We start from the raw sequence: 112,696 nt of genomic DNA, 5'->3' as shown, positions 1-112,696 counted from the left end.
GTAAGCACGCTGGCAACCCTGAGCGATAATGATTATTTTGTCGGTTAACTAGCCTGGTCGTGTGCTTGTACGCGCGGCCAGCATTACGACGTTTATCGAGCGGGGAGTCATACAGTGAGCGCAAAAGCCGCAATACAGGCACGGGAGCTGCTGCTCAAGGAATACCGCGGGGTGCTGTCGACCCATTCCAAGTCGATGCCGGGGTTTCCCTTCGGTTCGGTGGTGCCCTACTGCCTGGATGCCGACGGCAACCCGTTGATCCTGATCAGCCGTATCGCCCAGCACACCCACAATCTGCAAAAAGACCCCAAGTGTTCGTTGCTGGTGGGCGAGCGCGACGCCGAGGATGTCCAGGCAGTGGGGCGCCTGACCGTGCTGGCCGAGGCCCAGCAGTTGGTCGAGGTCGAAGCGGTTGAAGCCGCAGCAGAGCGTTACTATCGCTATTTCCCCGAATCGGCCAACTACCATAAAGCCCACGATTTCGACTTCTGGGTGCTCAAGCCGGTGCGCCATCGCTATATCGGCGGCTTCGGCGCTATTCACTGGGTCGATCACCTGACCCTGGCAAACCCCTTTGCCGGCAAAGCCGAACAGAGCATGATCGAGCACATGAACAGCGATCATGCCAACGCTATCGAACACTACGTCCAGCTCAGCGGCCTGCCTCAGGGTATGGCGGCGCAAATGGTCGGCATCGACAGCGAGGGCATGCACCTGCGCATTGGTCAGGCGCTGCACTGGCTACCGTTCGCGGCGCCTTGCAACACGCCGATACAAGTACGCGAAGCCCTGGTTTTTCTGGCCCGCGCCGATCAATGGCCACAGCGTGAGACCGCCGAGGCTTGAAATGGCGATGGATCGCATCCATTAAAGGTCTACTGCAAGGACATCTTGCGCAGAGGAACCGTTGATGCGTGCTTTTCTATTGCTGTTTCTGATTTTTCCGGTGCTGGAGCTGTATGTGTTTTTCAAGGTCAGCACCGCGATCGGCTTCTTTGCGGCGCTGCTGCTGATCATCGCCGGCTCCGCCCTGGGCGTGCTGGTGGTGCGGGTGGCGGGCCTGGCTACCGCCCTGCGTGCCCGCGAGAGCCTGCAACGTGGCGAACTGCCCGCAGAAGACATGTTCCATGGCCTGATGCTGGCGCTTGGTGGCGGCCTGCTGCTGTTGCCAGGCTTTATCAGTGACGTGATTGGCCTGGTCTGCCTGCTGCCGTTCACCCGCCGCCTGCTCGGGCGCAAGATGCGTGAGCGCGCCGAGGCTCAGGCCATGCGCCAGCGCGCCTTTGGCGATGATCCGTTCATGGCGCGTCCGGGCCAGCCCGGTGGCCATCAGCCAACGGTGATCGAAGGTGAAGTGGTTGGTCGTGACGATCCTGCCCAGCCTAACCTGCGCAATCCTCGGGACCTGTAAAGGTTACCTGTGCTTTGCCAACGGCCCCCTTTGGGGCCGTTTTGCTTTGCACGGAGCAAATCGCTAAAAATTTTCACAGCCAAGCCTTGTAATTGATCTTGGCGACCTCATGTATGGGTCACCGCAAGGTTTCTGGTGATTTGCACCAGACATTACATGTGTGGTCCGCCCCGCGGGCTACGAGCGGCTACGCCGCAAGCATCAACCCGCCGGTGTCGATACCGGCCGATGAAAACCACAATTAGGAGAGATCGACAATGAAGCTTCGTCCTCTGCATGACCGCGTCGTTATCCGTCGCAGCGAAGAAGAATCGAAAACCGCTGGCGGTATCGTTCTGCCAGGTTCGGCCGCTGAAAAACCTAACCGTGGCGAAGTCGTCGCTGTAGGTACCGGTCGCATCCTGGACAACGGTGAAGTGCGTGCGCTGGCCGTGAAAGTGGGTGACAAGGTGGTTTTCGGCCCTTACTCGGGCAGCAACACTGTGAAAGTTGACGGCGAAGACCTGCTGGTGATGGCTGAGAACGAAATTCTCGCTGTCATCGAAGGCTGATTCCGCTGGTTTCCCGTTACTCCAAAGTATTCAAGGATTAAACGATCATGGCTGCTAAAGACGTAAAATTCGGCGACTCCGCCCGTAAGAAAATGCTCGTTGGTGTCAACGTTCTGGCTGACGCTGTAAAAGCCACCCTGGGCCCGAAAGGCCGTAACGTTGTTCTGGCCAAGAGCTTCGGCGCTCCAACCATCACCAAAGACGGTGTTTCGGTTGCCAAAGAAATCGAGCTCAAAGACGCCTTCGAAAACATGGGCGCCCAGCTGCTCAAAGACGTAGCCTCCAAGGCCAACGATGAAGCCGGTGACGGCACCACCACCGCTACCGTTCTGGCTCAGGCCATTGTCAGCGAAGGCCTGAAAGCCGTTGCTGCCGGCATGAACCCGATGGACCTCAAGCGTGGTATCGACAAAGCCACCATCGCCATCGTCAAAGAGCTGAAGTCCCTGTCCAAGCCATGCGCCGACTCCAAGGCCATCGCTCAGGTCGGTACCATCTCGGCCAACTCCGACAACTCCATCGGTGACATCATCGCCGAAGCCATGGAAAAAGTCGGTAAAGAGGGCGTGATCACCGTCGAAGAAGGCTCGGGCCTGGAAAACGAACTGTCGGTCGTAGAAGGCATGCAGTTCGACCGCGGCTACCTGTCCCCTTACTTCGTCAACAAACCAGACACCATGGTCGCCGAGCTGGATGGCCCGCTGCTGCTGCTGGTTGACAAGAAAATCTCCAACATCCGCGAACTGCTGCCAGTTCTGGAAGCCGTTGCCAAGGCCGGCCGTCCACTGCTGATCGTGGCTGAAGACGTCGAAGGCGAAGCGCTGGCTACCCTGGTAGTCAACAACATGCGCGGCATCGTCAAGGTTGCTGCGGTCAAGGCCCCTGGCTTCGGCGATCGCCGCAAGGCCATGCTGCAGGACATCGCTGTCCTGACCGGCGGTACCGTGATCTCCGAAGAAATCGGCCTGAGCCTGGAGTCCGCTACCCTGGAGCACCTGGGTAACGCCAAGCGTGTGACCCTGTCCAAGGAAAACACCATCATCGTCGACGGCGCTGGTGTACAAGGCGACATCGAAGCGCGTATCGCCCAGATCCGCACTCAGGTTGCCGAAACTTCCTCGGACTACGACCGTGAAAAACTGCAAGAGCGTCTGGCCAAGCTGGCTGGCGGTGTTGCCGTGATCAAGGTCGGTGCTGGCACCGAAGTCGAAATGAAAGAGAAGAAAGCCCGCGTTGAAGACGCCCTGCACGCGACCCGTGCAGCCGTCGAAGAAGGCGTGGTGCCTGGCGGTGGTGTTGCCCTGGTTCGCTCGCTGCAAGCTATCTCCGAGCTCAAAGGCGACAACGAAGACCAGAACGTCGGTATCCAGCTGCTGCGTCGCGCTGTTGAAGCGCCACTGCGCCAGATCGTTGCCAACGCCGGCGATGAGCCAAGCGTAGTCGTCGACAAGGTCAAGCAAGGTTCCGGCAACTTCGGTTACAACGCTGCTACCGGCGAGTACGGCGACATGATCGAGATGGGTATCCTGGACCCTGCCAAGGTAACCCGTTCGGCCCTGCAAGCTGCTGCTTCGATCGGTGGTCTGATGATCACTACCGAAGCCATGGTTGCTGACGCTCCAGTAGAAGCTGGTGCTGGCGGCGGCATGCCAGACATGGGCGGCATGGGTGGTATGGGCGGCATGGGCGGCATGATGTAAGCCAGCTTTACCCGTTCGATAAAGAGCCCCGCCTTGTGCGGGGCTTTTTTATGCCTGCGTTTTTACTCTGCAGGAACCAGCGCGTCCTGCTTCACCTCAACCGGCCGGCGATACAGCACCCAGTAATAACAGCCAAGGCCGATCAGCCAGCAAAACACCGCCGTCCACACGTTGTGCGAAAAAAAGTGCGCGCCCTGCAACATGCGCCCTACCGAAAACAGCGTGCCCAGGCCAAAGGCGAACAGCAGCGCGGCCCTGGCCAGGCGCGGGCGCCGATCGCGCAAAACAAAAAACAGCGCAAACAGGGTAAAGCCGGTCGCGGCATGGCCGCCTGGCCAGCAGCGTCCGGGCTTGTCGGTAGCCGGGCGCGGGCTGAGCAGTTCGCTGTAGGTCTCCTTGCCGCCGAATTCGCTCAGGCTCCACTGGCACTGCACGGCGGTTACCGCCTTGAGCGGCGTGACAAAGCCGGTCGACAAGCCCATGGCCAGCACCAGGCAGCCCAGTTCCCGCCGCCAGTTGACCAGCCGCGACCAGAAGAAGCTCGCGGCAAAGGCGGCAACCGCCAGTAGGCCCAGGACAATCACCGCCTGTTTCGCCCGGTCATGCAGGATGTCTTCGAGAAAGTAGCTGTGCCGGCCAATGAACTCCCCGGCCACCGGGTCGAAGGCCAGCTTGGCCAGGTCCATGTCCAGTGAGGTCAGTTCCAGCAGGATCAGTATCAGCGCGGTGATGGCGGGAATGCCCAGGGCAATCCAGAAATTCAGCGGACGGGAATAGGCAGGTCGTGACATGGCAAGTCCAGGCAGGTCAAAGGGGGCAGTCCGACCGGTAATACTCGGCCAGCCGCCATCACCTGTCCGTGAAGGCTCGGTGAAAAAAACGTTAACCTGCAATAAAGTCGCCCCGGCCTAGCCGGGCGCCGCTGATGGCCTTAAGCTGCGCCTGCCAAGCAGGCAAAAGCGTCGGACGGGAGACACCCCAATGCGAATTCTACTGGTTGAAGACAACCGCGATATCCTTGCCAACCTGGCCGACTACCTGGGCTTGAAAGGCTACACGGTGGACTGTGCCCAGGACGGCCTGTCCGGCCTGCACCTGGCTGCCACCGAGCACTATGACTTGATCGTGCTCGACATCATGCTGCCCGGCATCGACGGCTATACCCTGTGCAAGCGCCTGCGCGAAGATGCCCGGCGTGATACTCCGGTGATCATGCTCACTGCCCGTGACCAGCTGGACGACCGCCTGCAGGGCTTTCGTTCCGGCGCCGACGATTACCTGCTCAAGCCCTTCGCCCTGTCGGAGCTGGCCGCGCGCATCGAGGCGGTATTGCGCCGCGCCCAGGGTGGCGGCCGCCGTACCCTGCAGATCAGCGACTTGATCTACGATCTGGACACCCTGGAAGTTACCCGCGAAGGCAAGCTGCTCAAGCTCAACCCGGTGGGCCTCAAGTTGCTGGCGGTGCTGATGCAGAAAAGCCCCCACGTGCTGCGCCGCGAGGTTCTCGAAGAGGCGCTGTGGGGCGATGACTGCCCGGACAGCGACAGCCTGCGCAGCCATGTTCATCAATTGCGCCAGGTGATCGACAAACCCTTCGAAAAACCCTTGCTGCATACCGTTCACGGCGTCGGCTATCGTCTGGCCGAGGGCCGTGATGGAGTTTAGACAGAGCCTTGCCCAGCGGATCATCATTGCCTTTGCCCTGATGAGTGCGCTGGTGGCCGGGGCTTTTGCCTTCGGCATTGTCGCCACCGTCCACCTGGTTGAAGAACGGCTGATTTCCGCAGTGCTGGGTGGCGATCTCCAGCGTTTGCTGCGCATGGACAGCGTCAGCGACTGGAGCCACCGACCACGGCCGGATCAACTGTTCTATTTCAGCGGTGGGCGCGACGACTTCGAGCTGCCCAAGGACCTGCGCCACCTCGATCGCGGCTTTCACGAAGTGTTCCGTGAAGACTTGTCTTATCACGCGATGGTCGAGGTCGTTGATGGCCGCCGTTATGTGCTGCTGCAAGACCAGAGCGACTTCGAGGAGCGCGAGCGGGTGCTGTTCGCGGTAGTGGTGGTCGGTTTCGTCCTGAGCCTGGCGCTGGCGGTGTTCCTCGGCTGGATCCTGGCCCGACGGGTGATGGCGCCGGTGATCCGCCTGGCGCGTCAGGTCCGGCACCGTGACCAGTTGCTTGGGCTGGCGCCACCCTTGGCACCTGACTATGCCGCGGACGAAGTCGGCCAGCTGGCGGTGGCGTTCGACGACACGCTCGGACGGTTGCGTGACGCCCTGACCCGTGAGCGGCTGTTTACCAGTGATGTCAGCCATGAATTGCGCACGCCGTTGATGGTGCTGGCCAGTTCCTGCGAGCTGCTGCTGGTCAACCCCAATATCGACACCCGTGCACGGTCTCAGGTCGAGCGCATCGCCCGCGCCACCGAAGAGATGCAGGAACTGGTGAAGACCTTCCTGATGCTCGCCCGTGCCCAGCGCGATGAAGGCGCAGTGGCCTCACAGGCGACCATGAAGGAGGTTGCCGATGATCTGATCGGCGTCTGGCGCGACACTATCGAGCAGAAAGGCCTGACCTTGCTGTACGACGCCAGGACAGCATCTTCGACCCTGTACAACGCCACCTTCCTCCAGGCCGTGATGGGCAACTTGCTGCGCAACGCCGCTCACTACACCGACCAGGGCTTTATCCGCCTGACCCTGGAGCCGGCCGGGTTCCTGGTCGAGGACAGTGGCGTGGGTATTCCCGAAGAACAGCGCGAAGCCATGTTCCGGCCGTTCGTACGCGGCGACGAGCGCCGCGGTGAAGGCCTGGGCCTGGGTTTGTCGTTGGTGCAGCGAATCTGCGACGACCAGGGCTGGACGGTGAGCCTGACGGCCATGGTGCCTCATGGCTGCCGTTTTCATGTCGACCTGAGCCTGGCGCCTGAACGCCCGAGCGAGGCCCGCTAGGGGCCGGGTGCCGCTGTGAATCTTTGTAATTAATTGAAACCTTTGTCGCGATAACTAACAAATTTTTCACACCAGCATGACCTGACGCCAACGCTCACCTGCCTAAGGTGGGCGTTATTGGAGTCAGGAGATGCACCATGCGTAGCCCCATCAAACTCGAATTCTCGGAAAAGTACGACCAGCAGCACGCCCAGGAATACTTCCTCAAGCATCAGGACGGCCTGGCGCGCAGGTTGTCCCACCAGCGTGACGAGCAACTGGCCCGTCGCGCCCTGGCCCTGGCCGGCGAGCCTGGCCTGGTCCTTGACCTGCCCTGTGGAGCCGGGCGTTTCTGGCCGTTGCTGGCCGAAAAGCCCAACCGGGTGATCATCGGTGCCGACAATTCCGAAGCCATGCTGGAAACAGCGCGGGCCTCGCAGCCGGCCGAAGTGGTGGAACGGGTACGCACCTTGCAGACATCTGCGTTCGCCATCGATTTGCCCGACAACTCGGTCGACAGCATTTTCTGCATGCGCTTGCTCCACCACATCGGTGAAGCGGCTCACCGCAAAGCAATACTCTCGGAATTTCAACGAGTTACACGCGACAGCGTGATCGTGTCGCTGTGGGTTGATGGCAATTTCAAAGCCTGGCGGCGCAAAAAGCTCGAGCAACGGCGTTACGGCGAGAGCGGGCAGGGCAGTTACCAGAATCGTTTTGTGTTACCAGCTGCTACGGTTGAAGAAGAATTTGAGGCCGCAGGTTTCCGCATTCAGGAACGATTGGACTTCTTGCCGTTCTATGCCATGTGGCGAGTCTATCTATTGCGTAAGGGGTAAGCAGGGCATGGGGTTTGAACGCACAGCAGCAACGACGGGCAGAGGCCAGTTCGATCATTTCTGGCAGCAGCAGGGCGAATGGGTGGAAGAGCCCAATCAGCGCCGTGGCGGCGAGAGTGGCGTGCAACGCCTGAGTGACGACACTGGCCACACCTTCTATGCCAAGCGTCAGATCGGCCATATCTACCGCAGCCTGATGCACCCCTTTGGCCGCCCCACGGTGCTGCGTGAATACGATGCCCTGAACAGCTTCGAGCAGCTTGGCGTGCGTGTGCCCCATATCGTTTATTGCGGCGTCGAGCGTGATGCCGAGCATCAATGGCGTGCTTTGCTGGTCAGCGAAGCGCTGGAGGGTTTCGAGGATATCGACAGCTGGTTCGCCGCTGGCGCCCGCGAACGTTACCACCCGGCATTGCAGGAGCGGGTCCTGCAGGACCTGGCGCAGAACCTTGCGCGCATGCACCGTGGCCACTGGCAGCATGGCTGCCTGTACGGCAAGCATGTGTTCGTCAAGGTCGTCGGTGAAGGCGCCGATGCCCAGGCTGAAGTGGCGCTGCTGGATCTGGAGAAATGCCGCCGGCGCATCAGTTGCCAGCGCGCCGCCGCCAACGACCTTAAACAATTGCGCCGCCATTCGTCTTTCACTGACGCAGAGTGGCAAAAACTGCTCTATTTTTACCAGATGGCGTTTGGCAGCGCTGTCAAAGGTTTAGAGTAATGAAACTAGAAATAGCTCGAGGTGTGTTTCTGCTGATCGCGCTGGGGGTGGCAACGGCCGCCGTGGCCGCTTGGGAAGAGCCGCGCCCGCAAATTTTCAGCAAGGTCGACGCGGGTGCGCAATGCCCGCTGCCACGTATAGTAAAACCCCAGGTCGATGCCAAACCCGACCACGATCTGCTGTTATTGCTGTTCGGCTTGAGCCAGGGCGTACGCGCCAGCGGTTGAACCTGCAACGCTGCACCGGCAAAGGCCTCGTCATCGACGAGGCCTTTTGCATTTCACACCGGTTGTGTGGCTGCTTGCGGCGCATCAGCCTTGGCTAGCAGGGTGTAAATGCACGGCAACACGAACAGGGTGAACAAGGTGCCCACCGACATGCCGGTGGCGATCACCGTGCCGATGTCGAAACGGCTGACCGCACCGGCGCCGGTGGCGAGAATCAGCGGCACCATGCCGAACACCATCGCCGCTGTGGTCATCAGCACTGGCCGCAAGCGAATGGCCGCTGCTTCTTCCACGGCTTCGCGGGCGCTCAAACCCTTTTGCTGGCGCAACTGGTTGGCGAACTCGACGATCAGAATACCGTGCTTGCTGATCAGCCCGATCAGGGTCACCAGGCCCACCTGGGTGTAGATATTCATGCTGGAGATGCCCAGGAACAGCGGAATCAGCGCGCCGCAGATCGACAGCGGTACCGTCACCAGGATCACCAGCGGGTCGCGGAAGCTTTCGAACTGCGCCGCCAGTACCAGGAAGATGATTGCCAGGGCCAGGCCGAAGGTGACCCACAGCGCGCTGCCTTCCTGGACGAACTGACGCGCCGCGCCGCCATAGTCAAAGCCATAGCCCTCTGGTGCTTCCTCGCGGGCAATGGTGCGCACGGTGTCCAGCGCCTCGCCCATGCTGACCATCGGAAAGCCCTGGATGATCGCCGAGTTCAGTTGCTGGAACTGGTTGAGCTGACGCGGACGGGCGCGGTCGCTGATGCTGATCAAGGTCGATAGCGCCAGCATCTGCCCCTGCTGGTTCTTCACGTAGTAGTTGTTCAGCCAGTCGGGATTGTCGCGGTAGGGCCGCTCGACCTGGGCAATGACCTTGTAGCTGCGCCCGTCGATGGTAAAGCGGTTAATCTCGGCCTCGCCCAGCAGGGTTGCCAGGGTGCCGCCCAGGGCATCCATGGACACGCCCATTTGCGCCGCCTTGGCGCGGTCGATATCGACCACCACCTCCGGCTTGTCGAACGCCAGGTCGATGTCGAGGAAGGCGAACTTGCCCGACGCCTGGGCGCGGGCTTTGACCCGTTCGGCGACTTCCAGCAATGAGGCGTAGTCGTTGGCGGTGTTGATCACGAAGGCAAACGGCAAGCCTTCGCCGGTGCCGGGTAGCGAGGGCAGGTTGAAGCCGAAGATCTGCAGGCCGCTGATGCCTTCAAGCTTGGCCTGTACCAATGGCAGCAGCTCCATCTGGGTGCGCTCGCGCTCATTCCACGGCTTGAGCAGAAAGCCGCCGATGCCCGACTGCACGCCGTTGAAGCCGTTGATCTGGAACGATGAATAGTACTCGGGGAATTCCTTGAAGATCTTGATGAACTCGTCGGTGTAGCTGTTCAGGTAGTCGAGGTTGGTCGGCTGCGGGGCGGTGGCCATCATGAAGATGATGCCCTGGTCTTCATCGGGCGCCAGCTCGTTCTTGGTGAACATCAGAAACACCGGAATCAGGCACAGCACGATCAGCGCGAATACCAGCACCACTGGCCGGGTGTTGAGGGTGCCATGGAGGATTTTCTGGTAGCGCAGCTTGAGCCGTTCGAAGAGTACATCCAGACGGTGGGCCAGGCCGCTGGGGTTCTGCTCGTGCCGCAACAGCATGGCGCACATCATCGGTGACAGGGTCAGGGCGACGATGCCGGAAATCACCACGGCGCCGGCCAGGGTCAGGGCGAACTCCTTGAACAGCGCGCCGGTGAGCCCCTGCAGAAAGCCGATAGGGGCGTACACCGCCGCCAGGGTGATGGTCATCGATACCACCGGCATGGCGATCTCGCGGGCGCCTTCCAGCGCCGCGTCGTAGGGCGATTTACCTTCTTCGATATGACGGTGGATATTTTCTACCACGACAATGGCGTCATCGACCACCAGGCCGATGGCCAGCACCATGGCCAGCAAGGTCAGCAGGTTCAGCGAATAACCCATCAATTGCATGAAAAACAGCACGCCGATCATCGACAGCGGGATGGTGATGACCGGGATCAGTACCGAGCGCAGGGCGCCGAGGAACAGGAAGACCACGACGATGACGATCAGCACCGCTTCGACCAGGGTCTTCACCACTTCGTCGATCGAGGCCTGGATGAACAGGGTGGCGTCGTAGGCGATCGACGACTTCAGGTTCGGCGGCAACTGGCTTTCAAGCTCGGGCATGAGCTTGCGCACCTCCTTGATCACTTCCAGCGGGTTGGCCCCGGGGGTGGCCTTGATGCCTATGTATACCGACGGCGTGCCGTCGAAGGAGCTTACCGTGTCGTAGTTCTCGGCGCCCATTTCGACCCGCGCTACGTCGCCGAGCAGCACCCGGCTGTCGCCACTGGTCTTGAGCGGGATGTTGGCGAAGGCTTCGGCGCTCTTCAGTTCGGTGGTGGCGTTGATACTGGTGACGATGTACTCGCCCTTGAGCTCGCCGGCCGCCGAAAGGAAGTTGTAGCCGCGCACCGCCTGGGTCACGTCGTTGGCGCTCAGGCCGTAGCCGGCAAGCTTGACCGGGTCGATCCACAGGCGCATGGCGAACAGCTGGTTGCCGAGGATCTCGGCTTCGGCCATGCCTGGCAGGGTGGCGAGCTTGGGCTGGATGACCCGCGACAGGTAGTCGGTGATTTGCGGGTTGCTCAACTCGCTGCTGTAGAAGCTCACGTACATCAGCGCCGAGGCGTCTGCGGCTTCCTTGCTCAGCACCGGGTCTTCGGCGTCCTGGGGCAGCTTGTTCTTGACCTCGTTGGCCTTGGCCAGCAGCTCGGTGAACAACCGGTCGCTGTCCGATCCGATGCGCGCATAGATCGAGATCACCGAGAAGTTCTGCCGGCTTACCGAGGTCATGTAGTCGATGCCTTCGGCGCTGGCCAGGCTCTGCTGCAGCGGTTGGGTAATGTAGCCCTGGATGGTTTCGGCGTTGGCCCCGGGGTACGCGGTTGTCACCGTGATCAGGGCGTTTTCCATCTGCGGGTACTGGCGGATCGGCAACTTGCTCCAGGCCTGGAAACCCAGCAGCACGATCAGCAGGCTGACCACGCTGGCCAGCACCGGGCGGCGGATGAACGGATCGGTAAAGGCCATGACGGTTCCTTGATCAGTTGCTGCGCGGCTGGCTGTCGGGGGCTTGCAGGGCTTTGTCCGGGCTGATGCTGATCGGCGCGCCCTGGGTGAGTTTCAACTGGCCGGCGGTAACCACGGTTTCGCCGGCCTTGAGCCCCTTGCTGATGACCACCAGGCCATCGCGGCGCTCACCGGTTTCGACGAAGCGGCGTTCGGCGATCAGCGTCGGCTGGGCTTGGGTGTTGTTCTGGGTTTTGCCGTCCTCGGCCTTTTCCGGCTTTTTCGTCGCGGCGACATACACCGAGTTGCCATACAGGGTGTAGGTCACCGCGCTTTCCGGTACCACCACCTGTGGCTGCGGGTCGGGCAGCAGCACCTGCAGGCTGGTGAACATGCCGGGCAACAGCTTGCCGTCAGGGTTGGCCAGGGTGGCGCGGACCTGCACGTTACGGGTGCTGTCCTCAACCTTGGGGTTGATCGCGCTGATGCTGGCGGGGAAGTGCTCCTGCGGGTAGGCGGCGACGCTAACCAGCACTTGCTGGCCAATGCTCAGCTTGGGAATCGACTGCTCGGGGACGAAGAAATCGACATAGAGGCTGCTCAGGTCCTGCAGGGTCGCGATCACCGTGCCGCTGGCCAGGTAATCGCCAACGTCCACCTGGCGGATACCGATGGTGCCGCTGAAGGGCGCATTGATGCTCTTTTTCGCCAGCGCCGCCTTGAGCTGATCGACCACTGCCTTGTTGCGTTTGAACTGGGCGCTCAAGCGGTCGAACTCGCCCTTGGAAATCGCCTGGCTGCCGACCAGCTGGCTGCCGCGGTTGTAGTCGACCTGGGCCAGGCCCAGGTCGGCCAGGGCGGTACCCAGCAGCGCGGTTTCGACATCGCTGTCCAGTTGCAGCAACAACTGGCCCTTGCTGACCTTCTGCCCGGACTCGAACTGCAAGGCCTTGACCGTGCCGGCGATCTCCAGGCTCAGGTCGACGCCTTGCAGCGCCTTGAGGCTGCCCACGGCTGGCAGGCGGTTCTGCCAGGCACGTTCGCTGGCTTCGGTCGCCGCCACGCTGATCGGCGGCTTGGGAGCCGAGAACATCTGGATCTGCTGATAGATCGCAAAGGCCTTGTAGCCCCCCAGGATCAGCACGAGCAGCAAGACAACACCCAACATGATCAGCATGCGGCGGCGCAGCATAGTCCAGTTCCTTGGAGACGAATTATTGTTCGCTTGGCACGACGACGGGCGATCCTGCCCACGTGCGATGTAGCCGAATATTACTCTGTTGACCGGGCCTGGGAAGCCTGTGTTCCAGGCTATTTTCAGACCAGGTGCAGGTGGTTGTCCCAGAGCCCCGACGGCAATTGCAGGGGCTGGCCGATCAGCTCGGGCTTGCGGCAATCGTACAGGCGGCAGCGGCCCTGGCCTGAGGTCACGACAAAGCCGTCGGCCACCGCGCCGACACCGGCGCAATCGGGCATCGGTGCATCCAGGCGCACCTGGGCGCTGTCCAGGTCCCAGATGAACAGGCGGTTTGCTCGTGGCGCGGTCAGGGCCACCAGGCGCAGCTCGTTGTGAATGGCGACGCTGGCGGTGTAATGGGCCATGGACTGCAACTGCTGCTCGGGCACCGGGAAGGCTTCAAAGGCCTGGCCCGGGCGCTTGATCGCCAGCAGCTCGGCAGTCTCGTGGCTGGCGCCCATGAACTGCTGGCCGGCGACGATGGTGCCGTCGGCGGCGATCGCCAAATGGCGTACGCTGTTCATCTGCTGGCCGAGTACTTCTTTGCTCAACAGGGTGCCGTCGCGCTGCATCAGCACCAGGCTTGGCTGCATGGCATCGAGGTTCATCTCAACCCGGCTTTCGGCTTCGGTGCGAATGCCGCCGTTGGCCACTACCAGGGTCTCGCCATCGGGCATCCACGACACCTGGTGCGGGCCGATGCCGTGGGTCGAGATTTCGCCAGTATGGCTCAGGCGCTCGCCGTCGAAACGGTAGACACCGAGCACGCCACGGCCAGGGTCAGTGGTGTCGTTCTCGGTGGCGTATAGCCATTCGCCGCTCTTGTGGATCACCGCATGGCCGTAGAAATGCCGGTTCGGCTGCGAGGTGATGGTCTGCAGCAAGCGGCCATCGCGCAGGTCGATCAGGTAGCTCTCGGTGCCTGGGCGGCGGGCGACGAACAGGGCAATCGGCTGCTCGGGATGGTTGATGATGTCGTGGCAACGCTGGCCGACCTCGGTGGCGAACACCTGGGTGCCGTCCAGGCGGTAGCCGACGGCGTAGTGCTTGCCGTCGCCGTCGTCACGCGCCGAGAGCAGCAGCGGCGTGCCGACCTTGTTGCGAAACAGGGTCCAGCCGCCGAGGGTGAGGGCGCTGAGCACAACGCTGCCGAGTTTAAGAGCCTGGCGTCGCAACATGATCAGTCACCGTCGTTGGCGTTGAAGCCCAGCTGGATGCCCAGCGCCTTGGCCAGCTCGCCTTCGTGCAAGCGGTGGACGACGTTGAGGCTGTCGTAAAGGGTATTCAGCTGCTGGCGACCGGCTTCGTCGTCGAGCAACTCGCCCAGGGTTTTCTGGTTGCCGGCCAGCAGTTTGGAGGCGTTGGCGTAGGCGGCGTCGATCTTGTCCGCCAGGGCTTGCTGGTCTTTGCCCAGCAGGCCGCGCAGGCCTTTGTTGTCGACCCCGACCCAGACGGTCTGGGCAGCATTGAGGCTGGCTTCCAGGCTTTTCAGCGAGGAGTGGCTGCGCCAGGCTTCGGCCTGCAGCGGCTGCGGGATACCCTTGCTCAGGCGGCCCATGGGCGCGCCGAGTTTTTTCTTCAGGGTATCCAGGGCGGTAACCTGGGCCCGCAGCAGGTCGGCGATGGCCTCGTGGGAATCGGCGTAGCGCTGGTTGGGGAATTTGGTCATCTGCGCGAGCATGCCGTCGGTGCTGTTCCAGCCTTTGAGGATTTCCTCGGCCAGGGCCTTCTGGTGCTCGCCGATGGCCACCAGCAGCGGGCAGTAGCGGGCTTTCTGTTCGGCGTTGGCGGCATCCGGCTTGCTGTCGAAGAGGATGTACTCGTAGGCCGACAGGCCGCGCACGACGACACTGGATTTGCCCAGGGTTTGGGCGTCGACCGGCTTGTCACCGTTGACCAGTTGCTCGACCTGACGGCCGACCAGGTTCTTCTTGTCGGGCCAGAACTGCACCTGCCAGGCGCGGTTGCCTTCGGCCAGCGGGCCGATCAACAGTGGCTGAAGCTCGGCCCAGGCTTTTTGCGCATGGAGGAAGTCGGCGCGGGCAGTGGCCAGGTCCGCCTTGCCTTCACAGAAGGCCAGGGCACTGACGGCCAGCTGGCGGTCGGCTTCGACCCAGCGGCTGTAGGTCGGCAGGATCACCTGTTTGGCGATTGCCGCCGAGGTCACCGCTTGCGGGTCTTGCGGCGAGCAGGCGCCGAGGGCGAGGGCGGCAAGGCTGGTGAACAACAGTTTGGGACGGAACATGCCCGGCTCCTTTGCTTAAAGTGAATTCAGGAAAGCCAGCAACGCGGTGAGTTGCTCGGCGTTGAAGCTCAAGACGTACTGTTTGGCCGCTTCGGCCTCGCCACCGTGCCAGAGCACGGCTTCGAGCAGGTTGCGGGCGCGGCCATCGTGAAGAAACTGGGTGTGACCGCTGACGGTCTCGTTCAGGCCGATGCCCCACAGCGGCGGGGTGCGCCAGTCCTGGCCGCTGGCGGCGAACTCGCTGCGGTTGTCGGCCAGGCCCGGGCCCATGTCATGCAGCAGCAGGTCGCTGTAGGGGCGGATCAGCTGGTTGGCCAGCTCCGGCTCGGCAGCGTCGCTGGCGGTGGTGAATTGCGGTGTGTGGCAACTCTGGCAACCGGCCCGGTGGAACAGGTTCTTGCCGGCCAGCACCCGGGTCGAGTCGACGTCCTTGCGCACCGGCACCGCCAGGTTGCGGGTGTAGAACAGCACCAGGCGCAGGATGTTGTCGCTGACCTCCTGTTCGCCATTGGCACCGTTGCCGTTGGCGGCGTTGAGGCAGTCGGTCTGCGCCGGGGTGCAATCGTCCATAGGCCGCAGGCTGGTGGTCAGGCCCATGTCGCCGGAAAACGCGTGGACGTTCTGCTGATTGAGGTTTGGCTGCCCGGCCTTCCAGCCGAAGCGGCCGACCACGGTCTTGCCCTGGGCATCGTCCCAGACCCGGTTGGCGCGGCCACGGATGCCATCGCCGTTACGGTCGTCGGGGTCGGCGTTGGCCAGGATCGCCGCCTCGGGGATGGCCTCGAGCAAGCCCAGGCCGATCATCGGCGGGGCGACCCGGGCCGAGAAGCGCGTATCGGGGTGCATCGGTCCGTAGCCCAGCTGGGTGATCTGCAGCCGCGGCTTGCGCAGTTCGACCGCAGTGCCGTCCTTGAAGGTGACCTGTTGCGTGTCGTATTCGACCCGCACCTTGCCTTCGGGAGCGACCCCGGGTACCGCCATGTCCTGTAACTGACCGCCATACACCGGCTCCGGGACGATGCCCAGTTGCTCGATGACCTTGGCGTACTGCGGCTGATCGGGGATCGACAGGCGCACCAGCATCGACACCGCGTTGGCGGCGTTGGGCCCGGGCGGGTGGCCGCGGCCGTCCTTGATGTGGCAGTTCTGGCAGGCATTGGTATTGAACAGCGGGCCCAGGCCATCGCGGGCGGTGGTGGTCGACGGGGCGATCACCCAGGGGCTGCGGAAAAAACTGTTGCCGACACTGAAGTCCAGGCGCCGGCTCGGCGGCAGGTTGGCCGAAGGCATGGAGTAGGCGTTCTGGTCACGCTTGTTCACCGTCGCCTTGCCACCGGCCAGCGCTTCACCGGGCTCGGCCTGGGTGAAACGCGGTGCGTCGTCGCAACCGGCCAGAAGAGCGACCAGAAGCAGGGGACTGAGACGGGGAAGCAACGAGGACATCAATAATCCTGGGGCTTGGGCAAAAAACCGGCGTGCAAGCTTAGCAGGCTCAGGGTAATTGAATAAGAGGGATTTGCGTTTGCTGGATGAAATCCATCGTGGGGCATAAAAAAGGCGACCCGAAGGCCGCCTTTGTTGACCGCTGCTGAATCAGAACTCGTGATCAGCGCTGTCGGGTGCCAGGTTGGCGATGCCCAGTTTGCTTGCGGCCTGTTCGATCGCACCGGTCTGCTTGACCAGGGCGGCGATGGCGTCACGTACGATCTGGTTGCCGGCAGCGTTGTCGGCCGCGATCAACTGGTCGTAGTGCTCGCCTTTGGCGGCATGGTCGACCATCACCTGGATCTTGGCTTCGGTTGCTTCCAGGTCAGCCTTGAGGGTGGTGTCGGTAGCCGCGTCGATCTTGGCCACCAGCGACGACAGGCTCGGGCCACTCAGCTTGGTGCCGTCGGTGCGGGTGTACTCGCCCAGGTAGACGTTGCGGATGCCCTTGGCGTCGTAGAAGTGCGAGTTATGGGTGTTGTCGCTGAAACAATCCTGCTCGTCTTCAGGCGAGTTGGCTTCCAGGGAAACCTTCATGCGCTCGCCAGCCAGTTCGCCCAGCGACAGGCTGCCCATGCCGAACAGCATCTTGCGCAGGCCGTCGGTAACCGGCTCGGCTTCGAGGGTGGCGCGGTAGTTGGTGGCGACGTTCGGTGCCCAGTTGCCGACCATTTCCTCGAGGTCGTTGACCAGCAGTTGGGTCACGGCTTTGAGGTAGGCACGGCGGCGCTCGTTGTGGCCGCCGGTAGCGCCCTGGCCTTCCAGGTAGTCGGAGGCTGGACGGGCGCCGGCGCCCGGGCCGGTGCCGTTGAGGTCCTGGCCCCAGAGGAGGAATTCGATAGCGTGGTAGCCGGTGGCAACGTTGGCTTCGGAGCCGCCCAGTTCGTTCAGGCTGGCGAGTTTCTCCGGGGTGATGTCCTTGACGTCAACCTTGTCTTCGCCGACCTGGACTTCAGTATTGGCAATGATGTTGGCAGTAGCGCCAGGGTTGCCCAGGGCATGCTCGTAGCTCTTGTCGACGTAGTCGATCAGGCCTTCGTCCAGCGGCCAGGCGTTCACCTGGCCTTCCCAGTCGTCGATGATGGTATTGCCGAAGCGGAACACTTCGCTCTGCAGGTACGGTACACGGGCAGCGACCCAGGCGGCTTTGGCAGCGTTCAGGGTTTCGTCGCTGGGCTTGGCGAGGAAGGCGTCGATCGCGGTTTGCAGGGTCTTGGCGGTGCTCAGCGAGTCGCTGTAGACGGCATGGACCATGTCGGCGTAATGCTTGACCACGGCCTTGGCCGCTGCCTCGTCGACGGCGCCAGCGGCAGCAGGGGCGGTAGCCGAGGTGGTGGCCGGGGCTTGCGGTGCGGCGGCTTTGTCCTTGTCCTTGCTGTCGCCGCAACCGGCGAGAGAGATGGCAATGGCCAACAGACTGGCGGTGGCTAGAGGCATACGAATCATGGCGAATTCCTGCGTCGAGAGGTTGGACAGGCGTACCGTGGGCACGCAAAACTGCAACATAATGCGAAAGATTTGCATTTTGTGTAAAGGGGCAGTCACGTAAATATTCAAATGCGTGGTTCGGCCACTTCGGGCAATGCGTACAGGGGTTAGAGAATCGAAACCTGGTTGCGCTGGGCCTGTTTGAGGAACGCGGTCAGCTCCCGGGCCGGCAGGGGTTTGCTGTAGTGGTAGCCCTGACCTTCATGGCAACCCTGGGCGATGATGTAGGCTTCCTGTTCCGCCGTCTCGACCCCTTCGGCAATGACCTGCATGCCCAGGCTTTTGCCCAGCTGGATGATGGCCCGGACGATGGTGGCATCGTCGTCGTCATCGAGCAGGTCCTGGACGAAGCTCTTGTCGATCTTGATCTTGTCCAGCGGCAGCGACTTCAGGTAGCTGAGCGATGAGTAGCCGGTACCGAAGTCGTCAATGGCGATCAGCGCCCCGGAACGGCGCAGGCTCAGCAGGTGCTGGGCAGCAGTGCTGATGTCTTCCATCAGGCCGGTTTCGGTGACTTCCAGCTCCAGGCTGCGCGGTGGCAGGCGGTAGATCTGCAGCAGGTTGTTGACCACCCGCGGCAACTCGTTGTGGTGCAGTTGCACGGTCGACAGGTTGACCGCCATGCGCAGTTCGCTGAAGCCCTGGTCATGCCAGTCGCGCAGCTGCCGGCAGGCCTGGTCGAGTACCCACTCGCCGATGGTGATGATGTTGCCGTTCTGCTCGGCCAGGGGGATGAACTGGTCCGGCGGGACCATGCCCAGCTCCGGATGCTGCCAGCGCAGCAGCGCCTCGACGCCGACTACGCGATGGTCGCGGTAGCTGATCTGTGGCTGATAGACCAGGAACAGCTGGTTGCGCGGCAGGGCTTCGCGCAGGTCTTTTTCCAGCTCGCGGCGCCGGCGCATCTCGCTGTCGACACTGGCGATGTAGAACTGGTAACGGTTGCGCGAGCGGGCCTTGGCCAGGGTCATGGTCTGCTCGGCCTTTTGCAGCAGCTTCTCGGTGCTGTCGCCGTCTTCTGGGAAGAGGGTGATGCCGATGGTGGCGCGCAGGCGGATTTCCTGATGGTCGAGGGCGAACGGTGCCTCGAGGTCATCGAGAATGCTCTGGGCAAGTTCCGCCGCTTCGTAGGGCTGCTCGATATCGGCCTGGACCAGGGCGAACTGGTCGCCGCCCAGGCGTGCCAGGGCACCGAGGCGGCCACTGTGAGCGCGCAGGCGGTCGGCCAGGGCCAGCAGCAACTGGTCGCCGGCCTGGTAGCTGAACTGCTCGTTGATGCCCTTGAAGTCGTCAAGGCCGACGCACAGTACCGCCACCCGGCGTTGCAGGCGGCCGGCGTCGACCAGGATCTTGTCCAGTTGCTGCTGCAATTGCTGGCGGTTCGGCAGGCCGGTGAGGAAGTCGTACTGGGCCATGCGCAACAGGCTGTTCTCGGCTTCGTGACGCAGGTGGGTGTTGCGCTCGATCGAGGCCAGCAACTGGTTGGCGGTATTGACCCACAGGCCCAGCTCGTTCTTTTCGTGGCCCTTGATCAGCGGCAGCTGGTGCTGGCTGGGGCGATCGGGGTTGATCTGGGTGAGGTGTTCGATGATCTTCGACAGCGGCTTGGTCAGCATCCAGTGATAGACCAGGTACAGCACCAGGCCCATGGCCAGGGCGCGCAGCACGCCGGAAATGAAGATGATCACCGAACTGACCAGGAAACCCTCGCCATAGGAGGCAGTGTCGAGGGTGATGCTCAGGTCGCCGTAATATTCGCTGTAGGGGCCGCGGCCGACCAGCTGGGTGGTGAAACTGCGCTCCTGGCCGAGGATCAGGTCGGTCAGCCAGCGGCTGGAAACCTCCTGCAGCGGGCGGGATTTTTCCGCCAGCATGGTCTCGTTGGGATGGCCGATGGAGGCCATGCGCACAGACTCGTCCTGGAACAAGCCCTCCATGACCTGCATGCCCATTTCCTTGTCCAGGCTGTACACCGCCTGGGTCGAAGGATCACGGAACATGTCGAGGATCCGTTGGGCGTCATTGGCGACGGCCTGGCGGGTCTTGTAGGCATCAAAGACGATCTGCGCACAACTGAGAACTACACCGACGACCAACGCCGAGAGCAGTACTACCCTGAGCAACTTGACCGATAAGCTGTTCTTGAGTTCCAGCTTCAATGGGGTTTCCTTAATCCATGCGCATGGCATCATTTTGCCATCAATCTTGGCAATCCACTATCGGCCGTCAACAGGACTTCACCAGCTCCTTCAGGGTGCATTTTTGCACCAGGAGCAGGTTGGCTGCCTGCCGTCACTGTATCGGTTGCCCGGCCTCGCGACTTTAATCCCTGGGAACGAGTTTCCCAACGTTTGATGTTAGCGTGCTCTGCGTGCGCGGCAAGATGCACAGCGAGTGAATAGGATGAAAAATGTTGCAGCGCAGATGCGCATAAAAAAGCCCACCGCTAGGGTGGGCTTTTCGGTCGCTCGATACCTTGTGCAAGGTATCGCTCAGCAGCCGGCTCAGGCAGTGAAGGTTTTGCCTTCGAACTGCTCGGCAACGAACTTCCAGTTGACCAGGTTCCAGAACGCCTCGACGTACTTCGGACGTACGTTGCGGTAGTCGATGTAGTAGGCGTGTTCCCAGACGTCGCAGGTCAGCAGCGGAGTGTCGCCGTTGGTCAGCGGGTTGCCGGCGCCGATGGTGCTGGCCAGGGCCAGGGAACCGTCGGATTTTTTCACCAGCCAGCCCCAACCGGAACCGAAGGTGCCGACCGAAGTCTTGGTGAACTCTTCCTTGAACTTGTCGAACGAACCGAACGCGGCGTTGATGGCTTCAGCCAGGGCGCCGGTTGGTTGGCCGCCGGCGTTTGGCGCCAGGCAGTTCCAGTAGAAGGTGTGGTTCCAGACCTGAGCGGCGTTGTTGAAGATACCGCCCGAGGAGGTCTTGACGATCTCTTCCAGGGTCTTGCCTTCGAACTCGGTGCCTGGCACCAGGTTGTTCAGGTTCACGACATAGGTGTTGTGGTGCTTGTCGTGGTGGTATTCCAGGGTTTCCTTGGAAATGTGCGGCTGCAGGGCGTCGTGGGCGTAAGGCAGCGGCGGCAATTCAAAAGCCATGGTGATTCTCCTAATCAGGTCTGTTGCGGTGAGCGCAAGGCCGATCACGGGCGGCCGGTGTGCGTCGGCGAGTTTGTACTCTTTGCGACGCAAGGGCTGGATCATAGCACCGGGCCCGGTGCTTAACCACGCAACAAGTGTATGGGAAAGAGGTTCCAGAGCCTTTGCCGGTGCCGGACGAGCGGCGCTTCAGGTAAAGATCAACTGCGCCGCCACGGCAAACATCATTACCGCCACCATCAGGTCGAGCAGCCGCCAGGTGCCTGGGCGCGCCAGCCACGGTGCCAGCCAGGCGGCGCCCAGGGCGAGGGTGAAGAACCACAGCAGCGAGGCGCTGGCGGCGCCGGCCACGTAGGCGCCGGGAACGGTTTGCTGGGCGCCCAGCGAGCCGATCAGCAGCACCGTATCAAGGTATACATGAGGGTTGAGCAGGGTCACCGCCAAGGCACTGAGCAGCACCGCCCGGCGCGAGCGAAGGCCCTGGCCCTCACCTTGTTGCAGGCTTTGTTGCGAGCAGGCGCGCAGCAGCGCCTTGCCGCCGTACCAGATCAGGAACACCGCGCCGCCCCAGCGAGCCACCGCCAGCAGGGTCGGGTTCTGCGCCAGCACCGTGGCCAGGCCGAACACGCCTGCCGCCACCAGGATGGCATCGCAGACCACGCACAGCGCCGCCACCGGCAGGTGGTGTTCGCGGCGCAGGCTTTGCGCCAGGACAAAGGCGTTTTGCGTGCCGATCGCCATGATCAGGCCGAAGGCGACCAAAAGGCCGTTCAGGTAGCTCTGCCACATAGGGGAAACTCCACAGGACGCCCGCAGGGCGCGGGCGCAAATACAAAAGAAGATGCTGGCCATTGTGGGGATTTCATCTGTATAAGAAAAACAAATAAAGCTGATCAGGCATTAGGAAAATTAATGTTCGATTACAAACTGCTTTCTGCCCTCGCTGCCGTTATCGAGCAGGCCGGTTTCGAGCGTGCCGCCCAGGTGCTGGGCTTGTCGCAGTCGGCGATTTCCCAGCGCATCAAGCTGCTTGAGGCACGGGTCGGCCAGCCGGTGCTGGTGCGCGCCAATCCGCCGAGCCCCACCGATGTCGGCCGGCGCCTGCTCAACCATGTCCAGCAAGTACGTTTGCTTGAGCGCGACCTGCAGAGCCAGGTGCCGGCGCTGGACGAAGAGGGCATGCCCGAGCGTCTGCGCATCGCCCTCAATGCCGACAGCCTGGCGACCTGGTGGGCAGGCGCTGTGGGCGAGTTCTGTGCCGATCAGCAAGTGTTGCTCGACCTGGTGGTCGAAGACCAGGAAGTCGGCCTCAAACGCATGCGCGCCGGCGAAGTGGCGGCCTGCCTGTGCGGCAGCGAACGGCCGGTGGCCGGCGCGCGCAGCCTGATGCTCGGCGCCATGCGTTACCGGGCGCTGGCCAGCCCGGCGTTCATGGCCCGCTACTTTCCAGCGGGCTTCGATGCCGCGCGCCTGTCGCGCACACCAGCGCTGGTGTTCGGGCCGGATGACTTTCTTCAGCACCGTTACCTGGCTTCGTTAGGTATTCAGGACGGCTTCCTCCATCACCTGTGTCCATCGTCCGAGGGCTTTTTGCGCATGACCGAAGCGGGCCTGGGCTGGGGCCTGGTGCCGGAACTGCAGGTGCGCGATCAGCTGGCCAGCGGACGTCTGGTAGAAATATCCGCGGATAAACCCATCGATGTGCCCTTGTACTGGCATCATTGGCGCAATGGCGGGCAGTTGCTCGGCCAACTGACGGATCACCTGCGCCTGACAGCCGGGCAGTGGCTGGTGCCCTTGTAGGCACTGGCGGCGTCAGCAGTATCTGAAAAACCTGTTTTAGGCGGAGTGCTACATGCGAATTCTGGTCACCGGCGCAAGCGGCTTCATTGGCGGGCGCTTTGCGCGCTTTGCCCTGGAGCAGGGCTTTGACGTTCGGGTCAACGGCCGCCGCGCCGAAGGCGTCGAGCACCTGGTGCGGCGTGGCGCGCAGTTCATCCCGGGAGACCTGAACGACCCGGAGCTGGCCCGGCGCCTGTGCCAGGGCGTTGAGGCGGTGGTGCATTGCGCCGGTGCGGTGGGCAACTGGGGGCGCTACCAGGACTTCTACCAAGGCAATGTAGTGGTCACTGAAAACGTCGTCGAGGCCTGCCTGAAGGAGCATGTGCGGCGCCTGGTACACCTGTCATCGCCGTCGATCTATTTCAATGGCCGTTCGCAATTGGGTATCACTGAAGAGCAGGTGCCGCGGCGCTTCCATGACCATTACGGGGCCACCAAGCACCTGGCCGAACAGAAGGTTTTCGGTGCCCAGGAGTTCGGCCTTGAAGTGCTGGCCCTGCGTCCGCGCTTCGTTACCGGGGCCGGCGACGTCAGCATCTTTCCGCGCTTGCTGCAGATGCAGCGCAAGCGGCGCCTGGCGATTATCGGCAACGGCCTGAACAAGGTCGACTTCACCAGTGTGCAGAACCTCAACGAGGCGTTGGTCAGCGCCTTGCTCGCCGATAACGCGGCGCTTGGCCAGGCTTATAACATCAGCAACGGTCAGCCCTTGCCGTTGTGGGATGTGGTCAATTATGTAATGCGGCAAATGCACCTGCCACAAGTCACCCGTTACCGCTCCTACGGCCTGGCCTACAGCCTTGCCGCCTTGAACGAAGGTGCCTGCCTGCTCTGGCCGGGGCGCCCGCAACCGACCCTGTCGCGCCTGGGGATGCAGGTGATGAGCAAGGACTTCACCCTCGACATCAGCCGCGCCCGGCAGTTTCTTGATTACCGCCCCGGCGTCAGCCTGTGGTCGGCGCTGGATGAGTTCTGTGGCTGGTGGAAAGCCCAGGACCTTCCGTCCGGCAAGCATTGAACCGGTACTAGGCTCTGCGGTCGATCAGTGCGCTGATCAGGCTTTATACTACTGACCATTTGCTATCACCGTGGTTGAAGGGATCCCATGCGTAACAATGCCCCAGATGATTTTGATAACGTGCCGACCTTGATTGCCGGTAGCCGCGATGACGATGATGTCGTCCCGGTTGCGGGTGTGCGTCGTGGCGGTGCGGCGGCCGCGCATGCTCAGCCCAAGGCAGCCAGCACCGGCCCGCTGTGGGCATTGATCGGCGCCTCGTTCATTGCCTTGGCGGGCCTTGGCTGGTGGAGCTTTCAGCAGATTTCGCTGATGGAGCAGCAGCTGGTTGCCACCCAGGAGAGCTTTGCCCGCATCAGTGAAGAAGCGGCGGGGCGCCTGCAGGCGATCAGCGGCAAGGTTGCGGCCAGCGAGAGCAGTGTCAGCACCGACAGCGAAGCCCTGAAGTTGCAGATCAAACAGTTGCAGGCGAGCCTCTCCGAGCAGGGCCGGCAGCAGCAAGGTGTGGCCGGGCAGACCGGCGATCTGGGTAAACGCCTGGAGCAGGTACTGGCGCAGGCCAGCGAACAGCAGGCGGCCAATGCCAAGTTGCAGGAACAGTTGCAGGCACAACTCAAGCGTGTGAATGACGAGTTGGCGGCGGTGAAGGCAGCCCAGGTGGATGGCGGCAAGCTTGAAGGTGAGCTCAAGAGCTTGAACGCTGACGTGGCAGCTTTGAAGAAGCAGGGCAACCCATCAGCGGCGATCCAGCGCCTGGAGCAAGACCTGATCGTGCTCAAGAGCGAGCAGGAGAACCGCCCGGCAGCGGCGGCCAGCAGTGGCGCCTCGACGGCAGAGTTCGATGCGTTTCGTGGTCAGGTGACGCGCAATATCAATACCTTGCAAAGCCAGGTGCAGAACCTGCAACAGCAGATCAACGCCCGACCTTGATCAGCGTTAAACAGGGCCGCTGTTGCGGCCCATCGCCGGCAAGGCCAGCTCCCACACTGGATCTGCTTGCAGCGGACTTTGTGGGAGCTGGCCTTGCCAGCGATGGGTTGCACGGCAGCCCCAAGGTTTACAGTCGCGGATAATCGATATAACCCACCGGTCCCTTGGCATAGAAGGTCTCCGGCCGCGGTTCGTTCAGTGGCGCATCCGCCGCCAGTCGCGCCGGCAGGTCCGGATTGGCAATGAACGGAATGCCGAAGGCCACTGCATCAGCCTTGCCACTGGCCAGCGAAGCATTGGCGCTGGCTTTGGTGAAGCGCTCGTTGACGATGTACGGGCCGCCAAAGGCTTCTTTGATCAGTGCGCCGATGCTGTCGTCGGCTTCCTTCTCCCGCGAGCAGATGAAGGCAATGCCTCGCTTGCCCAGTTCGCGCGCTACATAAGTGAAGGTCTCGGCGCGGTTGGCGTCGCCCATGTCATGGGCGTCGGCGCGCGGTGCCAGGTGTACGCCCACCCGTTGCGCACCCCAGACTTCGATCACCGCGTCAGTCACTTCCAGCAGCAGCCGAGCACGGTTCTCCAGCGAACCGCCGTACTGGTCATTGCGCTGGTTGGTGCTGCTCTGCAGGAACTGGTCGATCAGGTAACCGTTGGCCGCATGCACTTCAACGCCGTCGAAACCGGCCGCCTTGGCATTTTCGGCACCGGTACGGTAGGCCTCGACGATGTCGGCGATTTCTGCGGTTTCCAGTGCACGCGGGGTCGGGTAATCGGCCAGTGGACGCACCAGGCTGACATGGCCTTTAGGCTGGATGGCGCTCGGTGCAACCGGGGTTTCACCATTTAAGTAGCTGGGGTGGGAGATCCGCCCTACGTGCCACAGCTGCAGGAATATCCGCCCGCCGGCGCCATGCACGGCCTTGGTCACGTTGGTCCAGCCACGCACCTGGTCGTTGGACCAGATGCCCGGGGTGTCCGGGTAGCCGACGCCCATCGGCGTGACCGAGGTCGCTTCGCTGAGGATCAGCCCGGCACTGGCGCGTTGCACGTAGTACTCGGCCATCAGCGCGTTGGGCACCCGACCTTCATCGGCGCGGCAGCGGGTCAGCGGGGCCATGATGATGCGGTTCGGCAGCACGAGGTCGCCGAGGGTGATCGGATCAAAAAGCGTCGTCATAAATACCTCAAGGCTTATCAGTGAGTGGCAGGTGCCAGTTCGGCTTTGTTGCCGCCCTGGCTGAAGGTGATCAGGGTGACGATCAGCGCCAGTACCGCCAGCGCTGCGGCGGCCAGGGGCACGCGGGTCAGGCCCAGGCCCTGGGCGATGACGGTGCCGCCAACCCAGGCGCCGAGGGCGTTGCCCAGGTTGAAGGCGCCGATGTTCAGGGTCGAGACCAGGTTCGGCGCGGCCTTGCCGAAGGTCACCACGTTGACTTGCAGGGCAGGCACGGCGGCAAACGCGGCGGTAGCCCAGAGGAACAGGGTGATCTCGGCCGGAATCAGCGCGGCGCTGGTCCAGCTCAGCACCGTGGAGACCACAGCCATGCTGGCGAACACGCCGACCAGGGTGGCGCCCAGGCGTTTGTCGGCCAGCTTGCCGCCGACGATATTGCCCAGGGTCAGGCCGACGCCGATCAGCAGCAACGTCCAGGTCACGCCCCGTGGCGAAACGCCGGTGACATCGCCAAGCAGCGGCGCGACATAGGTGAACAAGGCGAACATCGAGGCCGAGAACAGCACGGTCATCGACAGCGACAGCCAGATGCCGGCGCCTTTGAGCGCAGCCAGTTCGGCGCGCATGTCGAGTTTCTCTTCGTCGTGGCGAAACGGCAGGAAGCGGATCAGGCCGATCAAGGCAATCACACCGATCACGGTCACCGCCCAGAAGGTCGAGCGCCAGCCGTATTCCTGGCCCAGCGCGGTGCCCAGCGGTACGCCGAGGACGTTGGCCAGGGTCAGGCCGGTGAACATCAGGGCGACGGCCGAAGCGCGGCGGTTGGCCGGCACCAGGCTGGCTGCAACCACCGAACCGATACCGAAGAAGGCACCGTGGCACAGGGCGGTCACCACCCGGGCGAACATCAGCAGGTTGTAGTCGCTGGCCACCGCACACAGCAGGTTGCCGACGATGAACACGCCCATCAGCGCAATCAACGCCGCTTTACGCGGCAGGCGCGAGGTGGCCAGGGCCATGAACGGCGCACCAATGGCCACGCCCAGGGCGTAACCGGTGACCAGCCAGCCGGCGCCGGGAATCGATACACCCAGGTCTGCCGCCACATCGGGCAGCAGACCCATGATGACGAACTCGGTGGTACCGATGGCGAAGGCGCTTAGCGCCAGGATTATCAGCGAAAGGGGCATTGCAAGGTCCTTGTCAGAGCTCTTGGCTCATCTGCTGGAGGAAGGCCTGGATGGTTTCCTCGTTGCGTTTGAAAAAATGCCACTGGCCAATCTTCTGGCTGCTGATCAAGCCCGCGCGCTGCAAGGTCGCCAGGTGGGCAGAGACGGTCGACTGCGACAGGCCGCAGCGTTGATCGATCTGCCCGGCACACACACCGTGTTCGGTGCTGTGGTGCTGGTCGGGGAACTGCGCGTCGGGGTCCTTCAGCCAGTTGAGGATTTCTCGCCGTACTGGGTGGGCCAGGGCTTTTATTATTTCGTCGAGATCGAGAGGCATGGTTGGGCTCGTGGTTGTGTAGCGGTATATCGCGATGGGGCGAAATATAAATCGGTATTTCGCGATATACAAATATGATGTGGTTCTGAGTTCAGCGTAAATCGTTATATCGGGTTATAACGATACAGGTGGCGGGGTGCTAGAATCCCTGCCCATGAACTACCTCGCACACCTTCACCTGGGCGGTCAGCAGCCGGAGCAATTGCTCGGCAGCCTCTATGGTGATTTCGTCAAAGGGCCGCTGCAGGGGCGCTTCCCTGCGTCGCTGGAGGCGGCGATCCGTTTGCACCGGCAAATCGATGTCTACACCGACAGCCATCCGTTGGTGCTGGCGGCGCTGGCGCGTTTTCCGCGGGAGCGGCGGCGTTATGCCGGCATCATCCTCGATGTGTTTTTCGACCATTGCCTGGCTTTGCACTGGCAGGACTATGCCGAGCAGCCGCTGGGCCAGTTCACCGACCGCGTGTACCGGGTGCTCGCCGCCGAGCCGGCCTTGCCCGGGCGCCTGGCGCAGATAGCGCCGTATATGGCCGCCGATGACTGGTTGGGGTCTTACCGCGAGTTCGCAGTGCTCGAGCAGGTGTTTCGCGGCATCGCCCGGCGCCTGTCGCGGCCTGAAGGCATGGACGGTGCGATAGAGGAGGTGGCGGCGTTGTACCAGCCGTTGCTGGATGACTTTCGCACTTTCTATCCAGAGCTGCAGCGCTTCGCCAGGGCCAATACCTAGGCGGCCCTGGCCCGGCGTTGCGCTTGGGCAACCGGCTCGCTGCCGAACAATGCCTGCTGGATTGCCTGCTGCGCCTTGAACGCCAGGGCGGCGCGTTCTTCGCCGGCGCTGGCAATTGGCGCGAGCAGATGGATCTCGACCTCGGCGCAGTCATTGGCAAACAGCCGGAACAAGTGCGAGAGCAAATCGTCATTACCGATAAACGGTGCGATGGCATCGCTTTGGCCGTTGCGCAGGTAACGCAGGGCGACCGGCTGCAAGGGGGTTTGCGTATCGATGGCGCTGGCCAGCAGGCGGCCGTGGAAGGTGCGCAGGCTGCGCCCGTCGGTGGTGGTGCCTTCAGGGAAAATCAACAGCGCGCTGCGCTGTTGCAGGTGCTGGCTGATCTGCTGGCGCAGCAGTTGGCTGTCGTTGCCGCCACGGCGGATGAACAGGGTGCCGGCCTTGAGTGCCAGCCAGCCGGCAATCGGCCAGGTGCGCACTTCGGCCTTGGACAGGAACGACAGCGGTGCGAGCCTGCCCAGCAGGGGGATGTCGGTCCACGATACATGGTTGCTGACCCACAGCATCGGTTGCTGCGGCACCTGACCCACCACCCGCACCTTGAACGGCAGGGCGTTGCTCAGCCTGCCCATGAACAGCTGCGACCAGCGCTGGCGGCGTTCGGTCGAGGCTGGTACGCGCAGGCGCTCGTAGAGGGTGAAGAGTGCAGCCATGGCCAGGCCGAACAGCACCACCAGCAGCACCCGGACCACGCGCCCATAGACGCGCAGGCGCTGCATCAGACCGCCGCCTTGAAGTGCCGGGCATAGCGCGGGCACAATTCGTCGCGCTTGAGCAGGATGAACACGTCGGCGACCTGAAAGTCTTCGTCCCAGCACGGTTCGCCGCAGATCTTCGCGCCCAGGCGCATGTAGGCCTTGAGCAAGGGTGGCATCTCGGCGATGACGTTGCCTGGCAGGGCAAGGCTTGGCAGCGGGTTTTTCGGTTCGGCCCGCAGGTGCTCGGTACACAGGTAGCGTTCACGCAGGCGCTGCATGATTGCATGAGCCTGCACGCCGCCATCCTGCATGGGGATGCTGGCGCAACCCATCAGGTAGCTGTAGCGGCCCTCGTTGAGTACTTCGGCCAGTTCCGCCCAGAGCACGGCGATGGTTCCGCCGTTACGGTAGGCCGGGTCAACACAGGTGCGGCCCAGTTCGAGGATCGGCCCTTGCAGATGGCCGAGACCATGCAGGCTGAATTCCTCTTCGCTGTAGAAGCGCCCCAGACTGCTGGCGGCCTGATGGTCGAGCAGGCGGGTGGTGGCGACCAGGCGCCCGCTGTTCAAGTCGCGCACGCCGATGTGGCGGCAATGAATGTCGTAGTCATCCATGTCCAGGCCCAGTTCGGCGCCTTTGAGCTTGGCCTTGAATTCACCGCTGAATACGCTGAACCTCAGGGCCTGTGCTTCCTGCAGGGCTGCCGGGCCAACCAGGCGTTCGGCTTGCAGACGGCGTTCAGTGCTGTTGTCGCCAGAGCGAGCGATCCGAGTCATTGCGTGTCTCCATAAGCCAGCCATGGGGTTGCGGCCGGTCGACTTTGTTGTGCAAGCTCAGCCTAGGTAGATGCGGTGTCACCCCCGTGAACAATTGGTGATGCTTGTATGACAGCCCCCAAGGAGCGCTTCGATGGCCTGGCTGCAACGACTCAACGACCGACAGCGACACCCCCAGGCGGCCACGCTGGCCGACACTTATTCCAGCCTGCTGTCACGCCTGGGCCCGGTCAGCCCGTTCGAGCTGGCAGTGCTTGGCGGGCGGGCCATGGCCACCCCGGGCCTGGCCTTTCTGGTGGGTTACCAGGCGGCGCTGCGGGTGCTGTGGCCGAGTGCGCCGCAGAGCCTCGGTGCCTTGTGCGCCAGCGAGCGGCGCAGCGTGCGTCCGGCCGACATGCAGGTGCGCCTGGATGACCTGCGCCTGAGCGGCAGCAAGGACTTCGTCACTGCCGGGCTCGATGCCGAATGGCTGCTGGTGGCGGCGCGCTGCGAGCCACAAGGCCAGGGGCCCGAGCTGAGCCTGGCGGTGGTCTACGCCGGTGAGCCGGGTGTGCGCTTCGAACCGTTGCCGGCCTTGCCGCTGATGCCGGAGGTCGGCCACGCCCGCCTGCATTTGGACGGTGCGTTGTGCGAGCGCCTGGCAGGTGACGGCTGGGATGCCTACGTCAAACCCTTCCGCTCGCTGGAGGACCTTTATGTGCTCAGCGCTCTGTGTGCCTGGCTGTATGGTGTCGGCCAGGAATCGGGCTGGGCGCAAAGCCTGCAATTGCGCCTGATCGGCCTGCTCGGCGCATGCGCAGAAAGCACCCGCCAGTGCGCTGATGCCGCCGCCAGCCATTTGCTGCTGGGCGGCCTGTTTGCCCAGTTCAACGCCTTGAAGCAAGAAATCAACCAGGCGCTGCTGGCCAGCCCCGGCGAGTGGGCGAGCCTGTGGCAACGCGACCAGGGCCTGCTGGAGATCGCCAGCGCCGCCCGGGCCAAACGCCTGTCCAAAGCCTGGGCTGCCGCCGGACTGTCATGAAGCCCTGGCAGGCTGGGCAAACCCTGGCCTTGAGTACGCGGCATGAACAACGTGGCGTGGTGGATGGTGGCTGTGTTGGCCTTCAGCAAGGCCGTGCCAGCGCAGGAGCTTTGGCCCGTACCTGACTGGACGGTTGCGCCCGCTGCCAACCGCAGCGCCTGGCAGGCGCTGGAGAGTTATGCCTTCGCCCCTCGCGATGATCAGCAGCGCCAAGGGGTGCGCAGCGACGCACTGCTGGTTATCGCTGACGGGCGCATTGTTTATGAGCACTACGCTGCGCCCAGCACCGTTGCAACCGCGCACCTGACCTGGTCGATCAGCAAGAGCGTGCTGGCGACCCTGTTGGGCGTCGCTCATGGCGAGGGCCGCTTTGCGCTGCAGGACCCACTCGCGCGCTTCTATCCGCCGATGCGTGCCCATGCCCAGGTGCGTATCGAAGACCTGCTGCACTGGGCCAGCGGTCTGGACTGGCAGGAAGACTACGAATATGCGCCGCTGAAGTCTTCGGTGGTGGCCATGCTGTACACCCGCGGGCGCGGCGACATGGCCGGCTACGCCGCAGCCAGGCCGCAAGCGGCGAGCCCCGGGCAGCGCTTTCTCTATTCCAGCGGCGACAGCAACCTGCTGGCGGCGGCCCTGCGCGGCATGCTCGGCGATGCTGACTATGAGGATTATCCCTGGCACGCCTTGTTCGAGCCCTTGGGCATCAGCAGTGCAATCTGGGAGCGTGACGGTAAAAATACCCTGGTGGGTTCCTCGTACCTGTACATGAGCGCCCGCGACCTGGCCCGTATCGGTCTGTTGATGCAGCGCGAAGGCCGCTGGCAGTCACGGCAATTGCTGTCCAGTGACTGGGTGGCTTTCAATCGCCAGCCGTTCCTGCAGGCCAAGCCCCACCCGGGGGAGGCCAACCCGGGTGGGCACTGGTGGCTCAACCAGCCGCTGCCCGGCAGCCCGCCACCTTGGCCAGATGCGCCGCCTGATACCTTCGCGGCCCTGGGGCACTGGGGCCAGGCGTTGTATGTGCTGCCGGCGCAGAAGCTGGTGATCGTGCGCTACGCCGATGATCGTGACGCCAGTTACACCCACAACGAACTGCTCAAGCGGGTACTGGCCGCGGTCAACGAGGTTCGGCCATGAAGCGCGTGTTGCTGGTGCTGGTGCTGCTGGCAGGCAGCTGGGCCTGGTACGAGCGCCAGGCGCTGATGGATTTCCCTGGCATTCTCAGTGCCTACTCGGCCAAGGAGTATTGCTCGTGCCGCTATGTCATGGGCTTTGACCCGCAGTACTGCCGAGGTTACGTGCAGCAATACCTGCCGCTGAGTCGCCTGGACGAGGACGGGCAGCAGCGTCTGGTCAGTGCTGCCGGGCTGGGCGTCGAAAATCGTGCGCAGTGGCTGGGGCCGCGTGAGGGCTGTCGCTTGCTGCGGTGAAGGCAGCCGGGTAAGGTTGACGACCATTGTGTTACAGGATTTCACATGTTCAGTCTGCCGCGTCTTCTGCTTGCCCTGCTGGTCGTTCTCAGTCTCCCTGCCCAGGCCAACTGGCACCTGGACGGCGAATCGTCGCGCCTGTCGTTCGTCTCCAGCAAGAATGGCGACACCGCCGAGGTGCATCGCTTCCTCGTCCTGCATGGCAAGGTCGATCGCAAGGGCGCCGCTGAGCTGCTGATCGAGATGGACTCCAACAGCAGCAGCGTGCCGCTGCGTGACGAGCGCATGCGCAAGGAACTGTTCGAGTTCAGTAAATTCCCCGAGGCCAAGGTCAACGCACAGATCGACCTGCGTCCGATCAACGACCTGGCCAATGGCGCCCAGGTCGAGCTGCGCCTGCCGGTGACGGTCAGTCTGCATGGCAAGCAGCACAGCTACAGTGCCCTGTTGCTGGCCACGCGCCTGGATGAGCGGCGTTTTCAGGTGGTCACCCTGGAGCCGTTGATGCTGCGCGCCGATGATTTTGATCTGCTCCCCGGCCTTGCCACCCTGCGCAAGCTGGCCGGGCTCAAGTCCATCAGCCCGTCGGTGCCGGTGGCTGCGGTACTGATCTTTACGGCGCGCTGATATGGCCGGACCGGTCTTTCCCTGGCGCGATGGCAATCAGTTCGAGCTATTGATCGACGGTCCCGAGTTTTTCCCGCGCATGCTTACCGCGATCGTGCGCGCCGAGCACCAGGTGGACCTGGAGCTGTACCTGGTGGAGGCGGGCGCCTGCGCCGAAACCATGGTCCAGGCCCTGGTGCAGGCCGCTGAGCGCGGTGTACAGGTGCGTTGCCTGTTCGATGACTACGGCTCGCTGGCTTTTACCCTGAGCCTGCGTCAGCGCTTGCTGGCCGCCGGCGTCGAGCTGCGCTGGTACAACCGCCTGCGCTGGCGCCGGGGCTTTCGCAACCTGTATCGCGATCACCGCAAGCTGCTGCTGGTCGACCAGCATTGGGCGGTGGTGGGTGGCACCGGCGTTACCGACCAGTTCTGGACGCCCAACGAAGACGTTAGCGAATGGCACGAAGTGATGGTGCAGATGCAAGGTCCGCTGGTGGCCGACTGGCAGATGCTTTTCGACCGCCAGTGGCGGGCCAATCTGCGCCGCACGGCCTGGCGGCCGCCGACCCATTTCGGCCTCGCGCGCTTGCCGCGCATCCCGCTCAGTGGCGCCGGCATGGGCCGGGTGGCCTATGCCGACGCCCGCCAGCACCGGGATATCCTGCAGTCGCTGGTGCGCGCCCTGAACAGTGGCCAGCGGCGTATCTGGCTGGCCACGCCATATTTCCTGCCGACCTGGAAAGTCCGCCGCTCCCTGCGCCGCGCTGCGTCCCGCGGTGTCGATGTGCGCTTGCTGCTGACCGGGCCGCGTACCGATCACCCGTCGGTGCGTTATGCCGGCCATCGCTATTACCCGCGGCTGTTGCGCGCCGGGGTGAAAATCTTCGAGTACCAGCCGTGTTTCCTGCACCTGAAGATGGTGCTGGTGGATGACTGGGTGAGCATCGGCTCGTGCAACTTCGACCACTGGAACCTGCGCTTCAACCTTGAAGCCAACGTCGAAGCGATTGACCCGCCGCTGACCGCCGATGTGGCGGCAAGCTTTGAGCGCGACTTTGCCCAGAGCCTGGCTGTCGACCTTGTCCACTGGCATGCGCGACCATTGTGGAAGCGGGTGAAGCAACGCCTGTGGGGCTGGCTTGATCGGCTGGTGGTCAACCTGCTCGACCGGCGCAACTGAGCCTGTCGCACATGCATGAAGATCCACTGTGGGAGCTGGCCTTGCCAGCGATGAGGCCGGTACAGGTAATAAAAAAGCGGCAGGGGAGTAATCCACCTGCCGCTTTTTTGTATCAGCAAACCCTGAGGCTTACTTCACTTCCACCGCCAGGCTTTCAGCGATCTTGTGCTGCCAGATCGCGGGGCCGGTGATGTGTACCGATTCGCCGTTGCTGTCGACCGCGACGGTGACCGGCATGTCCTTGACCTCGAACTCGTAGATCGCTTCCATGCCCAGTTCGGCAAAGGCCAGGACCTTGGACTTCTTGATCGCCTGGGCCACCAGGTAGGCAGCGCCGCCGACGGCCATCAGGTACACGGCCTTGTTGTCCTTGATCGCTTCGATGGCGGTCGGGCCGCGCTCGGATTTGCCGATCATGCCCAACAGGCCGGTCTGCTCGAGGATCTGCCGGGTGAACTTGTCCATCCGCGTTGCGGTGGTCGGGCCGGCTGGGCCAACCACTTCGTCACCGACCGGATCAACCGGGCCGACGTAGTAGATGAAACGACCCTTGAGGTCGACCGGCAGTTCTTCGCCCTTGTTGAGCATTTCGACCATGTGCTTGTGCGCAGCGTCGCGACCGGTGAGCATCTTGCCGTTGAGCAGGATGGTCTCGCCCGGCTTCCAGCTCTGCACGTCTTCCGGGGTCAGGGTGTCGAGGTTGACGCGGCGGGCCGACGGGCCGGCTTCCCAGACGATTTCCGGGTAGGCGTCCAGCGATGGCGCTTCCAGGTCAGCCGGGCCGGAACCGTCGAGCACGAAGTGGGCGTGACGGGTGGCGGCGCAGTTGGGGATCATGCACACCGGCAATGAGGCGGCGTGGGTCGGGTAATCCATGATCTTGACGTCGAGCACGGTGGTCAGGCCGCCCAGGCCCTGGGCGCCGATGCCCAGCTGGTTGACCTTGTCGAACAGCTCCAGGCGGATCTCTTCGATGCGGTTCTGCGGGCCACGGGCCTTGAGCTCGTGGATGTCGATGGATTCCATCAACACTTCCTTGGCCATCACCGCGGCTTTCTCGGCGGTACCGCCGATGCCGATGCCGAGCATGCCCGGTGGGCACCAGCCCGCACCCATGGTCGGAACGGTCTTCAGAACCCAGTCGACGATCGAGTCGGACGGGTTGAGCATGGCCATCTTCGACTTGTTCTCGGAGCCGCCGCCCTTGGCCGCTACGTCCACTTCCACGGTGTTGCCCGGGACGATGGAGTAGTGGATGACCGCCGGGGTGTTGTCCTTGGTGTTCTTACGTGCGCCGGCCGGGTCGGCCAGGATGGATGCACGCAGGACGTTTTCCGGCAGGTTGTAGGCGCGGCGCACGCCTTCGTTGATCATGTCGTCCAGGCTCATGGTCGCGCCATCCCAGCGAACGTCCATACCGACGCGCACGAACACGGTAACGATACCGGTGTCCTGGCAGATCGGCCGGTGGCCGGTGGCGCACATGCGCGAGTTGATCAGGATCTGGGCGATGGAATCGCGCGCAGCCGGCGACTCTTCACGCAGATAGGCCTCATGCATGGCCTGGATGAAATCAACGGGGTGGTAGTACGAAATGAACTGCAGGGCGTCGGCAACGCTCTGAATCAGGTCGTCTTGCTTGATCACGGTCATGCAGCGCGCTCCTCTTAAAGACGGGAACATTCATTAAGGTATTCCGACGCGGACTGGCCGAGGTGTCGAAACGACCTTCAACAGGCGCCAACGCAAGGCTGTCGGCGCAAAAAAGGCGCGGCAGTATAGCGCGCATCCGCCGCCGGTACACGTACCAAAGGTCCCCACCAAGGTCGGCAGTGGCCGGGCACTGTTCTTGCCTGAGCGCCAGTCAGGGCCGATTTGTGCAAATATGGCAATTATTCCTCTCACACCCTAAAGTGGCGGTTGGCCATGCCTTATTCCTCTGCCCTGGCCAGAGCACGGTGAGCCACCTGTGACCGAAACAGCGCTGCAGAAGCTTCTCCTTAAACGCTTTCTTATGGCGGCCGGCACTTATCTGCTGGTGCTGGCGCTGGTCTGGATCGCGCTGTTGAGCGGACATCTGCAAGCCTCCAGCAACGTTTTGTTGGTGGGCAGCGGCTTGTTGCTGATGAGCCAATTGCTGCTCGGCTGGGTGTTTGCCAGCGGCCGCAACCTGCGCTTTGGTGACCCGAGCCTGACTGAATTCCAGGTGTTGCTGGCGATCGCCTGGCAGACCTGGCTACTGGCCCAGCTCGATCAGGGCCGCGGCACCTTCCTGATGTTCTACCCGCTGATTTTGATGTTCGGCCTGTTCCACCTGAGCGGGCGGGTGTTTGTGCGCTGTGCGCTGCTGGTGCTGTGCAGCTTCTTTGGAGTGATTGCCTGGGAGGCCTGGCAGGCGCCGCATTTCAACGGCTCGTTGCTGGCGTTGCAGGCCAGCGCCTTGTTGGTGGTGCTGGGCTGGTTATGCCTGTATGCCCGTTATGTGCAGGCTGCCCGCCAGCGCATGCGCCAGCGCCGTCACGCCCTGCAGGCGCACCAGGACACCTTGCGCGGCATGATGCGCCAGCTGGAAGATCTGGTTGCCACCGATGAACTGACCGGCCTGTTCAACCGTCGGCATTTCTTGAGCCTGGCCACCCGCGAGCTTGAGCGCATGGGTGCAGACAGCTGCCATGGCCTGGCGCTCATCGACCTTGATCATTTCAAACGCATTAACGATGTCTACGGTCACGCTGCCGGAGACCAGGTGCTGCAGGCCTTTGCCGCGATCGCCAGTGACTGCCTGGGCGATACCGCGGTACTGGCCCGTTACGGTGGTGAGGAGTTCGTGCTGTTGCTGCCTGATTGCAGCGAGGCGCAACTGTTCAGTTGTTGCGAGCGCCTGCGCAAGGCCTTCGCCCTGGCCCAGCCGCCGGCGGTGGGGTTGCGGGTCGAGCCGTTGAGTCTGTCCGCCGGGTTGACCCTGTTGGGTGTTGGCGACGACCTCGATGATGCCCTGCAGCGTGCCGACCAGGCCTTGTACCGGGCTAAACGCAGCGGCCGCAATCGCTGCCTGGCCGCGTGGGAGGTCGTCGATGCCTGAGTTACGGGTCGGTGAGCGGTACTGGACGGTGGCAGCGGGCTGTAATCTGCTCGACGCCTTGAATGATGCCGGGCTGGCGGTGCCCTACAGTTGCCGTGCCGGCAGTTGCCACGCCTGCCTGGTGCGCTGCCTGCAAGGCCGGCCGGCAGATGCCCGGCCCGATGCCTTGGCAGCAGACAAGCGTCAGCAAGGTTGGCGCCTGGCGTGCCAGTGCAGTGTCGAGGAAGACTTGCAGGTAGCCTTGTTCGACCCGCTCGCGGATGGCTTGCCGGCTAAAGTCAGCGGCCTTGACTGGCTGAGCCCGACGGTGCTGCGCCTGCGCCTTGAGCTACAAAGACCATTACGCTACCAAGCCGGCCAGCACCTGGTGTTGTGGAGCCCGAACGGGGTCGCGCGACCCTATTCTTTGGCCAGCTTGCCGGGGGAGGAGGGGTTTCTCGAGTTTCACATCGATTGCCGGCAACCCGGAGCGTTCTGCACCGCTGCGCGGCAACTGGGTATTGGGGCAACGCTGCGCCTGGGTGAGTTGCGCGGCGGCGCTTTGCATTACGATCCGGACTGGCAGGAACGCCCGCTGTGGCTGCTGGCCGCCGGCACCGGCCTGGCACCGTTGTGGGGGATTCTGCGCGAGGCGCTGCGCCAGGAGCACCACGGCCCGATTCGCCTGCTGCACCTGGCCCATGACGAGCAGGAGCACTATCTGTCGCAGGCACTGATGGCGCTTGCCAGCCGGCATCCGCAGCTGCAGGTCGAACTGCTGACCTCGCCGCAGTTGCCCCAGGCCCTGGCGGCGCTGCGCCTGCAGTCACGCCAGACCGTGGCCCTGGCCTGTGGCTCGGCGGCCAGTGTCGAGCAGTTTTCCCGACGCATGTTCCTTGCCGGGCTGCCGCGCAATCAGTTGCTTGCCGATGTTTTTATTGGCCACGCCTGATTCCCCGCAGGTAAAAAAAGGTTCTTCACGCAATCCCGGGGTCTATGATCTTTGGGTTGGGTTGTTGCGGTTACGGCTGCGGGCTTATCCATTTGATGTGGGGCTGCTGCTGGCCCCTTCCGCCCTTACGGCGGGTCCATACACCAAGAGAAAAGTAGGCCGCCGTAAAGGCGGAAGGGGCCAGCAGCAGCCCCACACTGAATGGATAAACTCACAGCCTCAACAACCCAACCCTGAATTCCGTGAAGAGCCAAAAAAAAGCCCCGCAGCACAGGCTGCAGGGCTTTGTTCAGCAAGGCCCAAGCATCAGACCAGCGAATCACCGACGTGCAGGATCTTCATGCCGTTGGTGCCGCCGATGGTGTGGTAGCTGTCGCCTTTGGTCAGGATCGCCCAGTCACCTGGCTCGACTGCGCCGCGCTGCAGCAACTCGTCGACGGCTGCCTGGCTGACTTTCTCGGCCGGCAGGGCTGCCGGGTCGAACGCCACCGGGTACACGCCACGGAACATCGCGGCGCGGGCCAGGGTGGCGCGGTGCGGCGAGAACGCGTAGATCGGTACCGAAGAGCGCAGGCGCGACATGATCAGCGGGGTGTAGCCACTTTCGGTGAGGGCGATGATCGCCTTGACGCCGGGGAAGTGGTTGGCGGTGTACATGGCCGCCAGGGCGATGCTTTCGTCGCAGCGCTCGAAGCGGGTGTGCAGGCGGTGGCTGGACTTCTGGCTGGTCGGGTGCTTTTCCGCGCCCAGGCAGATGCGCGCCATGGCCTGTACCGCTTCGATCGGGTAGGCACCAGCAGCACTTTCGGCCGAGAGCATCACCGCGTCGGTGTTGTCCAGCACGGCGTTGGCCACGTCGGACACTTCTGCACGGGTCGGCATCGGGTTCTGGATCATCGACTCCATCATCTGGGTCGCAACGATCACCGCCTTGTTGTTGCGGCGGGCGTGCTGGATGATCTTCTTCTGGATCGCGATCAGCTCGGCATCGCCGATTTCCACGCCCAGGTCGCCACGGGCAACCATCACCGCGTCACTGGCGGCGATCAGGCCGTCGAGGGTTTCGTCATCGGCGACCGCTTCGGCGCGCTCGATCTTGGCCACCAGCCAGGCGCTGCCGCCGGCTTCGTCGCGCAGGCGACGGGCGTATTCCATGTCGGAGGCATCGCGCGGGAAGGAAACGGCCAGGTAGTCCAGGTCCATTTCGGCTGCCAGCTTGATGTCGGCCTTGTCTTTTTCGGTCAGCGCCGGAGCCGTCAGGCCGCCGCCGCGACGGTTGATGCCTTTGTGGTCGGACAGCGGGCCGCCGATCAGCACTTCGCAGTGCAGGGCGTCGGCAGTGGCGCTGGTTACGCGCATGACCACGCGGCCGTCGTCGAGCAGCAGTTCGTCACCGACGCCGCAATCCTTGACCAGGTCCGGATAGTCGATGCCGACGATATCCTGGGTGCCTTCGGTCAGCGGATGGGCGGTGGAGAAGGTGAAGCGGTCACCGACCTTGAGTTCGATACGCTTGTTGCTGAACTTGGCGATACGGATCTTCGGCCCTTGCAGGTCACCGAGCAGCGCCACGTGGCGGCCCAGGCGGGCAGCGATTTCGCGGATCAGGCGCGCGCGAGCCTTGTGCTCGTCAGGCGTGCCGTGGGAGAAGTTCAGGCGAGCGACATCCAGGCCGGCAAGGATCAGTTGCTCGATCACTTCCGGCGAGTTGCTGGCGGGGCCAAGGGTGGCGACGATTTTGGTACGGCGGATGGTCATGCACAGACTCCTATAGTGAAGCGCAGCGAAAGGCTACTCCGGAAAATCGCTGTAGTCATTGTTCCTTTGCACTACCTGCCGGTTAGCGCGGGTGGCGTTTGAACGGCTATAGGGCCCGAGCGCCGCTGGTGTGGGAGCGGGCTTGACCCGCGATGAGGCCAGTGCAGCCAGCCATGTCTACAGATTTTCCGCACAAAGCCGATACACTGCTCAATACAGGAGATCCCCCCATGCGAGCCTTGATCGTTTTAGCCCTGGCCACCAGCGTCGTCGGTTGCACCCGCTGGTCGATGGACCATCATTTGAACAACGCCTACCGCGCCTATGACCGGGGCAATTGCGAGAAGGTCATGCTCGAGCTGTCCCAGGTCGACCGCACAAGCCGCGCCCGACCGTTCATCCAGCCGGAGGTGTCGCTGCTGCGTGGCCAGTGCCTGGAACGGCAGAAGCTGTTCGTCGATGCGGCGCAGACCTACCAGTTCATTCTCCAGCGCTACCCGCAGAGCGAATACGCCTTCCGCGCCCGTGCACGGCTGCAGACCCTCGAGCAACTCGGCCATTACCGTACCGGTGAAGCGGCGATTGCCCGTCCGGCAACCAGCACGCCTTGGCGTTAATACTAAAGTCAGCAGGTCTGATTGTGACGCGCGGGTCAGGGTGCGCTAATCTTGTTGCTGAGATGAATGAAAACAGCAGCCCTAGCGCGGCCCTGCTAAAAGGGTCTTCGACAGCGATCCCGACCATGTTTGACGAGCGCCGCATCGAGCGTCACCAGCTCCCTTATTTTCTCAAAGTCTTCAACCGCTTCACCGACCAGCCCATCGGCTATCTGGGAAATGTGTCCGAAGACGGCCTGATGCTGATCAGCCAGCTGCCGATGCTGGTCGGCCCGGATTTCGAGTTGCAACTCAAAGTCCCTGGCCGCGACGGCACCGTGCACCCGATCAACCTCACCGCCAGCTGCCTGTGGAGCCATGAAGACCAGACGCCCGGGCATTACGACTCGGGCTTCATGCTGCTGCAGGCGCCACGCGAGTACGAGCAACTGGTGCGCGCCCTGCGCAACTATTTCAGCTTCCATCCGTTGAACGCTTCAGCCTGACGCTGGCCGTGACGGGCTCCTGGCCCTAGACTCTGGGCGATCTTCTGTTCAGGACGACCCCGTGAGCTCCAGCATTTTCTGGCACGACTACGAAACCACCGGCATCAACCCGCGCAACGACCGGCCCTTGCAGGTCGCCGGGGTGCGCACTGATCTTGACCTCAACGAGATCGAGGCGCCGATCAACTTCTATTGCCAGCCCAGCGCCGACATCCTGCCGCACCCCAAGGCTTGTCTGGTCACTGGCATCACCCCGCAGCAACTGGCTAGCAAGGGTTTGAGCGAAGCCGAGTTCATGACCCGGGTACATGCCGAACTGGCCCGCCCGGGCACCTGTGGTGCGGGCTACAACAGCTTGCGTTTCGACGATGAAGTCACCCGTTACAGCCTGTACCGCAACTTCTTTGATCCGTACGCCCGCGAGTGGCAGGGTGGCAACAGCCGCTGGGACCTGATCGACGTCGTGCGCACCGCCTATGCCCTGCGCCCCGACGGGATCGAATGGCCGCAACAGGACGGGCGCACCAGTTTGCGCCTGGAGTTGCTCACCGCCGCCAACGGCATCGACCATGGCCAGGCGCATGAAGCGTTGTCTGATGTGCGCGCCACCATTGCACTTGCGCGATTGATCCGACAGAAACAGCCCAAGCTTTATGACTGGTTGTTTCAACTGCGCAGCAAGCAGAAAGTCCTCGATCAGATTCGATTATTACAACCGCTGGTGCATATTTCCGGGCGCTTCTCTGCGGCACGCAATTATCTGGGCGTGGTATTACCCCTGGCCTGGCACCCGCGTAATCGCAATGCCTTGATTGTCTGTGATTTGCACCTGGATGCTCAGCCCTTGATTGATGAGGATGCTGATTCGCTGCGTCAGCGTTTATACACACGGCGTGAGGAAATGCCTGACGGACAATTGCCGGTGCCGCTAAAACTAATCCATATCAATCGCTGCCCGGTGGTCGCACCCTTGAGTGTATTGCGCAGCGAAGATCAGCAGCGTTTGCAACTGGATATGGCTGTTTATCAGGCGCGCGCCGCGAGCCTGATTGCTGCCGCCGGACAATGGCAGGATAAATTACCGCTGATCTACAGCGCCGAGGAGTTTGCCCCCAGTGAAGACCCGGAGCAGCAGTTGTATGACGGTTTTCTGGGTGACCGTGATCGTCGTTTGTGCGAACAAGTGCGCAGTGTCGATCCGCAGCAATTGGGCCAGGGACAGTGGATGTTCGATGATGAACGTTTGCCGGAACTGTTGTTTCGCTATCGCGCACGCAATTTCAGCGAAACCTTGAATGCCGAAGAACGCCAGCGCTGGCAAGCCTTCTGCCAGCAACGCCTGAGCGATCCGCTGATGGGCGCACCCAATACCCTCGGTGATTTCGAACGAGCCCTGCAGGACTGTTGGCTTCAAGCCGATGCAGAGCAACAGCTGTTGCTCGGCCAGTGGCGTAGCCATGTGCAGGCGCTTAAGTTGCAACTGGGAATGTAAGCAAACGTTGAAAATAAAAAACGCCAGCAAGGCTGGCGTTTTTAGCGAGTAACACAAGGTTACCGGCGGGCTTATTAACCCAGCAGGGTTGCCCAGCCTTCAACCACGTCGCCACCCCATTTGGCTTTCCATTCTTTCAGGGTCTTGTGGTTGCCGCCTTTGGTTTCGATGACTTCACCGTTGTGCGGGTTTTTGTATTGCTTGACCTTGCGCGCACGTTTGGTGCCAGTGGTTTTAACCGCGCCACGAGGGGCTTTGTTCAGTTTGGCTTCTGGATCCAGCAGCGCAATGATGTCACGCAGGGACTTCGAATATTCGCCCATCAGTGCACGCAGTTTGCCTTCGAATTCCAGCTCGGTTTGCAGCTTGTCGTCTTTCGACAGGTTCTGCAAACGCGCTTGCAGTTCTTTGATGGCTTCTTCGGTAGCGCGATATTCGTTGATCAGGGACATGAGGCGTTCCTTGGAAATGAAGGGTTCAGAGATACAGTGCGGCAATAATAATCAGACAGTCCTCCCAAGTAAACATTAAAGCGGGCTATTAGCTCAATGAATTGTTAAACACCTCGATAGAATAGGTTAAGAAAAATTTACAAACTAAGACGTTTTTCCAATAGTTAACTTAGTCGCCAGCCCGGCGCGGGCGCCGGCTGTGCCCTGGACGCGTCCACCCAGGCAGGCGACAGGGCGCGCGCAATGAGTACTGCAGTTTTGCCGGGCACTCGCTAGAATGTGCGCCTTTGCGAAAGTTTCTGGAGTCCACTTCATGCGCACCTACCGGCTGGTGATTGCCTGCCCCGACCGCGTTGGCATCGTCGCCAAAGTCAGTAATTTCCTGGCGTCCTATAACGGCTGGATCAACGAAGCCAACCACCACTCCGATGAGCAGAGCGGTTGGTTCTTCATGCGCCACGAAATCCGCGCCGACACCCTGCCGTTCGGCATCGAGGAATTCCGTGAGGCCTTCGCACCGATTGCCGAAGAGTTTTCGATGGTCTGGCGCATCACCGATACCGACCAGAAAAAGCGTGTGGTACTGATGGCCAGCCGCGAGTCCCACTGCCTGGCCGACCTGCTGCACCGCTGGCACGCCAAAGAACTCGATTGCGACATTCCCTGCGTGATTTCCAATCACAACGACCTGCGCAGCATGGTCGAGTGGCACGGCATCCCGTTCTTCCACGTACCGGTCGATCCGCAGAACAAGCAGCCGGCCTTTGCCGAAGTGTCGCGCCTGGTCAAGGAACACGGTGCCGACGTGGTGGTGCTGGCGCGCTACATGCAGATTCTGCCGCCGCAGCTTTGCCAGGAATACGCCCAGCAGGTGATCAACATCCACCACAGCTTCCTGCCTTCGTTCGTCGGTGCCAAGCCTTACCATCAGGCCTCGCTGCGTGGGGTCAAGCTGATTGGCGCAACCTGCCACTACGTCACCGAAGAACTCGATGCCGGCCCGATCATCGAGCAGGACGTGGTTCGCGTCAGCCATAGCGACAGTATCGAAGACATGGTGCGTTTCGGCCGTGACGTCGAGAAGATGGTCCTGGCCCGCGGCCTGCGTTATCACCTGGAAGACCGCGTGCTGGTGCACGGCAACAAGACTGTGGTGTTCAACTAAGCCTCAGTGCCGGAGGTTGCCCGATGGCCGATCCACTCGACAAGGCTACCTCCAAGGCCCCGCCGACCCTCGGCGAGGGCTGCCTGAGCCGCTACGACCCGGATGCGCTGAACAGCGACGACGGCACCGATTTCCCCGGTGCCGCCGAGCTCTGGGAACAGCTCAAACCGGTTAGCGACGAATCCGCGCCTGACTGAGCCGTAAGCGCGCCAGTAGTGGCCGGCCCAACAGGCAGAGAAACACCGGGCCACCGGCGACCAGGTAGAAGTAGTAGGTCACCACCCGCCAGATCAGGATTGCCGCCGCCGCTGTGGAAGTTCCCACCAGGGGCGAAAGCAATGCGGCCGAAGTCATTTCGGCGGCGCCCGCACCGCCCGGCAGCAGGCTGAACTGACCGGCGCTGAGCGACAGCATCTGCACCAGAAAGCTCGGTATCCACTGCAGATTGACCCCGAGCCCGCGCAACGCCAGGTACAGCACGCTGTAGCGCAAACCCCAATGTACGCACGTCAGGGCGAACACCAGGGCCAGGGTGCGTTTGGGCAGGCGCCAGGTGTCGCCGAAGGCGTGAAAGAAGTGCAGCAGCTTGCGCGTCCAGCGCCGACGCCGGCGGGCCGACACCTTGAGGCTGCGCAGCAGCCGGCCATTGAGGCGCAGCAGCGCGCGGCGATAGCGCATCAGCCCGAGCACGGCGCCGAACGCTGCAAACATCAGCAGTGCGCTGCCGAGCAGCATGCCTTCCAGGCTGCGGTTGAGACTGTGGAACAGTGCGTAGCCGGCGATCCCCAGCATGGCGCAGAAAAAGAACAGCAAATCGTTGAGCTGGTCGGCAGCAAACACCGCGCTGCTGCGCGCAGGCCCGATGCGATCGCGTGCGAGCAGGGCCATCAACGCCAGCGGGCCGCCACTACCGCCCGGGGTGGTGCAGATGGCGAACTCGGTGGCCATGATCACCCCCAGGCTGCGCAAGCGGCCCAGCGCCGCGCCCTGGCTGCCGAGCAACAGGCGCAGGCGCATGGCGTTGATGATCCAGCAGACCACAATCATGGCGAACAGGCCGAGCAGCAGGTGCGGGGCAAAGCCTCTCAAGCGTGGCAGCAGCTCGCTACCGCCGAGCAGGGCCGGCACCAGCACCGCCACGATCAGCGCCAGCATTAGCCACAGCAGGCGGTTCACCGGGGGGACCTGCTGGCCAGCCAGGCGGACTTGGTCATGGGCTCGCGGCCCTGGCGCAGCAGGCGCTTGACCGTCTGCAGCCAGTAGCGGCGAGAAAAACCATGGCGCATGTCCACCGGGTGCAAGCCCAGGCGGATCACCGGCGCTTGGCGCAGGCGCGCTTCCCGTACGTCGCACAACACTTTCGACAAGCCGCGGCGCCAACTGCTGCGGGCGCTCCAGACCAGGCCGGGGGCTGCGATCGGGCTGAAGTCGGGCAACCGGAAGATGTGCTGTGGATCGCTGGTGTAACGCAGCGGGAGCTGGCGCAGGGCCTGGCGGGTGCCGTCGCTCATTAGCCAGGCCGGGGCGACGAAGCCCGCCAGTGGCCAGTCATAGCGGCGGAACAGTTCGATGCCGGCTTCAAGGCGTTGTCGCGCCTGTGCCTGGTCGAGGCTGTAGAACTCGCCTTCCCAGGTGTAGATGCGGCGCATGAAGTAGTCCCGCGGCGAGCGCGGCGACGGGCTGTCATCAGCATGAAAGTAGCCATGCAGGGCCATTTCGTCGCCACGTTGCAGGCGCCGGTCAAGCATCAGGCGAAATCCGGGGGCCTGCTCCAGGGCATTGCGCTTGTGAAAGTCCGGCACCACCAGCCAGGTCATGGGAATGTTGCCCAGGGCGTCGATGGCTTCGACGAAGGGCTGGTAATCCGGCCAGGTTTCCGGCGCGACATCATGCAGCACCAGCAACATGCTCGGGCGATTGGCAGGCTCAGGCATGGGCGCGTACCGGCATCGGGTGGCCGAGCACTGCCCGGTAATGTTCCAGCAGGCCATTGACCACAGTGTCCCAGGCGTAGTGCTGCTCTACATGGGCACGGGCCTGCTGGCCCATTTGCCGGGCACCGGCCTCGAACACTTCCTTGACCGTGCGGGCCATGGCCTGGCCATCGTTGGGTGTGCACAGGCGCCCGCACTGGTCGTTGACGATTTCGGTGAAGGCCCCGGCGGCCACGGCAATGACCGGGATGGCGCTGGCCATGGCTTCGAGAATGACCAGGCCGAAGGTTTCCTGGTCACCGGCGTGCAGCAGGGCATCGGCGCTGGCCAGCAGTCGGGCGACTTCGGTGGCCGGGCAGAAGTGATCGATGACGCTGACATTGGCCGGTACATTGGCCGGCATGTGCGAGCCGACCAGCAGCAGATGGTAATGCTTGCCCAGGCGTTTCATGCAGTCGAGCAGCACCGGCAGGTTCTTCTCCCGCGAGCCGCGCCCGGCGAACACCAGCAGGCGCGTGGTATCGGCGATGCCCAGTTCACGGCGCAAGGACAGGTCGCGGTGTTGCGGGTTGAAGGTCGTCAGGTCGACCCCCAGGCGCTGCACGTGGACATTGTCGATACCCAGCCCGCGCAGCTTGTCAGCCATCACCTGGCTCGGCGCCAGCACCCGGTCGAAGTTTCCATAGAGCTTGCTGACGTAGGCTTCGACGTTGGGCGTGAACCAGTTGCCCATGCGGTTACTCACCAGCAACGGCAAGTCGGAGTGGTAGAAGCCGATTACCGGCACGTCCAGCTGGCGCCTGGCATCCAGCGCCGCCCAGGCGGTCAGGTAGGGGTCGCCGACCTCAATCAGGTCCGGCTGCAGATCGTGCAGGACATTGCGCCAAGGCGCCAGGCGCAGGGGGAAGCGATAGCCGTTGCCGAACGGCAGGGCCGGGGCCGGCACCTTGTAGATGCCGTTGTCGTGGCTGGCGCTGGCGCCGGGGATCAACAGGCTGTGACGGACGCCGGGAGTAAGGCCCAGGCGGCGATGTTTGGCATCAAGATAGGTACGCACGCCGCCACTGGCAGGCGCGTAGAACATGGTGATGTCAGCGATGTGCACGATCAGCATCCCTCCGAGATCGTCTCCAGAGTGTGTCACCAGGCGGCTTTTCGCCGCTGGAGACGCGCCCTAAGGTTGACCTCTATGAAGGATAGTTTGTTCGATTGGGTTCGGTAGCGGCTAGCGGCAAGCTACAAGCTGCAAGAAAAAGCAGAGCGCACATGGCACTGCCTCTTCTTGCCGCTTCAAGCTTGCCGCTTGCAGCTCAAGTTCAAATACGGAAGCTGCCCACCAGTTGTTTCAGGCGGCTGGCCTGCTGTTCCAGGTCGGCGCAGGCGCGCAGGGTGGACTGCAGGTTCTCGACCCCTTCCTGGTTGAGCATGTTGATTTCGTTGATGTCCATGTTGATCGAATCGACCACGGCGGTCTGTTCCTCGGTGGCGGTGGCCACCGACTGGTTCATGCCGTCGATCTCGCCGATGCGCAGGGTCACGCTGCCCAGGCGCTCGCCAGCCTGGTTGGCGATCTCGACGCTGTCCTGGCTGTGGCGCTGGCTCTGGCCCATGGTGTCGACCGACTCGCGGGCACCTACCTGCAGCTCTTCGATCATGTTCTGCACCTGTTGCGCCGACTCCTGGGTGCGGTGCGCCAGGTTGCGTACTTCATCGGCGACCACGGCAAAACCGCGCCCGGCTTCACCGGCCCGTGCCGCCTCGATAGCGGCGTTGAGCGCCAGCAGGTTGGTTTGCTGCGAGATGCTGGTGATCACTTCGAGGATCTGGCCGATGTTCACCGTTTTGCTGTTGAGCGTTTCGATGTGGGCGCTGGAGGTGCAGATCAGATCCGACAGACGGTTCATCGCCTGAATACTGCGATCGACCACCTGCTGGCCTTCTTCGGCCAGGTGGCGTGCCGAGCTTGCCTGTTGCGAGGCTTGCGCGGCGTTGTGGGCGATTTCCTGGGCGGCGGCGCCCAACTGGTTGATTGCCGCGGCGACGCTATTGGTGCGGTTGGACTGCTCGTCGGAGTTGAGCATCGACGAGTTGGAAGCGCTGACCACCCGCAGGGCCACTTCGTTGACCTGCTCGGTGGCCGAGGACACTTCGCGGATCGAACCATGGATACGCTCGACGAAGCGGTTGAAGGCGGTGCCGAGGATGCCGAATTCGTCGTGGTTGTGGATCGCCAGGCGCTTGGTCAGGTCGCCTTCGCCTTCGGCGATGTCTTCCATGGCCCGGGTCATGGTGTGCAGCGGTTGCATCAGCACGCGGATCAGCAGGCCGAGCAGGGCAATGATGATGACCACGGCGACCAGAGTGGCAATCACCGCCGAGGTGCGGAACTTGCTCAACATCGAGTAGGCCTCGTCCTTGTCTACCGACAGGCCGATGTACCAGTTGGCTGAAGGCAGGCCCTTGACCGGTGCGAAGCTGAGGATCCGGGTCTTGCCGTCGAGCTCGACCTCGCTCGGTTCCTTGCTGATGCGCGGGGTGTTCTGCGGGAACAGGTCCGACAGCGACTTCATCACCAGGTTCTTGTCCGGGTGCACGAGGATCTTGCCCTGATCGTTGATCAGGAAGGCGTAGCCCATGCCACCGAAGTTCAGCGAGTTGATGATCTCGGTGAGACCGTCGAGCGCCAGGTCGCCACCGACCACGCCGACGTTGCGCGCAGCGGTTGCCACCACTGAAATGACCATCTTGCCGGTGCTGACATCAATATAAGGTTCGGTCAGGATCGGCCCGTTGGCCGCCATGCCGTCCTTGTACCAGGGGCGTACGCGCGGGTCGTAGCCGTCGGGCATCTTGGTCTGCGGGCGAATGGTGAAACCGCCGTTGACGTCACCCAGGTAGATAGTCAGAAAACTTGAGACCAGGGCCTGTTGGCCGAGCAGCGTGCCGATCTTGTCAGCCTCGGGAAACGCGGCAATGTTTTGTGCAACGTTTTGTACCAGCAGAATACGACCGTCAAACAGGTTCTTGATATTGGTCGAAGTGGTTTCGCCCATTTCCTCAAGATAGTTTTCCAGATCCTCGCGAATGGCATTACGCTGCAAGAAATCGTTGTACAAGGTAAACAAGGTAAAGGCGATCATGACGATCAGCGAGGCGGCCAATAGGATCTTGTGGCTGAATCGGAGGCTTTTGTTCATAACGTGTCGGTCCGCTAAGGTCTTGTTATCCGGGTCGTTCGCACAAAGAACAGCGTGAAAGCAGTGCAGGTCCCAATTCCTTGTCGGGCAATTCCTGTCTTCCTGGTGGTCTGTCGCTATTTAATATCGGCCGTTTCAAGCCAAAGCTTTAAACAGAGGGTGAAAAAACATGCCTGACTCTTCGCAATTCGTGCTCGGTGCCGACCTTGCCGGGCAGCCGGTCGCCCAGGCCATGCGCCTGGCCAACCGTCACGGCCTGGTGGCCGGGGCGACCGGTACCGGCAAGACCGTGACCCTGCAACACATGGCCGAAGCCTTCAGTGACGCCGGCGTGGCGGTATTTGCTGCCGATGTCAAAGGCGACCTGTGTGGCCTGGGCGCGGTGGGCAATCCCCAGGGCAAGGTGGCCGAGCGCATTGCCGGCATGCCCTGGCTGAACCATCGGCCTCAGGCTTATCCGGTAAGCTTGTGGGATATCCACGGCCAGTCCGGTCATCCACTGCGTACAACACTCAGCGAAATGGGCCCGTTGCTGCTGGGCAATTTACTGGAGCTGACCGACAGCCAGCAGGCGGCGCTGTATGCCGCGTTCAAGGTCGCCGACCGCGAAGGTTTGTTGCTGCTCGATATCAAGGACCTCAAGGCGCTGCTGGCGCATTTGAAGGACAACCCGCAACTGCTCGGTGAAGACAGTGCGCTGATGACCACCGGCTCCAGCCAGGCACTGTTGCGGCGTCTGGCCACCCTTGAGCAGCAGGGCGCCGAGGCGTTGTTCGGCGAGCCCGCTTTGCAACTGGAAGATATCCTGCAACCGGATGCCGATGGCCGCGGGCGCATTCACCTGCTCGATGCCAGCCGCCTGGTGCATGAGGCACCGAAGGTCTATGCGACTTTCCTGCTGTGGCTGCTGGCCGAGCTGTTCGAGCAATTGCCCGAGCGTGGCGATGCCGACAAGCCGTTGCTGGCGCTGTTCTTTGACGAGGCCCACCTGCTGTTCAACGGTACTCCCAAGGCTTTGCAGGACCGTCTGGAGCAGGTGGTACGGCTGATCCGTTCCAAGGGCGTCGGCGTGTACTTCGTCACCCAGTCGCCGGGCGACCTGCCGGATGATGTCCTGGCGCAGTTGGGCCTGCGCGTCCAGCACGGCCTGCGGGCATTCACCGCCAAGGAGCAGAAATCCCTCAAGGCCGTGGCCGATGGGTTCCGCCCCAACCCGGAATTTGACACCTTGAGCGTGCTCACCGAGCTGGGCATCGGTGAGGCGCTGGTCGGTACCCTGCAGGAAAAGGGCACGCCGGGCATGGTCCAGCGTGTGCTGATTGCCCCACCGCAGTCGCGCATCGGGCCGCTGAGCGCCGCCGAACGGGCTGCGCTGATTGCCGCTTCACCCTTGGTCGGGCGTTATGACAAACCGATCGACCGTGAGTCGGCCTATGAAATGCTCAGCGCCCGTAAAGGCGGCGGCGCCGAGCCCGAGCAGGCGCCGGCCGCGGCTGAAGAGAGCTTGGCCGACAAGGCCGGCGAGTTCTTGCAGAGCGCAGCAGGGCAAGCGATCAAGTCGGCGGTGCGCCAGGCGGCCAACCAGTTCGGGCGCCAGTTGGTGCGCGGCCTGATGGGCTCGTTGCTCGGCGGCAGCAAGCGCCGCTGATTGTATCAGGCATAAAAAAGGCGCCCTTCGGGGCGCCTTTTTACTGCGAGGTGCTTTAGCCGATGGCTTTGGTCGCCAGCCAGAACAAGGCTGCCGACAAGCCCACGGTAGCCGGAAGGGTCAGTACCCAGGCCAGCAGGATGGTGCGCACGGTGCCGCCTTGCAGGCCGCTCTTGTTCGCTACCATGGTACCGGCCACACCCGAGGACAGTACGTGGGTGGTCGATACCGGCAGGCTGAAGATGTTGGCCATGCCGATGGCGCAGGCTGCGGTGATCTGCGCCGACATGCCCTGAGCGTAGGTCATGCCCTGCTTGCCGATCTTCTCGCCGATGGTCAGTACCACGCGCTTCCAGCCGACCATGGTGCCCAGGCCCAGGGCCAGGGCGACCGCGAGAATCACCCAGAACGGGGCGTACTCGGTAGTGGCAGTGAGGTCTTTACGCAGTTTTTCCAGGTCCGCCTTCTCGCGTGCCTGCAGGCCTGGCAGCTTGCCGACCTTCTTGGCGGTGTCGTCCAGGCAGAGCAGGTAACGACGTACTTCAATGCGTTTTTCCGGCGTCAGCGACCGGTAGTCGGCCACGCCTTTAAGCGAATCAAGCAAGGCATTGATGGTCGGTTCGGTCTGCTGCGGGTTGCAGCTGAACTGTTCTGGCAGGTCGCCTTCTTTGGCTTTGCCCAGGGCCAGGAATTCGCCCAGGGTCGCTTCGTTGCGCTGATAGAACTGGTTCAGGTGCAGGGTGGCGTCGCGGGTCCGCTCGATCTGGTAGGTGGTGCTGTTCAGGTCGAGAACGAACGCGGACGGAACGATACCGATCAGCACCAGCATGATCAGGCCGATACCTTTCTGACCGTCGTTGGAGCCGTGCACGAAGCTTACGCCCATGGCTGAAATTACCAGGACCAGGCGGTTCCAGAATGGCGGGTGCTTCTTGTCGTCGAGTTTGCGGCGCTGTTCCGGCGTCTTGTGCATCTTCGACAGCGGCCGCCACCATTTCAGGCCCAGCAGTACCAGCGCGGCGACAGCGAAGCCGGCCATTGGCGACAGCACCAGCGACATGCCGATGTCGATTGCCTTCTGCCAGTTGACCCCGTCACCCAGCGGAATGTCGCTGATCAGGGCGTTGGCCAGGCCCACGCCGAGGATCGAGCCGATCAGCGTGTGCGAGCTGGACGCCGGAATCCCGAAGTACCAGGTACCCAGGTTCCAGGTGATGGCGGCAGCCAATAGAGAGAAGACCATCGCCAGGCCGTGGCCGGTGTTCACATTGATCAGCAGTTCGACCGGCAGCAGGTGAACGATGGCATACGCCACGCCGACACCACCGAGCAGAACCCCGAGGAAGTTGAACACGCCGGAGAAGAACACGGCCAGGTGCGGCGGCATGGCTTTGGTATAGATGACTGTAGCTACCGCGTTAGCGGTGTCATGAAAGCCATTGATGAACTCGAAGGCGAGTACGAAGGTCAGAGCGAGCAGCAAGCTCACCAGTACCCAGGCATCAAGTCCGCTGAATAAATCGATCATGAAGGAATTCTGACCCGGTCATAAGGGGGCGCGATTATGCCAGAAATCCCCGGTAATCGATGCCCCTGCTGCTGACCACTCGACGCCTTTTCTACCCCGGTTTCCGAACCCTTGAGTTGGCGATGCGTCGCTTATCGTCGGCTAAAATGCAAAAAAATCGAGAAAAATTAAGCGTTTGCGCAATTTGTTGCCTGCCAGAAAGAAATCAAACGACCGTATGAAATTTGTGAAAATCCATTACCGCATGCGGGTAACCGCGCAAAAATCGGCTGCATTGGCTGCCGCTAAAAGCACCCTGGCACGCCGTTGAACGGCGTGTTCCCGCCGCCACTAACAGCGGGTCAGGGCGCCTGGTCCTTGAGTTCTTTCTCGATTTTTTCCAGTTCCTGGGCGAAGGCCTGGTCAAGGACGCTTGCGCGTTTGCGCCAGGGCTTGCGCTCCGGGTCGGGTTGCGCGGCATAAGTGGTCACTTCACCGCCATAGACTTCCTTGTAACGTTGTTCCTGGCGCTCTAGTTCTGCGCGCAGTTCATCTTTGGTCACAGTATTACCTGTATGGATATAAACCCTGGCGTTTACGCGGGCAATTGAGTGCGCGGGGCGCAACATGCACACGGCTACGCTGCCAGAGCGGCATAACTGTCGCAGCAACAGTAGGTTGTGGTGGTGCAAGCGAATGTGAACATCAAGGTATTCACGTGAAGGGCACTTGCAGCGATCCGGTTGTCTCTGCCTGGGCAGACGCGGATTGGATCCGCACTATCCCTGCCCGAAGGCATGGATACGAAGTTTTATTATAGCAAGCAGATTGTCTGACACTAGTACTCTCTATTGTTGAGAAGAACAATAGAGCGGCGGTTTTGTTACCAAGTTATGAATGTGGTCAGACCGCCGAGTATGAAATTCGAACCGGGCGCAAAGAAAAAGTTCTCCGGTCACACACCCCGCGTTGTACGGAGGAAGGAAAAACGGCCTCGCTTCGTGGGCAAGGCCGTGCCTGGGACTTCTACGGTGGGTACCTGACCAGTCTCTCCAAGAAGCCACATGGTGGCGGGAGAAAGGTATAAGCAATTGAGGGTAGCGGTCAATTGCGATTATCGGTCGATGGTTCGATAATCGCCCCCAGTGACCGTGTTGCCGAGGCTAGCCATGACAGAAGAAACCACGCCCAAGGGGCCAGGATTGAACGACAACGTGCGTAGCTCGTTTGCGTCCCTGGCACCGCCCATCGTTGCCTCGCCGGCCAAGCGTATCCAGGCCTTTACCGGTGACCCCGATTTCATGACCTCGCTGGCGCGGGGCCTGGCGGTGGTGCAGGCGTTCCAGGAACGCAAGCGCCACCTGACCATCGCCCAGATCAGCCACCGCACGGAAATCCCCCGTGCGGCGGTACGCCGGTGCCTGCATACCCTGATCAAGCTGGGCTATGCCACCACCGACGGGCGCACCTACTCGCTGTTGCCAAAGGTGCTGACCCTGGGCCACGCCTACCTGTCGTCGACGCCGCTGGCGGTATCGGCGCAGCCCTACCTGGACCGCATGAGCGATCAGTTGCACGAGGCCTGCAACATGGCCACCCTGGAAGGCGACGACATTCTCTACATCGCCCGTTCGGCCACCGTGCAGCGCCTGATTTCGGTCGACCTGTCGGTCGGCGGGCGCCTGCCGGCCTATTGCACTTCCATGGGCCGCATCCTGCTGGCGGCATTGGACGACGCGACCCTGCACGAATACCTCGAGCACGCTGACCTGCAGGCCAAGACCAGCCGCACCATTCACGACCCGGTGGCCTTGCTCGAATGCTTGCAACTGGTTCGTCAGCAGGGCTGGTGCGTGGTCGATCAGGAGCTCGAGCAAGGCTTGCGCTCGATCGCCGTACCGGTCTACGACGCCTCCGGCCAGGTGCTGGCGGCGCTCAATGTCAGTACCCATGCCGGGCGGGTCAGCCGCACCGAGCTTGAGCAGCGCTTCCTGCCGATCATGCTCGCCGCCAGCCGCGACCTCAGCGCCCAACTGTTCGCCTGAACGTTCCTGTTCGATAAACGCACAGAGATGCGTTTATCGAATTGCGCCGCGCCCGCCTGCTTATTAATGTCCCTCGCAGCGGTCAGCCTGCCCTGACCGCCCATAATAATGAGCGAGAGGCAAACGCCCCATGACCGACTTCCTGTCCCCGCACGGCTTGCACCTGTCCTACGCTGGACTGCGCGGCAGCTGATCCAGCTTTCCGAACCTGTACCTGTTCGCCTGTGCCGTTCATGCGCGCACCCGCACACTCGTGCGCTTCTTCTGGATAAAAATAATGAATAGTCCTCAAGCTGCTGTCGGAAACTGCCTTGATGTGCAGTCCTTTATCAATAGCCAACCACTGTCGCGCTACCAATGGCGGGTGGTGATCCTGTGCTTTCTGATCGTCTTCCTCGACGGCCTCGACACCGCCGCCATGGGTTTTATCGCCCCGGCCCTGTCCCAGGACTGGGGTATTGACCGGGCCAGCCTGGGCCCGGTGATGAGTGCCGCGTTGATCGGCATGGTCTTCGGTGCGCTGGGGTCCGGGCCACTGGCCGACCGTTTCGGGCGCAAGGTGGTGCTGGTAGGGGCGGTGCTGCTGTTCGGCGCGTTCAGCCTGGCGTCGGCCTACAGCACCAACGTCGACCAGTTGCTGGTGCTGCGCTTTCTCACCGGGCTGGGCCTGGGTGCCGGCATGCCCAATGCCACCACGCTGCTGTCCGAATACACCCCGGAGCGACACAAGTCGCTGCTGGTGACCAGCATGTTCTGCGGTTTCAACCTGGGCATGGCCGGTGGTGGCTTCATTTCCGCCAAGCTGATCCCGGCGTTCGGCTGGCACAGCCTGCTGCTGATCGGCGGCGTGCTGCCACTGGTGCTGGCGGTGGTGCTGGTGTTCTGGCTGCCGGAGTCGGCGCGTTACCTGGTGGTGCGCAACCGCGGCACCGACAAGGTGCGCAAGACCCTGGCGCCGATCGAGCCGGCCATCGTTGGCCAGGCATCGAGCTTCAGCGTACCGGAGCAAAAGACGGTCAAAGCCCGCAACGTGTTTGCGGTGATCTTCTCCGGGACCTACAGCGTCGGCACCCTGTTGCTGTGGCTGACCTATTTCATGGGCCTGGTGATCGTCTACCTGCTGACCAGCTGGCTGCCAACCCTGATGCGCGACAGTGGCGCGAGCATGGAGCAGGCCGCCTTCATCGGCGCGCTGTTCCAGTTTGGCGGGGTGCTCAGCGCCGTGGCAGTGGGCTGGGCCATGGACCGTTACAACCCGCACAAGGTCATCGGCACCTTCTACCTGCTGGCCGGGGTGTTTGCTTACGCGGTAGGGCAGAGCCTGGGCAACATCACCATTCTCGCGACCCTGGTGCTGATTGCCGGCATGTGCGTCAACGGTGCGCAGTCGGCAATGCCGTCGCTGGCGGCACGCTTCTACCCGACCCAGGGGCGCGCCACCGGGGTGTCGTGGATGCTCGGTATCGGCCGTTTCGGGGCGATTCTCGGAGCCTGGATGGGCGCAACCCTGTTGGGCCTGGGCTGGAATTTCGAGCAGGTGCTGACGGCGCTGGTGATCCCGGCGGCACTGGCTACCACGGCGGTGATTATCAAGGGCATGGTCAGCCACGCAGATGCGACCTGAAAGCCCTCGAAAGTGTTGTTAGCAAGACAACAATCAGTTCGATAATCGAACGGTTAGTCGATTATCGGATTGAACCACCCCCAAGCTCATCTTAATCTGAACCCATGAACGGCGCCGCCAAAGGCGCCATGAAACCGACCCCGACTCAGCATATCCAGGAGTCTGCAATGGCTGAAATCCTCTCGCTCCACGACGCCGTGAAGCAGTTCGTCAACGACGGCGACAGCGTCGCCCTCGAAGGCTTCACGCACTTGATTCCGACTGCCGCCGGGCATGAAATCATTCGTCAGGGCAAGAAAGATCTGACCCTGGTACGCATGACCCCAGACCTGATCTACGATCAGCTGATCGGCGCCGGCTGCGCCCGCAAGCTGATCTTCTCCTGGGGCGGCAATCCCGGGGTCGGCTCACTTCATCGCCTGCGCGACGCTGTCGAAAAACAGTGGCCGCAGGCAATCGAGATCGAAGAACACAGCCACGCCGACCTGGCCAATGCCTATGTTGCCGGCGCTTCGGGTCTGCCGTTCGCGGTGTTGCGTGCCTACGCAGGTTCCGATCTGCCGAAGGTCAACCCGCTGATCAAGAGCGTGACCTGCCCATTCACCGGTGAAGTTCTCGCCGCCGTGCCTTCGGTACGCCCGGACGTCACCGTGATCCACGCACAAAAGGCCGACCGCAAGGGCAACGTGTTGCTCTGGGGCATTCTCGGCGTGCAGAAGGAAGCGGCCCTGGCCGCCAAGCGCTGCATCGTCACCGTCGAAGAGATCGTCGACGACCTTCAAGCGCCGATGAACGCCTGCGTGCTGCCGACCTGGGCGCTGTCTGCAGTGTGTCTGGTACCGGGCGGTGCGCATCCGTCCTACGCCCATGGTTACTACGAGCGGGACAACCGTTTCTACCAGGCCTGGGACCCGATTGCCCGCAGCCGCGAAAGCTTCACAGCGTGGATCGACCAGTACATTCGCGGCACCGCCGATTTCACTGAATTCAAGGCAAAACTGGCCAGCGCGGAGGCTGCACAATGAGCTACTCCACCAATGAAATGATGACCGTTGCCGCGGCCCGTCGCCTGCGCAATGGCGCCGTCTGCTTCGTCGGCATCGGCCTGCCGTCCAAGGCCGCCAACCTGGCGCGGCTGACTTCGTCGCCCGATGTCGTACTGATTTACGAGTCCGGGCCGATCGGCGCCAAGCCAAGCGTGCTACCGCTGTCGATCGGTGACGGCGAGCTGGCGGAAACCGCCGACACCGTGGTGCCGACCGGCGAGATCTTCCGCTACTGGCTGCAGGGCGGGCGCATCGATGTGGGCTTTCTCGGCGCGGCCCAGGTCGACCGCTTCGGCAACATCAATACCACTGTGGTCGGTGACTATCACCAGCCCAAAGTGCGCCTGCCGGGTGCCGGTGGTGCGCCGGAGATCGCAGGTTCTGCCAAGCAGGTGCTGATCATCCTCAAGCAGTCGAACCGTGCCTTTGTCGACAAGCTCGATTTCATCACCTCGGTCGGCCACGGCGAAGGCGGCGATTCGCGCAAGCGCCTGGGCCTGCCGGGCGAAGGGCCGGTAGGGATCATCACTGACCTGTGCATCATGGAGCCGGAAGCCGGGACGCATGAGTTCGTGGTGACTTCAATCCACCCGGGCGTGACCCGCGAGCAGATCATTGCCGCCACCGGCTGGGCCCTCCGTTTTGCCGACGACGTGCAAACCACCGTTGCACCGAGTGATGTCGAGCTCAACGCCCTGCGTGACCTCGAAGCGCGCACCGCGGCCGCCCACGGCCAAGCGCCAGGAGAAGCCTGATGCGTGAGGTATTTATCTGCGATGCCATTCGCACCCCCATTGGCCGCTTCGGCGGCGCCCTGGCCGGTGTGCGCGCCGACGACCTGGCGGCAGTGCCGCTCAAGGCGTTGATCGAGCGAAACCCGCAGGTGCAGTGGGATCAGCTCGACGAAGTGTTCCTCGGCTGCGCTAACCAGGCCGGAGAAGACAACCGCAACGTCGCGCGCATGGCCCTGTTGTTGGCCGGCCTGCCGGACAGCGTGCCGGGGGTGACCCTCAACCGCCTCTGCGCTTCGGGCATGGACGCGGTGGGCACGGCCTTTCGCGCCATCGCCAGCGGCGAGATGGAGCTGGCGATTGCTGGCGGCGTCGAGTCGATGTCCCGTGCTCCGTTCGTCATGGGCAAGGCCGACAACGCCTACTCGCGCAACATGAAGCTGGAAGACACCACCATCGGCTGGCGCTTCATCAACCCGCTGATGAAGACCCAGTATGGCGTCGATGCCATGCCGCAGACCGCCGACAACGTTGCCGACGCTTACCAGGTCTCGCGTGCTGACCAGGACGCCTTTGCCCTGCGTAGCCAGCAGCGCACGGCCGCCGCCCAGGCTGCGGGCTTCTTTGCCGAAGAAATCGTGCCGGTGCGCATCGCCCATAAAAAGGGCGAGACCATTGTCGAGCACGACGAGCACCCGCGCGCCGATACCACCCTCGAGGCCCTGGCCCGGCTCAAGCCGGTCAACGGCGCGGACAAGACCGTCACCGCCGGCAATGCCTCAGGCGTCAACGATGGTGCTGCGGCGTTGATCCTGGCCTCGGCAGAGGCGGTGAAAAAACACGGCCTGACCCCGCGGGCGCGGGTGCTGGGCATGGCCAGTGCCGGCGTTGCGCCACAGGTAATGGGCATCGGCCCGGTGCCGGCGGTACGCAAACTGACCGAGCGCCTGGGCTTGGCGGTTGCTGATTTTGATGTCATCGAACTCAACGAAGCCTTTGCCAGCCAGGGCCTGGCCGTGCTGCGCGAACTCGGCCTGGCCGACGATGCGCCGCAGGTCAATCCTAACGGCGGCGCTATCGCCCTTGGCCATCCGCTGGGCATGAGCGGCGCGCGTTTGATCCTCACCGCCATGCACCACCTGGAGAAATCCGGCGGGCGCAAAGGCCTGGCGACCATGTGTGTCGGCGTCGGCCAGGGCCTGGCCCTGGCCATCGAGCGGGTGTAAACCAATGACCCCGGTTGCGCAGCCTCCACGCAAGGCTGCACGGCCGGGGTGATTGTTCTGTGGAACGTGAGTGTTACTGAGTGTGTCTAGACTCTCAGAACCCACCAAGAGTAAGCAGCCATGACTTCAGCCTATTACACCGGTGAGGAGCGTAGTAAACGCATCTTTGCCATTGTCGGTGCGTCCTCGGGTAACCTGGTCGAATGGTTCGACTTTTACGTCTATGCCTTCTGCGCCATCTATTTTGCGCCGGCCTTTTTCCCCTCCGACGATCCGACGGTGCAGTTGCTCAACACCGCCGGGGTGTTCGCCGCCGGCTTTCTGATGCGGCCGATTGGCGGCTGGCTGTTCGGCCGCGTCGCCGACCGTCACGGGCGCAAGAATTCGATGATGATCTCGGTGCTGATGATGTGCGCCGGATCGCTGGTCATCGCCTGCCTGCCCACCTATGCCTCGATCGGCGCCTGGGCACCGGCGCTGCTGTTGCTGGCGCGGTTGTTCCAGGGCCTGTCGGTGGGCGGCGAGTACGGCACCACTGCCACCTACATGAGTGAAGTGGCCCTGCGCGGCCAGCGCGGCTTCTTTGCCTCGTTCCAGTACGTGACCCTGATCGGCGGGCAGTTGCTGGCGGTGCTGGTGGTAGTGATTCTTCAGCAGTTGCTCAGTGAAGACGAACTGCGCGCCTGGGGCTGGCGCATTCCGTTTGTGGTCGGCGCCATTGCCGCGGTGATCTCGTTGTTTCTGCGCCGCTCGCTTGAAGAAACCAGCAGCGCCGAAACCCGCAACGACAAGGACGCCGGCAGCATCGCCGGGCTGTTCCGCAACCACAAGGCGGCGTTCATCACCGTGCTCGGCTACACCGCCGGCGGCTCGCTGATCTTCTACACCTTCACCACCTACATGCAGAAGTACCTGGTCAACACCGCCGGTATGAGCGCTAAGACCGCAAGCTTCATCATGACCGGCGCATTGTTTTTGTACATGTGCATGCAGCCGTTGTTCGGCATGCTCTCGGACCGCATTGGCCGGCGTAATTCGATGTTGCTGTTCGGCGCCCTGGGTACGCTGTTCACCGTGCCGATCCTGCTGGCGCTGAAAACCGTCACCAGCCCGTTCCTGGCCTTCGTACTGATTACCCTGGCGCTGTGCATCGTCAGCTTCTACACCTCGATCAGCGGCCTGGTCAAAGCCGAGATGTTCCCGCCGCAGGTACGCGCCCTGGGCGTCGGCCTGGCGTATGCGGTGGCCAACGCGCTGTTCGGCGGCTCGGCCGAGTACGTCGCCTTGGGGCTGAAGTCCATGGGCATGGAAAACACCTTTTACTGGTACGTTACGGCGATGATGGCAATTGCCTTCCTGTTCAGCCTGCGCTTGCCGAAGCAGGCTGCGTACCTGCACCACGACCATTGACCTGTTCAAGGACCTGCCAATGAACCCGCGTCCGGGCAATCAGCTGTTCGATGCCTATTTCACCGCGCAGGGGATGCGCGAGATCTTCTCCGACCGTGGCCGGGTACAGGGCATGCTTGATTTCGAAGCAGCCCTGGCCCGTGTCGAAGCGGCCACCGGGGTGATCCCCCAGGTGGCGGTGGCAGCGATCGAAACCGCCTGCCATGCCGAGCGCTATGACTTTGCCGCGCTGGCCGAGGCGATTGCCGTGGCCGGCAACTCGGCGATCCCGCTGGTCAAGGCGCTGGGCAAGGTGATTGCCAGTGGCGTACCGGAGGCCGAGCGTTATGTGCACCTGGGCGCCACCAGCCAGGATGCCATGGACACCGGCCTGGTGTTGCAACTGCGGGCGGCGCTGGCATTGATCGAAACGGATCTGGCGCGGCTGACGGATGCCCTGGCCCGCCAGGCCCAGACCTACGCAGAGACGCCCTTGGCCGGTCGCACCTGGCTGCAACATGCCACGCCAGTCACCCTGGGCATGAAGATCGCCGGCTGGCTCGGCGCCTTGAATCGCCACCGCCAGCGCCTGCAAGAGCTCAAGCCGCGGCTGCTGACCCTGCAGTTTGGCGGCGCCTCCGGGACTCTGGCGGCGTTGGGCGACAAGGCATTGCCGGTGGCTGAGGCCTTGGCCGCAGAGCTTAAACTCATACTGCCTGAACAACCCTGGCACACCCAGCGCGACCGCCTGGTGGAGTTTGCTTCGGTGCTTGGCATGATTGCCGGCAGCCTTGGCAAGCTCGGCCGTGACGTCAGCCTGCTGATGCAGACCGAAGCGGCCGAGGTGTTCGAACCCTCGGCGCCGGGCAAGGGCGGTTCCTCAACCATGCCGCACAAGCGCAACCCGGTCGGCGCTGCGGTGCTGATTGGCGCCGCTACCCGTGTGCCGGGCCTGCTGGCCACGCTGTATGCCGCCATGCCTCAGGAGCACGAGCGCAGCCTGGGCCTGTGGCATGCCGAGTGGGAAACCCTGCCGGAGATCTGCTGCCTGGTTTCCGGGGCGCTGCGCCAGGCACAGATCATCGCCGATGGCCTGGAAGTGGACGCCGAGCGCATGCGCCGCAACCTCGACCTGACCCAGGGCCTGGTGCTGGCGGAAGCGGTGAGTATCGTCCTGGCCCAGCGCCTTGGCCGTGACCATGCCCACCATCTGCTGGAGACTTGCTGCAAGCGGGCAGTGGCCGAGCATCGCCACCTGCGCGACGTATTGGGCGACGATCCGCAGGTCAGTGCCGAACTTTCGCCAGACGCGCTCGATCGCCTGCTCGACCCAGCTCACTATCTCGGCCAGGCCCGTGCCTGGGTCGAGCGGGCGCTGGCTGAACATCACCGCGTCAATGCCTGAAGGAGGCTGCAGTGGCACAGGTACAACTCGCCGATGGCGTACTCAATTATCAACTCGAAGGCCCGGAACACCTGCCGGTGCTGGTGCTGTCCAACTCCCTGGGGACCGATCTGCACATGTGGGACACCCAGGTCCCGGCCCTGACCGCGCATTTTCGCGTATTGCGCTACGACACCCGCGGCCATGGCGGCTCGCTGGTGACCGCAGGGCCGTATAGCATCGAGCAACTGGGCCAGGATGTGCTGGCCCTGCTCGATGCCTTGCACATCGAACAGGCGCATTTCTGCGGCCTGTCCATGGGCGGGCTGATCGGCCAGTGGCTGGGGATCAATGCCGGTCACCGGCTCAAGCGCCTGGTTGTGTGCAACACCGCGGCCAAGATCGGCGCGCCGGACACCTGGAACCCGCGTATCGAGATGGTCCTGCGCGATCAACAGGCGGCAATGGTCGGCCTGCGCGATGCCTCGATCGAGCGCTGGTTCACCACGGCCTATGCCGCGGGCAACCCGGAACAGGCCAAGCGGATTACCGACATGCTCGCCGCTACCTCGCCTGAGGGTTATGCGGCTAACTGCGGGGCGGTGCGCGATGCTGATTTTCGTGAGCAACTGGGCCAGATCAAGGTGCCGCTGCTGGTGATCTCCGGCAGCCACGACGCGGTGACGCCGCCGGCGGGTGGGCGCTTCATCCAGGAGAATGTGGCGGGCGCCCAGTACGCCGAATTCCACGCGGCGCACCTGTCCAACGTCGAAGTCGGTGCGCCGTTCAGCCGCCGGGTGATTGATTTTCTGCTGGGCCGAGAGGGCTGACCATGGACGAGAAACAACGTTATGACGCCGGCATGCAGGTGCGCCGCGCGGTGCTCGGCGATGCTCATGTCGACCGCAGCCTGAGCAACCTGACCGAGTTCAACAGCGAGTTCCAGGAAATGATCACCCGCCACGCCTGGGGTGACATCTGGACCCGCCCGGGCCTGCCGCGGCACACCCGCAGCCTGATTACCATTGCCATGCTGATCGGCATGAACCGCAACGAGGAGCTGAAACTGCACCTGCGCGCCGCGGCCAACAATGGCGTGACCCGTGAAGAGATCAAGGAAGTGCTGATGCAGAGCGCGATCTATTGTGGGATCCCGGCGGCCAACGCCACTTTCCACCTGGCCGAGTCGGTGTGGGATGAGTTGGGGGTTGAGTCCAGGGGCTGACCCTCAGGGCCTCATCGCTGACAAGCCAGCCATACCTGTGGGAGCTGGCTTGCCAGCGATGGGCTGCAAAGCAGCCCCGCTCAGACCGCCGCCTTCTTCTGCCGAACCGCCACCGGCCCGACAGTGTCTTCAATGGCTTTTTTCAGCTCCAGGCGCATGCCCAGCAAAAAGCCCAACTCCACCACCACAAACAACGGCCCGATGATCAAGCCCATCAGATCATCGACAAACGCCGGCTTGCGCCCTTCATAGTGGTGGCCGACAAACTGGATCACCCAGCCGATCACGAACAGCGCCAGCCCGGCACTCAGCCAGACCAGGGTGCTTTGCAGCGCCAGCGCCTGCCCGGCCCACAGGCACAAGCCCAGCAACAACGCCATCAGCAGGCCCAGGCGTTGGTCCAGGCGCAGGTAGAACCAGCCGGTAACCAGCGCCACCAGCAGTGCCGGCGAGACCCAGACGCCAGCCAGCCCAACGCCCGGACGTGACAACAGAACCGTCACCGCCAGCACGATCAGCGGAATGCCGATAAAGTGGGTAACGATGTTGCGCGGGTCGCGGTGGTAGGCGGCGTATTGACTCAGGTGTTCGACCAGGTTTTTCATTGTTGTTCCTCCTGTAGGTGACGTGAGCATGTCCTACAGATATCCACCTGTCTGTCGGCTAGCCGACAGAGTTCAGCTTCGAGGCGCTATGCGCGAAACCTTGCTGCAAGGTCACTGGTTCCAGGCATTGCCTCCCAGCTTTCAGAATAGCCTGCTGGCGCTGGCCCGGCAGCGTGAGCTGGCGGCCGGGCAATACCTGTTCCAGCGCGGCGATGCGCCGTGTGGGTTGTATGCGGTGCTCGACGGGGCGATGCGCGTGGGGGCGGTGGCCACCGATGGCAAGGAGGCGCTGCTGACCCTGATCGAAGCGCCGCACTGGTTCGGCGAAATCAGCCTGTTCGACGGCCAGCCACGTACCCACGACGCCCAGGCTGAAGGGCCGACCCGGCTGTTGTGGATCCCCCAGGCGCCGCTGTTGAAGTTGCTCGAACAACAGCCCCGGCACTGGCGCGATGTGGCCGTGCTGATGAGTCATAAATTGCGCGTAGTGTTTGTTGCGCTGGAGCAGCAGAGCCTGCTGGCCGCCGCACCGAGGGTGGCCCACAGGCTGTTGCAGATCGCCGCCGGCTATGGCGAGTTGCTTGGCAGCCGGCGCGTGCTGCAACTGTCCCAGGAGCAACTGGCGCTGATGCTCTCGCTGTCGCGCCAGACCACCAACCAGATCCTCAAGTCGCTGCAGCAGGAAGGCGCCTTGCGCCTGGGCTATGGCGAGATCGAGATCCTCGACCCCGCACGCCTGCAGGCGCTGGCTAGTCCGGCTGGAACGGCGACTGACTGAGGATCACCCCGGTCTCCTCGACATACTTCTGCCATTCGCCCAGCAGCGCCTGCAGCTTCGCCGGTTGGACTGCGGCCAGGTCGTTGATTTCACCCGGGTCGCTGGCCAGGTCGTACAGCTGCCAGGTGGCCGGGCCAACCGGTCCGGGGATGTACACGGCTTTCCAGTGGCCCTGACGAATCGCCCGGCGGCCGAACAGCTCCCAGCCGGTGACGGTGTTTTCGTCGTGCACTTGCTCGGTCTCGCCCGACAGATAACCCAGCCAGGATTTGCCCCGCAGGGGCGCCACGTCGCGGCCGCGCCAGCGCTTGCCGGGGTGACGCACGCCGGCAAGATCGAGCAGGGTCGGGGTGATGTCCATCACCGTGCTGAACTGATGGCTGATCTGGCCCTGGCGCGCCAATGCCGGGTAATGCAACAGCGCCGGTACGCGAATCCCGCCTTCGCTGGTGAAGGCCTTGTATAGCCGCGACGGTGCGGTGGCCGCCTGGGCCCAGTGCGGGCCATACCAGACGTAGGAGTTGGCCCGGCCAATGTTGTCCAGACTGTTGTCATAATGCTGGTCGAGGTAACTGGCCAGTTGCGGGCCGAACTTGGGGAAGGCTTCGAGCAGCGCGCCTTCGGCGCCGTTGTCGGACATGAACAGCACCAGAGTGTTGTCGAGCAGGCCCTGGTTGCGCAGGTAGTCGAGCACCCGGCCGATGTTCCAGTCCATACGCTCGACCATCGCTGCGTACACCTCCATGGCCCGCGCCGAACGCTGGCGCTGCTCATCGCTGAGGCTGTGCCAGTGGTTGTCGACCGGGTGGGCCTGGGTATCGGCGGCGATCAGACCGAGCGCGCGCAGTTTTTCCAGGCGCTCCTGGCGCAATACTTCGGGGCCTGCGTCGTAGCGGCCCTTGTAGCGCGCTACCACTTCGGCAGGCGCCTGCAACGGCCAGTGTGGCGCCGAAAACGGCAGGTAGGCGAAGAACGGCCGGCTCTGGTCGCGCTCCTTCAGGTATTGCAGCAGCTTGTCGCCGAAGGCGTCGGAGGAATAGAAGTCCTTGGGCAGTTCGTCGATGAAGGTCTGGTCTTCGATGTACAGCGCTGGCGTTGACTTGAGCAGGCCCGGAGTGTGTTCGTCGTAAGTGGGTTCAAAACCATAGTGGTTGGCCGCGCCCGGCAGCAGGGCGAAGGAGCGCTCGAAGCCGCGGGCCTGGGGCGCCAGCTCGGCGGTCAGGCCCAGGTGCCATTTGCCGCTCATCAGGGGCTGGTAACCGGCATCGCGAAGCAGCTCCGGCAAGGCCACCACACGGTCGTTGAGGTAGCCTTCGTAGCCTGGCTTGCCAATCAGCTCCGGGGTCAGCGCCTCGGCCATGGTGCCGATGCCGGCGATATGGTGATCGGTGCCGGTGAGCAGCATCGAGCGGGTTGGCGAGCAGGTTGGCGCGGTATGAAAGTCGGTCAGGCGCAGGCCGGCAGTGGCCAGCGTGTCGAGGTTCGGCGTGGCGATTTCGCCGCCGAAGGCGCCGATATCGGAGAAACCCAGGTCGTCGGCAACGATGACCAGAAAGTTGGGGCGTTGGCTCATGGTCGGTTCTCAGTAGGCAAGGTAGGTCAAAGGCAAGTCGCGGATCTGTTCCAGCGCCGGCGGCAGGTAGCGCGCATCGGCGGTCAGCTCGTGCAGCAGGTCTTCGCGCAGGCGATGGAAGGCCAGGCTTGCCCGTTGTCGCGGGTGCGCCAGGTCGATCTCGACGATGCGCTTGATCCGCCCCGGTCGCGGCTCCAGCACCACCACGCGATCGGCGAGAAACAGCGCTTCCTCGACATCGTGGGTCACCAGCAGGGTGGTGATGTGCGCCCGCTCGCGAATCGCCAGCAGCTCGTCCTGCATCTGCTGGCGGGTCAGCGCGTCGAGGGCGCCGAAGGGTTCGTCGAGCAGCAGGATGCGCGGGCTGGCCACCAGGCCGCGGGCAATCGCCACGCGCTGGGCCATGCCGCCGGAAAGCTGGTGCGGGTAGGCCTGGCTGAAGTCCTCAAGGCCCACCAGGGCGATGTACTGGTCGATGCGTTGCTGGCGCTGCTCGTTGTTCAAGGGCTCGTTGACCAGGCCCAGGGCGATGTTCTGCGCCACGGTCAGCCAGGGGAACAGCCGGTGTTCCTGAAAGACGATGCCGCGTTCGCTGCCGATGCCATCGAGCGGCTTGCCATCGATCAGGATCTGCCCCTGGTAGTCGTTGTCCAGGCCGATCAGCAGGCGCAGCAGGGTGGATTTGCCGCAACCGCTGGCGCCGACGATAGCGACGAATTCACCGTCGGCGATCTGCAGGTTGAAGTCGCGGATGGCTTCCAGCTCGCCGCCAGAAACGGCGAAGTGTTTGCCGACCTGATTGAAACTGACCAGGGCAGGGGCGATCGCGTTCATGCTCGTCTCCAGCGCGTGGCGCGCAATTCGAGGTGTTGTCCGAGGCCGCCCAGCAGGGCGCCGGTGAGGCCGACCAGGAGCATCCCGGCCATGATGATGTCCATGCGCAGCAACTGCTGGGCGCCGATCATCAAGCTGCCGATACCGCCGCCCGAAGGCATGAAGTATTCGGCGCCGATGGTGCCCAGCCAGGCGTAGATCAGGCCGATGCGCAGGCCGGCGAAAATCCCCGGCGCCGCGCCCGGCAGCACCAGCCGGCGCAGGCGCTGGGGCAGATTGAGGTGCAGCACGCGGGCGGCTTCCTCCAGCTGTGGCGAACGGTTGGCCACCGCCCGCTGGGTGGCGATGAACAACGGGAAGAACGCCGCCAGGCCGACGAACACCCACTTGGCCAGTTCACCGAGGCCGAACCAGGCGGTCAGCAGCGGCACCCAGGCAAAGATCGCAATCTGCCGCAAGCCGGCCAGGCTGGGACCGAGCAGGCGTTCGACGGGCGTCGACAGCCCCAGCCACAAGCCCAGGACAAAACCCAGGCCACCGCCGAGCAGCAAGCCGCCCAGAGCCCGGCCGACACTGATGGCCAGGGCGCCGCTGAGCGAGCCGTCGAGCAGGCCCTCCCAGGTGGTGTACACGACCTGCAGCGGGGCGACCAGAATCTGCGTGTCGACCCAGTCCAGCTGATTGGCCAGTTGCCACAGCACCAGCAGCGCCAACGGCAGCAGCAACGCCTGTAGGCGCTGGCCACCTTGCAAGCGCGACACCCGCAGCTCGGCGTTGGGCGGATGCGGCCAGTGCACCAGCCGCCGGTCGAGCCAACCCAAGCCACGGTCCATGACAAAACCCAGCAGGCCGATGACCAGGATGCAGACGAAGACGATATCGAGCATGAACAGTTGCCGGGCCCAGACCATCAGGTAGCCGATGCCTTCGCTGGAGGCCAGCAATTCCACGGCCAGCAACGACGTCCAGCCGGTCGCCAGGGCCAGGCGCACACCGGCGAGAAAGGCCGGTAGGGCCGCCGGAAAAATCAGTTGGCTGATCAACAGCCGCGGCGGCAGGCGCAACACCGTCGCCGCCTCGCGCAGCCGTGGCTGGGCATCGCGCACGCCCACCAGGGTGTGCAGGGTCACCGGGACGATGATCGCCTTGACCAGCACTACCAGCTTGAGTACCTCGCCGATACCGAACAGCACCATGAACAGCGGCACCCAGGCCAGGGTAGGGATTTGCGCCAGGGCATTGAAGGTCGGCAGCACCAGGCGTTCGGCGCGGCGGCTAAAACCCAGCCAGGCACCGAGCAGCGCGCCGCTGGCGACACCCGCCAGCAGACCCAGAGCCAGGCGTTGCAGGCTGATTGCCAGGTGCGTCCACAGCTCGCCCTGGGCCAGTTCCAGGCCGCTCTGCCAGACCAGGCTCGGCGCTGGCAGTATCTGTTCGCTCATCCACTGGTTGCGACTGGCCAGCCACCACAGGGCGGCCAATGACAGCGGCAGATACCAGGCTTGCAGACGGCGCAGGGGCAGGCCGCCGAACAGTCGCGTCCGGCCTGAGGGGCTTGCCAGTGGCAGGCTGGAAAGTGAAGCTCGGGCCATGGAAAACCTCCGCACATTGGCTATTTGCTTATTCTTAAATTGAATTACTAATTAGATTTCAATTCATTTAGGTGATAAGAATCTGCATTTAAAGCTGCTGGCACAACGCGCAGCCAATGCATTCGAAGCATATTTTTCTTGTGTCTGATGCATGAGGCGCTGCAAAGCCCGTGGCACGGCTTTTATGCCTTTAAATTATTAAAATGTAATTTATTAGTATTTATTTACTAGTCTGGGTTGTCGGTAGCGTGGCTGCACCATTACAAGGAGTCGCGTGCCATGAACCTGTCGATCAACCGTGTGTTCAACCTGTTTGCCGTTCCCGCCCTGGCTGCGGTGGTCGGCTGGCTGCCACCGCTGGCCCAGGCTGGCGAGGTCAGGGAAATCCGCATCGCCGTGCCCGACCTGAGCGCCGGCACCCAGCATTCCGGCGGCGGTGTGACCGATGTGCTACGCGACCAGCAGCTGTTGGAAAAAGCCTTCGCCGCCGATGGCATCAGCATCCAGTGGAACTACTTCAAGGGTGCCGGCCCGGTGATCAACGAGGCCTTCGCCAACGGCCAGGTCGACTTCGCCTACCTGGGCGACCTGGCGGCGATCATCGGCAAGGCCAACGGCCTCGACACCCGTCTGCTGGCCGCCACCGGGCGCGGCATCAAGCACTACCTGGGGGTGGCGCCGGGCAGCAACATCAAGACCCTGCAAGACCTCAAGGGCAAGCGCGTGGCGGTGTTCCGCGGCACCGCCACCCAGCTGTCGTTCGACGCCGCCCTGGCCAGCCAGGGCCTGAGCGAGAAGGACCTGAAAGTCATCAACCTGGATTTCAACGCGGCGATTGCCGCCCTGGCCGCCAGGCAGATCGACGCCACCTGGGGCTCCACCGGCATCAGCGCCCTGAAACAACGCGGCCTGGCCGAGCTGCCGCTGAACACCCGCGACCTGGGCGGCGCCGGCAATGTCCAGGCGGTGCTGGTGGGCTCCGGGCGCTTTGTCGACGAGCATCCCGAGCTGGTGGAAAAACTGCTGGCTGCTCAGGAACAGGCCGTGCACTGGCTAACCCAGGACGACAACAAAGATGCCTATATCCAGCTGGTCTCGGGACTGGCCAGCTACCCGCCGGCGATCCTCCAGCAAGACCTGCAGAACGAACAACTGAGCAAGATCTTCCCCTCGACCCTGGATGCCGACTTCCTGAACAAATTGCAGGCGTCGGTGGACCTGGCCGCCGAGCAGCGGCTGATCCGTAAACCGTTCAAGGTCGAGCAGTGGCTGGCGCCCCAGGCTATCCGGCCAGCACCTGCACCTCTGGCTGCCGATCGAGGCTGACCAGGGTTTCGATCATTGCCCGGGCGGCGGGCGAGAGGCGGTAACCGCTGCGGCTGACGATGCCGCAGCGGGCGTTGAGGCTATCAAGGTTGGCCGGCAGGTTGCGCCAGTGCAGGCGCACCAGGCGGCCGTGGTCGATGTCCTCGGCAAAGGCTTCTTCGGTACCGATGCCAATGGCATCGGTGCCCAGCACGATCTTCACCAGGGTTGGCAGGTGTTCGGTCTGCACTTGGGGGGCGAAGTCGGTCTTGCCGCTGAGGTTGGCCAGCAGCTTGCGCACCCCCGGCGGGATCAGGGTGGTGGCCAGCGGGTAGTCGAACATGTCGTTGGTCGACAGGCTGTCCTTGGCCAGCAGCGGGTGCCCGGGGCGGCAGAAGAACAGGCCGCGGCGCGGGCTCAGCGGTTGGGTCTGGAAGTTCGGGTCGGCCTCGAAGTGGCGGATATCGGCGACGAAGAATTCGATTTCTTCCCGGCTCAGCGCGCGGCTGAGCTTTTCCCAGTTATCCACGTCGAAGCAGGTGCGCACCTTGGGGTGGGCGCCGAGAAAGCGCGCCACCGCCTGCGGCACCAGGTGCACTGCTGGCGCCGGGCCGCAGCCAAAGCGCAGCTCGCCGGCATCGAGCTTGGTCATCTGCTGCACTTCGCTGTTGAGCTGCGCCGCGCCTTGCACCAGGCGCAGGGCGTGCTGCAGCACCACCTGGCCTTCGGGCGTGGGGCGCAGGTCCTTGTTGCCACGATCGATCAGCACGCAACCGAACTCCTGTTCCAGGCCCTGGATACTGCGGCTGAAGGCCGGTTGGGTGATGCCCATGGCGTCGGCGGCGCGGACAAAACTGCGGTGTTCGGTGAGGGCGATGAAGTAACGCAGTTGGCGAAGATCCATATGCTTTCCCGGCATTCCAAAAATACGGCGAAGGTATTTGCCGCCGCGCAGGCTCAGGTTTTAAATGCAAGCTCTTATTCCGTCAATGAAGCATCTGTTTATTTGTTAGAGCATATTTGCATATCAATAGAGCAGAGCTTTCATCGGCACTTAGCGCAACCTAGCCAGATGAGGGTCAAACCATGAGCAATGCCGCACGCGCCGTAGCACCTGTCACCCATGCCCTGGAGATTCACCCGGTGGCCGGGCGCATCGGTGCCGAGATTCGCGGGATCCAGTTGAGCGCCGACCTTGAGCCGGCCGTGATCGAAGCCATCCAGGCTGCGCTGGTGCAGTACAAGGTGGTGTTCTTCCGCGCCCAGACCCACCTCGACGACCAGGGCCAGGAGGCCTTTGCCCACCTGCTCGGCGAGCCGATCGCCCACCCGACCGTGCCGGTGCGCGAAGGCACCCGCTACCTGCTAGAACTCGATGGCGGCGAAGGGCGCCGGGCCAATTCCTGGCACACCGACGTGACTTTCGTCGATGCCTACCCCAAGGCGTCGATTTTGCGCTCGGTGGTGGCGCCCGAATCCGGCGGCGATACTGTGTGGGCCAACACCGCCACGGCCTACCAGGACCTTTCCGCCGAGCTGCAGGCCCTGGCTGACCAGCTCTGGGCTGTGCACAGCAATGAGTATGACTACGCCGCCGCCAAGCCCAACGTCAGCCTTGAGCAGTTGGAAAACTACCGCAAGATCTTCACCTCGACGGTGTACGAAACCGAGCATCCAGTGGTGCGCGTGCACCCGGTCAGTGGCGAGAAAACCCTGCTGCTGGGGCACTTCGTCAAACGCATCAAGGGCTACTCGCAGAGTGACTCGGCGCACCTGTTCAACCTGCTGCAAAGCCATGTCACGCGCCTGGAAAACACCGTGCGCTGGCGCTGGCAGGCCGGTGACGTAGCAATCTGGGACAACCGCGCGACCCAGCATTACGCGGTGGACGATTATGGCACCCAGGGCCGGGTGGTGCGCCGGGTGACCTTGCAGGGCGATGTGCCAGTGGGGGTGGCCGGGCAGCAGAGCCGCACCACACGCGGGGCTTGAAGCAATCGCGGGGCAAGCCCGCTCCTACAGTCCAGGTGTTGTGCACAGCGGACATTGTGGGAGCCGGCCTTGCCGGCGATGGGCTGCGAAGCAGCCCCAAGTTCAGAGAATACTGATCGGATAACTGATGATCAGCCGGTTCTCGTCAAAGGCGTTGGTGCTGTAGTCCCGGCGCATGGTCGAGTTGCGCCATTTCACCGACAGGCTCTTCAAGGTCCCGGACTGGATTACATAAGCCAGCTCCGATTCCCGCGCCCATTCCTTGCCGTCGCTGATGGCGCCGGTGTGCACGTTGTCACCGCTGATGTAGCGGTTCATCAGGGTCAGCCCGGGCACGCCGAGGGCGGCGAAGTTGTAGTCATGGCGCAACTGCCAGGAACGTTCCTGGGCGTTGTCGAAGCTTGAGTTGTAGCTGTCGTTGGCCAGGGTGCCGCCACTGGTGCCGTTGACCCGCATCCAGGCGTCGTCGCCACTGACTTTCTGCAGGCCGACATAGAAGGTACTGGCGCCGTACCTGGCCGAGAGCATTGCCGAGGCGGTGCGGTTGTCCAGTTTGCCTGCGCGTTCGGCGCCGTCTTCCTTGCCGATGAAGTAGCCGAGGTTGGCGCCCAGGGTCCAGTCGCCCAGCGGCTGGCTGTGCACCAGATTGAGGTACTGCTGGTTGTAGATGTCCTTGAGCTCGGCGTTCCACAAACCGATCATCGTGCGCTTGTCGTTGAAGCTGTATTCGCCACCGGCAAAGTTGAAGCGGTCGGAGGTGAAGGCCGTGCGGCCATTCATCGACATGTCTTCCATGCTCGCATCATTACGCGGGCTGTTGCCGCGAAACTGCCCGGCATACAGGGTCAGGCCAGCGATTTCCTGCGAGGTGAGCTGGCCGCCACGGAAGGTCTGCGGCAGCGAGCGGCCGTCGTCGGAACGCAGGATCGGCAGCACCGGCATCCATTCGCCAACCTTGAGTTCAGTGTTGGAGATCTTCGCCTTCAGCGCCACCCCCAGGCGGCCGAAGTCGTCGGCCGGGCGGCCATCATCGTGCACCGGCAGCAGGTGGGTGCCCGCCGTGCCCTTGCCGCCATCGAGCTTGACCGAGTACAGGCCCAATACATCCACACCAAAACCGACCAGGCCCTGGGTAAAGCCGGAGCGGGCGTCGAGGATGAAGCTCTGGGTCCATTCCTCGGCCTTGCCCTGAGGGTTGGCCGGGTCGACGAAGTTGCGGTTGATGTAGAAGTTGCGCAGGTTGAGGCTGGCCTTGGCGTCCTCGACAAAGCCGCCTTCGGCCGCGAGGGCGGGCAGGGCGCAAGTCATGGCCAACAAGCCGGGAAGCAGGTGTCGTGCAGGTGCGGGTGTGGTCATCGTCTGTTGTCTCTTGTTTTTATGTAAGCCGAAGCCATCCGCTGCGACGCTTGGAGGTCACAGGCCGGGCTACGATCTTTGGGGATACGCTTTGGAAAAGCTGCGAAGCGATGGTGCGGCGGTGGGCGGGGATGAATCAATTCGTTACGGGCGGAATTGGGCGATAATCGAACGGTAACTGGTTGGTTAATTCATTATCACGGGCAAAAAAAGGCTCTTCACTGAATCCTGGGTTGGGGGGCGCGAGCTTATCCATTCGCTGTGGCGCTGCTGCTGGCCCCTTCCGCCTTTACGGCGGCCTACTTTTCTCTTGGGAAAAGGTAGGCAAAACCGCTTGCTCCTGCATACGGCCCTACGCTGCGCTTCGGGTCCCCTCGCTACGGCACCTTCCGGGGCATCGCGGCCTACGACTTGCTTCGCAAGTCTACATCTCGCGTCTTCGGCTGCCGCCGAAGGTGCTGCGCACCGCCCCTACAGGCACCTCCACTCGGCCTCCTGAAGTCGCTTTTCGCGGCGCCTGGAAGTGCGTGCATGAACATCAAGATCAAGATCAAGATCAAGATCAAGACCAAACAAGTTGGTACTCGTTTTACCAGCGGGCTTGTCTGAACTGCGTCAGCATGGCTTCGCCAACATCTGCTTTCGCAGATACGCCAGTGCAGGCGCCGCCCGTAACTTCGCGACTTCAGGAGGCTGAGCGTAGGTGTCTGGAGGGGGCTGGTGCGCAGCACCCTTCGGCCCAGGCCGAAGACGCGAGACGTAGACTTGGCGAAGCAAGTCGTAGGCCGCGATGCCCCTGGAAGGCACCGTAGCGAAGGAACCCGGAGCGCAGCGTAGGGCCGTATGCTGGAGCGAGCGGTTTTGCCTACCTTTTCCCAAGAGAAAAGTAGGCCGCCGTAAGGGCGGAAGGGGCCAGCAGCGGCGCCACAGTGAATGGATAAGCTAGAAGCCTCAACATCCCAACCCAACCCAAGAATCATATTCCCCAAGATAACGTGAAGAACCAAAAAAAGCCCACCGCCAAGGGTGGGCTCTTCTACAGCACAGTGACTCAGCCTTTCGGCGTCTGGACCGCTGCCTGCTGCTGCGCCTGACCGGTCTGCTCGTACCAGCCGCCACCGAGGGCCTTGTACAGGTTGACCTCGCTGACCAGCTGCGACAGGCGATCGCTGATCAACGACTGCTGGGTGTTGAACAGCTGACGCTGGGCGTCGAGGAAGGTCAGGTTGCTGTCGATACCGATGCGGTAGCGACGCTCGGCCAGGCGGTAGTAGTCCTGGTTGGCAGCAACCAGGTCACGCTGGGCCTGCAACTGCTGGTTGAAGGTCTGGCGCGCGGCGAGGCCATCGGAGACTTCCTGGAAGGCGGTCTGGATGGTTTTCTCGTATTTCGCGACGTTGATGTCCTTCTGGATCTTCGAGTAATCGAGGCTGGCACGCAGGGCGCCGGCGTTGAAGATCGGCAGGTTGATCTGCGGCTGGAACAGCCAGGTACCCGAACCACCCTTGAACAGGCCGCCCATGTCCGGACTCAGGGTCCCGGCATTGGCGGTCAGGCTGATGCTCGGGAAGAACGCTGCGCGGGCGGCGCCAATGTTGGCATTGGCGGCCTTGAGCAGGTGTTCGGCTTCCTGGATGTCCGGCCGGCGTTGCAGCAGGTCGGACGGCAGGCCCGCCGGCACTTCTGCCAGCAGGTCGCTGTCGAGCTTCTGCGCGGTCGGCAGGTTGGCCGGCACGCCGGTGCCGAGCAGCACGGTCAGGCTGTTGAGGTCCTGGGCAACCTGGCGCTGGAACTGCGCCAGCTTGACCCGCGCGCCTTCAACCGAGGTGCGTGCCTGGCTCAGGTCCAGGGCCGAAGCCACACCCACTTCATTACTGCGCGAAGTCAGCTGATAGCTTTCCTCGTAGGTCTTGAGGGTGTCTTCGGTCAGCTTGAGCAGCGCCTGGTCGGCCTGCCAGGTGAAGTAGGCGTTGGCCACACTGGCCACCAGGCTGATTTGCGTTGAGCGCCGGGCTTCTTCGCTGGACAGGTAGATCTCCAGCTGTTGCTCGGTCAGGCTGCGCACCCGGCCGAACAGGTCGAGTTCGTAGGCGCTGACCCCGAGGGTCGCCGAGTACTGGCTGGTGATGCCCGATTCGCCGGTTTGCGACATGTTCGCCGGCATCCGCTGGCGGCTGCCGCTGCCATTGGCCGAGACCGCCGGGAACAGGTCGGCACGCTGGATGCGGTATTGCGCACGGTAGGCATCGATGTTCAGCGCCGCGACCTTGAGGTCGCGGTTGTTGACCAGCGCGGTCTGGATCAACTGCTGCAGCGCCGGGTCATGGAAGAACTGACGCCAGCCCTGTTCGGCGGCGGCCACCTCGGCCGACTCGGTCGGCGAGTAGGCAGGGCCTTGCGGCCACTGCGCGGCCACCGGCGATTCCGGGGTCTGGTAGTCAGGGATCAGCGAGCAGCCGCCAAGAATGAAAGCGGTTACTGCCAGGGACAACAGGGACTTACTCATTGCCCGGCCTCATAGCGTGGAGTTTCAGGGGTGGCGTCCTCTTCGGGCTTCTTGCTACCGAACAGCGACGACACGCTTACGAAGAACAATGGCACCCAGAAGATGGCCAGTACGGTGGCGGTCAGCATGCCGCCGATCACCCCGGTACCGATGGCGTGCTGGCTACCCGAGCCTGCGCCCGAGGAGATGGCCAACGGTACCACGCCGAGGATGAACGCCAGCGAGGTCATGATGATCGGCCGCAGACGCATCCGGCAGGCTTCGATGGCCGCATCGATCAGGCTGCGGCCCTGCTCGTGCAGTTCCTTGGCGAATTCTACGATCAGGATCGCGTTCTTCGCCGCCAGGCCGATGGTGGTCAACAGACCCACCTGGAAGTACACGTCGTTGGACAGCCCGCGCAGGCTGGTGGCCAGCAGTGCACCGATGATCCCCAGCGGTACCACGAGCATGACCGCGATCGGGATCGACCAGCTTTCATACAGCGCTGCAAGACACAGGAACACCATCAGCAGCGACAGGGCGTACAGCGCTGGCGCCTGGGAGCCGGACAGCCGCTCCTCGTACGACAGGCCCGTCCACGAGTAACCGATACCCGCCGGCAGTTGCGCGGCAAGGCGTTCGACCTCGAGCATAGCTTCACCGGTACTGTAGCCAGGAGCTGGCGCACCGAGGATTTCCATGGCTTCTACACCGTTGTAACGCGACAGCTTCGGTGCACCGTAGATCCACTCGCCCTTGGCGAAGGAGGAGAACGGCACCATCTCGCCGGCGGCGTTGCGCACGTACCACTTCTGCAGGTCTTCCGGGCTCATCCGCGCACCGGCTTCACCCTGGATGTAGACCTTCTTGACTCGACCGCGGTCGATGAAGTCGTTGACGTAGCTGGCACCCAGGGCAATCGACAGGGTGTTGTTGATGTCGGCAATAGTCACGCCCAAGGCACTGGCGCGCTCGTCATCGACGGTCAACTGGTACTGCGGTTCATCGTTCAGGCCGTTCGGACGCACTGCCGAGAGGATCTTGCTCTGCGCGGCCATGCCGAGGAACTGGTTGCGCGCTGCCATCAGTTTTTCGTGACCGACACCGGCCCGGTCCTGCAGGAACACGTCGAAACCGGTGGCGTTACCCAGCTCCAGTACCGCAGGCGGGGCAAAGGCGAACACCATCGCATCGCGGAAGCTGAAGAAGTGCTGCTGGGCACGGTTGGCCAGGTTGAACACGTTGTTCTCGGCCGAACGCTCGCCCCATGGTTTGAGCATGATGAAGGCCATGCCCGAGCTCTGGCCGCGACCGGCGAAGTTGAAGCCGTTGACGGTGAACACCGAGGCAACGGTATCGGCTTCCTTGTCGAGCAGGTAGCTGCGCATCTCGTCGATCACCACCTGGGTGCGCTCGGCGCTGGAACCGGCCGGGGTCTGCACCTGGGCAAAGAGTACACCCTGGTCTTCTTCGGGCAGGAACGCCGTCGGAATGCGGGTGAACAGCCAGATCATGCCAACCACGATCAGCAGGTAGGCCAGCAGGTACGGGGCCTTGTGCCGCAGCATGTTGCCGACGCCGCGCTCGTAGCTACGCACGCTGCGGTCGAAGTTGCGGTTGAACCAGCCGAAGAAGCCGCGCTTGGCAACGTGGTGCTCGCCCTTGGCAACCGGCTTGAGCATGGTTGCGCACAGCGCCGGGGTGAAGATCAGCGCCACCAGTACCGACAGGGCCATGGCCGAGACGATGGTGATCGAGAACTGCTTGTAGATCACACCGGTGGAGCCGCCGAAGAAGGCCATGGGCAGCAGTACCGCCGACAGCACCAGGGCGATACCGACCAGGGCGCCCTGGATCTGGCCCATGGACTTCTTGGTCGCTTCCTTGGGTGATAGCCCCTCTTCGGACATTACCCGCTCGACGTTCTCCACCACGACGATGGCATCGTCCACCAGCAAGCCAATGGCCAGCACCATGCCGAACATGGTCAGGGTGTTGATGCTGAAATCAAACGCCGCAAGGATCCCGAACGTACCCAGCAATACCACCGGTACGGTCATGGTGGTGATGATGGTGGCGCGGAAGTTCTGCAGGAACAGGTACATCACCAGGAACACCAGCACGATCGCTTCGATCAGGGTGTGGATTACCCCGCTGATCGATTCGGTCACCACCGGCGTGGTGTCATACGGGAACACCGCCTTCATGCCTTCCGGGAAGAACGGTTCCAGGTCGGTAATGGTCTGGCGCAGGGCCTTGGCGGTATCCAGGGCGTTGGCGCCGGTGGCCAGTTTCACCGCAAGGCCAGAGGCCGGCTTGCCGTTGAACTGGGCGCTGATCGCGTAGTTCTCACCACCCAGGCCGACCTTGGCGACATCGCCCAGGCGCACCTGGGAGCCGTCCCGGTTGACCTTGAGCAGGATCTTCTCGAACTGTTCGGCAGTCTGCAGGCGGGTCTTGCCGATGATCGTGGCGTTGAGCTGGGTACCGGGCAGGGCAGGCAGGCCGCCGAGCTGGCCGGAGGACACCTGGACGTTCTGCGCGGCCACGGCGGTACGCACGTCGACCGGGGTCAGCTGATACTTGTTCAGCTTGGCCGGGTCGAGCCAGATGCGCATGGCGTACTGGGCACCGAACACCTGGAAGTCACCGACACCGGCAGTACGCGAGATCGGGTCCTGCATGTTGGAGACGATGTAGTTGGCCAGGTCGTCCTTGGACATGCTGCCGTCTTCGGACACCAGGCCGATCACCAGCAGGAAGTTCTTCACCGCCTTGGTCACGCGGATACCCTGCTGCTGCACTTCTTGCGGCAGCAGCGGGGTGGCCAGGTTGAGCTTGTTCTGCACCTGAACCTGCGCGGTGTCGGGGTTGGTACCCTGCTCGAAGGTCGCGGTAATGGTCATGCTGCCGTCGGAGTTACTTTCCGACGACACATAACGCAGGTTGTCGATACCGTTGAGCTGCTGCTCGATCACCTGTACCACGGTGTCCTGCACGGTCTGCGCCGAAGCGCCCGGGTAGGTCACGGCGATGGCGATGGCCGGCGGGGCGATGCTCGGGTACTGGTTGATCGGCAACTTGAGGATCGACAAGGCGCCGACCAGCATGATCACCAAGGCGATCACCCAGGCAAAAATCGGGCGATCGATAAAGAATCTCGACATGGTTTACTCCCCTTTGGCCCCTGCAGTCGTTGCATTGGCCTGGGTTGGCTGGGCAGGCTTGACGTTGGTGGCTTCGCTGACCTTGACCTCGACGCCCGGTTTGACGAACTGCAGGCCTTCGGTGATCAGGCGGTCGCCCGGGTTCAGGCCTTCCTCGATCAGCCAGTCGCTACCGACGGTACGGCTGGCCTTGAGCTGACGCAGCTCGACCTTGTTGTCCTTGTTGACGATCAACGCGGTCGGCTGGCCCTTGAGGTCGCGGGTCACGCCTTGCTGCGGTGCGAGGATGGCGGCGCTGTTGACCCCGGCAGCCAGGCGCGCATGTACGAACATGCCCGGCAGCAGGTTGTGCTCGGGGTTGGGGAATACCGCACGCAGGGTCACGGAGCCGGTGGTCTGGTCAACCGAGACTTCGGAGAATTCCAGGCGACCATCCTTGCCGTAGGTGCTGCCGTCTTCCAGGGTCAGGGTGACCTTGGCGGCATTGTCGCCGACCTTTTGCAGCTGGCCGCTTTCCAGTTCGCGGCGCAGCTTGAGCAGCTCGGCCGAGGACTGGGTAACGTCGACATAGATCGGGTCGAGCTGCTGGATCACCGCCATGGCTTCGGTCTGGCCGTTGTTGACCAGCGCGCCTTCGGTCACCGAAGAGCGGCCGATACGGCCAGTCAGCGGCGCCAGGACCTTGGTGTAGCGCAGGTCGATCTGGGCGCTGCGCAGCGAGGCTTCAGCCTGCAAACGTTTGGCACTGGCATCGTCGTATTCCTGACGGCTGACAGCCTGTTCGTTGACCAGTTGCTTGTAACGGTCGGCCAGCGAGCGGGTCGATTGCAGGTTGGCCTGGGCGCTGGCCAGGGTCGCCTCGTACACCGACGGGTCGATCTGGTACAGCTGCTGGCCTTCCTTGACCTCGCTACCTTCTTTGAACAGGCGCTTGAGGATGATGCCGTTGACCTGCGGGCGAACTTCGGCGATGCGGTACGCGGTGGTACGCCCCGGAAGGTCGGATGTCAGGGTATAGGCTTGGGTTTGCAGGGTTACAACGCCGACCTGAGGAGCTTGCGCCGCAGGCGCCGCCTCTTCCTTTTTACAGCCGCTGAGCAGTGTTGCCAGGGCGACGGCGGAAACCAGAGCGGTAACAGCTGGCTTGAATTGCATGAAGATCCTCGGGTCGCAAGAGCTGAAGACGCTCAAGAATAATGGAAAGGGTGCGCTATAAAAAATGCTGTCGAGTGGATAAATAGCTTGCTAAGGAATATACTTACATTCATGGTTGTTTGTAAATACCTCGCAGGCGACGTGTTCAGCCGATGCGAGCCCCCAAATTAATACAGCCGGTAACAGTCTGCAGAGGCTGACCCGGCCCGACTCCCAGGCACCCAGCGTGCGTGCCCGGGCCTGATGAGGTTGTACTGCCATGGTCCGTCGAACCAAAGAAGAAGCCCAGGAAACCCGCGCCCAGATTCTCGAAGCCGCGGAAAAGGCCTTCTACAAACGCGGGGTAGCGCGTACCACTCTGGCCGATATCGCCAAAGAGGCGGGTGTTACCCGGGGCGCTATCTACTGGCACTTCAACGACAAGGCCGAACTGGTCGAGGCCATGCTCGACAGCCTGCACGAGCCGCTGGACGCCCTGGCCCGGGCCAGTGAAAGCGAGGATGAGCTCGACCCGCTCGGCTGCATGCGCAAGCTGCTGGTGCGTTTGATGCACCAGATGGTGCTCGATCCGAAGACCCGGCGAATCAATGAAATTCTGCATCACAAATGCGAGTTCACCGATGATATGTGCGAGATCCGCCAGCAACGGCAGGCCTCGACGATCGAATGTCATGCCCACATCGCGTTGTCGCTGGGCAATGCAGTCAAGCGCGGGCAACTGCCCGCCGACGTGGACCCGGAACGCGCGGCGCTGGCCATCTATGCCTACATAGACGGGCTGATTCGCCGCTGGCTTCTTTTGCCCGACAGCTTTGACCTGTTGAACCAGGCCGAGCAGTGGATCGATACCGGGCTGGATATGCTGCGCTTGAGCCCCGCCTTGCGCAAATGACACTTTGTGAAGCTTTGTGATCATTTGTTTCCACGTCAGTTATAAGGTCTTACTGGCGGCCGCGCAATTGTCTGTCAGGCAAGGCCAGCGCCGCCGTCATCCCCAGCAACGACACCGCAGCACTGCCAAGTAGCAAGTTGCGAAAGGTCAGCAGTAACTCGGCCTGCATTGCCGCGGTCGGTTCGCCAGCCTGCAGGCTGCCAAGCAGGGCATCGCCGGCCAGGCTCAAGCCGCCCTGGGCCAGCATCGCCAGCAACAGCGTGGACATGATGGCCACGCCCATCGCTCCGCCCAGGGAGCGGAACAGGTTGGTGGTGCTGGTGGCCACGCCGATATCCCGCGGTTCTACCGCACTTTGGGTCGCCACCAGCGAGGTGGGGAACTGCAGGCCCGAGGCAATCCCGGTCAACAACATGAACACGCCACTGAACCAGGCCGCCTGCGGCGGGCTGAAGGCCATGCCGACGATGGCAAACGGCATCAGCAGTGCGCCGCCCAGAATCTGCGGCTTGTAGCGCCCGGTATGGGTGGTCAGGCGGCCACCGCAATAAGCGCCGATGGGCAAGCCGATGGCCAGGGGCAGCAGGTGCAACGCGGCGCTGTCGGCGCCGGCACCGGTAATGCTCTGGTAGCGCAGTGGCATCAGCATAGTCAGCGAGATGGCCTGGAAGCTGGTAAAGAAAATCGTGCACCAGCACAGGGTGGCGATGCGATTGGCGAACAGCTTCAGCGGCAGCAGGGGTTCGGCGGTTCGCTGCTCATGCAGTACGAACAATACCAGGCCGACCAGCGCACAGCCGAGCAGGCTGGTGACCTGGGCAGAATCCCAGGGCTGGCCCTGGCCGATCTGGGTGATGCCCAGCAGCAAGCTGCCCAGGCCAAGAATCAGCAGCGCGGCGCCGAGGTAGTCGACCTGCGCCTTGTGCGTTGGCACCTGCAAGCTGCGCAGGGCGCGGCGGGTGACCCACCAGGCGGTCAGGCCCAGCGGCAGGTTGAGCCAGAACACCCAGCGCCACGACAGGTACTCGGTGAGCACCCCGCCCAACACCGGCCCGGCGACACTGGCCAGGGCGTACATGCTGCTGAAATAGCCCTGGTAACGGCCGCGCTCTCTCGGTGGCACGAAGTCGCCGATGATCGCCTGGCTGACTGACACCATGCCGCCGGCGCCGATACCCTGCAGCACTCGCGCAAGCACCAGTTGCTCCATGTTCTGTGCCAACGCGCAGAAGATCGAGGCCAGTGTGAACAGCGCCGTGCCGGTAAGAATCATCCGCCGCCGGCCATACAAATCGCCCAGCTTGCCGTAGATCGGTACGGCCACGGTCATGGCCACCATGTACCCGGAAATTACCCAGGCCAGCAGGCCGACGTCGTTGAATTGCGCCGAAATCGCCGGCATCGACACGGCGACGATGGTCTGGTCGAGAGCGCCGAGAAAGATTGCCAGCATCAGCGCGACGAGCACGCTGCGCAGCACCGGTTGCGGAGTGTTCAGTTGGGTCACGGGCCAGCTCTGAGGCAGGTGAAGCCCGCAGCCGGTGAGCTGCGGGTGCAGGTGCTGACCAGTCTACTCGATAGCTTGCTAAGCGTCTTCCTCGATAGGTTCGTAGGGCAGGCCGACATAGTTTTCCGCCAAAGTGGTACGACCGGCTTCGGAACTGACGTAATACTCAAGCTCGCTTTGCTGGATACGCTGGCTGAAGGCATCGCTGTCGGGAAAACGATGCAGGATCGAGGTCATCCACCAGGAAAAGCGCTCGGCCTTCCAGATCCGCCTCAGGCAGATCTGAGAATAGCGCTCGAGCAGGTCGGTGCGCCCTTCGCCGTAGACCTTGCGCAGGATGTTGTACAAGGTGCTGACATCGCTGGCTGCCAGGTTCAGGCCCTTGGCGCCGGTGGGCGGGACGATGTGCGCGGCGTCGCCGAGCAGGAACAGCTTGCCGTATTGCATCGGTTCGACCACGAAGCTGCGCAGCGGCGCGATGCTTTTCTCGATCGACGGGCCGGTCACCAAGCGTTCGGCAAGGTCCGCCGGCAGGCGCGATTTGAGCTCGTTCCAGAAGCGCTCATCGGACCAGTCCTCGACCTTTTCTTCGGCCGCCACCTGCACGTAATAGCGAGTGCGGGTCGGCGAGCGCATGCTGCACAAGGCAAAGCCGCGTTCGTGGCGGGCGTACACCAGTTCGTCGCTGACTGGCGGGGTATCGGCCAGCACGCCGAGCCAGCCGAACGGGTAGACCCGCTCGAAAATCTTCAGCGCCTCGGCGGGAATCGATTGCCGGGCGATGCCGTGGTAACCGTCGCAACCGGCAATGTAGTCGCAGTCCAGGCGCTGCACCTCACCGTTTTTTTCGAAGGTCAGGTAAGGGCGTTCGGACTTAAGGTCATGGGGCCGGACGTTGTCGGCTTGATAGACGGTAACGGCGCCGCAGGCCTGGCGCGCTTGCATCAGGTCACGGGTGACTTCGGTCTGGCCGTAGATCATTACCCCTTTGCCGCCGGTCAGGCCCTTGAGGTCGATGTGCTCGCGGCGCCCGTCGAAAGCCAGTTCAAAACCGCTGTGGGGTAAACCCTCGGCATCCATGCGCGCGCCGACGCCGGCTTCGCGCAGCAATTCGACCATGCCTTGTTCCAGTACCCCGGCGCGGATTCGCCCGAGCACGTAGTCGGCGCTCTGGCGTTCGACGATGACGTTGGCGATCCCGGCCTTGTGCAGCAACTGGCCGAGCAGCAGGCCGGAAGGGCCGGCACCGATGATTGCGACTTGAGTCTTCATTATTGTTATCCCAGACAAGCTTCAGCGCAGGGCCGAAAGCAGCTTATGATTGTTGTGCTTGCATTTTTCGCTTGGAAAGCTGGGCGAAGAAGGGATAAAACCGGCGGGAAGCAGGACTTTTCACTAATCAGTGCGATTATCGGGCATTGCCCTGGAGCCAGTTGATCAATGAGCAAGGCGACGATTCCGGTGTTCAAGCTGTATGGCGAGCAGCTGCAGTGGCCGACCCCGGACCTGCTGCACTGCGAGTCGATCCCGGCGCGCAGCCGCTTGCACGACTGGGAAATCGAGCCCCATCGGCACGCCGATCTGTGCCAGTTGCTGTTCCTTTATGCCGGCCAGGCCGAGATCGAAGTCGAAGGCCAGGTGCGGCGCCTGGAACAGGCCGCGATCCAGGTGGTACCGGCGCTGTGCGTGCACGGTTTTCGTTTTTCCAGCGATGTCGACGGCTACGTGGTGACGCTGGCGGCGCCGCTGGTCAACCTGCTGCACACGCAACTGGCCGGCGCACCAGCGGCGCTGGCCCAGGCCGGCACCTACCTGGCAGGCGACGATCGCAACTATCTCTACAGCCTGTTCAGCGCCTTGCAGCAGGAGTACCAGCGGGACCTTCCCGGGCGGGATTTGCAGTTGCGCTCATTGATCAACCTGCTGGTGGTGTGGATCAGTCGCCAATGCTTGCAGCGCCATGGCCAGGGCCTGGCGGTTGCACGCGGACGTGAGTATCTGGAGCGCTTCAACGCGCTGGTCGAGCAGCAGTTTCGTCAGCAGCCGAGCGTCGAGGCGCTGGCCTATGAGGTGGGGATTTCGGTGGCGCACCTGAACAGCATCTGCCGTGAACTGGCCGGGCAGTCGGCCTTGCAGATCATTCATCAACGCCTGTTGCTCGAAGCCAAGCGCGAGCTGATCTACACCAGCCTGAGTATCAAGCAACTGGCTGACAGCCTGGGCTTTTCCGACCCTGCGTATTTCTCGCGGTTCTTCCGCCGCCTGACTGGCAAGGCGCCCAGCGACTTCCGCCACCAGCCCGGGCGATCACCTACTTGAGTGCGCTCAGCGTCGCGGTGTGCGGCACGCAGTGCGCCAGGCTGCAACTGGCGGCGGAGTAGGGTTGATTGCGGATCTGTTCAACCCGCCAGGCGGCGGTGGCATACAAGCCGACCACAGCAGCCATCGCACAGACAACGGCGCATTTTCTGGATTTGACGCCCATGATGCTCACCTCCTGCAAACCACGTACAGGTGCTATTCAAAGCATAGGTCAGCTTGGCCGGGTGTGCCTGTCTAGAGCAGGTCCTGGTCCCAGATTGGCTCGGCGGTAAAGCGCTCGGCAAGAAAGTCGAGCATGCTGCGCAGGGTCGCTGGCATGTGCTTGCGCGAGGTATACACGGCGTTGAGGTTGAGCTCCCGCGGCTTGGCCCGGGGCAGCAGGCGAACCAGCTCGCCACTGCGCAGGGCGCCGGCCGCCTGGTAGGTCGGCAGCATGGCCACACCGGCGCCAGCCAGCGCCGCCCGTTGCAGGGTCATGGCTTCGTTGGCGCTGATGTTGCCTTGCACCGGTACCGACATCACCTCGCCATCCACGTCGAAATGCCAGAGGCTGCGGCCGAAGTAGGAGTGGGTCAGGCAGTTGTGCTGGCTGAGGTCCTGCACCTGCTGCGGCGCCGGATGTTGTTGCAGGTAGGCGGGCGAGGCGCAGATCACCGAGCGGCATACGGTCAGTCGCCGGGCGATCAGGTTCGGGTCGAGGTCGTTGCTGGTGCGGATCGCCAGATCGATGCGCTCATCCACCAGGTTCACCGTGCGATCGAGCATCTGCAGGTCGATTTTCACCCCGGGGTAGCGTTTGACGTAGTCGGCCACGGCGTCCATCAACTGCGCCTGGCCGAACGAGGTGCTGACGCTGATGCGCAACTCGCCGCGCGGCGCATCGTTGGGGGTGCTGACCGCTGCCTGCAGGTCGCCGGCAAGCTCGAGCATCTGCCGGCAACGCGGCAGGGTTTCCTGGCCGGCGGCGGTCAGGCTCAGGCGCCTGGTGGTGCGCTGCATCAGGCGCGCGCCCACCCAGTCTTCAAGCTCGGCCAGGTAGCGGGAAACCACCGGCCGGGAGAGTTCCAGATGGTCGGCGGCAGCCGATTGGCTGCCCAGGTCGACCACGCTGACGAAGACCCGCATTGCTGTCAGACGATCCATGATTTGCCCGCTTTTAGAAACAAACTAATCCTAAGCATCGCATTTTTTGTGACGGATCGTGCAACTAAGCTGTTGCTCATTGCCCACTTCACAGGAATCGCCTTGATGCCTCGTTCGTTTTCCTTGCGCCGTTTGTTGCTCGCCTTCGCCACCCTTGGGGTCATGGCCCAGGCTTCGGCCGCCGAGCCGCTCAACCTGGATGTCTACAACCCGGGTACCAATGCGCTGTTCCCGGTCAGTTCGGTGATCGTCAGTGGCAAGCATGACGCCATCCTGGTCGACGCCCAGTTTGGCAAGGCCCAGGCCGAGCAGGTACTGGCCAAGCTGCAAGCGAGCGGCAAGCAACTGACCACTATCTATATCAGCCACGGTGACCCGGACTACTACTTCGGCCTGCAGACCCTGACCGACGCCTACCCCAAGGCCAAGGTCGTGGCCTCGGCAGCGACCGTCGCCCATATCAAGCAGACCATGGACGGCAAGCTGGCTTACTGGGGCCCGCAGATGGGCGCCGACAAACCGGCGAAGCTGATCGTGCCGCAAGTACTGCAAGGCACCGAGCTCAAGCTTGAAGGCCAGCGCCTGCAAGTAGTTGGCCTCGACGGTCCGCAACCGGACCGCAGTTTCGTGTGGATTCCGTCGATCAAGGCGGTGGTCGGTGGCGTGGTGGTCGCCGAGAACCTGCACGTGTGGATGGCCGACACGCAGTCGGCGCAATCGCACAAGGACTGGCTGGCGACGCTCAAGCGTATCGAGCAGCTCAAGCCTGACACCGTGATCCCTGGCCACTACCTGGGCCAGAGCAGCCGTTCGCTCAAGGCGGTGCAGTTCACTGCGGACTATATCCGTGCCTTCGACGAAGAAACCGCCAAGGCTGGCAACGCCGCCGAACTGATCGCGGCGATGAAAAAACGTTACCCGGACCTGGGCGAAGAGAGCTCGCTGGAGCTCGGTGCCAAGGTCGCCAAGGGCGAGATGAAGTGGTAAGCGTTGTTCAATCCTGACTGGAGAATGTCCATGAGCAAGATCGCAATCATTGGGGCTACCGGCCGCGCTGGCAGCCAGTTGCTGGAAGAGGCCCTGCGCCGCGGCCATAGCGTTACCGCCATTGCCCGTGACCCGTCGAAACTGCAGGGGCGTGACAGGGTGAAAAGCGTGGCGCTGGACGTCAGCGATGCCGCCGCCCTTGAACAGGCAGTCGCCGGCCACGACGTGGTACTGAGCGCCGCGCACTTTTCCAGCATCAAGCCGCAGGCCATCATCGAGCCGGTCAAGCGCGCCGGGGTCAAGCGTCTGCTGGTAGTTGGCGGTGCGGGCAGCCTGCTGCTGCCGTCGGGGCACAAGGTCATCGACAGCCCGGATTTTCCCGAGGCCTACAAGGCTGAAGCAACCGCCGGCGGTCACTACCTCGACACCTTGCGTCAGGAACAGGAGCTGGACTGGAGCTTCCTCTCGCCTTCGGCCGAATTCGTCGAAGGTGCCCGCAGCGGCACTTACAAACTGGGCAAGGATCACCTGCTGATCGGCGCCGACGGCAAGAGCTGGATCACTTTTGCTGACTACGCCATTGCCATGCTCGATGAAGTAGAGAAACCGGCGCACTCGCGCCAGCGCTTCACCGTCGGTTACTGAGGCGCCTGGGCCTGCTCGCACAACCAGGCGAGCAGTTCCAGCAAGGCGGCTGAAGCAGAGCCTTGCGGTCGTACCAGGTAGTAAGCCTGGCCGGTGCTGACCTTGAGCGGGAACGGCGTCACCAGGCGCCCGCACTTGAGGTCATCGCCGATCAGCGACCAGTCGCCGATGGCCACTCCGGTACCCTGGGAGGCCATCGACATGGCCATGTCCAGGGTTTCGAAATGCTGGCCCTTGCCTTGCCGGGGCAGGTTCGCCCCGGCGGCATCGAGCCAGGCATTCCAGTCGCGCTGGTCGCGGGTCGGGTGCAGGAGCATGTGCTGATCAAGGTCGGCGACCTGTTGCAAGGGCAGGGCGCCGCTCAGCAGTTGCGGCGCGCACACTGGTGTCAGTTGTTCATCGAACAGCTTCAGGGTCTGCAGGCCATGGTTGGGCCGGGCGCCATAGATTACCGCTGCATCGAACACTTCCCGGCGAAAATCCACCCCGTGCTGCACCGTGGTAGTCAGCTCCACCGGCACGTCCGGGCGCAGCGCCTGCCATTCCATCAGCCGTGGGAGCAGCCAGCGCATTACGCAGGTCGGGGCCTTGAGCTGCAAGGTGGTACTGCGTGCACCGACCTGCTGCACACCTTCCTCGATCAGGGCGAACACCTGCTGCACCCGTGGCAGCCAGTCCTGGCCTTCACGGGTCAGGCTCAGGCCGCGGGCCTGGCGCAAAAACAGCGGGTAGCCGAGGTGTTCTTCGAGGCCGGCGATCTGCCTGCTCACCGCACCCTGGGTGATGTGCAGCAATTGTGCGGCGCGAGTGAAGTTGCAGCACTGGGCGGTGACCAGAAAGGTGTGCAGGGCAGGCAATGGAGGCAGGCGTTTCATCGGCTTGAGCCATGATCTGTAGACATGGCTAGTATGAGCTTTTTTGCATTGTGCAGGTAGCCGTCGGGCGGTCCAATGAAGGCTGTTTCCCGAACAATTACAGGCACACGATCATGGCGACTTGCGGCGAAGTACTGGTCAAACTCCTTGAAGGCTATGGCGTAGACCATGTCTTTGGAATACCCGGCGTGCATACCGTGGAACTCTATCGCGGGCTGGCAAGCTCGAGTATCCGCCACATCACTCCGCGCCACGAGCAAGGCGCCGGTTTCATGGCTGACGGCTATGCGCGTACCCGCGGCAAGCCAGGCGTGTGCTTCATTATCACCGGCCCAGGCATGACCAACATCACCACCGCCATGGGCCAGGCTTATGCCGATTCGATCCCGATGCTGGTGATTTCCAGCGTGCAGTCGCGAGACCAGCTGGGTGGCGGGCGCGGCAAGCTGCACGAGCTTCCGGCGCAAAGCAATCTGGTAGCGGGCGTTGCGGCGTTTTCCCACACGCTGATGAGCGCCGATGACCTGCCGTCGGTGCTGGCCCGTGCCTTCGCCGTGTTCGATGGCGCACGGCCGCGCCCGGTGCATATCGAGATTCCGCTGGATGTGCTGGTCGAAGACGCCGATCACCTGCTGGCCTGTGCACCAGTGCGCATCGCCCGTGCTGGCGCCGCGCCTGCGCCGGTTGCACAAATGGCTGCGATGCTCGCCGCGGCCCGACGGCCGCTGATTCTCGCCGGGGGTGGCGCCATCGACGCCAGCGCCGCGCTGACTCGCCTGGCTGAATACCTGCAGGCACCGGTAGCGCTGACCATCAACGCCAAGGGCGTACTGGCGGCCAGCCACCCGCTGCAGATCGGCTCGACCCAGTCGCTGGTCGCCACCCGCGCCCTGGTCGCCGAAGCCGATGTGGTGCTGGCGATCGGTACTGAACTCGCCGAGACCGACTACGACGTGACCTTCAAGGGCGGTTTCAAGATCCCCGGCGAGCTGCTGCGCATCGATATCGACCCCGACCAGACCGTGCGCAACTACCCGCCGAAAGTCGCTTTGGTCGCCGACTCGACCATCGCCACCCAGGCCCTGCTGGTCGCCCTGGCCGAACAAGCGGCCCCGGTGCGCGGCGCCGAGTGGGGCGCGGCGCGTGCCACGCGCTTGCGTGAAACACTGGAAGCCGACCGCGACCTGCCGATGCGCAGCCAGACACGGATGCTCACCACTATTCTTGAAACCCTGCCCGGCGCGGTGCTGGTCGGTGATTCGACCCAGCCGGTGTACACCGGCAACCTGACCCTGGACATGGACCAACCGCGGCGCTGGTTCAATGCCTCGACCGGCTACGGTACCCTCGGTTACGCACTGCCGGCGGCCATGGGCGCCTGGCTGGGTAGCGCTGAAGTGGCGGCCGACCGCGCGCCGGTAGTGTGCCTGATCGGCGACGGCGGCTTGCAGTTTACCCTGCCGGAGCTGGCCAGTGCCCGTGAGGCGCAGGTGCCGCTGATCGTACTGTTGTGGAACAACCAGGGCTATGAAGAGATCAAGCGCTACATGGTCAACCGTGCCATCGAGCCGGTCGGTGTCGACATCTACACCCCTGACTTTATCGGCGTGGCCAAGGCCCTGGGTTGCAGCGCTGAGTCGGTAGGCGACGTTGGCCAATTGCGCGAAGCCTTGCGCCAGGCTTGCGATCGCAAAGGCCCGAGCCTGATCGAAATCGACCAGGCCACCTGGATGCAGGCGGTGCCCGCATGATCAGGCTGCCTGGCATTTACATCGAAGGCGTCTGGCAGCATGGCGCGCAGGCGCTGACGGTAATCAACCCAAGCAACGAGCAGGTGTTGGCGGAAGTTGCCGGTGGCGATGCTGCGGCGGTCGAGCGGGCAACGCTGGCGGCGCAGGCTGCGTTTGTGGAATGGTCCACCTCCAGCGGGCCGACCCGTGCGGCGATCCTGCAGACCATTGCCGATGGCGTTGAAGCGCGTCGCGAGCGCCTGGTGCAGTTGCAAGCCAGCAACAACGGCAAGCCGCTGGCTGAAGCCCATATCGATGTCGACGATGTCGTCGCCACTTTCCGCTATTACGCGGAACTCGCCGATAACCTCGGGCGTGACCGCTCGGTGGCCCTGCCCAGCGAAGACTTTGTCGCCCGGGTACGCCGTGAGCCGTGCGGTGTGGTCGGCTTGATCGTGCCGTGGAACTTCCCCATGGTCACCACCACCTGGAAGCTGGCGCCAGCCCTGGCGGCCGGCTGCTGCGTGGTGCTCAAGCCTTCGGAAGTCACGCCGCTGGCCGAGCTGGAATTGGCGGCGATCATCGCCGAAGCGGGGCTGCCGCACGGGGTGTTCAACCTGGTCTGTGGTACTGGCCTTGCAGTGGGCGCGCCGTTGGCGGCGGATCCGCGTATTGCCAAGATTTCCTTCACCGGCAGCAATGCGGTGGGTGTGCAGGTGATGCAGCGGGCGGCTGAGACGGTCAAGGGCGTGAGCCTGGAACTGGGCGGCAAATCGCCGTTGCTGGTGCTGGAAGACGCCGACCTGGAACTGGCGGTAGAGCTGGCCTGCCTGGGCGGGTTCTTCAATGCCGGGCAAATGTGTTCGGCGACCAGCCGGGTGCTGGTCGCCGAATCCCTGTACCCGGCGTTTGTCGAGGCGCTGAAGGCTCGTGCCGAAGCGATCCGCGTCGGCGAGCCGTTCAGTGGTGAAAGCGAAATGGGGCCGCTGGTCAACCAGGTCCAATACCAACGGGTACAGGCGCATATTGCTGCGGGCCTGCAAGCGGGTGCGCAGTTGCTGTGTGGCGGTTCACGGCCGGCGAAACTGCCTTGCGGCTATTTCGTCAGCCCCACGGTGTTCACCGAGGTGCCGCTGGACAGCGCCTTGTGGCGTGAGGAAATCTTCGGTCCGGTGCTTTGTGTGCGCTCGTTTGCTACTGAAGCCGAGGCGCTGGCGCTGGCCAACGACACCGAGTTCGGCTTGGTGGCCAGCGTGCTCAGCCGTGACTTGCAGGCGGCTGAGCGAGTCGCCAATGCCTTGCAGGCGGGGCTGGTGTGGATCAACGCGCCGCAGGTTATCTTCCCGCAGACGGCCTGGGGTGGGTACAAGCAGAGCAGCCTGGGACGGGAGCTGGGGCCTTGGGGCTTGAGTGCGTTTCAGGAGATCAAGCACGTGGTCAGGGCGGTGTAAAAGCGGACCGCTGCGCGCTCCATCGCCGGCAACGCCGGCTCCCACAGGGTTATCAGCTTGCACTTCTCACTGTGGGAGCTGGCGTTGCCGGCGATAGCAATCTAGAGCGCACTGCGCAATCTGGCCAAATCCCTAACCGGCGGCGCCCCATACAAGCGGCTGTACTCGCGGCTGAACTGCGACGGGCTTTCATAGCCCACCCGATAGCCCGCCACCGCCGCCTCCAGCCCGTCATTGAGCATCAGCCGCCGCGCTTCCTGCAGGCGCAGCTGCTTCTGGTACTGCAACGGGCTCATGGAGGTCACCGCCTTGAATCGGTGATGCAGGGTGGAAGTACTGAGGTTGACCTCCCGCGCCAACTCGTCTATGCGCAAGGGCTGATGAAAGTGCTGGTTGAGCCATTCGATGGCCTGGCACACCCGGTGGGTCTGGCTGTTGGCCATGGCAATTTCATACAGCCGGTAACCCTGCGGGCCTCGAAGCAGCCGATAGAGAATCTCGCGCTGGATCAGCGGCGCGAGGATCGGGATGTCCTTGGGCGAATCGAGCAATCGAATCAGTCGCAGCAACGCATCGAGCAACAGCGGATCGGTCCGCTCCACATACAGCCCACGCCCCGACGGCAACGTCGGTACGCCCAGCGGACCGGCATCGGCCAGCAGGTTGTTGATCTGCGCCGGGTCGATGTTCAAACGCACGCCCAGGCTGGGGTTTTCCGGGCTGGCTTCGAGCAGCACGCCGCTGATCGGTAGTGCCACCGACACCACCATGTAATGTAACGGGTCGTACATATAGCGCTCGTCGCCCAGGCATACCTCCTTGCTGCCATGGGCCAGGATGCACAGCGCCGGCTCCGCCAGGGCCGGCATGGAGCGCACGCTTTCTTCGTAGCGCACCAGGAACAGGTCTTCAACCGCCGACTCCACGCCTGACTGGCGTGGCGCATGGCGCTGGATGAGATCGGCCAGCTCCTGGCGCTGTTGCTCCAGGGCGGGGTCGAGGATCAGGCGGTCGGGATCGGTAACGGGCATGGGGGCGATTCCTCAGAGAACGACTGCAGGATAGGTTTGTGCAAGCCTCGGCGCTAGTCGAAAGCTGCCGCCGGCTTGCCTGATCCTGCAAGGCGCGCAGGATCAGGCAAGCGCTCGACAGGATTCGCCTAACCGCCGCGCGAGCGCGTGGCCTAACCTGTGCAGCCTGGCAATTTCATCTGGCTGCACATGGAGTAACGCTCATGACCTCGGCACAATCGGTCACCCACCTTGCTTTTATCCGCGCCAGCAGCGGTCGTTCAGACGAGCTGGGCGAGCGCCTGCGGGATCTGCTGGAACCCTCGCGCCAGGCCCCTGGCTGCCTGAAATTCAGCCTGCAACGTTCCCAGGCCGACGCCGACCTGTGGCTGCTCAGCGGCTTCTGGCGTGATCAGCAATCGATGAGTGGCTACTTCGCTTCGCCGACCCTTGAGTTGTTCGGGGAGCTGGTACAAGCGCGGGTAGTCGACAGTCTCGACCTGCATACCTTTGGCGAACCATCCGCAGGTTAGAATGGCGACTTTCGGCAATTGATGTGGATTCAAGGCACATGGCACGTAAAGAATTTTCGCAGTTCGAAGCAGTATCAGCAGCCGTGCGCGGCGACGACGGCTACCACGCCGCCATCGCCGTCAAAGGCTTGGGCGCCTCCGGGGCGCCGCGCTTTCACAAGGTCCTGCTGGAGCAGACCTTCAAGACCGCTTTGGCTGCTGATGAAGCAGCCTGCGCCGTACTTGAACGCCTGCAGGGCGTCGATGACGACGCCGAGCTGCTCTGGTAACTCAGCCGTTGACCTGCGGGCGGGCCATCTTGAACAGGTTGCCCAGCTCGAAGTAATCCGCCGGGCCGCCGCCACGCAGGATCGGCTGGCCCGCAGCGGTATCGTAGATACCGTCCTTGAGCAGATGCTCGGCGATATGCACCGCTACCACTTCACCCAGCACCAGCCAGCTTGGCACCAGCGCCTGGTCGGCACGTTGCAGCTGGATAATCTGGGTCACCTTGCATTCGAACGACACCGGGCTTTCCTGCACCCGCGGCACTGCAATCACCTTTGACGCCACTGGCGTCAGCCCGCTCAAGGCGAACTCGTCAACCTGCGGCGCAACCGCGGCGCAGCTCTGGTTCATGGCCTCGGCCAGCGGCAGGGTAGCCAGGTTCCAGGCGAACTCGCCGGTCTGCTCGATATTGTTCAGGCTGTCTTTGCGCCCGACGCTGGAGAAACCGATGATCGGCGGAATGTAATTGAAGGCGTTGAAGAAGCTGTAGGGCGCAAGGTTCAGGCGACCTTCGGCGTCATGGGAGGAAATCCAGCCAATCGGGCGTGGGCCGACGATGGCATTGAACGGATCGTGGGGCAGGCCGTGGCCTTTTGCGGGTTCGTAGTAATACATCTGCGCTGGCCCGAGGGCCTTCCCTGTGAGTAAGCGCCTAGTGTGCCAAGGCTTGGCCTTGCTGAAAATGACTAAGCCCGGCCGAGGCCGGGCTGACTGCGTCATATCAGGGCTTAGCTGATGCGGTGGGCCTGGGTGCGATCAAAGCCGTCTTCGGCGAATTTGGCGCCGCCGGTGCGATCGAAACCGTCTTCGGCGAATTTGGCCGCGCCGGTGCGATCAAAACCATCTTCTGCGTAAGTGGCCGACTGGCTTTGCACGGCGCTGAAGTTGTGGCCGTTGGTGCGGTCGAAGCCATCTTCGGCGAATGCGTTGGCAGCCAGTACCGAGAAGCCCAGGGTCAGGATCAGTTTGGTTTTCATGGTCGTTGCTCCGAGGTGGTGAGGGGTTGTTTGTTTCTATGGGTTTAATGCTACGCCGATTTAATTGATTAAAAAGCGCAAAAAATAGCGTATAGATATCGATTAATTGGATGTATAGGGCGACAGTTCGGCCCTCATCGCCGGCATGGCCGCCCCCACAATGGGAGCTGGCGTTGCCAGCGATGCAGGCGACGCGGTCTATGTTTTGAGTGAAGATTGAAGGCGTGGGATTAATTGCGCGTTAAAGCGCCATAAACAGAAAAAGGGGGCAATCCGCTGGCGGATGCCCCCTTTTTTATTGCCTGATTACCTGTCAGTCAGTGGTAATCCGCGAATGCTTGCGGGTGTCCTTCATGAACACATATACCAGCAACGAGCAGGCGATACAGGCAGTCACGTACCAGTAATAGCCGGTCTCCATGCCGATGCTCTTGAACCACAGCGCCACGTATTCAGCAGTACCGCCGAAGATCGACACGGTCAGGGCGTATGGCAGGCCAACGCCCAGGGCGCGAATTTCGGTCGGGAACAGCTCGGCTTTGACCACCGCGTTGATCGAGGTGTAGCCGCTGACGATGATCAGCGCCGCCATGATCAGGAAGAACGCGCCCCACCAGGTCTCGATGGTGTGCAGGGTGGTCAGGATCGGGACGGTGCACAGGGTGCCGAGGACGCCGAAGGCGATCAAGATCGGACGTCGGCCGATTTTATCGGAGAGGCTGCCGATGACTGGCTGCAGGCACATGAACAGAAACAGGGTGGCCGCCGAAATGGTGGTCGAGTCGGAGATGCTCATGCCCACCGTGTTCACCAGGTACTTCTGCATATAGGTGGTGTAGGTGTAGAAGGCCAGGGTGCCGCCCATGGTCAGGCCAACCACGGTTGCCAGCTCCTTCGGATGGCGCATCAGGGTGCGCATCAGGCTTTCCTTGGACTTTTCCTTCTTGGTGAAGGAGGCGGTTTCTTCCATGCCGCGGCGCAGGTACAGGGCGACCACCGCGCACAGGGCGCCGATCACGAAGGGTACGCGCCAGCCCCAGGCATACAGCTGCTCGGTGGTCAGGGTCTGCTGCAGGATGATCAGCACCGCCAGGGCGATGAGCTGGCCGGAAATCAGCGTCACGTACTGGAAGCTGGAGAAGAAGCCACGGCGTTCCTTGGTGGCCATCTCGCTGAGGTAGGTGGCGGAGGTCCCGTACTCACCGCCCACCGACAGACCTTGCATCAGGCGGGCGATGACCAACAGTACCGGTGCGGCGACACCGATGGTTTCATAGCCCGGGGTCAGGGCGATGACCAGCGAGCCTGCGCACATCAGCAGTACCGAGGCCATCAGCGCGGCCTTGCGGCCCTTGCGGTCGGCATAGATACCCATCAGCCAGCCGCCGATCGGGCGCATCAGGAAGCCCACGGCGAAAATTGCAGCAGTATTGAGCAGTTGGGCAGTGGTATCGCCAGCGGGGAAGAAGGCTTTGGCGAAATACAGGGAAAACGCGGCGTAGACGTACCAGTCGTACCATTCGACCATGTTGCCGATCGAACCGCTGAAAATCGACTTGAGTCGGCTTCGGGTGGTTTTTTCCGCGGCGGGCGCAACGGCCGCCCCGGCGGGCAGGGTGCTGGAGTTATCCATCGAAGGGACCTTCATAGTTGTTTTTGTGGAGCGCGTCGAAACGCAGCCTGCCAGGGCTATAGCAGAAGCTGTGCCAGGTACTGGAGGCCCGGTCTAGAAGGGTTGTACGGATGTGATGAGCGGAAATCCGCCTATTCAAATGAGTGAATAGGCGAAAATCCGCTTATGGAAACGGCAGGTGTCGATCAAACAGGGCCGAGAAAATCTTCACGTAGCAGGCCGTGGCGCTGCATCTTTTCGTTGAGGGTGCGCCGTGGCAATTGCAGCTCTTCCATGACCGCCTTGATCTCGCCCTTGTGCCGGCTCAAGGCGGCGCGCAGGCACTGGGCTTCGAAGGCTTCCTGCTGGGCGGCCAGCGATTGCCCGGCTTCGATTGACGCAGGCGCCGGCTCGCCCAGCCCCAGGGCATGACGTTCGGCGGCGTTGGCCAGCTCACGAACGTTGCCCGGCCAGTCGTGACCCAGCAACTTGCCCAGGTGCGCGCCACTGAGCAGCGGCGCACTTCGGCCAACGCGCTCGGCGGCCAGGCGGGCAAAATGGTTGAATAGCAGCGGGATGTCTTCGCGGCGGTCGCGCAATGGCGCCAGGCGCAATTCGGCGACGTTCAGGCGGTATGCCAGGTCTTCGCGAAAGCGTCCGGCGCGGGCTTCTTCGAGCAGGTCGGGTTTGGTCGCGGCGATGATCCGCAGGTCGACGCTGATGCTCTGGTTGGCGCCCAGGCGTTCGAGTTTCTGCTCCTGCAATACGCGCAGCAGCTTGGCCTGCTGGGCCAGCGGCATGCTTTCTATCTCGTCGAGGAACACCGTGCCGCCGTTGGCGTACTCGAGCTTGCCGATGCGCTTGCCCTGGGCGCCGGTGAAGGCGCCGCTTTCATGGCCGAACAGTTCGGCCTCGAACAGCTGCTCGGGGATCGCCGCACAGTTGAGGGCGACGAAGGGTTTGCCTGCGCGCGGGCCAAAGTCGTGCAGGCAGCGTGCGACCTGTTCCTTGCCGCTGCCGGTTTCGCCACGAATCAACACATTGACTGGAAGGCTGGCGAGGTCCAGCACCTGCTTGCGCAACTGCTGCATGCCCTGGGACACGCCCAGCAAATTCGCCTCCAGGCGCACCTTCAAATCGGCCTGTTCATGCAGGCGGCGGTTCTCCAGCACCAGTTGGCGTTTTTCCAGGGCGCGGCGCAGGCTGCCGAGCAGGGCTTCGGGGCTGAAGGGTTTTTCCAGAAAGTCGTAGGCGCCATTGCGCATGGCCTCGACCGCCATCGGCACATCACCATGCCCGGTAAGCAGGATCACCGGCAGGTCGGCATCGCTTGCTTGCAGGCGTTCGAGCAGTTGCAGGCCGTCCATGCCGGGCATGCGCACATCACTGAGGATCACCCCGGGGAAGTGCCCGGGCAATTGCTGCAGGCAGTCTTCAGCGCGGCTGAACAGCTGCACGCTGAAACCCGACAGGCTCAGCCACTGCTCCACGGCGGTGCGAATGCTGGCTTCATCGTCGACGACCATCACTGAGTTGAGCATGCGGGTTCCGGGTCCATAGGCAAGGTCAGGCTGAAACAGGCGCCGCCGGGCTGGTTGTCGACCTGCAGGCGGCCGCCGGCTTCATGAATGATGCCATAGGAAATCGCCAGGCCCAGGCCCAATCCTTCGCCGACCGGCTTGGTGGTGAAGAACGGGTCGAAGACACTGGCCAGGTGTTCGGTCGCAATACCGCCGCCGCTGTCGAGCACGCTCAGGCGCCAGTGCTCCTGTTCGGCATCGATGCGTACCTCGAGGCGTTTGTAGCTTTTTTTGGCCATGGCATCCAGGGCGTTGCGCAGCAGGTTGATCAGCACCTGCTCAAGGCGGATGGCATCGCCGCGTACCCAGGCCGGGCGGGCCAGGTACAGGGCGACGCTGACGTCTTCGGCGCGGATCCGCGCATCGAGCAACTGCAGCGCCTGGTCGACCACGGTGGCCAGGTCCAGGCGTTCGCGCAAGCCGCTGGGGCTGTTGCGGGCGAAGGTTTTCAGGTGCCCGGTGAGGGCCGCCATGCGCGTCAGCATCTGCTCCAGCGGCTCCAGCGCCTGGCGCGCTTCGTCCAGGCGCTGGTTGTCGAGCAGCAGGCGCAGGGTTGCCAGTTGCATGCGCTGGGTGGTCAGCGGCTGGTTGATTTCGTGGGCCAGCGCCGCCGACATCTGCCCCAGCGCCGCCAGCTTGGCCGATTGCACCAGGCCTTCCTGAGCGGTGCGCAGGTCGCGGGTGCGGGCCTCGACCAGGCGTTCGAGCTCTTCACGGCTGCGCTGGCGTAAACGCGCCAGGCGCAGGCGCTGGCTGATGAACAGCAGGGCGAACACCAGGCTTAGCCACACCGCGGCGGCGGCCAGCGCGGCGTTGCGTCCGTCCTCGCTGACCTGCGGCTTGCGCAGCAGGTGCAGGGTCCAACCTTCGGCTTCCAGCGGTAGGCTTTCCCACTGGTACTCGGTGTTGCCCTCCGGCCCGTTTACACGCATCAGATGGCTGTCGGCATCGAAACTGCTGAGCACATCATGTTGCAGCGGTACCAGCGGTTGTTTGTCGTATTGGCGAGTCTCGGCCAGCTCGGCACGATCGGCGGCAGTCAGCGTCTGCAGTTCGCGGTAGCGCCAGCCTTCCTGGTTAGCGATGAAAATGATCCCACGGGCATCACTGACCAGCAGGATATCGCTGCCATGGCGCCATTCGCGCTCAAGCTCGGGGAACTCCAGCTTGACGACCATGGCCCCGAGAAACCGGTTGTTTTCATCGAGGACCGCGCTGGAAAGAAAATAACCCGGCACCCCGCTGGTTACCCCGACCGCATAAAAGCGGCCGCTGCCCTGGCTGCGGGTCTGCTTGAAGTAAGGTCGGAAACCATAGTTGGAGCCGACATAGGTGCTGGGCAGGCGCCAGTTGCTGGCGGCGACGGCAAGGCCGGTGCGGTCGAGCAATTCCAGGGTGGAAGAGTTGGCCGCGCCGTTGATCCGTTCCAGTTTGCGATTGAGCGCATCCTGCACCGGGCCGTTGACCGGGCCCTGCAAGGCGCTGATCAATTCCGGGTCCAGCGCCAGCACGGCGGGCAGGGCGCGGTAACGTTCGATCAGGGTATGCAGGGAGTTGGCGTACAGGCCCAGTTGCTGGCTGGCGCGCTCGGCGTCCTCGACCATCGACTGGCGCTTGGCGTGGTGCATGGCCCAGCCTGCGGTGAGCAGGGTGCCGGCGAGGATGAAGAACAGAATCAGGCCCAGACGCAGGGCGCGAAAGGAAGAAGGCATGGTGCAAGTCCCGGCAGTGGGGAAGGCCTCCTGGCCTTCCCTTGGAGCATGGCAACGTCGTTACAGCAGCTCAAAGCTCTGTTGTTGCACGGCCTGCGAATCGAGGCCGACCTGGACCCGGAACTCGCCCGGTTCCGCCGCCCATTGCAACTGGCCATTGTAGAACTTCAGGTCATCGGCCTTGATGGTGAAGCGCAAGGTGCGTTCCTCGCCAGCTTTGAGCATGACTTTCTGGAAGTTCTTCAGCTCCTTGACCGGACGGCTCATGGACGCGGTGACGTCCTGCAGGTACAGCTGCACCACGGTTTCGCCGTCGCGCTTGCCGGTGTTCCTGACCACGATGCTGGCTTCGAGGTCCTGGCCCTGCTTCACCGTCTTGCTCGACAGGTTCAGGTTCGACAGGCTGAAGTCGCTGTAGCTCAGGCCGTAGCCGAAGGGGTACAGCGGGCCGTTCGGCTCTTCGAAGTACTGCGAGGTGTAGTTGCCTGGCTTGCCCGGGGTGAACGGGCGGCCGATGCTCAGATGGTTGTAGTACATCGGGATCTGCCCGACCGAACGCGGGAAGGTGATGGCCAGCTTGCCCGACGGGTTGTAGTCGCCGAACAACACGTCGGCAATCGCATTGCCGCCTTCGGTGCCGCTGAACCAGGTTTCCAGGATCGCATCGGCCTGCTCGCGTTCCCAGGCCAGCGACAGCGGACGGCCGTTCATCAGCACCAGCACCAGCGGTTTGCCGGTGGCTTTCAGGGCCTTGATCAGCTCGCGCTGGGCTGCCGGGATTTCCAGGGTGGTACGGCTGGACGATTCGTGGGACATGCCACGGGACTCGCCCACCACCGCCACCACCACGTCGGACTGCTTGGCAGCCTTGACCGCTTCGTCGATCAGCACCGCGGCAGGGCGTGGGTCGTCGACGATTTCCGGGGCATCGAAGTTGAGGAAGTTCAGGTAGTCGAGGATGGCCTTGTCGTGGGTGACGTTGGAGCCTTTGGCGTAGATCACCTTGGCCTTGTCACCGAGCGCCTGGCGCATGCCTTCGCGCACGGTGATCGACTGCTGCGGGCGGCCGGCGGCGGCCCAGCTGCCCATCATGTCGATCGGCGCATCGGCCAGCGGGCCGACCAGGGCGATGGTGCCGGCTTTTTTCAGCGGCAGGGTTTGCTGGCGGTTTTCCAGCAACACCAGGCTGCGGCGCGCGACGTCGCGAGCTTCGGCGCGGTGCAGGCGGCTGTCGGCATAGGTGTCGGCCGGGTCGTCGCTGGCCTTGCCGATGCGCCGGTAGGGGTCTTCGAACAGGCCCATGTCGTACTTGGCGCCGAGCACTTCGCGCACGGCGTTGTCGATGTCGGCCTGCTCGATCTCACCGGCCTTGAGCAGGCTGGCCAGCTCTTCGCCGTACAGCGAGTCGTTCATACTCAGGTCGATGCCGGCCTTGATCGCAAGCTTGGCGGCTTCGCGGCCGTCGCGGGCCACTCCGTGGCGCACCAGTTCGGTGATCGCCCCGTGGTCGCTGACGGTCACGCCTTTGAAGCCCCAGTCCTTGCGCAGCAGGTCGTTCATCAACCAGGTGTTGGAGGTGGCCGGCACGCCGTTGATCGAGTTCAGCGCTACCATGACTCCGCCGGCGCCGGCATCGATGGCGGCGCGGTAGGGCGGCAGGTAATCGTTGAACATCTTGGTCGGGCTCATGTCGACCGTGTTGTAGTCGCGCCCACCCTCCACTGCGCCGTACAGGGCGAAGTGCTTGACCGCGGCCATCAGGCTGGTCGCCTCGGCCGGGCTGCGGCCCTGGAAGGATTCGACCATCACCTTGGAGATGCGCGAAACCAGGTAGGTGTCTTCGCCAAAGCCTTCGCTGGTGCGGCCCCAGCGCGGGTCGCGGGCGATGTCGACCATCGGTGCGAAGGTCATGTCGATGCCGTCGGAGGCGGCTTCTTCGGCGGACACCCGACCGACCTTGGCGATCGCCTCCATGTCCCAGCTGGCGGCCAGGCCCAGGCTGATCGGGAAGATCGTGCGGTGGCCGTGGATCACGTCGTAGGCGAAGAACATCGGGATCTTCAGCCGGCTCTTGGCGGCGGCATCCTGCATCGGCCGGTTTTCTGCGCGGGTGATCGAGTTGAAGGTACCGCCGATGCGGCCGGCGGCGATTTCCTTGCGGATCATCTCGCGGGGCATTTCCGGGCCGATGCTGATCAGGCGCAACTGGCCGATCTTTTCATCCAGGGTCATCTGCTTGATCAGGTTGGCGATGAACGCCTGTTTGTCCTGCAGCGGGGCGGCAGAGGTGTCGGCAAAGGCCGATTGACTGGCCAGGCTGACAACCAGACCCAGCAAACACAGCTTGTTCATGAATTCTGTTCTCAAGGCTTACGGCAGTATTCACGGTGATACTGCCCAGCCGAAGTTGGGGAAGCGGCTATTGTTGTAGTTTGCTGGGGCATCTTTTAGCCGATTGGGCGATCCCGATCCAGCGGCGACGACGGATTATGCCTCAAGTCCGGTGAATCACGGCGATCAAGGAGCGTAGCGACATGCAGGTAATTCAATTCAAGGGCGTACGCCTGTGGCTGCTGTTGGTGCTTGGCAGCCTGCTGGCCGGTTGCGGGATCAACAATATCCCCAACTACGACGAGCAGGTGAAGGCCGCCTGGGCCCAGGTGCAGAACCAGTACCAGCGCCGCGCCGACCTGATTCCCAACCTGGTCGAAACGGTCAAAGGCTACGCCAAGCAAGAGCAGGAAACCCTGACCGCGGTCATAGAAGCCCGGGCCAAGGCGACCTCGATCCAGGTCGATGCCAGTACCCTCGACGATCCACAAAAATTGCAACAATTTCAGCAGGCGCAGTCGCAGCTGACCGGTGCCTTGAGCCGCCTGATGGTGGTGTCCGAGCGTTACCCGGACCTCAAGTCCAACCAGAACTTCCTCGCCCTGCAGTCGCAGCTTGAAGGCACCGAGAACCGCATCGCCGTGGCGCGCAAGGATTTCATCGCCGCCGTGCAGCGCTACAACACCGAGATTCGCACCTTTCCCGGGCGCCTCTGGCACAGCGTGATGTACAGCGACCTGCCGATCCGCGAGAACTTCGAGGCCACCAGCGCCGATGCCGAAAAAGCGCCTGAAGTGAAATTCTGATGCGCCTGTTCAAGCTCGCGCTGCTGCTGGCGCTGCTGATCGCCACGCCGCTGCGCGCCGAGCTCAGCTTCCCGGCGCTGAGCGGGCGGGTGGTGGACAACGCCGGCCTGCTCGACGGTGCCAGCCGCAGCCAGCTCGACAACATGCTCAAGGCCCATGAGCAGGGCACTGGCGAACAGGTCGTGGTGGTGACCCTGGCCGACCTGCAGGGGCAGAGCATCGAAGACTACGGCTACCAGCTCGGCCGTCACTGGGGTATTGGCCAGAAAGGCAAGGACAACGGCGCGCTGTTGATCGTCGCCCCCCAGGAGCGCAAGCTGCGCATCGAAGTCGGCTACGGCCTGGAAGAGCGCCTGACCGATGCGCAGTCGTCGGTGATCATCAACCGCATCATCACCCCGGCGTTTCGCCGCGGCGAGTACAGTCAGGGCATCGTCCAGGGCACGGCGGCGATACTCCAGGTGCTGGGCGGCAATCCCTTGGCCGTACCGTCACGAGCAGTAGGTAGCGATGGCCAGGACGGTGCGCCGGCCTGGGGCATCGGTTTGTTCATCCTGCTGATCCTGGTGGTGTTCGCCCTGCAGTCGCTGGGCCTTGGCGGCAGCGGGCGCGGCGGCATGGGCGGCGGTTTCGGCGGTGGCTACGGCGGCGGTGGTTTTGGCGGCGGCGGCGGTGGAGGGGGCTTCAGTGGTGGCGGGGGCAGCTTCGGCGGCGGTGGATCGTCGGGTGGCTGGTAAATGAACAAGAATTGGTAGCGCAGCGCATGACTTTGCTCACTGAACAACAACAGCGCCAGGTCGCTGAAGCCATTGCCCGGGTCGAGCGGCATACCGATGCCGAACTGGTCACGGTGCTGGCCAGCCGCGCCGACGACTATGCCTATATCCCCTTGTTGTGGGCCAGCCTGCTGGCCCTGGTGGTGCCGGGCATCGTCCATTACCTCAGCGGCTGGATGAGCGTGCACAGCCTGCTGATCGTGCAGTGGCTGACCTTTATTGCCTTGTGCCTGCTGTTTCGCATCCCGTCGGTGACCACCCGCCTGATTCCGCGCTCGGTGCGCCACTGGCGCGCGGCGAACCTGGCCCGCCGGCAGTTTCTCGAGCAGAACCTGCACCACACCGTGGGCGGCACCGGCATGCTGATCTTTGTCAGCGAGGCCGAGCGCTATGTCGAGATCCTCGTCGATGAAGGCATCTCCCGGCACCTGGACAACAAGGTCTGGGACGTCATCGTCAAGCGCTTTACCGCACAGGTGCGCCAGGGCCAGACGCTACAGGGCTTTGTCAGTTGCATCGAGGCCTGCGGCGAGCTGCTGCGCACCCATGTGCCGCAGACCCACGAGCGCAACGAGCTGCCCAACCGCCTGGTGGTGCTCGGTTAGCTGCGGCGGCATCGGTCGACAAAAGCTGTGCAGGGAAAGCGCATCCACGTAAAATTCCCGGCACTGCGCATCCCTGCGCCCCCTCCGCAACCCGAGGCACCCTTTCCCGATGTCCGATTCCCCCACCGCCCAGGCCGCGCCGGATGCGCGTGCGCAGTTTCTGAGCCTGCTCGCCACCAGCCTGGAACAGAACGCCCTGATCAAGCTGGTGCTGGCGCGCCATGTCGGCAACGAAGAAACCCTGCAGCGCATCATCGCCAAGCCGCTGACGGTCAAGGGCCAGGCCTGCGTGTCGTTCGTCTACCGCTACAAGACCCGCGATATCACCCGCAACCTGGGCAACGATGAAGCCCTGGCGCTGGTTGGCGAGCTGCTGCCGGCGTCGTTTCGCAACGCCCATTTGCTCAGCCTCAGCGACGAAGCACAGCTGGAATTCAGCAAGAAGGGCAAGCCGATGCTGCATCGCAGCGCCGTGCAGCAGGCGCGCCAGGCGCCAGCCGGGGAGCATGACCGCGAGAAAAAGCGCTACCTGGAGCTGAGCCGGCCGTTCTTGCACGACCTGGGCGTGACCGACAAGCAGCAGGCGCTGATCCCGGCGATGTCGCGCAAGTGGAAGCAGATCAACAAGTTCATCGAAGTGTTTTCCCACGCCCTGAATTCGGCGCCGTTGGCCGCCGACCAGGCGCTGCGGGTGGCCGACTTTGGCTCGGGCAAGGGCTACCTGACCTTCGCCATCCACGATTACCTGCGCAATACCCTGCAGCGCGAGGCGCAGGTTACCGGCGTCGAACTGCGCGCGGACATGGTCGAGCTGTGCAACGCCGCCGCCTCGCGCCTGGAGCACCCGGGCCTGGTGTTCGAATGCGGTGACGTGCGCAGCGTGGTGCCGAGTGCCATCGAGGTGATGATCGCCCTGCATGCCTGTGATATCGCCACCGACTACGCGATTCACACCGGTATCCGCTGTGGCGCGGCGATCATCATGTGCTCGCCGTGCTGCCACAAGCAGATCCGCCCGCAACTGCACAGCCCGGGCTTGCTCAAGCCAATGCTGCAGTACGGCCTGCACCTGGGCCAGCAGGCCGAGATGCTCACCGACAGCTTGCGCGCCTTGTACCTGGAAGCCTGCGGCTACGAGACCAAGGTCTTCGAGTTCATTTCCCTGGAGCACACCAACAAGAACAAGATGATCCTCGCGGTCAAGCGCCAGGCACCGGTTGAGGCTTCAGCATTGTTGGAGAAGATCCAGCAGCTCAAGGCGTTCTACGGGGTCAAGGAGCATTGCCTGGAGACCTTGTTGCGCGCCGATGGCTTGATTCCTGCCTGAAGACTTTGCAACGCAGGGCCACTGTGGGAGCCGGCGTTGCCGGCGATAGCGTCAGCCCAGCCCCCGCACCGGCGCAGGATGCACCCGGGTCTTGCGCCCCAGCACCACCGTGGCAATCACCCCGGCGGCAAACAGCCAGGTAATCGGCTCGACCTGCTCGCCAAAGAACAGCGCCGAAAAGGCGATGGTGAAGAAGATCTGCAGCAGCTGGATCTGGCTCACCCGGGCAATGCCGCCTAGGGCCAGGCCGGCGTACCAGGCAAAGAAGCCGATGAATTGCGAGAACAGCGACACATAGCCAAACGCCCACCAGACCTTGCCGCTCACCGGCCCCTGGTGCTGCAAGGCCAGGTAAATCACCGGCCCGAGCAACAGCGGCGCCGACAGCACCAGCGCCCAGCAGATGACCTGCCAGCCACCCATCTCTCGCGCCAGCCGGCCGCCTTCGGCATAACCCAGGCCGCCCACGGCAATCGCCGCGAGCATCAGCAGGTCGCCGGCCTGGATCTGCCCGGCGCCCATGATCATCGCGTAGGCCAGCACCAGCGCACTGCCCAGGGCGGCGCAGGCCCAGAAGGCTTTCGATGGCCGCTCGTGGGACAACCAGGCGGCGTACACCGCTACGCATAAAGGCTGCAGGCCGTTGACCAGCGCGCCGTGGGACGCCGGCACGCTTTGCATGGCCCAGGCCGAGAACACCGGAAACCCGAGGATCACTCCCAGCGCCACCAGGCTCAGGCCCCTGATCTGCGCCCAGGTCGGCCATTTTTCCCGGCGCCAGAGCAGCAGCGCCGCTGCCGGGATTGCCGCCAGCAAGGCTCGCCCCAGGCCATTGAGCAACGGGTGCAGTTCCTGCACGACGATGCGGGTCATGGGCAGGGTCAGGCTGAAAATAATCACACCGAGAAGGCCAAGGGCCATCCCGGTGTTTTCGCGGCTGGACATACGGAGCGCCTGTGGCAGATAAGTGACTTCATTGAGCCACAGGGCGGACGGATGATCTTGTTACAGTTACTGACAAGTTCATCCGTACAGTTGCCTCAGAAGAAGCGGGTGATGCTGACCTTGGCGTTCCGACCCTGGCTGTAGGCGTATTCGCCACTGAGCTCGGAGCGGTAGTCCTTGTTGAACAGGTTGTCGACCGTCAGGTTCACCTCGGTGCCTTTCAGGTACGGCTGCTGCGGCTTCCAGTTGGCGAACAGGCCATGGATCTGATAGTCGTCGTTGGCATAGTGGTCGTAGTAACGGTCACCCAGGGCGCTGGCCGGGCCTTCGCGGTAGTTGTCGCTCGGCAGGCGGTCGGTCTTGCGCACGAACTGCGCCTGCCAGCCGACCTTGGCGTCCCAACTTGGGATCTTCACACCCAGGGTAGTGATCCACTTCGGCGCCGGAATATCCTTGGCCCAGACGTCCGGCCCCCAGGGGTTGGTGTAGGCGCCTTCATGGCGGCCGGTCATCCACGAGTAGGACACCGAGCCGAACAGGTAGGTCGAGTCGTAGAAACTCTCGACCTCGAAGCCCTTGATGGTCACGCCCTTGAGGTTGCGGTAGTTGGACATCAGCCCCTTGCCGCAGGCATCGGAGATGCTCTCGCCCTTGACCAGCTGCGCTTCGCAGCCGATGCCGGTGGCCTTGAAGATCTCGTCCTTGATCTCGTTACGGAACAGCGTGGTGCGGATCTGCATGCTGTCGTCGGCGGTGAAGACGTTGGCAAAGTCGGTGACGTTACCGGCGCGCAGGGCGGTGATGCGTTCCGGGTCCAGGTTGCGGCTGCTGGCGGTGCGGCTGCCGATGCCCTGCACTTCATACTGTTCATCGAGGACCGGGGCGCGCCAGGTCTTGCTGTAGTCGGCAAAGAAGGCGGTGTTGGCGGTGGCTTTCCAGAACACTGACAGGCGCGGCGACCAACCGGTGTAGGTTTTCTCGCTGTAGTCGTGGCCGTTCTCGGCAACGTTGTAGTACGGCGCCTGGTTCGGCTTGCCCTTGTTGGCAACATGGTCGTAGCGCAGCGACGGGGTGATGGTCACGTCACCGAGGGTGATAGCGTCCTGAATGAAATAACCCTGGCTGTCGACGGTACCGCTGGGCATGAAGTACGGCTGGTAATGGCCGTTGTTGTACTTGGGAATCTCGTAGCTTTTGCCGGGCATCCACATCTGCGTGTCACGGTCGTGGTGACGGATCTGAAAGCCGCTGGTGAAGGCGTGTTCCAGCGGGCCGGTGGCGAACAGACTGGTATTGCGCACATCGAGCATCTGGTCCTGATATTCGGTGTCCATCTTGCGCCCGCCGGTGGACGGCTGGAAGAACGCCGTGGCATCGCGCTCGTCGGTCTGCTTGGTGTCGGACTCGGAGTATTTGACCTGCAGGTCGATCAGCGGGTTGTTCACCGGCTGATACTTATAGGTGGTCGACCAGGTGGTGTCGGTGGTCGTGCGATTGGCCAGGAAACGCTTGAGGGCATCCTTGTAGCCGAACCTGTTGATGTCCGACTGGGTTGGCGGTGTCGGGTAGGCGGTGGACGAGAACGGCGCCCAGCGCTCACTTTCCGAGCGCGACCAGGAGAAGCCCAGGCTGTGCTCATCAGTGAAATGCATGTTGGCCTTGAGCAGCGCGCCGTCCAGGTCCAGGGCACTGTTGGGCAGGCGCTGGGGGTTGATCGGGTAGCGGCCTTCGGGGTCGGGCAGGGTGCCGGCCAGCTTCATGTCGTCGCCGTCGCGCTTGGTCAGGTACACCAGGGCGTCCATGCGGCCATCGTCGGTGCGGCCGAACAGCGCCGAGCTGTAGACCTGCTGATGATCGTTGCTGGCGTAGCCGTATTTGAGCATGGCGCCGCTGTTGCGGCCTTCCTGGAGCAGGTCGGGGGCGTCCTTGGTGGTCATGTTGACGCTGCCGCCGAAGCCGCCGTTGCCGGTGTAGATCGAGTGCGGGCCCTTTTCGACCTCGATGTTCTTGATCAGCTCCGGCTCGATGAAGATGGTGCCTTGCTGGTAGCGCTCGAAGCCGCTCTTGGTCGCGCCATCGACGGTCATCGGCACGTCTTCGGCATCGCCCAGGCCCCAGATGTTGATGGTCTGGCCACCGGGTTTGGCCGAGCCCCCCATGTTCACCCCGGGCAGGGTCGCCAGCACGCTGGGGATGTTGCTTGGCTGATAGCGGTCGATGTCTTCCTGGGTCAGGGTCGAGCGGCCGACGGTGCTCGGGTCGACCTGCTGGCCGTCACCCACCACGCTCACCGCGCCGAGCTGGATGCTGTTGTCGGCGGTGGCGTCGTCTTCGCGCAGGCGCACCACATAGGTGTTGCCGACCTTGACCAGGGCAAAGCGGCTGTTGTGCAGCAGCTGGCTGATCGCCTCCAGCGGTTCGTAAGCACCTTGCAAGGCCGGGGCCTGGACGCTGTTGAGCAAGGATTCGTCAAACAGCAACTGCAGCTTGGCCTGCTGCGCCAACTGGCTCAGCGACGCCGCCAAAGGCTGCGCCGGCAGGTCCAGTTGCACCGGCGCGGCCTGGGCTTGCAGGCTCAGGGCCAGGCACGCGGCCAGCAGCGAAGGACGAACAGACAACGGCTTGAAAGGAGCAAACGCACGCAAGATAAAACCCCCCAATACGGCAACAAAGGCCAGAAAAGGCCTGCAGTGATTACGCAGACGGGAGGAAGACGCAGGGCTGCGGAAAACCCTCACATGCGAATGAAAAATATTCTCAAATTACCGTTTGCGTTCGATCCGCACACGGCCGTCGGCGAGGTTCACCGCCTTGATCGGCAGCAGTGCCGGCAGGGCATTGAGCAGGGCGTCGGGGTCATTGACATCGAGATTGCCCGAGACCTTGTAGCGCCCCAGCGACGGATCGGCGAGCAGCACCGGCGCCGCACGATACAGCGACAGTTCATCGATCAGGCTGGCGAGTTCGCGGTTGCGAAAACTCACGTGGCCGCTGCGCCAGTCGGCGATTTCTGGAGCGCTGAGGTTGTGCACGTTGAGGCTGCCGCGTGCCAGGTCATAAACCGCTCGCTGGCCGGCGCTCAACAGCACCGGCGGGCGGTTCTCGCCAGGGGTTTCCAGGGCCACCTGGCCATGGGCGACGCTGACCACCAGCTCCTGCTGGCCGCGACGCAGGTCGAAGCCGGTGCCGACTACGCGTACCCGGGCACTGCCGGCATCGACGAACAACGGCCGCTCCTTGTCGGCGGCCACTTCGATGTACAGCTGGCCCTGGTCGAGGCGAATCAGCCTTCGCTCGTTGTCAAAACTCAGGCTCAGGCGGGTGCGGGCGTTGACGTCCAGCTGGCTGCCATCGGGCAGGGCCAGGTGCTGCGGGCGGTCACTCTGCACCGCCAGTTGTTGCTGGTGATGGCGGCTCGGCAGGCCGAGGTTGGCCGCCAGCACCGCGCACACCAGCCCGGCGGCGATGGCCAGGGCCGGTCGCCAGCGTGGCGGTGTGCGCTTGGGCAGGGCGACCGGTTTGTTCAGGCTCTTGAGCGCGGCCAGGTCGTCCCACAGTTGTTCAAATTGGGTATAGGCGCGGGCATGCTCGGGGTTTTGCAGCCACTGGGCGAAGGCCTTGCGTGCTTCGCGCGAGCTGTCGTTGCGGTTACGGGTAAACCAGCTGGCCGCCTGGGCATCGATGCTGCGCTTATCGATTTCAGGAGTGGGGGTCATTCTGGCTGCTCCATGCCGTTGTCACTGTCCAGGCGTTGCTTGCAATGCAGCAGGGCCGCGGCGATGTGCTTTTCCACCATGCTGACGGAAATACCCATGCGCGCGCTGATCTGCGCCTGCGTCAAACCTTCGAAGCGGTGCAGCATAAGGGCTTCGCGGCGGCGCGGCGAGAGTTCGGCGAGGACAAGTTTCAATTGTTCCAGGCGTTGTTGCTGCTGGGCATGGCTGAGCGGGTCGCTGGCGGTGCCGGCTGGTGTCTGTTCGCTGGCCTGGGCATCCTCGTCGAGCACACTGTGGCGCACCTTCTGCCGACGCCAGTGATCGCTGAGCAGGTTGCGCGCCATCTGGAACAGGAACGCCCGTGGTTGCTCGACCCGCGCCCGGTCGCGATAACCCAGCCACTGGGTGAACACGTCCTGGGTCATGTCTGCCGCATCGTTGGCATTGTCCATGCGCTTGCGCAAAAAATGCAGGATATCGGCGTAGAACCCGCGACAGGTTTCGTGGGCCAAAGGGTCGGGTTTGGGGCGCGGCATGCAAGCTTTCCAGGACGGACCGGAGAGAAAGGTTGCGAATGGTATCGAGAATAATTGTTATTTACCATGCCTGTTTTTCTTGTTGCTCAACGCCGCTTGCGGATCGGCACCGGCACCGCGACTTCCAGGCCAGACGCTCCCAGCGGGTGGCTGGTGGCATCGAAAAAGTGCAGTTGCAGCTCGGGCATATCGGCAAAGCGCTGCACGTGGTGCTGCTTCTGGCTGATGATAGAGGCTGCACTCAACGGCCGGATGGCGATGGCCAGGTGCGCCGGGTGCGCTTGCTTGATCGCCTCCAGCAGGTGGCGGTCGGTGCTGTCCAGGTGCTGGCCGAAAATGCACAAGCCGCCCTGATGGCCGGCCAGTTCACCGAGCGCCCAGCTTAAATAATCGGAACTGCGGATGGCCTTGAGCTTGTCGTCGCTGCTGCTTTCGTTGACGAACAGCGGCACATCACCGGGGGTGTTGACGGCAAAGCCGTCGAGCAACTGGCCGTCACTGGCGCTGCGCTGGCGGGTGCTGCCGTCCTGCTGCTTGAGCAGGTGCAGGCCGCCATGCAGGTACAGCATGCGCGTGCCCGGGCCGCGTGTACGGCGGATATCGAAGTTGCCGTCTTCATCGAACAACTGCTGGAAACCTGCCGGCCTCTGGCTGGCTGCCCAATGGCAGATCAGGTCGTAGTTGCTGGAGTAGACGCTCTGGTAGTTGCCCAGCTCGCGGTTGATCAACTGCAAGGTCTGGCTCGGCAGCATGCGCCAGGGGATGTGCACGCTGCGGATGGCGTGGATCAGCGCTTCCTTGATCGCGTAGTAGCGGTTCAGCGGCGCCGAGGAGCTGATCGCCAGCGCGGCGTTGATCCGCACTGTGGTGTTCAGGGCACTGAGCACCGGCTCGAACAGCTCGCTGCCCAGCGACTTGAACAACGCCTGGTCGCTCAGGTTCAGGGGTTTGTGCCGCACCCGCTGGGCCTCCTCGAACAGCGAGAAGTAGCTGAACGGCCGCCACAGCGCCCGGCTGGCGCCATTGCCCAGCAGCAGGCCGCTGCAGGGGTGACTGGCGTTCAGGTCTGGCCAGTGGTTGAGGCTGGCGTCGAGGTCGGCGTGGGGCATCGGGCATCTCTGTGGCAGGGCAGGCAATCGCCGCGACTTTAGCATGCAACCGGTTTGTCATCAGCGTTGGCGACTATGCTGGATTCGCTGCACAGCAAAGGAAGGTTGAAAATGTTCAACGCAGTTGCACGAGTGGGTTGCCTGGCGCTATTGCCGCTGGCGGCGCTTGCCGAGGCCGGGCAGGGCAGTGAGCTGGCCAGGGCGCAGGGCATTGCCTATCCGGCGGTAATCGCCCATCGCGGCGCCTCGTATGATGCACCGGAGTCCACGGCGCCGGCCTATCAACTGGCGCGGGAGCTGGGCGCCGATTACCTGGAGCTGGACCTGCAGCGCTCCAGTGACGGCGTGCTGGTTGCCGTGCATGACGACAACCTGCGGCGTACCAGCGATGTGGCCGAGCGCTTTCCCGAACGCCAGGATCAACCGGTGAGCGCTTTCACCCTGGCCGAGCTGAAATCGCTGGACGTCGGCAGCTGGTTCAACAAGGCCTACCCCGATCGTGCCCGGTCAAGCTTCAAGGGTTTGAAAATCCAGACCCTCGATGAAGTCATGGATATCGCGGCGGCCAACCCGCAACATCAGCCCGGCTTGTACATCGAAACCAAGGTACCGAACCTGTTCCCCGGCATCGAAGCCGACCTGAACAAAGCCCTGCAGGCCCGTGGCTGGCTTGAGCGGCCGGGCAGGGTGGTGCTGCAGAGTTTTGACCGCAACAGCCTGGCGCTGCTGCACCAGCACATGCCCCGGGTGCCCAAGGTGCTGTTGCTGTGGATCGGCAAGGGCAGCATCGAGCCCGCCTCACAGCAGACCTTCGCCGAGTCGGGTGAAACCGACAAGGCCGCCTTCTATGCCCGTCAGCAACCCCGGGACAAGGCCGAATTCGAGCGCTGGCTCGATTATGCCAAGGCCGACGGCGCCATCGGTACCGGGCCGTCGGCGGCGCTGGCCGGGGGCGGCGCGCAGAGTTACGCCGACCTGGTGCAGCCGTGGATGAACCAGCTGAGCCACGACAAGGGTTTGCTGGTGCACGTGTACACCGTCGATGAGCCGGTGGATTTTCGCCAGGTGCTGGAGGCGGGCGTCGACGGCATCTTCAGCAACCGCAGCGGCCAGTTGCTGCGCTATCTGGGCCGCCCAAGTGCCCGCAGCGAGGCGCAGATCCTGCGCGCCGAGGGCTACTGACAGGCTGGCTGGCACTGCGCGGCTGCCGTAGACTTCGCGCCTTGCACTGACTTTCAGGACGCTGCCCCGATGACCTTTTCGCTGCTGTTCGCGGTAATCGCTTCCGGTTTTATCTACGGTATTACCCCCGGCCCCGGCGTGCTGGCGGTGCTCGGCATTGGCGCCACCCGCGGGCGCCGTGCCGGTGCCGGGTTTCTCTGCGGGCACTTGCTCGGCGATGTGCTGTGGTGCAGCACGGCGCTGGTGGCGATCGTCGGTGCCCGGCAAATCGGCAGTTCGGTGTTCGACATCCTCGGAGTGATCAGCGGTTTGTACCTGTTCTGGCTGGGCATGCGCGCCTTGCGCAGCC

At 63.0% G+C, this 112,696-nt stretch carries 101 protein-coding genes and 3 pseudogenes (2 of these 104 cut by a window edge); 53 read left to right on the top strand and 51 right to left on the bottom strand.

What is annotated here, in order from left to right:
* From ABIE20_RS05190 to groL, 5 genes are all read left to right on the top strand, one after another.
* Positions 1-4 carry the end of a DUF481 domain-containing protein gene (locus ABIE20_RS05190; protein WP_429503362.1) on the top strand. The gene continues 1,004 nt to the left of window position 1, outside the view, so the window shows 4 of its 1,008 coding nt (coding positions 1,005-1,008); the start codon falls outside the window, past its left edge; the stop codon is at positions 2-4.
* 110 nt (positions 5-114) lie between these two features.
* The gene (locus ABIE20_RS05185; RefSeq protein ID WP_429503360.1) at positions 115-846 is read left to right on the top strand and encodes a HugZ family protein; all 732 of its coding nucleotides are present in this window, start codon (positions 115-117) and stop codon (positions 844-846) included.
* A 64-nt stretch (positions 847-910) separates the two neighbouring features.
* Positions 911-1,411, top strand: coding sequence for an FxsA family protein (locus ABIE20_RS05180; RefSeq protein WP_429503358.1), 501 nt, complete (start codon positions 911-913; stop codon positions 1,409-1,411).
* A 257-nt stretch (positions 1,412-1,668) separates the two neighbouring features.
* Positions 1,669-1,962 (top strand): co-chaperone GroES, encoded by a 294-nt coding sequence (locus ABIE20_RS05175; RefSeq protein WP_003260750.1) that lies wholly within the window; start codon positions 1,669-1,671, stop codon positions 1,960-1,962.
* Between the two features lie 47 nt (positions 1,963-2,009).
* Positions 2,010-3,662: a chaperonin GroEL gene (groL, locus tag ABIE20_RS05170; protein ID WP_429503357.1), complete on the top strand. Its 1,653-nt coding sequence runs from the start codon at positions 2,010-2,012 to the stop codon at positions 3,660-3,662.
* Between the two features lie 62 nt (positions 3,663-3,724).
* Here the strand turns inward: groL and ABIE20_RS05165 are convergent, their stop codons facing one another.
* A complete protein-coding gene (locus ABIE20_RS05165; RefSeq protein WP_429503355.1) occupies positions 3,725-4,453 on the bottom strand; it encodes a phosphatase PAP2 family protein in 729 nt (242 codons plus the stop codon).
* Between the two features lie 190 nt (positions 4,454-4,643).
* Here ABIE20_RS05165 and colR point away from each other — a divergent pair, with 190 nt between their 5' ends.
* From colR to ABIE20_RS05140, 5 genes are all read left to right on the top strand, one after another.
* Positions 4,644-5,327, top strand: coding sequence for a two-component system response regulator ColR (gene colR, locus ABIE20_RS05160; protein WP_045197381.1), 684 nt, complete (start codon positions 4,644-4,646; stop codon positions 5,325-5,327).
* Positions 5,317-6,615 (top strand): sensor histidine kinase, encoded by a 1,299-nt coding sequence (locus tag ABIE20_RS05155; protein WP_429503353.1) that lies wholly within the window; start codon positions 5,317-5,319, stop codon positions 6,613-6,615. Before colR ends, ABIE20_RS05155 begins: the two co-directional genes overlap by 11 nt.
* Before the next feature lie 137 nt (positions 6,616-6,752).
* Positions 6,753-7,433 (top strand): class I SAM-dependent methyltransferase, encoded by a 681-nt coding sequence (locus tag ABIE20_RS05150; RefSeq protein WP_429503351.1) that lies wholly within the window; start codon positions 6,753-6,755, stop codon positions 7,431-7,433.
* Between the two features lie 7 nt (positions 7,434-7,440).
* A complete protein-coding gene (locus ABIE20_RS05145; RefSeq protein WP_429503349.1) occupies positions 7,441-8,151 on the top strand; it encodes a lipopolysaccharide kinase InaA family protein in 711 nt (236 codons plus the stop codon).
* Positions 8,151-8,378, top strand: a complete 228-nt coding sequence (locus ABIE20_RS05140) for a hypothetical protein (RefSeq protein WP_429503347.1) — start codon at positions 8,151-8,153, stop codon at positions 8,376-8,378. Before ABIE20_RS05145 ends, ABIE20_RS05140 begins: the two co-directional genes overlap by 1 nt.
* Before the next feature lie 53 nt (positions 8,379-8,431).
* Here the strand turns inward: ABIE20_RS05140 and ABIE20_RS05135 are convergent, their stop codons facing one another.
* The 9 genes from ABIE20_RS05135 to ABIE20_RS05095 all read right to left on the bottom strand — a co-directional run bounded on the left by ABIE20_RS05135 (position 8,432) and on the right by ABIE20_RS05095 (position 21,803).
* Positions 8,432-11,479 (bottom strand): multidrug efflux RND transporter permease subunit, encoded by a 3,048-nt coding sequence (locus tag ABIE20_RS05135; protein WP_429503346.1) that lies wholly within the window; start codon positions 11,477-11,479, stop codon positions 8,432-8,434.
* 13 nt (positions 11,480-11,492) lie between these two features.
* Positions 11,493-12,650 carry an efflux RND transporter periplasmic adaptor subunit gene (locus ABIE20_RS05130; protein WP_429503344.1) on the bottom strand — a complete coding sequence of 386 codons (1,158 nt, stop codon included), beginning with the start codon at positions 12,648-12,650 and terminating at the stop codon, positions 11,493-11,495.
* A 125-nt stretch (positions 12,651-12,775) separates the two neighbouring features.
* A complete protein-coding gene (locus tag ABIE20_RS05125; RefSeq protein ID WP_429503342.1) occupies positions 12,776-13,873 on the bottom strand; it encodes a DUF1513 domain-containing protein in 1,098 nt (365 codons plus the stop codon).
* Between the two features lie 2 nt (positions 13,874-13,875).
* A complete protein-coding gene (locus ABIE20_RS05120) occupies positions 13,876-14,940 on the bottom strand; it encodes an imelysin family protein (protein WP_429503340.1) in 1,065 nt (354 codons plus the stop codon).
* A 15-nt stretch (positions 14,941-14,955) separates the two neighbouring features.
* Positions 14,956-16,383 carry a di-heme oxidoredictase family protein gene (locus ABIE20_RS05115; RefSeq protein ID WP_429503338.1) on the bottom strand — a complete coding sequence of 476 codons (1,428 nt, stop codon included), beginning with the start codon at positions 16,381-16,383 and terminating at the stop codon, positions 14,956-14,958.
* Between the two features lie 150 nt (positions 16,384-16,533).
* On the bottom strand, positions 16,534-17,871 hold the full coding sequence (locus ABIE20_RS05110) for an imelysin family protein (RefSeq protein ID WP_429503337.1): 1,338 nt from the start codon (positions 17,869-17,871) through the stop codon (positions 16,534-16,536).
* Positions 17,872-18,020: 149 nt separating this feature from the next.
* The gene (locus ABIE20_RS05105) at positions 18,021-20,102 is read right to left on the bottom strand and encodes a putative bifunctional diguanylate cyclase/phosphodiesterase (protein WP_429503687.1); all 2,082 of its coding nucleotides are present in this window, start codon (positions 20,100-20,102) and stop codon (positions 18,021-18,023) included.
* A 315-nt stretch (positions 20,103-20,417) separates the two neighbouring features.
* Positions 20,418-21,014 (bottom strand): superoxide dismutase, encoded by a 597-nt coding sequence (locus tag ABIE20_RS05100; protein WP_045197403.1) that lies wholly within the window; start codon positions 21,012-21,014, stop codon positions 20,418-20,420.
* A 189-nt stretch (positions 21,015-21,203) separates the two neighbouring features.
* Positions 21,204-21,803, bottom strand: a complete 600-nt coding sequence (locus tag ABIE20_RS05095; protein ID WP_093379874.1) for a LysE/ArgO family amino acid transporter — start codon at positions 21,801-21,803, stop codon at positions 21,204-21,206.
* Between the two features lie 123 nt (positions 21,804-21,926).
* Between ABIE20_RS05095 and ABIE20_RS05090 the strand changes: the two genes are divergently transcribed.
* The 3 genes from ABIE20_RS05090 (at position 21,927) to ABIE20_RS05080 (ending at position 24,804) form a co-directional block, all read left to right on the top strand.
* Positions 21,927-22,817, top strand: a complete 891-nt coding sequence (locus ABIE20_RS05090) for a LysR family transcriptional regulator ArgP (protein WP_429503334.1) — start codon at positions 21,927-21,929, stop codon at positions 22,815-22,817.
* 52 nt (positions 22,818-22,869) lie between these two features.
* Positions 22,870-23,874, top strand: coding sequence for an NAD-dependent epimerase/dehydratase family protein (locus tag ABIE20_RS05085; protein ID WP_429503332.1), 1,005 nt, complete (start codon positions 22,870-22,872; stop codon positions 23,872-23,874).
* Positions 23,875-23,961: 87 nt separating this feature from the next.
* Positions 23,962-24,804, top strand: a complete 843-nt coding sequence (locus tag ABIE20_RS05080) for an ATPase (protein WP_429503330.1) — start codon at positions 23,962-23,964, stop codon at positions 24,802-24,804.
* 127 nt (positions 24,805-24,931) lie between these two features.
* Here the strand turns inward: ABIE20_RS05080 and ABIE20_RS05075 are convergent, their stop codons facing one another.
* The 3 genes from ABIE20_RS05075 to ABIE20_RS05065 are packed head-to-tail and all read right to left on the bottom strand — an operon-like array spanning position 24,932 to position 27,484.
* The gene (locus ABIE20_RS05075; RefSeq protein ID WP_429503329.1) at positions 24,932-25,981 is read right to left on the bottom strand and encodes an alkene reductase; all 1,050 of its coding nucleotides are present in this window, start codon (positions 25,979-25,981) and stop codon (positions 24,932-24,934) included.
* 17 nt (positions 25,982-25,998) lie between these two features.
* Positions 25,999-27,168, bottom strand: coding sequence for an MFS transporter (locus ABIE20_RS05070; protein ID WP_429503327.1), 1,170 nt, complete (start codon positions 27,166-27,168; stop codon positions 25,999-26,001).
* A gap of 13 nt (positions 27,169-27,181) precedes the next feature.
* Entirely contained in the window at positions 27,182-27,484 is a 303-nt protein-coding gene (locus ABIE20_RS05065; protein WP_038998919.1) for an ArsR/SmtB family transcription factor, read from the bottom strand.
* 154 nt (positions 27,485-27,638) lie between these two features.
* Here ABIE20_RS05065 and ABIE20_RS05060 point away from each other — a divergent pair, with 154 nt between their 5' ends.
* A complete protein-coding gene (locus tag ABIE20_RS05060; protein ID WP_429503325.1) occupies positions 27,639-28,211 on the top strand; it encodes an ACP phosphodiesterase in 573 nt (190 codons plus the stop codon).
* Here ABIE20_RS05060 and ABIE20_RS05055 read toward each other — a convergent pair.
* Both ABIE20_RS05055 and olsB read right to left on the bottom strand, forming a co-directional pair.
* Positions 28,208-28,993 carry a lysophospholipid acyltransferase family protein gene (locus ABIE20_RS05055; protein WP_429503323.1) on the bottom strand — a complete coding sequence of 262 codons (786 nt, stop codon included), beginning with the start codon at positions 28,991-28,993 and terminating at the stop codon, positions 28,208-28,210. The two genes, ABIE20_RS05060 and ABIE20_RS05055, sit on opposite strands and share 4 nt — an antisense overlap.
* Positions 28,993-29,748, bottom strand: coding sequence for an L-ornithine N(alpha)-acyltransferase (gene olsB, locus ABIE20_RS05050; protein ID WP_429503321.1), 756 nt, complete (start codon positions 29,746-29,748; stop codon positions 28,993-28,995). Before olsB ends, ABIE20_RS05055 begins: the two co-directional genes overlap by 1 nt.
* A 133-nt stretch (positions 29,749-29,881) precedes the next feature.
* Between olsB and ABIE20_RS05045 the strand changes: the two genes are divergently transcribed.
* The 5 genes from ABIE20_RS05045 to ABIE20_RS05025 all read left to right on the top strand — a co-directional run bounded on the left by ABIE20_RS05045 (position 29,882) and on the right by ABIE20_RS05025 (position 33,988).
* Positions 29,882-30,769, top strand: coding sequence for an acyl-CoA dehydrogenase (locus ABIE20_RS05045; protein WP_429503319.1), 888 nt, complete (start codon positions 29,882-29,884; stop codon positions 30,767-30,769).
* Positions 30,770-30,832: 63 nt separating this feature from the next.
* Positions 30,833-31,909 (top strand): serine hydrolase domain-containing protein, encoded by a 1,077-nt coding sequence (locus tag ABIE20_RS05040; protein ID WP_429503686.1) that lies wholly within the window; start codon positions 30,833-30,835, stop codon positions 31,907-31,909.
* Positions 31,906-32,202, top strand: a complete 297-nt coding sequence (locus ABIE20_RS05035) for an amidase (protein ID WP_429503317.1) — start codon at positions 31,906-31,908, stop codon at positions 32,200-32,202. The genes ABIE20_RS05040 and ABIE20_RS05035 overlap by 4 nt, the downstream gene beginning before the upstream one ends.
* Positions 32,203-32,247: 45 nt before the next feature.
* Complete coding sequence (locus ABIE20_RS05030) at positions 32,248-32,829, top strand: YceI family protein (RefSeq protein ID WP_045197427.1); 582 nt, start codon at positions 32,248-32,250, stop codon at positions 32,827-32,829.
* 1 nt (position 32,830) lies between these two features.
* Positions 32,831-33,988: a phospholipase D-like domain-containing protein gene (locus ABIE20_RS05025; protein ID WP_429503315.1), complete on the top strand. Its 1,158-nt coding sequence runs from the start codon at positions 32,831-32,833 to the stop codon at positions 33,986-33,988.
* Positions 33,989-34,117: 129 nt separating this feature from the next.
* Here the strand turns inward: ABIE20_RS05025 and ABIE20_RS05020 are convergent, their stop codons facing one another.
* The gene (locus ABIE20_RS05020) at positions 34,118-35,641 is read right to left on the bottom strand and encodes a fumarate hydratase (RefSeq protein ID WP_429503313.1); all 1,524 of its coding nucleotides are present in this window, start codon (positions 35,639-35,641) and stop codon (positions 34,118-34,120) included.
* A gap of 316 nt (positions 35,642-35,957) precedes the next feature.
* Between ABIE20_RS05020 and ABIE20_RS05015 the strand changes: the two genes are divergently transcribed.
* Together ABIE20_RS05015 and ABIE20_RS05010 are read left to right on the top strand one after the other, a co-directional pair.
* Complete coding sequence (locus ABIE20_RS05015; protein WP_429503311.1) at positions 35,958-37,070, top strand: diguanylate cyclase domain-containing protein; 1,113 nt, start codon at positions 35,958-35,960, stop codon at positions 37,068-37,070.
* Positions 37,063-38,001 carry an iron-sulfur-binding ferredoxin reductase gene (locus ABIE20_RS05010; protein WP_429503309.1) on the top strand — a complete coding sequence of 313 codons (939 nt, stop codon included), beginning with the start codon at positions 37,063-37,065 and terminating at the stop codon, positions 37,999-38,001. The genes ABIE20_RS05015 and ABIE20_RS05010 overlap by 8 nt, the downstream gene beginning before the upstream one ends.
* Before the next feature lie 306 nt (positions 38,002-38,307).
* Here the strand turns inward: ABIE20_RS05010 and pyk are convergent, their stop codons facing one another.
* Positions 38,308-39,759 (bottom strand): pyruvate kinase, encoded by a 1,452-nt coding sequence (gene pyk, locus ABIE20_RS05005; protein WP_429503307.1) that lies wholly within the window; start codon positions 39,757-39,759, stop codon positions 38,308-38,310.
* Between the two features lie 230 nt (positions 39,760-39,989).
* Here pyk and ABIE20_RS05000 point away from each other — a divergent pair, with 230 nt between their 5' ends.
* From ABIE20_RS05000 to sbcB, 3 genes are all read left to right on the top strand, one after another.
* A complete protein-coding gene (locus ABIE20_RS05000; RefSeq protein ID WP_429503305.1) occupies positions 39,990-40,376 on the top strand; it encodes a tetratricopeptide repeat protein in 387 nt (128 codons plus the stop codon).
* Positions 40,377-40,501: 125 nt separating this feature from the next.
* Positions 40,502-40,861 (top strand): PilZ domain-containing protein, encoded by a 360-nt coding sequence (locus ABIE20_RS04995; protein ID WP_429503303.1) that lies wholly within the window; start codon positions 40,502-40,504, stop codon positions 40,859-40,861.
* 61 nt (positions 40,862-40,922) lie between these two features.
* Entirely contained in the window at positions 40,923-42,353 is a 1,431-nt protein-coding gene (sbcB, locus tag ABIE20_RS04990) for an exodeoxyribonuclease I (RefSeq protein WP_429503301.1), read from the top strand.
* 74 nt (positions 42,354-42,427) lie between these two features.
* Here the strand turns inward: sbcB and mvaT are convergent, their stop codons facing one another.
* Positions 42,428-42,805: a histone-like nucleoid-structuring protein MvaT gene (gene mvaT / locus ABIE20_RS04985; protein WP_429503299.1), complete on the bottom strand. Its 378-nt coding sequence runs from the start codon at positions 42,803-42,805 to the stop codon at positions 42,428-42,430.
* Positions 42,806-43,118: 313 nt separating this feature from the next.
* On the opposite strand from mvaT, the gene purU reads away from it, so the two are divergent.
* Together purU and ABIE20_RS04975 are read left to right on the top strand one after the other, a co-directional pair.
* Positions 43,119-43,970, top strand: coding sequence for a formyltetrahydrofolate deformylase (purU, locus tag ABIE20_RS04980; RefSeq protein ID WP_429503297.1), 852 nt, complete (start codon positions 43,119-43,121; stop codon positions 43,968-43,970).
* A gap of 23 nt (positions 43,971-43,993) precedes the next feature.
* Positions 43,994-44,167, top strand: a complete 174-nt coding sequence (locus ABIE20_RS04975) for a hypothetical protein (RefSeq protein ID WP_429503296.1) — start codon at positions 43,994-43,996, stop codon at positions 44,165-44,167.
* Here ABIE20_RS04975 and ABIE20_RS04970 read toward each other — a convergent pair.
* From ABIE20_RS04970 to ABIE20_RS04950, 5 genes and pseudogenes are all read right to left on the bottom strand, one after another.
* Positions 44,142-45,146: a lysylphosphatidylglycerol synthase transmembrane domain-containing protein gene (locus tag ABIE20_RS04970; RefSeq protein ID WP_429503294.1), complete on the bottom strand. Its 1,005-nt coding sequence runs from the start codon at positions 45,144-45,146 to the stop codon at positions 44,142-44,144. The genes ABIE20_RS04975 and ABIE20_RS04970 overlap by 26 nt on opposite strands.
* Positions 45,143-45,904 (bottom strand): DUF2334 domain-containing protein, encoded by a 762-nt coding sequence (locus ABIE20_RS04965; protein WP_429503292.1) that lies wholly within the window; start codon positions 45,902-45,904, stop codon positions 45,143-45,145. The genes ABIE20_RS04970 and ABIE20_RS04965 overlap by 4 nt, the downstream gene beginning before the upstream one ends.
* A complete protein-coding gene (locus ABIE20_RS04960) occupies positions 45,897-47,018 on the bottom strand; it encodes a glycosyltransferase family 4 protein (RefSeq protein WP_429503291.1) in 1,122 nt (373 codons plus the stop codon). Before ABIE20_RS04960 ends, ABIE20_RS04965 begins: the two co-directional genes overlap by 8 nt.
* Before the next feature lie 202 nt (positions 47,019-47,220).
* Positions 47,221-47,817, bottom strand: a pseudogene (locus tag ABIE20_RS04955) (methyl-accepting chemotaxis protein); the annotation flags it as partial.
* A 261-nt stretch (positions 47,818-48,078) separates the two neighbouring features.
* Positions 48,079-48,957, bottom strand: a pseudogene (locus ABIE20_RS04950) (HAMP domain-containing protein); the annotation flags it as partial.
* A gap of 313 nt (positions 48,958-49,270) precedes the next feature.
* Here ABIE20_RS04950 and ABIE20_RS04945 point away from each other — a divergent pair.
* Positions 49,271-50,749: a helicase HerA-like domain-containing protein gene (locus ABIE20_RS04945; protein ID WP_429503289.1), complete on the top strand. Its 1,479-nt coding sequence runs from the start codon at positions 49,271-49,273 to the stop codon at positions 50,747-50,749.
* A gap of 55 nt (positions 50,750-50,804) precedes the next feature.
* Here ABIE20_RS04945 and ABIE20_RS04940 read toward each other — a convergent pair whose 3' ends face one another.
* Together ABIE20_RS04940 and ABIE20_RS04935 are read right to left on the bottom strand one after the other, a co-directional pair.
* Positions 50,805-52,277 (bottom strand): inorganic phosphate transporter, encoded by a 1,473-nt coding sequence (locus ABIE20_RS04940; RefSeq protein ID WP_429503287.1) that lies wholly within the window; start codon positions 52,275-52,277, stop codon positions 50,805-50,807.
* Positions 52,278-52,618: 341 nt separating this feature from the next.
* Positions 52,619-52,819 carry a hypothetical protein gene (locus tag ABIE20_RS04935; protein WP_038998948.1) on the bottom strand — a complete coding sequence of 67 codons (201 nt, stop codon included), beginning with the start codon at positions 52,817-52,819 and terminating at the stop codon, positions 52,619-52,621.
* A gap of 606 nt (positions 52,820-53,425) precedes the next feature.
* Here ABIE20_RS04935 and pcaR point away from each other — a divergent pair.
* The 9 genes from pcaR to pcaC all read left to right on the top strand — a co-directional run bounded on the left by pcaR (position 53,426) and on the right by pcaC (position 62,926).
* Positions 53,426-54,301, top strand: coding sequence for a pca regulon transcriptional regulator PcaR (gene pcaR, locus ABIE20_RS04930; protein ID WP_174242307.1), 876 nt, complete (start codon positions 53,426-53,428; stop codon positions 54,299-54,301).
* A gap of 277 nt (positions 54,302-54,578) precedes the next feature.
* A complete protein-coding gene (locus ABIE20_RS04925) occupies positions 54,579-55,925 on the top strand; it encodes an MFS transporter (protein ID WP_123567356.1) in 1,347 nt (448 codons plus the stop codon).
* 167 nt (positions 55,926-56,092) lie between these two features.
* Positions 56,093-56,950, top strand: coding sequence for a CoA transferase subunit A (locus tag ABIE20_RS04920; RefSeq protein WP_429503284.1), 858 nt, complete (start codon positions 56,093-56,095; stop codon positions 56,948-56,950).
* Entirely contained in the window at positions 56,947-57,726 is a 780-nt protein-coding gene (locus tag ABIE20_RS04915) for a CoA-transferase subunit beta (RefSeq protein WP_429503282.1), read from the top strand. The genes ABIE20_RS04920 and ABIE20_RS04915 overlap by 4 nt, the downstream gene beginning before the upstream one ends.
* Complete coding sequence (pcaF, locus tag ABIE20_RS04910) at positions 57,723-58,928, top strand: 3-oxoadipyl-CoA thiolase (RefSeq protein ID WP_429503684.1); 1,206 nt, start codon at positions 57,723-57,725, stop codon at positions 58,926-58,928. Before ABIE20_RS04915 ends, pcaF begins: the two co-directional genes overlap by 4 nt.
* 120 nt (positions 58,929-59,048) lie before the next feature.
* On the top strand, positions 59,049-60,338 hold the full coding sequence (locus ABIE20_RS04905) for an MFS family transporter (RefSeq protein ID WP_429503280.1): 1,290 nt from the start codon (positions 59,049-59,051) through the stop codon (positions 60,336-60,338).
* A gap of 19 nt (positions 60,339-60,357) precedes the next feature.
* Positions 60,358-61,722, top strand: a complete 1,365-nt coding sequence (locus tag ABIE20_RS04900) for a 3-carboxy-cis,cis-muconate cycloisomerase (protein ID WP_429503278.1) — start codon at positions 60,358-60,360, stop codon at positions 61,720-61,722.
* Between the two features lie 11 nt (positions 61,723-61,733).
* A complete protein-coding gene (gene pcaD, locus ABIE20_RS04895; RefSeq protein WP_429503276.1) occupies positions 61,734-62,531 on the top strand; it encodes a 3-oxoadipate enol-lactonase in 798 nt (265 codons plus the stop codon).
* Positions 62,532-62,533: 2 nt separating this feature from the next.
* Positions 62,534-62,926, top strand: a complete 393-nt coding sequence (pcaC, locus tag ABIE20_RS04890) for a 4-carboxymuconolactone decarboxylase (protein WP_429503274.1) — start codon at positions 62,534-62,536, stop codon at positions 62,924-62,926.
* Positions 62,927-63,006: 80 nt separating this feature from the next.
* Here pcaC and ABIE20_RS04885 read toward each other — a convergent pair whose 3' ends face one another.
* Positions 63,007-63,531, bottom strand: coding sequence for a DUF962 domain-containing protein (locus ABIE20_RS04885; protein ID WP_429503272.1), 525 nt, complete (start codon positions 63,529-63,531; stop codon positions 63,007-63,009).
* Between the two features lie 88 nt (positions 63,532-63,619).
* On the opposite strand from ABIE20_RS04885, the gene ABIE20_RS04880 reads away from it, so the two are divergent.
* On the top strand, positions 63,620-64,309 hold the full coding sequence (locus ABIE20_RS04880) for a Crp/Fnr family transcriptional regulator (protein ID WP_429503270.1): 690 nt from the start codon (positions 63,620-63,622) through the stop codon (positions 64,307-64,309).
* Here ABIE20_RS04880 and ABIE20_RS04875 read toward each other — a convergent pair.
* The 3 genes from ABIE20_RS04875 to ABIE20_RS04865 are packed head-to-tail and all read right to left on the bottom strand — an operon-like array spanning position 64,281 to position 68,308.
* Positions 64,281-65,882, bottom strand: coding sequence for an arylsulfatase (locus ABIE20_RS04875; RefSeq protein WP_429503268.1), 1,602 nt, complete (start codon positions 65,880-65,882; stop codon positions 64,281-64,283). The genes ABIE20_RS04880 and ABIE20_RS04875 overlap by 29 nt on opposite strands.
* Before the next feature lie 9 nt (positions 65,883-65,891).
* Complete coding sequence (locus ABIE20_RS04870; RefSeq protein WP_429503266.1) at positions 65,892-66,716, bottom strand: ABC transporter ATP-binding protein; 825 nt, start codon at positions 66,714-66,716, stop codon at positions 65,892-65,894.
* Positions 66,713-68,308, bottom strand: a complete 1,596-nt coding sequence (locus tag ABIE20_RS04865; RefSeq protein ID WP_429503264.1) for an ABC transporter permease — start codon at positions 68,306-68,308, stop codon at positions 66,713-66,715. Before ABIE20_RS04865 ends, ABIE20_RS04870 begins: the two co-directional genes overlap by 4 nt.
* Before the next feature lie 279 nt (positions 68,309-68,587).
* Here ABIE20_RS04865 and ABIE20_RS04860 point away from each other — a divergent pair, with 279 nt between their 5' ends.
* Positions 68,588-69,634: an ABC transporter substrate-binding protein gene (locus ABIE20_RS04860; RefSeq protein WP_429503262.1), complete on the top strand. Its 1,047-nt coding sequence runs from the start codon at positions 68,588-68,590 to the stop codon at positions 69,632-69,634.
* Here ABIE20_RS04860 and ABIE20_RS04855 read toward each other — a convergent pair.
* Entirely contained in the window at positions 69,591-70,517 is a 927-nt protein-coding gene (locus tag ABIE20_RS04855) for a LysR family transcriptional regulator (protein ID WP_429503260.1), read from the bottom strand. The two genes, ABIE20_RS04860 and ABIE20_RS04855, sit on opposite strands and share 44 nt — an antisense overlap.
* 182 nt (positions 70,518-70,699) lie before the next feature.
* Here ABIE20_RS04855 and ABIE20_RS04850 point away from each other — a divergent pair, with 182 nt between their 5' ends.
* A complete protein-coding gene (locus tag ABIE20_RS04850) occupies positions 70,700-71,605 on the top strand; it encodes a TauD/TfdA dioxygenase family protein (protein WP_429503258.1) in 906 nt (301 codons plus the stop codon).
* A 102-nt stretch (positions 71,606-71,707) separates the two neighbouring features.
* Here ABIE20_RS04850 and ABIE20_RS04845 read toward each other — a convergent pair whose 3' ends face one another.
* The 4 genes from ABIE20_RS04845 to ABIE20_RS04830 all read right to left on the bottom strand — a co-directional run bounded on the left by ABIE20_RS04845 (position 71,708) and on the right by ABIE20_RS04830 (position 79,771).
* A complete protein-coding gene (locus ABIE20_RS04845) occupies positions 71,708-72,961 on the bottom strand; it encodes an OprD family porin (protein ID WP_429503256.1) in 1,254 nt (417 codons plus the stop codon).
* 1,051 nt (positions 72,962-74,012) lie between these two features.
* Positions 74,013-75,467 (bottom strand): AdeC/AdeK/OprM family multidrug efflux complex outer membrane factor, encoded by a 1,455-nt coding sequence (locus ABIE20_RS04840; RefSeq protein WP_429503254.1) that lies wholly within the window; start codon positions 75,465-75,467, stop codon positions 74,013-74,015.
* The gene (locus ABIE20_RS04835) at positions 75,464-78,616 is read right to left on the bottom strand and encodes an efflux RND transporter permease subunit (RefSeq protein ID WP_429503252.1); all 3,153 of its coding nucleotides are present in this window, start codon (positions 78,614-78,616) and stop codon (positions 75,464-75,466) included. Before ABIE20_RS04835 ends, ABIE20_RS04840 begins: the two co-directional genes overlap by 4 nt.
* Before the next feature lie 3 nt (positions 78,617-78,619).
* Positions 78,620-79,771: an efflux RND transporter periplasmic adaptor subunit gene (locus tag ABIE20_RS04830; RefSeq protein ID WP_429503250.1), complete on the bottom strand. Its 1,152-nt coding sequence runs from the start codon at positions 79,769-79,771 to the stop codon at positions 78,620-78,622.
* A 259-nt stretch (positions 79,772-80,030) separates the two neighbouring features.
* Here ABIE20_RS04830 and ABIE20_RS04825 point away from each other — a divergent pair, with 259 nt between their 5' ends.
* A complete protein-coding gene (locus tag ABIE20_RS04825) occupies positions 80,031-80,663 on the top strand; it encodes a TetR family transcriptional regulator (RefSeq protein WP_123564700.1) in 633 nt (210 codons plus the stop codon).
* A 49-nt stretch (positions 80,664-80,712) separates the two neighbouring features.
* Here ABIE20_RS04825 and ABIE20_RS04820 read toward each other — a convergent pair whose 3' ends face one another.
* The gene (locus ABIE20_RS04820) at positions 80,713-82,116 is read right to left on the bottom strand and encodes an MDR family MFS transporter (RefSeq protein ID WP_429503682.1); all 1,404 of its coding nucleotides are present in this window, start codon (positions 82,114-82,116) and stop codon (positions 80,713-80,715) included.
* 132 nt (positions 82,117-82,248) lie between these two features.
* A complete protein-coding gene (gene pobA / locus ABIE20_RS04815) occupies positions 82,249-83,442 on the bottom strand; it encodes a 4-hydroxybenzoate 3-monooxygenase (protein ID WP_429503248.1) in 1,194 nt (397 codons plus the stop codon).
* Between the two features lie 168 nt (positions 83,443-83,610).
* Here pobA and ABIE20_RS04810 point away from each other — a divergent pair, with 168 nt between their 5' ends.
* A complete protein-coding gene (locus tag ABIE20_RS04810; protein ID WP_429503246.1) occupies positions 83,611-84,489 on the top strand; it encodes a helix-turn-helix domain-containing protein in 879 nt (292 codons plus the stop codon).
* Here ABIE20_RS04810 and ABIE20_RS04805 read toward each other — a convergent pair.
* A complete protein-coding gene (locus ABIE20_RS04805) occupies positions 84,482-84,655 on the bottom strand; it encodes a hypothetical protein (RefSeq protein ID WP_429503244.1) in 174 nt (57 codons plus the stop codon). The two genes, ABIE20_RS04810 and ABIE20_RS04805, sit on opposite strands and share 8 nt — an antisense overlap.
* A 71-nt stretch (positions 84,656-84,726) precedes the next feature.
* Positions 84,727-85,635: a LysR family transcriptional regulator gene (locus ABIE20_RS04800; protein ID WP_429503242.1), complete on the bottom strand. Its 909-nt coding sequence runs from the start codon at positions 85,633-85,635 to the stop codon at positions 84,727-84,729.
* A gap of 105 nt (positions 85,636-85,740) precedes the next feature.
* Here ABIE20_RS04800 and ABIE20_RS04795 point away from each other — a divergent pair, with 105 nt between their 5' ends.
* Together ABIE20_RS04795 and ABIE20_RS04790 are read left to right on the top strand one after the other, a co-directional pair.
* Complete coding sequence (locus ABIE20_RS04795; protein WP_429503240.1) at positions 85,741-86,622, top strand: MBL fold metallo-hydrolase; 882 nt, start codon at positions 85,741-85,743, stop codon at positions 86,620-86,622.
* A 30-nt stretch (positions 86,623-86,652) separates the two neighbouring features.
* The gene (locus ABIE20_RS04790; protein ID WP_429503238.1) at positions 86,653-87,267 is read left to right on the top strand and encodes an NAD(P)-dependent oxidoreductase; all 615 of its coding nucleotides are present in this window, start codon (positions 86,653-86,655) and stop codon (positions 87,265-87,267) included.
* Here ABIE20_RS04790 and ABIE20_RS04785 read toward each other — a convergent pair.
* Positions 87,261-88,142 (bottom strand): LysR substrate-binding domain-containing protein, encoded by an 882-nt coding sequence (locus ABIE20_RS04785; RefSeq protein ID WP_429503236.1) that lies wholly within the window; start codon positions 88,140-88,142, stop codon positions 87,261-87,263. The two genes, ABIE20_RS04790 and ABIE20_RS04785, sit on opposite strands and share 7 nt — an antisense overlap.
* A 113-nt stretch (positions 88,143-88,255) precedes the next feature.
* Here ABIE20_RS04785 and ABIE20_RS04780 point away from each other — a divergent pair, with 113 nt between their 5' ends.
* Entirely contained in the window at positions 88,256-89,893 is a 1,638-nt protein-coding gene (locus ABIE20_RS04780) for a 5-guanidino-2-oxopentanoate decarboxylase (protein WP_429503234.1), read from the top strand.
* Positions 89,890-91,323, top strand: a complete 1,434-nt coding sequence (locus ABIE20_RS04775; RefSeq protein ID WP_429503232.1) for an aldehyde dehydrogenase family protein — start codon at positions 89,890-89,892, stop codon at positions 91,321-91,323. The genes ABIE20_RS04780 and ABIE20_RS04775 overlap by 4 nt, the downstream gene beginning before the upstream one ends.
* A gap of 101 nt (positions 91,324-91,424) precedes the next feature.
* Here the strand turns inward: ABIE20_RS04775 and ABIE20_RS04770 are convergent, their stop codons facing one another.
* On the bottom strand, positions 91,425-92,354 hold the full coding sequence (locus ABIE20_RS04770; protein WP_429503230.1) for an AraC family transcriptional regulator N-terminal domain-containing protein: 930 nt from the start codon (positions 92,352-92,354) through the stop codon (positions 91,425-91,427).
* A gap of 203 nt (positions 92,355-92,557) precedes the next feature.
* Between ABIE20_RS04770 and ABIE20_RS04765 the strand changes: the two genes are divergently transcribed.
* Both ABIE20_RS04765 and ABIE20_RS04760 read left to right on the top strand, forming a co-directional pair.
* Positions 92,558-92,866 carry an antibiotic biosynthesis monooxygenase family protein gene (locus tag ABIE20_RS04765; protein ID WP_045197535.1) on the top strand — a complete coding sequence of 103 codons (309 nt, stop codon included), beginning with the start codon at positions 92,558-92,560 and terminating at the stop codon, positions 92,864-92,866.
* Positions 92,867-92,904: 38 nt separating this feature from the next.
* Positions 92,905-93,135 carry a hypothetical protein gene (locus ABIE20_RS04760; RefSeq protein WP_429503227.1) on the top strand — a complete coding sequence of 77 codons (231 nt, stop codon included), beginning with the start codon at positions 92,905-92,907 and terminating at the stop codon, positions 93,133-93,135.
* A gap of 1 nt (position 93,136) precedes the next feature.
* Here ABIE20_RS04760 and ABIE20_RS04755 read toward each other — a convergent pair whose 3' ends face one another.
* The 6 genes and pseudogenes from ABIE20_RS04755 to bglX form a co-directional block, all read right to left on the bottom strand.
* On the bottom strand, positions 93,137-93,748 hold the full coding sequence (locus ABIE20_RS04755; RefSeq protein ID WP_429503225.1) for a flavin reductase family protein: 612 nt from the start codon (positions 93,746-93,748) through the stop codon (positions 93,137-93,139).
* Between the two features lie 116 nt (positions 93,749-93,864).
* Positions 93,865-94,110, bottom strand: a pseudogene (locus ABIE20_RS04750) (hypothetical protein); the annotation flags it as partial.
* Between the two features lie 313 nt (positions 94,111-94,423).
* Entirely contained in the window at positions 94,424-95,743 is a 1,320-nt protein-coding gene (locus tag ABIE20_RS04745) for an MFS transporter (protein WP_429503223.1), read from the bottom strand.
* Between the two features lie 185 nt (positions 95,744-95,928).
* A complete protein-coding gene (locus ABIE20_RS04740; RefSeq protein ID WP_429503221.1) occupies positions 95,929-97,263 on the bottom strand; it encodes a sigma-54-dependent transcriptional regulator in 1,335 nt (444 codons plus the stop codon).
* Positions 97,248-99,014, bottom strand: a complete 1,767-nt coding sequence (locus ABIE20_RS04735) for a sensor histidine kinase (protein ID WP_429503219.1) — start codon at positions 99,012-99,014, stop codon at positions 97,248-97,250. The genes ABIE20_RS04740 and ABIE20_RS04735 overlap by 16 nt, the downstream gene beginning before the upstream one ends.
* Positions 99,015-99,074: 60 nt before the next feature.
* Complete coding sequence (gene bglX, locus ABIE20_RS04730; RefSeq protein ID WP_429503217.1) at positions 99,075-101,366, bottom strand: beta-glucosidase BglX; 2,292 nt, start codon at positions 101,364-101,366, stop codon at positions 99,075-99,077.
* Positions 101,367-101,548: 182 nt separating this feature from the next.
* On the opposite strand from bglX, the gene ABIE20_RS04725 reads away from it, so the two are divergent.
* The 4 genes from ABIE20_RS04725 to ABIE20_RS04710 all read left to right on the top strand — a co-directional run bounded on the left by ABIE20_RS04725 (position 101,549) and on the right by ABIE20_RS04710 (position 104,859).
* Positions 101,549-102,151, top strand: coding sequence for a LemA family protein (locus ABIE20_RS04725; RefSeq protein ID WP_429503215.1), 603 nt, complete (start codon positions 101,549-101,551; stop codon positions 102,149-102,151).
* A complete protein-coding gene (locus tag ABIE20_RS04720) occupies positions 102,151-102,888 on the top strand; it encodes a TPM domain-containing protein (RefSeq protein ID WP_429503213.1) in 738 nt (245 codons plus the stop codon). Before ABIE20_RS04725 ends, ABIE20_RS04720 begins: the two co-directional genes overlap by 1 nt.
* Before the next feature lie 26 nt (positions 102,889-102,914).
* Positions 102,915-103,532: a TPM domain-containing protein gene (locus tag ABIE20_RS04715; RefSeq protein ID WP_429503211.1), complete on the top strand. Its 618-nt coding sequence runs from the start codon at positions 102,915-102,917 to the stop codon at positions 103,530-103,532.
* Positions 103,533-103,641: 109 nt separating this feature from the next.
* Positions 103,642-104,859 (top strand): class I SAM-dependent methyltransferase, encoded by a 1,218-nt coding sequence (locus tag ABIE20_RS04710; protein ID WP_429503209.1) that lies wholly within the window; start codon positions 103,642-103,644, stop codon positions 104,857-104,859.
* Positions 104,860-104,910: 51 nt separating this feature from the next.
* Here the strand turns inward: ABIE20_RS04710 and ABIE20_RS04705 are convergent, their stop codons facing one another.
* The 5 genes from ABIE20_RS04705 to ABIE20_RS04685 form a co-directional block, all read right to left on the bottom strand.
* Complete coding sequence (locus ABIE20_RS04705) at positions 104,911-105,804, bottom strand: DMT family transporter (RefSeq protein WP_429503207.1); 894 nt, start codon at positions 105,802-105,804, stop codon at positions 104,911-104,913.
* 95 nt (positions 105,805-105,899) lie between these two features.
* Positions 105,900-108,452 carry a TonB-dependent hemoglobin/transferrin/lactoferrin family receptor gene (locus ABIE20_RS04700; protein WP_429503680.1) on the bottom strand — a complete coding sequence of 851 codons (2,553 nt, stop codon included), beginning with the start codon at positions 108,450-108,452 and terminating at the stop codon, positions 105,900-105,902.
* 114 nt (positions 108,453-108,566) lie between these two features.
* Positions 108,567-109,520 (bottom strand): FecR family protein, encoded by a 954-nt coding sequence (locus tag ABIE20_RS04695; RefSeq protein WP_429503205.1) that lies wholly within the window; start codon positions 109,518-109,520, stop codon positions 108,567-108,569.
* Positions 109,517-110,056 carry an RNA polymerase sigma factor gene (locus ABIE20_RS04690; RefSeq protein WP_429503203.1) on the bottom strand — a complete coding sequence of 180 codons (540 nt, stop codon included), beginning with the start codon at positions 110,054-110,056 and terminating at the stop codon, positions 109,517-109,519. Before ABIE20_RS04690 ends, ABIE20_RS04695 begins: the two co-directional genes overlap by 4 nt.
* A gap of 86 nt (positions 110,057-110,142) precedes the next feature.
* Positions 110,143-111,165 carry a DUF4917 family protein gene (locus tag ABIE20_RS04685; protein ID WP_429503201.1) on the bottom strand — a complete coding sequence of 341 codons (1,023 nt, stop codon included), beginning with the start codon at positions 111,163-111,165 and terminating at the stop codon, positions 110,143-110,145.
* A 111-nt stretch (positions 111,166-111,276) separates the two neighbouring features.
* On the opposite strand from ABIE20_RS04685, the gene ABIE20_RS04680 reads away from it, so the two are divergent.
* Positions 111,277-112,347, top strand: a complete 1,071-nt coding sequence (locus ABIE20_RS04680) for a glycerophosphodiester phosphodiesterase (protein WP_429503199.1) — start codon at positions 111,277-111,279, stop codon at positions 112,345-112,347.
* A 69-nt stretch (positions 112,348-112,416) separates the two neighbouring features.
* On the top strand, positions 112,417-112,696 hold the 5' end (the start) of the coding sequence (locus ABIE20_RS04675) for a LysE family translocator (protein ID WP_429503197.1). Its footprint extends 359 nt past the window's final position; 280 of the gene's 639 nt are visible here — the first part of the coding sequence; its start codon is at positions 112,417-112,419; its stop codon lies beyond the right edge, outside the window.

Source organism: Pseudomonas sp. 2835 (genome assembly GCF_050435905.1).
Classification (GTDB): Bacteria; Pseudomonadota; Gammaproteobacteria; order Pseudomonadales; family Pseudomonadaceae; genus Aquipseudomonas.
Note: the sequence above shows the minus strand (reverse complement) of the source record. Positions and strands in the feature narration are given on the sequence as shown.

Bases quoted from the DNA above. Each gene is read 5' to 3' on its own strand.
- colR (WP_045197381.1), top strand. From the start codon at position 4,644: ATGCGAATTCTACTGGTTGAAGACAACCGCGATATCCTTGCCAACCTG.
- ABIE20_RS05095 (WP_093379874.1), bottom strand. From the start codon at position 21,803: ATGTGGCAGAGCTACCTGAACGGCCTTTTGGTCGCCTTCGGCCTGATC.
- bglX (WP_429503217.1), bottom strand. From the start codon at position 101,366: ATGAACAAGCTGTGTTTGCTGGGTCTGGTTGTCAGCCTGGCCAGTCAA.
- ABIE20_RS04710 (WP_429503209.1), top strand. From the start codon at position 103,642: ATGTCCGATTCCCCCACCGCCCAGGCCGCGCCGGATGCGCGTGCGCAG.
- ABIE20_RS05090 (WP_429503334.1), top strand. From the start codon at position 21,927: ATGTTCGATTACAAACTGCTTTCTGCCCTCGCTGCCGTTATCGAGCAG.
- ABIE20_RS04800 (WP_429503242.1), bottom strand. From the start codon at position 85,635: ATGGATCGTCTGACAGCAATGCGGGTCTTCGTCAGCGTGGTCGACCTG.
- ABIE20_RS04680 (WP_429503199.1), top strand. From the start codon at position 111,277: ATGTTCAACGCAGTTGCACGAGTGGGTTGCCTGGCGCTATTGCCGCTG.
- ABIE20_RS05165 (WP_429503355.1), bottom strand. From the start codon at position 4,453: ATGTCACGACCTGCCTATTCCCGTCCGCTGAATTTCTGGATTGCCCTG.
- ABIE20_RS04975 (WP_429503296.1), top strand. From the start codon at position 43,994: ATGGCCGATCCACTCGACAAGGCTACCTCCAAGGCCCCGCCGACCCTC.
- ABIE20_RS04835 (WP_429503252.1), bottom strand. From the start codon at position 78,616: ATGTCGAGATTCTTTATCGATCGCCCGATTTTTGCCTGGGTGATCGCC.
- ABIE20_RS04855 (WP_429503260.1), bottom strand. From the start codon at position 70,517: ATGGATCTTCGCCAACTGCGTTACTTCATCGCCCTCACCGAACACCGC.
- pobA (WP_429503248.1), bottom strand. From the start codon at position 83,442: ATGAAGACTCAAGTCGCAATCATCGGTGCCGGCCCTTCCGGCCTGCTG.
- ABIE20_RS05065 (WP_038998919.1), bottom strand. From the start codon at position 27,484: ATGCCTCTCGATCTCGACGAAATAATAAAAGCCCTGGCCCACCCAGTA.
- ABIE20_RS04900 (WP_429503278.1), top strand. From the start codon at position 60,358: ATGAACCCGCGTCCGGGCAATCAGCTGTTCGATGCCTATTTCACCGCG.
- pcaC (WP_429503274.1), top strand. From the start codon at position 62,534: ATGGACGAGAAACAACGTTATGACGCCGGCATGCAGGTGCGCCGCGCG.
- ABIE20_RS05025 (WP_429503315.1), top strand. From the start codon at position 32,831: ATGGCCGGACCGGTCTTTCCCTGGCGCGATGGCAATCAGTTCGAGCTA.
- ABIE20_RS04760 (WP_429503227.1), top strand. From the start codon at position 92,905: ATGGCACGTAAAGAATTTTCGCAGTTCGAAGCAGTATCAGCAGCCGTG.
- ABIE20_RS04965 (WP_429503292.1), bottom strand. From the start codon at position 45,904: ATGCCTGAGCCTGCCAATCGCCCGAGCATGTTGCTGGTGCTGCATGAT.
- ABIE20_RS04705 (WP_429503207.1), bottom strand. From the start codon at position 105,804: ATGTCCAGCCGCGAAAACACCGGGATGGCCCTTGGCCTTCTCGGTGTG.
- ABIE20_RS05030 (WP_045197427.1), top strand. From the start codon at position 32,248: ATGTTCAGTCTGCCGCGTCTTCTGCTTGCCCTGCTGGTCGTTCTCAGT.
- pcaR (WP_174242307.1), top strand. From the start codon at position 53,426: ATGACAGAAGAAACCACGCCCAAGGGGCCAGGATTGAACGACAACGTG.
- ABIE20_RS04925 (WP_123567356.1), top strand. From the start codon at position 54,579: ATGAATAGTCCTCAAGCTGCTGTCGGAAACTGCCTTGATGTGCAGTCC.
- ABIE20_RS05100 (WP_045197403.1), bottom strand. From the start codon at position 21,014: ATGGCTTTTGAATTGCCGCCGCTGCCTTACGCCCACGACGCCCTGCAG.
- ABIE20_RS05130 (WP_429503344.1), bottom strand. From the start codon at position 12,650: ATGCTGCGCCGCCGCATGCTGATCATGTTGGGTGTTGTCTTGCTGCTC.
- ABIE20_RS04830 (WP_429503250.1), bottom strand. From the start codon at position 79,771: ATGCAATTCAAGCCAGCTGTTACCGCTCTGGTTTCCGCCGTCGCCCTG.
- ABIE20_RS05040 (WP_429503686.1), top strand. From the start codon at position 30,833: ATGGTGGCTGTGTTGGCCTTCAGCAAGGCCGTGCCAGCGCAGGAGCTT.
- ABIE20_RS04790 (WP_429503238.1), top strand. From the start codon at position 86,653: ATGAGCAAGATCGCAATCATTGGGGCTACCGGCCGCGCTGGCAGCCAG.
- ABIE20_RS04755 (WP_429503225.1), bottom strand. From the start codon at position 93,748: ATGTATTACTACGAACCCGCAAAAGGCCACGGCCTGCCCCACGATCCG.
- ABIE20_RS05125 (WP_429503342.1), bottom strand. From the start codon at position 13,873: ATGTTGCGACGCCAGGCTCTTAAACTCGGCAGCGTTGTGCTCAGCGCC.
- ABIE20_RS04870 (WP_429503266.1), bottom strand. From the start codon at position 66,716: ATGAACGCGATCGCCCCTGCCCTGGTCAGTTTCAATCAGGTCGGCAAA.
- olsB (WP_429503321.1), bottom strand. From the start codon at position 29,748: ATGACTCGGATCGCTCGCTCTGGCGACAACAGCACTGAACGCCGTCTG.
- ABIE20_RS04805 (WP_429503244.1), bottom strand. From the start codon at position 84,655: ATGGGCGTCAAATCCAGAAAATGCGCCGTTGTCTGTGCGATGGCTGCT.
- ABIE20_RS04695 (WP_429503205.1), bottom strand. From the start codon at position 109,520: ATGACCCCCACTCCTGAAATCGATAAGCGCAGCATCGATGCCCAGGCG.
- ABIE20_RS05045 (WP_429503319.1), top strand. From the start codon at position 29,882: ATGGCCTGGCTGCAACGACTCAACGACCGACAGCGACACCCCCAGGCG.
- ABIE20_RS05120 (WP_429503340.1), bottom strand. From the start codon at position 14,940: ATGTTCCGTCCCAAACTGTTGTTCACCAGCCTTGCCGCCCTCGCCCTC.
- ABIE20_RS04735 (WP_429503219.1), bottom strand. From the start codon at position 99,014: ATGCCTTCTTCCTTTCGCGCCCTGCGTCTGGGCCTGATTCTGTTCTTC.
- ABIE20_RS05145 (WP_429503349.1), top strand. From the start codon at position 7,441: ATGGGGTTTGAACGCACAGCAGCAACGACGGGCAGAGGCCAGTTCGAT.
- ABIE20_RS05010 (WP_429503309.1), top strand. From the start codon at position 37,063: ATGCCTGAGTTACGGGTCGGTGAGCGGTACTGGACGGTGGCAGCGGGC.
- ABIE20_RS04775 (WP_429503232.1), top strand. From the start codon at position 89,890: ATGATCAGGCTGCCTGGCATTTACATCGAAGGCGTCTGGCAGCATGGC.
- ABIE20_RS04785 (WP_429503236.1), bottom strand. From the start codon at position 88,142: ATGAAACGCCTGCCTCCATTGCCTGCCCTGCACACCTTTCTGGTCACC.
- ABIE20_RS04940 (WP_429503287.1), bottom strand. From the start codon at position 52,277: ATGATCGATTTATTCAGCGGACTTGATGCCTGGGTACTGGTGAGCTTG.
- ABIE20_RS04745 (WP_429503223.1), bottom strand. From the start codon at position 95,743: ATGGATAACTCCAGCACCCTGCCCGCCGGGGCGGCCGTTGCGCCCGCC.
- ABIE20_RS04810 (WP_429503246.1), top strand. From the start codon at position 83,611: ATGAGCAAGGCGACGATTCCGGTGTTCAAGCTGTATGGCGAGCAGCTG.
- ABIE20_RS04770 (WP_429503230.1), bottom strand. From the start codon at position 92,354: ATGCCCGTTACCGATCCCGACCGCCTGATCCTCGACCCCGCCCTGGAG.
- purU (WP_429503297.1), top strand. From the start codon at position 43,119: ATGCGCACCTACCGGCTGGTGATTGCCTGCCCCGACCGCGTTGGCATC.
- ABIE20_RS05000 (WP_429503305.1), top strand. From the start codon at position 39,990: ATGCGAGCCTTGATCGTTTTAGCCCTGGCCACCAGCGTCGTCGGTTGC.
- ABIE20_RS04845 (WP_429503256.1), bottom strand. From the start codon at position 72,961: ATGACCACACCCGCACCTGCACGACACCTGCTTCCCGGCTTGTTGGCC.
- ABIE20_RS04780 (WP_429503234.1), top strand. From the start codon at position 88,256: ATGGCGACTTGCGGCGAAGTACTGGTCAAACTCCTTGAAGGCTATGGC.
- ABIE20_RS05075 (WP_429503329.1), bottom strand. From the start codon at position 25,981: ATGACGACGCTTTTTGATCCGATCACCCTCGGCGACCTCGTGCTGCCG.
- mvaT (WP_429503299.1), bottom strand. From the start codon at position 42,805: ATGTCCCTGATCAACGAATATCGCGCTACCGAAGAAGCCATCAAAGAA.
- ABIE20_RS04850 (WP_429503258.1), top strand. From the start codon at position 70,700: ATGAGCAATGCCGCACGCGCCGTAGCACCTGTCACCCATGCCCTGGAG.
- ABIE20_RS05080 (WP_429503330.1), top strand. From the start codon at position 23,962: ATGCGTAACAATGCCCCAGATGATTTTGATAACGTGCCGACCTTGATT.
- ABIE20_RS04885 (WP_429503272.1), bottom strand. From the start codon at position 63,531: ATGAAAAACCTGGTCGAACACCTGAGTCAATACGCCGCCTACCACCGC.
- ABIE20_RS04820 (WP_429503682.1), bottom strand. From the start codon at position 82,116: ATGCTGGCAATCTTTCTCGGCGCTCTCGACCAGACCATCGTCGCCGTG.
- ABIE20_RS04825 (WP_123564700.1), top strand. From the start codon at position 80,031: ATGGTCCGTCGAACCAAAGAAGAAGCCCAGGAAACCCGCGCCCAGATT.
- ABIE20_RS05140 (WP_429503347.1), top strand. From the start codon at position 8,151: ATGAAACTAGAAATAGCTCGAGGTGTGTTTCTGCTGATCGCGCTGGGG.
- ABIE20_RS04865 (WP_429503264.1), bottom strand. From the start codon at position 68,308: ATGGCCCGAGCTTCACTTTCCAGCCTGCCACTGGCAAGCCCCTCAGGC.
- ABIE20_RS04795 (WP_429503240.1), top strand. From the start codon at position 85,741: ATGCCTCGTTCGTTTTCCTTGCGCCGTTTGTTGCTCGCCTTCGCCACC.
- ABIE20_RS05105 (WP_429503687.1), bottom strand. From the start codon at position 20,102: ATGCCATGCGCATGGATTAAGGAAACCCCATTGAAGCTGGAACTCAAG.
- ABIE20_RS05110 (WP_429503337.1), bottom strand. From the start codon at position 17,871: ATGATTCGTATGCCTCTAGCCACCGCCAGTCTGTTGGCCATTGCCATC.
- ABIE20_RS04915 (WP_429503282.1), top strand. From the start codon at position 56,947: ATGAGCTACTCCACCAATGAAATGATGACCGTTGCCGCGGCCCGTCGC.
- ABIE20_RS04740 (WP_429503221.1), bottom strand. From the start codon at position 97,263: ATGCTCAACTCAGTGATGGTCGTCGACGATGAAGCCAGCATTCGCACC.
- pyk (WP_429503307.1), bottom strand. From the start codon at position 39,759: ATGACCATCCGCCGTACCAAAATCGTCGCCACCCTTGGCCCCGCCAGC.
- ABIE20_RS05150 (WP_429503351.1), top strand. From the start codon at position 6,753: ATGCGTAGCCCCATCAAACTCGAATTCTCGGAAAAGTACGACCAGCAG.
- ABIE20_RS04920 (WP_429503284.1), top strand. From the start codon at position 56,093: ATGGCTGAAATCCTCTCGCTCCACGACGCCGTGAAGCAGTTCGTCAAC.
- ABIE20_RS04860 (WP_429503262.1), top strand. From the start codon at position 68,588: ATGAACCTGTCGATCAACCGTGTGTTCAACCTGTTTGCCGTTCCCGCC.
- ABIE20_RS04685 (WP_429503201.1), bottom strand. From the start codon at position 111,165: ATGCCCCACGCCGACCTCGACGCCAGCCTCAACCACTGGCCAGACCTG.
- ABIE20_RS05135 (WP_429503346.1), bottom strand. From the start codon at position 11,479: ATGGCCTTTACCGATCCGTTCATCCGCCGCCCGGTGCTGGCCAGCGTG.
- ABIE20_RS05175 (WP_003260750.1), top strand. From the start codon at position 1,669: ATGAAGCTTCGTCCTCTGCATGACCGCGTCGTTATCCGTCGCAGCGAA.
- ABIE20_RS05070 (WP_429503327.1), bottom strand. From the start codon at position 27,168: ATGCCCCTTTCGCTGATAATCCTGGCGCTAAGCGCCTTCGCCATCGGT.
- ABIE20_RS04690 (WP_429503203.1), bottom strand. From the start codon at position 110,056: ATGCCGCGCCCCAAACCCGACCCTTTGGCCCACGAAACCTGTCGCGGG.
- ABIE20_RS04715 (WP_429503211.1), top strand. From the start codon at position 102,915: ATGACTTTGCTCACTGAACAACAACAGCGCCAGGTCGCTGAAGCCATT.
- groL (WP_429503357.1), top strand. From the start codon at position 2,010: ATGGCTGCTAAAGACGTAAAATTCGGCGACTCCGCCCGTAAGAAAATG.
- ABIE20_RS05155 (WP_429503353.1), top strand. From the start codon at position 5,317: ATGGAGTTTAGACAGAGCCTTGCCCAGCGGATCATCATTGCCTTTGCC.
- ABIE20_RS04945 (WP_429503289.1), top strand. From the start codon at position 49,271: ATGCCTGACTCTTCGCAATTCGTGCTCGGTGCCGACCTTGCCGGGCAG.
- ABIE20_RS05115 (WP_429503338.1), bottom strand. From the start codon at position 16,383: ATGTCCTCGTTGCTTCCCCGTCTCAGTCCCCTGCTTCTGGTCGCTCTT.
- ABIE20_RS05180 (WP_429503358.1), top strand. From the start codon at position 911: ATGCGTGCTTTTCTATTGCTGTTTCTGATTTTTCCGGTGCTGGAGCTG.
- ABIE20_RS04905 (WP_429503280.1), top strand. From the start codon at position 59,049: ATGACTTCAGCCTATTACACCGGTGAGGAGCGTAGTAAACGCATCTTT.
- ABIE20_RS04875 (WP_429503268.1), bottom strand. From the start codon at position 65,882: ATGAGCCAACGCCCCAACTTTCTGGTCATCGTTGCCGACGACCTGGGT.
- ABIE20_RS04840 (WP_429503254.1), bottom strand. From the start codon at position 75,467: ATGAGTAAGTCCCTGTTGTCCCTGGCAGTAACCGCTTTCATTCTTGGC.
- ABIE20_RS05035 (WP_429503317.1), top strand. From the start codon at position 31,906: ATGAAGCGCGTGTTGCTGGTGCTGGTGCTGCTGGCAGGCAGCTGGGCC.
- ABIE20_RS05060 (WP_429503325.1), top strand. From the start codon at position 27,639: ATGAACTACCTCGCACACCTTCACCTGGGCGGTCAGCAGCCGGAGCAA.
- ABIE20_RS04725 (WP_429503215.1), top strand. From the start codon at position 101,549: ATGCAGGTAATTCAATTCAAGGGCGTACGCCTGTGGCTGCTGTTGGTG.
- ABIE20_RS05055 (WP_429503323.1), bottom strand. From the start codon at position 28,993: ATGCAGCGCCTGCGCGTCTATGGGCGCGTGGTCCGGGTGCTGCTGGTG.
- ABIE20_RS05085 (WP_429503332.1), top strand. From the start codon at position 22,870: ATGCGAATTCTGGTCACCGGCGCAAGCGGCTTCATTGGCGGGCGCTTT.
- ABIE20_RS04720 (WP_429503213.1), top strand. From the start codon at position 102,151: ATGCGCCTGTTCAAGCTCGCGCTGCTGCTGGCGCTGCTGATCGCCACG.
- ABIE20_RS05020 (WP_429503313.1), bottom strand. From the start codon at position 35,641: ATGACCGTGATCAAGCAAGACGACCTGATTCAGAGCGTTGCCGACGCC.
- ABIE20_RS04880 (WP_429503270.1), top strand. From the start codon at position 63,620: ATGCGCGAAACCTTGCTGCAAGGTCACTGGTTCCAGGCATTGCCTCCC.
- ABIE20_RS04765 (WP_045197535.1), top strand. From the start codon at position 92,558: ATGACCTCGGCACAATCGGTCACCCACCTTGCTTTTATCCGCGCCAGC.
- ABIE20_RS04995 (WP_429503303.1), top strand. From the start codon at position 40,502: ATGTTTGACGAGCGCCGCATCGAGCGTCACCAGCTCCCTTATTTTCTC.
- ABIE20_RS04960 (WP_429503291.1), bottom strand. From the start codon at position 47,018: ATGCTGATCGTGCACATCGCTGACATCACCATGTTCTACGCGCCTGCC.